This window comes from Streptomyces sp. NPDC028907 (assembly GCF_055564995.1).
The window spans coordinates 55281-170623 of sequence record NZ_JBVHVE010000004.1; the positions used below are offsets into that span (position 1 = coordinate 55281).

The 115343-nt window shown below is 70.5% G+C and carries 89 protein-coding genes and 2 tRNA genes (1 of these 91 only partly in view); 31 read left to right on the forward strand and 60 right to left on the reverse strand.

The window, feature by feature from the left end:
* Together ACZ4UU_RS12980 and ACZ4UU_RS12985 are read left to right on the forward strand one after the other, a co-directional pair.
* Positions 1-602, forward strand: partial view of an oligopeptide/dipeptide ABC transporter ATP-binding protein gene (locus tag ACZ4UU_RS12980; protein ID WP_468039321.1) — the 3' portion only. It extends 418 nt beyond the left edge of the window; the window shows 602 of its 1020 coding nt (coding positions 419-1020); its start codon lies beyond the left edge, outside the window; its stop codon occupies positions 600-602.
* Entirely contained in the window at positions 602-1537 is a 936-nt protein-coding gene (locus ACZ4UU_RS12985) for a dihydrodipicolinate synthase family protein (protein WP_468039323.1), read from the forward strand. Before ACZ4UU_RS12980 ends, ACZ4UU_RS12985 begins: the two co-directional genes overlap by 1 nt.
* 40 nt (positions 1538-1577) lie before the next feature.
* Here ACZ4UU_RS12985 and ACZ4UU_RS12990 read toward each other — a convergent pair whose 3' ends face one another.
* Positions 1578-1973, reverse strand: coding sequence for a hypothetical protein (locus ACZ4UU_RS12990; protein ID WP_468039325.1), 396 nt, complete (start codon positions 1971-1973; stop codon positions 1578-1580).
* A gap of 225 nt (positions 1974-2198) precedes the next feature.
* Here ACZ4UU_RS12990 and ACZ4UU_RS12995 point away from each other — a divergent pair, with 225 nt between their 5' ends.
* Complete coding sequence (locus ACZ4UU_RS12995; protein WP_468039327.1) at positions 2199-3125, forward strand: helix-turn-helix domain-containing protein; 927 nt, start codon at positions 2199-2201, stop codon at positions 3123-3125.
* Here ACZ4UU_RS12995 and ACZ4UU_RS13000 read toward each other — a convergent pair.
* The 6 genes from ACZ4UU_RS13000 to leuA all read right to left on the reverse strand — a co-directional run bounded on the left by ACZ4UU_RS13000 (position 3106) and on the right by leuA (position 11376).
* Positions 3106-4332 carry a sialidase family protein gene (locus ACZ4UU_RS13000; protein WP_468039329.1) on the reverse strand — a complete coding sequence of 409 codons (1227 nt, stop codon included), beginning with the start codon at positions 4330-4332 and terminating at the stop codon, positions 3106-3108. The two genes, ACZ4UU_RS12995 and ACZ4UU_RS13000, sit on opposite strands and share 20 nt — an antisense overlap.
* Before the next feature lie 48 nt (positions 4333-4380).
* Positions 4381-5040, reverse strand: coding sequence for a response regulator (locus ACZ4UU_RS13005; protein ID WP_468039331.1), 660 nt, complete (start codon positions 5038-5040; stop codon positions 4381-4383).
* Positions 5037-6290 (reverse strand): sensor histidine kinase, encoded by a 1254-nt coding sequence (locus ACZ4UU_RS13010; protein WP_468039333.1) that lies wholly within the window; start codon positions 6288-6290, stop codon positions 5037-5039. Before ACZ4UU_RS13010 ends, ACZ4UU_RS13005 begins: the two co-directional genes overlap by 4 nt.
* 47 nt (positions 6291-6337) lie before the next feature.
* Positions 6338-8434: an MMPL family transporter gene (locus ACZ4UU_RS13015; RefSeq protein ID WP_468039335.1), complete on the reverse strand. Its 2097-nt coding sequence runs from the start codon at positions 8432-8434 to the stop codon at positions 6338-6340.
* A 248-nt stretch (positions 8435-8682) separates the two neighbouring features.
* Entirely contained in the window at positions 8683-9381 is a 699-nt protein-coding gene (locus ACZ4UU_RS13020) for a TerB family tellurite resistance protein (RefSeq protein WP_468039337.1), read from the reverse strand.
* 273 nt (positions 9382-9654) lie between these two features.
* Positions 9655-11376: a 2-isopropylmalate synthase gene (gene leuA, locus ACZ4UU_RS13025; RefSeq protein WP_468039339.1), complete on the reverse strand. Its 1722-nt coding sequence runs from the start codon at positions 11374-11376 to the stop codon at positions 9655-9657.
* Positions 11377-11696: 320 nt separating this feature from the next.
* Between leuA and ACZ4UU_RS13030 the strand changes: the two genes are divergently transcribed.
* Genes ACZ4UU_RS13030 through ACZ4UU_RS13045 form a run of 4 tightly spaced genes read left to right on the forward strand, consistent with a single transcriptional unit; the run spans position 11697 to position 15693 of the window.
* Positions 11697-12767: a M4 family metallopeptidase gene (locus tag ACZ4UU_RS13030; protein WP_468039341.1), complete on the forward strand. Its 1071-nt coding sequence runs from the start codon at positions 11697-11699 to the stop codon at positions 12765-12767.
* Between the two features lie 21 nt (positions 12768-12788).
* Positions 12789-13055 (forward strand): protealysin inhibitor emfourin, encoded by a 267-nt coding sequence (locus ACZ4UU_RS13035; RefSeq protein ID WP_468039343.1) that lies wholly within the window; start codon positions 12789-12791, stop codon positions 13053-13055.
* Positions 13056-13111: 56 nt separating this feature from the next.
* Positions 13112-14455 (forward strand): GH1 family beta-glucosidase, encoded by a 1344-nt coding sequence (locus ACZ4UU_RS13040; protein ID WP_468039345.1) that lies wholly within the window; start codon positions 13112-13114, stop codon positions 14453-14455.
* Positions 14452-15693 carry an MFS transporter gene (locus ACZ4UU_RS13045; protein WP_468039346.1) on the forward strand — a complete coding sequence of 414 codons (1242 nt, stop codon included), beginning with the start codon at positions 14452-14454 and terminating at the stop codon, positions 15691-15693. Before ACZ4UU_RS13040 ends, ACZ4UU_RS13045 begins: the two co-directional genes overlap by 4 nt.
* 14 nt (positions 15694-15707) lie before the next feature.
* Here the strand turns inward: ACZ4UU_RS13045 and ACZ4UU_RS13050 are convergent, their stop codons facing one another.
* A complete protein-coding gene (locus ACZ4UU_RS13050) occupies positions 15708-16103 on the reverse strand; it encodes a peptidase inhibitor family I36 protein (RefSeq protein WP_468039348.1) in 396 nt (131 codons plus the stop codon).
* Positions 16104-16226: 123 nt separating this feature from the next.
* Positions 16227-17081, reverse strand: a complete 855-nt coding sequence (locus ACZ4UU_RS13055; protein WP_468039350.1) for an NAD-dependent epimerase/dehydratase family protein — start codon at positions 17079-17081, stop codon at positions 16227-16229.
* Between the two features lie 119 nt (positions 17082-17200).
* Here ACZ4UU_RS13055 and ACZ4UU_RS13060 point away from each other — a divergent pair, with 119 nt between their 5' ends.
* Positions 17201-18049, forward strand: a complete 849-nt coding sequence (locus ACZ4UU_RS13060; RefSeq protein WP_468039352.1) for a helix-turn-helix transcriptional regulator — start codon at positions 17201-17203, stop codon at positions 18047-18049.
* A 199-nt stretch (positions 18050-18248) separates the two neighbouring features.
* Positions 18249-18725 (forward strand): hypothetical protein, encoded by a 477-nt coding sequence (locus ACZ4UU_RS13065; protein ID WP_468039354.1) that lies wholly within the window; start codon positions 18249-18251, stop codon positions 18723-18725.
* A gap of 54 nt (positions 18726-18779) precedes the next feature.
* Here the strand turns inward: ACZ4UU_RS13065 and ACZ4UU_RS13070 are convergent, their stop codons facing one another.
* Both ACZ4UU_RS13070 and ACZ4UU_RS13075 read right to left on the reverse strand, forming a co-directional pair.
* Positions 18780-19118, reverse strand: coding sequence for a P-II family nitrogen regulator (locus ACZ4UU_RS13070; protein WP_062724541.1), 339 nt, complete (start codon positions 19116-19118; stop codon positions 18780-18782).
* The gene (locus ACZ4UU_RS13075) at positions 19115-20434 is read right to left on the reverse strand and encodes an ammonium transporter (protein WP_468039356.1); all 1320 of its coding nucleotides are present in this window, start codon (positions 20432-20434) and stop codon (positions 19115-19117) included. Before ACZ4UU_RS13075 ends, ACZ4UU_RS13070 begins: the two co-directional genes overlap by 4 nt.
* A 165-nt stretch (positions 20435-20599) precedes the next feature.
* On the opposite strand from ACZ4UU_RS13075, the gene era reads away from it, so the two are divergent.
* From era to ACZ4UU_RS13100, 5 genes are all read left to right on the forward strand, one after another.
* Complete coding sequence (gene era, locus ACZ4UU_RS13080) at positions 20600-21559, forward strand: GTPase Era (protein WP_468039358.1); 960 nt, start codon at positions 20600-20602, stop codon at positions 21557-21559.
* Positions 21560-21742: 183 nt separating this feature from the next.
* The gene (locus ACZ4UU_RS13085; RefSeq protein WP_468039360.1) at positions 21743-22813 is read left to right on the forward strand and encodes a PhoH family protein; all 1071 of its coding nucleotides are present in this window, start codon (positions 21743-21745) and stop codon (positions 22811-22813) included.
* A gap of 15 nt (positions 22814-22828) precedes the next feature.
* The gene (gene ybeY / locus ACZ4UU_RS13090; protein ID WP_031476933.1) at positions 22829-23326 is read left to right on the forward strand and encodes an rRNA maturation RNase YbeY; all 498 of its coding nucleotides are present in this window, start codon (positions 22829-22831) and stop codon (positions 23324-23326) included.
* On the forward strand, positions 23323-24636 hold the full coding sequence (locus ACZ4UU_RS13095) for a hemolysin family protein (RefSeq protein ID WP_468039362.1): 1314 nt from the start codon (positions 23323-23325) through the stop codon (positions 24634-24636). Before ybeY ends, ACZ4UU_RS13095 begins: the two co-directional genes overlap by 4 nt.
* Positions 24633-24992, forward strand: coding sequence for an MmcQ/YjbR family DNA-binding protein (locus ACZ4UU_RS13100; protein ID WP_468039364.1), 360 nt, complete (start codon positions 24633-24635; stop codon positions 24990-24992). Before ACZ4UU_RS13095 ends, ACZ4UU_RS13100 begins: the two co-directional genes overlap by 4 nt.
* Positions 24993-25002: 10 nt before the next feature.
* Here the strand turns inward: ACZ4UU_RS13100 and ACZ4UU_RS13105 are convergent, their stop codons facing one another.
* Complete coding sequence (locus ACZ4UU_RS13105; RefSeq protein ID WP_468039366.1) at positions 25003-26484, reverse strand: MFS transporter; 1482 nt, start codon at positions 26482-26484, stop codon at positions 25003-25005.
* A 148-nt stretch (positions 26485-26632) separates the two neighbouring features.
* Here ACZ4UU_RS13105 and ACZ4UU_RS13110 point away from each other — a divergent pair, with 148 nt between their 5' ends.
* Complete coding sequence (locus ACZ4UU_RS13110; protein WP_468040179.1) at positions 26633-27454, forward strand: helix-turn-helix transcriptional regulator; 822 nt, start codon at positions 26633-26635, stop codon at positions 27452-27454.
* Positions 27455-27482: 28 nt separating this feature from the next.
* A complete protein-coding gene (locus ACZ4UU_RS13115; RefSeq protein WP_468039368.1) occupies positions 27483-27836 on the forward strand; it encodes a cytidine deaminase in 354 nt (117 codons plus the stop codon).
* 66 nt (positions 27837-27902) lie between these two features.
* Here ACZ4UU_RS13115 and ACZ4UU_RS13120 read toward each other — a convergent pair whose 3' ends face one another.
* Entirely contained in the window at positions 27903-28781 is an 879-nt protein-coding gene (locus ACZ4UU_RS13120) for an MOSC domain-containing protein (RefSeq protein ID WP_468039370.1), read from the reverse strand.
* 160 nt (positions 28782-28941) lie between these two features.
* Here ACZ4UU_RS13120 and ACZ4UU_RS13125 point away from each other — a divergent pair, with 160 nt between their 5' ends.
* The gene (locus tag ACZ4UU_RS13125; protein ID WP_468039372.1) at positions 28942-29742 is read left to right on the forward strand and encodes a VOC family protein; all 801 of its coding nucleotides are present in this window, start codon (positions 28942-28944) and stop codon (positions 29740-29742) included.
* Positions 29743-29803: 61 nt separating this feature from the next.
* On the opposite strand, the gene ACZ4UU_RS13130 is transcribed toward ACZ4UU_RS13125, so the two are convergent.
* The 3 genes from ACZ4UU_RS13130 to ACZ4UU_RS13140 all read right to left on the reverse strand — a co-directional run bounded on the left by ACZ4UU_RS13130 (position 29804) and on the right by ACZ4UU_RS13140 (position 33359).
* Complete coding sequence (locus tag ACZ4UU_RS13130; RefSeq protein WP_468039374.1) at positions 29804-30991, reverse strand: carbohydrate kinase family protein; 1188 nt, start codon at positions 30989-30991, stop codon at positions 29804-29806.
* A gap of 116 nt (positions 30992-31107) precedes the next feature.
* Positions 31108-32397 (reverse strand): glucarate dehydratase family protein, encoded by a 1290-nt coding sequence (locus ACZ4UU_RS13135; protein ID WP_468039376.1) that lies wholly within the window; start codon positions 32395-32397, stop codon positions 31108-31110.
* Positions 32394-33359: a 5-dehydro-4-deoxyglucarate dehydratase gene (locus tag ACZ4UU_RS13140; RefSeq protein WP_468039378.1), complete on the reverse strand. Its 966-nt coding sequence runs from the start codon at positions 33357-33359 to the stop codon at positions 32394-32396. Before ACZ4UU_RS13140 ends, ACZ4UU_RS13135 begins: the two co-directional genes overlap by 4 nt.
* 112 nt (positions 33360-33471) lie before the next feature.
* On the opposite strand from ACZ4UU_RS13140, the gene ACZ4UU_RS13145 reads away from it, so the two are divergent.
* Entirely contained in the window at positions 33472-34266 is a 795-nt protein-coding gene (locus tag ACZ4UU_RS13145) for an IclR family transcriptional regulator (RefSeq protein WP_468039379.1), read from the forward strand.
* A 198-nt stretch (positions 34267-34464) separates the two neighbouring features.
* Positions 34465-35700, forward strand: coding sequence for an MFS transporter (locus ACZ4UU_RS13150; protein WP_468039381.1), 1236 nt, complete (start codon positions 34465-34467; stop codon positions 35698-35700).
* 16 nt (positions 35701-35716) lie between these two features.
* Here ACZ4UU_RS13150 and ACZ4UU_RS13155 read toward each other — a convergent pair whose 3' ends face one another.
* The 9 genes from ACZ4UU_RS13155 to hrcA form a co-directional block, all read right to left on the reverse strand.
* Complete coding sequence (locus ACZ4UU_RS13155; RefSeq protein WP_468039383.1) at positions 35717-36709, reverse strand: adenosine deaminase; 993 nt, start codon at positions 36707-36709, stop codon at positions 35717-35719.
* A 20-nt stretch (positions 36710-36729) separates the two neighbouring features.
* A complete protein-coding gene (locus ACZ4UU_RS13160; RefSeq protein WP_468039385.1) occupies positions 36730-37635 on the reverse strand; it encodes a ribonuclease Z in 906 nt (301 codons plus the stop codon).
* 6 nt (positions 37636-37641) lie between these two features.
* Entirely contained in the window at positions 37642-37995 is a 354-nt protein-coding gene (locus ACZ4UU_RS13165; RefSeq protein WP_468039387.1) for a histidine triad nucleotide-binding protein, read from the reverse strand.
* A 356-nt stretch (positions 37996-38351) separates the two neighbouring features.
* Positions 38352-41567, reverse strand: a complete 3216-nt coding sequence (locus tag ACZ4UU_RS13170; protein ID WP_468039389.1) for a S41 family peptidase — start codon at positions 41565-41567, stop codon at positions 38352-38354.
* A 74-nt stretch (positions 41568-41641) separates the two neighbouring features.
* Positions 41642-42190 carry a hypothetical protein gene (locus tag ACZ4UU_RS13175; RefSeq protein ID WP_468039391.1) on the reverse strand — a complete coding sequence of 183 codons (549 nt, stop codon included), beginning with the start codon at positions 42188-42190 and terminating at the stop codon, positions 41642-41644.
* Between the two features lie 410 nt (positions 42191-42600).
* Positions 42601-43356, reverse strand: coding sequence for a 16S rRNA (uracil(1498)-N(3))-methyltransferase (locus ACZ4UU_RS13180; protein WP_468039393.1), 756 nt, complete (start codon positions 43354-43356; stop codon positions 42601-42603).
* Entirely contained in the window at positions 43353-44438 is a 1086-nt protein-coding gene (locus tag ACZ4UU_RS13185; protein WP_468039395.1) for a nitronate monooxygenase, read from the reverse strand. Before ACZ4UU_RS13185 ends, ACZ4UU_RS13180 begins: the two co-directional genes overlap by 4 nt.
* Before the next feature lie 100 nt (positions 44439-44538).
* Entirely contained in the window at positions 44539-45675 is a 1137-nt protein-coding gene (gene dnaJ, locus ACZ4UU_RS13190) for a molecular chaperone DnaJ (RefSeq protein ID WP_468039397.1), read from the reverse strand.
* Positions 45676-46692 (reverse strand): heat-inducible transcriptional repressor HrcA, encoded by a 1017-nt coding sequence (gene hrcA / locus ACZ4UU_RS13195; protein WP_468039399.1) that lies wholly within the window; start codon positions 46690-46692, stop codon positions 45676-45678.
* Positions 46693-46854: 162 nt separating this feature from the next.
* Here hrcA and ACZ4UU_RS13200 point away from each other — a divergent pair, with 162 nt between their 5' ends.
* Together ACZ4UU_RS13200 and ACZ4UU_RS13205 are read left to right on the forward strand one after the other, a co-directional pair.
* Positions 46855-47592 carry an MBL fold metallo-hydrolase gene (locus ACZ4UU_RS13200; RefSeq protein ID WP_468039401.1) on the forward strand — a complete coding sequence of 246 codons (738 nt, stop codon included), beginning with the start codon at positions 46855-46857 and terminating at the stop codon, positions 47590-47592.
* 42 nt (positions 47593-47634) lie between these two features.
* Complete coding sequence (locus ACZ4UU_RS13205; RefSeq protein WP_468039403.1) at positions 47635-48450, forward strand: DUF3097 domain-containing protein; 816 nt, start codon at positions 47635-47637, stop codon at positions 48448-48450.
* Here the strand turns inward: ACZ4UU_RS13205 and ACZ4UU_RS13210 are convergent.
* From ACZ4UU_RS13210 to ACZ4UU_RS13220, 3 genes are all read right to left on the reverse strand, one after another.
* Positions 48428-49006, reverse strand: a complete 579-nt coding sequence (locus ACZ4UU_RS13210) for a Uma2 family endonuclease (RefSeq protein ID WP_468040181.1) — start codon at positions 49004-49006, stop codon at positions 48428-48430. The genes ACZ4UU_RS13205 and ACZ4UU_RS13210 overlap by 23 nt on opposite strands.
* A gap of 99 nt (positions 49007-49105) precedes the next feature.
* Positions 49106-50338, reverse strand: coding sequence for a radical SAM family heme chaperone HemW (gene hemW, locus ACZ4UU_RS13215; protein WP_468039405.1), 1233 nt, complete (start codon positions 50336-50338; stop codon positions 49106-49108).
* 43 nt (positions 50339-50381) lie between these two features.
* Complete coding sequence (locus ACZ4UU_RS13220; protein WP_468039406.1) at positions 50382-52316, reverse strand: SpoIIE family protein phosphatase; 1935 nt, start codon at positions 52314-52316, stop codon at positions 50382-50384.
* A 102-nt stretch (positions 52317-52418) separates the two neighbouring features.
* Here ACZ4UU_RS13220 and ACZ4UU_RS13225 point away from each other — a divergent pair, with 102 nt between their 5' ends.
* Positions 52419-56564 (forward strand): HAMP domain-containing protein, encoded by a 4146-nt coding sequence (locus tag ACZ4UU_RS13225; RefSeq protein ID WP_468039408.1) that lies wholly within the window; start codon positions 52419-52421, stop codon positions 56562-56564.
* Positions 56565-56576: 12 nt separating this feature from the next.
* Positions 56577-57143 (forward strand): response regulator, encoded by a 567-nt coding sequence (locus ACZ4UU_RS13230; protein WP_468039409.1) that lies wholly within the window; start codon positions 56577-56579, stop codon positions 57141-57143.
* Positions 57144-57260: 117 nt separating this feature from the next.
* Here the strand turns inward: ACZ4UU_RS13230 and ACZ4UU_RS13235 are convergent, their stop codons facing one another.
* Both ACZ4UU_RS13235 and lepA read right to left on the reverse strand, forming a co-directional pair.
* Positions 57261-59135 carry an AMP-dependent synthetase/ligase gene (locus ACZ4UU_RS13235; protein WP_468039410.1) on the reverse strand — a complete coding sequence of 625 codons (1875 nt, stop codon included), beginning with the start codon at positions 59133-59135 and terminating at the stop codon, positions 57261-57263.
* A 284-nt stretch (positions 59136-59419) separates the two neighbouring features.
* Positions 59420-61288 (reverse strand): translation elongation factor 4, encoded by a 1869-nt coding sequence (gene lepA, locus ACZ4UU_RS13240; RefSeq protein ID WP_468039412.1) that lies wholly within the window; start codon positions 61286-61288, stop codon positions 59420-59422.
* A gap of 238 nt (positions 61289-61526) precedes the next feature.
* Between lepA and rpsT the strand changes: the two genes are divergently transcribed.
* On the forward strand, positions 61527-61793 hold the full coding sequence (gene rpsT / locus ACZ4UU_RS13245) for a 30S ribosomal protein S20 (protein WP_053750780.1): 267 nt from the start codon (positions 61527-61529) through the stop codon (positions 61791-61793).
* A gap of 227 nt (positions 61794-62020) precedes the next feature.
* On the opposite strand, the gene ACZ4UU_RS13250 is transcribed toward rpsT, so the two are convergent.
* The 9 genes from ACZ4UU_RS13250 to leuS all read right to left on the reverse strand — a co-directional run bounded on the left by ACZ4UU_RS13250 (position 62021) and on the right by leuS (position 73851).
* A complete protein-coding gene (locus ACZ4UU_RS13250) occupies positions 62021-62419 on the reverse strand; it encodes a nuclear transport factor 2 family protein (RefSeq protein WP_468039414.1) in 399 nt (132 codons plus the stop codon).
* 202 nt (positions 62420-62621) lie between these two features.
* The gene (gene holA / locus ACZ4UU_RS13255; protein ID WP_468039415.1) at positions 62622-63611 is read right to left on the reverse strand and encodes a DNA polymerase III subunit delta; all 990 of its coding nucleotides are present in this window, start codon (positions 63609-63611) and stop codon (positions 62622-62624) included.
* A gap of 190 nt (positions 63612-63801) precedes the next feature.
* On the reverse strand, positions 63802-64047 hold the full coding sequence (locus tag ACZ4UU_RS13260) for a hypothetical protein (RefSeq protein WP_468039417.1): 246 nt from the start codon (positions 64045-64047) through the stop codon (positions 63802-63804).
* 82 nt (positions 64048-64129) lie between these two features.
* The gene (locus ACZ4UU_RS13265) at positions 64130-64969 is read right to left on the reverse strand and encodes an arylamine N-acetyltransferase family protein (protein WP_468039418.1); all 840 of its coding nucleotides are present in this window, start codon (positions 64967-64969) and stop codon (positions 64130-64132) included.
* A gap of 4 nt (positions 64970-64973) precedes the next feature.
* The gene (locus ACZ4UU_RS13270; protein WP_468039420.1) at positions 64974-67601 is read right to left on the reverse strand and encodes a ComEC/Rec2 family competence protein; all 2628 of its coding nucleotides are present in this window, start codon (positions 67599-67601) and stop codon (positions 64974-64976) included.
* 158 nt (positions 67602-67759) lie between these two features.
* On the reverse strand, positions 67760-68830 hold the full coding sequence (locus ACZ4UU_RS13275; protein WP_468039422.1) for a ComEA family DNA-binding protein: 1071 nt from the start codon (positions 68828-68830) through the stop codon (positions 67760-67762).
* Between the two features lie 164 nt (positions 68831-68994).
* Positions 68995-69840: a DegV family protein gene (locus tag ACZ4UU_RS13280; protein ID WP_468039424.1), complete on the reverse strand. Its 846-nt coding sequence runs from the start codon at positions 69838-69840 to the stop codon at positions 68995-68997.
* A gap of 93 nt (positions 69841-69933) precedes the next feature.
* Positions 69934-70719, reverse strand: coding sequence for a hypothetical protein (locus ACZ4UU_RS13285; RefSeq protein ID WP_468039425.1), 786 nt, complete (start codon positions 70717-70719; stop codon positions 69934-69936).
* Positions 70720-70968: 249 nt separating this feature from the next.
* The gene (gene leuS / locus ACZ4UU_RS13290) at positions 70969-73851 is read right to left on the reverse strand and encodes a leucine--tRNA ligase (RefSeq protein ID WP_468039427.1); all 2883 of its coding nucleotides are present in this window, start codon (positions 73849-73851) and stop codon (positions 70969-70971) included.
* Between the two features lie 614 nt (positions 73852-74465).
* On the opposite strand from leuS, the gene ACZ4UU_RS13295 reads away from it, so the two are divergent.
* Complete coding sequence (locus tag ACZ4UU_RS13295; RefSeq protein WP_468040183.1) at positions 74466-75719, forward strand: ferric reductase-like transmembrane domain-containing protein; 1254 nt, start codon at positions 74466-74468, stop codon at positions 75717-75719.
* Positions 75716-77329 carry an NADH-ubiquinone oxidoreductase-F iron-sulfur binding region domain-containing protein gene (locus tag ACZ4UU_RS13300; RefSeq protein WP_468039429.1) on the forward strand — a complete coding sequence of 538 codons (1614 nt, stop codon included), beginning with the start codon at positions 75716-75718 and terminating at the stop codon, positions 77327-77329. Before ACZ4UU_RS13295 ends, ACZ4UU_RS13300 begins: the two co-directional genes overlap by 4 nt.
* Positions 77330-77465: 136 nt before the next feature.
* Here ACZ4UU_RS13300 and ACZ4UU_RS13305 read toward each other — a convergent pair.
* The 9 genes from ACZ4UU_RS13305 to ACZ4UU_RS13345 all read right to left on the reverse strand — a co-directional run bounded on the left by ACZ4UU_RS13305 (position 77466) and on the right by ACZ4UU_RS13345 (position 82852).
* A tRNA-Ala gene (locus ACZ4UU_RS13305) sits at positions 77466-77538 on the reverse strand.
* Between the two features lie 274 nt (positions 77539-77812).
* Positions 77813-78046: a hypothetical protein gene (locus ACZ4UU_RS13310; protein ID WP_003976229.1), complete on the reverse strand. Its 234-nt coding sequence runs from the start codon at positions 78044-78046 to the stop codon at positions 77813-77815.
* Between the two features lie 506 nt (positions 78047-78552).
* Positions 78553-78625: transfer RNA gene (locus tag ACZ4UU_RS13315), tRNA-Ala, on the reverse strand.
* Positions 78626-78729: 104 nt separating this feature from the next.
* Positions 78730-79395 carry a histidine phosphatase family protein gene (locus tag ACZ4UU_RS13320; RefSeq protein ID WP_468039431.1) on the reverse strand — a complete coding sequence of 222 codons (666 nt, stop codon included), beginning with the start codon at positions 79393-79395 and terminating at the stop codon, positions 78730-78732.
* The gene (gene rsfS / locus ACZ4UU_RS13325; RefSeq protein WP_468039433.1) at positions 79392-79838 is read right to left on the reverse strand and encodes a ribosome silencing factor; all 447 of its coding nucleotides are present in this window, start codon (positions 79836-79838) and stop codon (positions 79392-79394) included. Before rsfS ends, ACZ4UU_RS13320 begins: the two co-directional genes overlap by 4 nt.
* Positions 79839-79961: 123 nt before the next feature.
* Positions 79962-81680, reverse strand: a complete 1719-nt coding sequence (locus ACZ4UU_RS13330; protein WP_468039434.1) for a LytR C-terminal domain-containing protein — start codon at positions 81678-81680, stop codon at positions 79962-79964.
* Between the two features lie 26 nt (positions 81681-81706).
* Positions 81707-82345, reverse strand: a complete 639-nt coding sequence (gene nadD / locus ACZ4UU_RS13335; protein WP_217206366.1) for a nicotinate-nucleotide adenylyltransferase — start codon at positions 82343-82345, stop codon at positions 81707-81709.
* 49 nt (positions 82346-82394) lie between these two features.
* Complete coding sequence (locus ACZ4UU_RS13340) at positions 82395-82559, reverse strand: hypothetical protein (RefSeq protein ID WP_107119861.1); 165 nt, start codon at positions 82557-82559, stop codon at positions 82395-82397.
* A gap of 131 nt (positions 82560-82690) precedes the next feature.
* The gene (locus tag ACZ4UU_RS13345; RefSeq protein WP_217206364.1) at positions 82691-82852 is read right to left on the reverse strand and encodes a hypothetical protein; all 162 of its coding nucleotides are present in this window, start codon (positions 82850-82852) and stop codon (positions 82691-82693) included.
* Between the two features lie 146 nt (positions 82853-82998).
* Here ACZ4UU_RS13345 and ACZ4UU_RS13350 point away from each other — a divergent pair, with 146 nt between their 5' ends.
* On the forward strand, positions 82999-84102 hold the full coding sequence (locus ACZ4UU_RS13350; protein WP_468039437.1) for a M48 family metallopeptidase: 1104 nt from the start codon (positions 82999-83001) through the stop codon (positions 84100-84102).
* A gap of 228 nt (positions 84103-84330) precedes the next feature.
* Here ACZ4UU_RS13350 and ACZ4UU_RS13355 read toward each other — a convergent pair whose 3' ends face one another.
* The 5 genes from ACZ4UU_RS13355 to proB form a co-directional block, all read right to left on the reverse strand.
* The gene (locus ACZ4UU_RS13355; protein ID WP_468039439.1) at positions 84331-85407 is read right to left on the reverse strand and encodes an SCO2583 family membrane protein; all 1077 of its coding nucleotides are present in this window, start codon (positions 85405-85407) and stop codon (positions 84331-84333) included.
* A 122-nt stretch (positions 85408-85529) separates the two neighbouring features.
* Entirely contained in the window at positions 85530-86105 is a 576-nt protein-coding gene (locus ACZ4UU_RS13360) for an SCO2584 family spore wall biosynthesis protein (RefSeq protein WP_468039440.1), read from the reverse strand.
* Between the two features lie 148 nt (positions 86106-86253).
* Positions 86254-87540 carry a glutamate-5-semialdehyde dehydrogenase gene (locus tag ACZ4UU_RS13365; protein WP_468039442.1) on the reverse strand — a complete coding sequence of 429 codons (1287 nt, stop codon included), beginning with the start codon at positions 87538-87540 and terminating at the stop codon, positions 86254-86256.
* Positions 87541-87622: 82 nt separating this feature from the next.
* Positions 87623-88078 (reverse strand): hypothetical protein, encoded by a 456-nt coding sequence (locus tag ACZ4UU_RS13370; protein ID WP_468040185.1) that lies wholly within the window; start codon positions 88076-88078, stop codon positions 87623-87625.
* 287 nt (positions 88079-88365) lie between these two features.
* A complete protein-coding gene (gene proB, locus ACZ4UU_RS13375; protein WP_468039444.1) occupies positions 88366-89493 on the reverse strand; it encodes a glutamate 5-kinase in 1128 nt (375 codons plus the stop codon).
* A gap of 212 nt (positions 89494-89705) precedes the next feature.
* On the opposite strand from proB, the gene ACZ4UU_RS13380 reads away from it, so the two are divergent.
* Positions 89706-91754: a hypothetical protein gene (locus ACZ4UU_RS13380; RefSeq protein ID WP_468039446.1), complete on the forward strand. Its 2049-nt coding sequence runs from the start codon at positions 89706-89708 to the stop codon at positions 91752-91754.
* A 289-nt stretch (positions 91755-92043) separates the two neighbouring features.
* On the opposite strand, the gene ACZ4UU_RS13385 is transcribed toward ACZ4UU_RS13380, so the two are convergent.
* Positions 92044-92418, reverse strand: coding sequence for a hypothetical protein (locus ACZ4UU_RS13385; protein WP_468039448.1), 375 nt, complete (start codon positions 92416-92418; stop codon positions 92044-92046).
* Positions 92405-99259, reverse strand: a complete 6855-nt coding sequence (locus ACZ4UU_RS13390; protein ID WP_468039450.1) for a polymorphic toxin-type HINT domain-containing protein — start codon at positions 99257-99259, stop codon at positions 92405-92407. The genes ACZ4UU_RS13385 and ACZ4UU_RS13390 overlap by 14 nt, the downstream gene beginning before the upstream one ends.
* Before the next feature lie 386 nt (positions 99260-99645).
* Between ACZ4UU_RS13390 and ACZ4UU_RS13395 the strand changes: the two genes are divergently transcribed.
* Positions 99646-100710: a phage baseplate protein gene (locus tag ACZ4UU_RS13395; protein ID WP_468039452.1), complete on the forward strand. Its 1065-nt coding sequence runs from the start codon at positions 99646-99648 to the stop codon at positions 100708-100710.
* 79 nt (positions 100711-100789) lie between these two features.
* On the opposite strand, the gene galE is transcribed toward ACZ4UU_RS13395, so the two are convergent.
* Complete coding sequence (galE, locus tag ACZ4UU_RS13400) at positions 100790-101761, reverse strand: UDP-glucose 4-epimerase GalE (RefSeq protein WP_468040187.1); 972 nt, start codon at positions 101759-101761, stop codon at positions 100790-100792.
* Between the two features lie 326 nt (positions 101762-102087).
* Between galE and ACZ4UU_RS13405 the strand changes: the two genes are divergently transcribed.
* Entirely contained in the window at positions 102088-104319 is a 2232-nt protein-coding gene (locus ACZ4UU_RS13405) for a bifunctional glycosyltransferase/CDP-glycerol:glycerophosphate glycerophosphotransferase (RefSeq protein ID WP_468039454.1), read from the forward strand.
* Between the two features lie 23 nt (positions 104320-104342).
* On the forward strand, positions 104343-107942 hold the full coding sequence (locus tag ACZ4UU_RS13410) for a bifunctional glycosyltransferase/CDP-glycerol:glycerophosphate glycerophosphotransferase (RefSeq protein ID WP_468039456.1): 3600 nt from the start codon (positions 104343-104345) through the stop codon (positions 107940-107942).
* A gap of 97 nt (positions 107943-108039) precedes the next feature.
* Here the strand turns inward: ACZ4UU_RS13410 and ACZ4UU_RS13415 are convergent, their stop codons facing one another.
* The 4 genes from ACZ4UU_RS13415 to ACZ4UU_RS13430 form a co-directional block, all read right to left on the reverse strand.
* The gene (locus ACZ4UU_RS13415; RefSeq protein WP_468039458.1) at positions 108040-110067 is read right to left on the reverse strand and encodes a glycosyltransferase family 4 protein; all 2028 of its coding nucleotides are present in this window, start codon (positions 110065-110067) and stop codon (positions 108040-108042) included.
* 501 nt (positions 110068-110568) lie between these two features.
* Complete coding sequence (locus tag ACZ4UU_RS13420; RefSeq protein ID WP_468039460.1) at positions 110569-111060, reverse strand: hypothetical protein; 492 nt, start codon at positions 111058-111060, stop codon at positions 110569-110571.
* A gap of 40 nt (positions 111061-111100) precedes the next feature.
* Complete coding sequence (locus ACZ4UU_RS13425) at positions 111101-111478, reverse strand: hypothetical protein (protein ID WP_468039462.1); 378 nt, start codon at positions 111476-111478, stop codon at positions 111101-111103.
* Between the two features lie 105 nt (positions 111479-111583).
* Entirely contained in the window at positions 111584-114940 is a 3357-nt protein-coding gene (locus ACZ4UU_RS13430; RefSeq protein ID WP_468039464.1) for an ALF repeat-containing protein, read from the reverse strand.
* Positions 114941-115343: the final 403 nt, after the last annotated feature.

Sequence of the window (115343 nt, forward strand, 5' to 3'; positions counted from 1 at the left end):
TGGTCGGCCTGCCCCGCGCCCTCACCGACGCGTTGCCCGGTCAGCTGTCGGGCGGTCAGCGCCAGCGCGTCGCCATCGCCCGGGCGCTGGCCCTGGACCCCGATCTGGTGGTGGCGGACGAGCCGACGAGCGCGCTGGACGTGTCGGTGCGCGCCCAGATCCTGAACCTCCTCCTCGACCTGAAGGAACGGCTGGGCCTGGCCCTGGTGTTCGTCTCGCACGACATCCAGACGGTACGCCGGATGAGTGACCGGGTGATCACGATGTACCTGGGCCGGATCGTCGAGGAGGCCCCGGCGGACGGTGTCACCGACGGCTCCCGGCACCCGTACACCCGTGCCCTGTTCTCCGCGACCCCCGGCCTGCTGGACCCGATCGACCCGATCCCGCTGGTCGGCCCGGTCCCGTCGGCGACCCGGCCGCCGAGCGGGTGCCCCTTCCGGACGCGCTGCTGGAAGGCGGACGAGGTGTGTGCGCGGGAGATGCCGGACTTCACGGCCGCGTCGAGCCCGGAGCACCGTTTCAGGTGCCACCATCCGGTGGAGGAGGACGAGGCCACCCGCGACCTCGTACGACAGAGCAACCTTGCCAAGGAGCCCTGATGACGTTCCCCACCCCGCTCACCGGTGTCGTCCCGCCCGTCTGCACTCCCCTGACACCGGACCGCGAGGTGGACGTCCCGTCCCTGCTCAGGCTGGTCGACCACCTGGTGCAGGGCGGGGTGCAGGGCCTGTTCGTGCTGGGCTCGACGTCGGAGGTGGCGTATCTGACGGACCGCCAGCGCAAGTTGGTGGTGGAGTCGGTGACCGGGCATGTGGCCGGTCGGCTGCCCGTCCTGGCCGGTGTGATCGACATGACGACCCCGAGGGTCCTGGACCGTGTACGGGACGTCACGGACGCGGGTGCCGACGCCGTGGTCGCGACAGCCCCCTTCTACGCCCGCACCCACCCCGCCGAGATCGCCCGCCACTACCGCCTGATCGCGGCCGCCTCCCCGGTGCCGGTGGTCGCGTACGACATCCCGTCCGCCGTCCACACCAAGCTCCCCGCCGAAGTCGTCCTCGACCTGGCAGCCGAGGGCGCCCTGGCGGGCCTGAAGGACTCCAGCGGCGACCTCGCCGGCTTCCGTGAGGTCGTCGTCGGCGCCCGCGGCCGTCCCGACATCAAGGACTTCAGCGTGCTGACCGGCTCCGAGCTCATCGTCGACGCGGCACTGGAGGTGGGCGCGGACGGGGCGGTGCCGGGGCTGGCCAACGTCGACCCGCACGGATACGTCCGCCTCGACCGCCTGTGCCGGTCCGGCGACCTGGAGTCGGCCCGGGCCGAACAGGAGCGGCTGTGCGGGCTGTTCGGCATGGTGAGGGTCGGGGATCCCGGCCGGATGGGCGGCAGTTCGGCGGCGCTGGGCGCGTTCAAGGCGGCGCTGCACCTGCGGGGCGTCATCGACTGCCCGGCGACGGCGGAGCCCCAGGTGCCGCTGTCGGCGGCGGAGGTGGAGCGCGTGGGGAAGTACCTCGCGGGGGCCGGGCTGCTGTAGCCGGCCCGGCCCCCGCGTCCCCCGTTCCCCCGTTCCCCCGTCAGGCGGCCCAGCTGCCGGTGGACTTCGCGTCCGAGCGGAACTCGAAGGCGAACAGGGCGCCGTCCCGCACGTTCGTCGCGATCACGTTCCACTGGCCGGCGCGGGCGAGCTTGTAGTTCGCCTGGCACTCCAGGCGGCCGTTGGTCTCGAAGCAGACCTTCACGTACCGGTTGGTGTTGGGCTTGATGTTGATGTCGGCGCAGGCGCTGGAGGTGCTGAACACATCGCCCGCCGGGAGCCAGTACGTGCCGGCCGGCTTGAGGTAGCCGTTCGCGCTGCCGTAGCAGGAAGCCGGCGCGATGTCGCGTGCCTGGGCCGCCGGGGCGAGGCCGATGGCGCCGCCCGCGAGCAGGGCCGAGACGGCGGTCGCGGCGATGCGCTGACGCATGGGCATGACGTATCCCCCTGGGATCGAGAAGTCGGTGGACGGATGCTCCGGCCGGGGCAGCACCGAGCCTGCCGGGGCGGGCCGGACCGGAACAAGGGGCATCGCTGTCCCGGACAGCCCGCTCGCTGTCCGGCCTGGTCAGCGCCTTGTCCGGGTCTCTGTCCGGAGCCGGGTGACGCTGGCGGGAAACGGGATTGTGCGACCGTTCGGGCAGGGCCGACCATGTGCGTCATGGAGACCAGGGGGGACACGGATCCGCAACAGGCGCGTGACACCGCCGAGTTCGTCGCAGCCCTGCGGGAGCTCAAGGACCGGTCGGGGCTGACGTACCGCCAGTTGGAGGAGCGTGCCGCCGAGCAGGGCGAGGTGTTGCCGCGCAGCACCCTGGCCGACGTGCTGCGCGGCCGGACCCTGCCGCGGCCGGAACTGCTGGCCGCCTTCGTGCGGGCCTGCGGGGACGGTGAGCGGTCCGCGCAGTGGCTGACGGCCCGGGACGAGCTGGCCCGGGGCAAGGGCGCCGAGGAGGGCAGCGTGCCTCCCGTGCGGGGCGGACGCCTCGGTGCGCGGGTGTTCGGGGTTCCCGTGCTGCCGGCGTCGGTGGTCCTCGTGGCGCTGCTGGGCGCCGCCGCCTGGGTCCTGGTCCCCTCCGGGGGCGCCGGCGGCACGAAGGGTTCCGGGGACGGGAGCCCCGCCGCGACGGACACGCGGTCCGAGCTGCCCCGGGGCCGTGCGCAGATCCGTCCGGCCCTGGCGGACGGCCTGTGTCTGACGGACGGTTTCGGCAGCCGGTACGAGTCGCTGGTCGCCGTGCAGCGGCCGTGCGACGAGGTAGCGCCCCAGGAGACGACGCTGGTGCCGCTCGGCAGGAACACCTTCCGGATCCGCTGGTACCACCCCGACCACGGCCCCGGCTGCCTGACCGCCCTGGCCGAGGGGCCGGGCGCCGGGCTGCTGGAGCCGTGGGACGACTGCGGGCGGACCACCCCGTTCCGTATCGAGCCGGCCGGGCCCGACGGCAGCCGGCGGTACTCGCTGCGCGTCGACGGCCGGGGCTGCGTGGCCATCAGGGACGCGGACACCGCCGAGGGAGCCGAGGCCGTGGTGGAACCGTGCCGTCCGAAGGACAGTCAGGTCTTCGTCATCCGGTCGGCCCCGTGACGGCCCCCTGAAGCCCGTCGACCGGCAGCCGCCGGAACTCGATCGACTCGTAGGGCCCCGCCACCCCGGTCTCGTACAGGATCCCGACCGTCCGCCGGCCGAGCGGCACCAGGTCCGAGTACGCCGCCCGCTGCCCGGACAGCGTCAGCGCCTTCGTGAAGCTCGCTCCGCCGTCCGTGCTGCGCCACACGGCCATCGACTGACGGGCGGTGGGCACGGACGGACCCGAGAACAGCAACGGGCCGCCGGGGCCGGGGAGTTGGAGGACGCTTCCCTCCACCACGGGCACGTCGTTCAGCGAGGACTGGACGGTGTACGGGCGGTCCAGGGTCTGTCCGCCGTCGCCGGAGAGGCTGTCGAGACGGTTCCCGGTGCTGGTGCCGTGCTGGTCGCGGGAGTTGAAGTACAGCCTGCCGTCGGGGAGTTCGGCGGCGGTGGATTCGTTGGCGTTGGTGTAGCCGTCGTAGGTGTCGTCCACGAAGCCGGTCCGCCAGGTGCGTCCGCCGTCGTCGCTGTAGATCGCGTGTGCGCCGTAGTACTTGGCCTCCTGTCCCGTGTCGGGGGACCCGTTCGCCGGGGCCACCGAGTGGTTCGACGGGACGACCAGCCGTCCCGCGTGCCTGCCGCGGGTGAGCGCGACCGCGTGGCCGGGGCCGGTCGCGTACCAGCGCCAGTTCGCCGGCTTCACCTGCCGCGTGATGTCGCGCGGCGGCGTGAAGTGCCGCCCGTCGTCCGCGCTCCGCTGCACGAACACCCGACGGCTCTGCTCCGCCGTCACCTCGCCCCGCATTATCTGCGCCTCCGTCACGTCCCCGCTGTTGTAGGACGTGACCAGCACGACCGCGCCGGTGGCCGGATCGACGACCGGCGCCGGGTTGCCCCGCGTGTCCCCCTCTCCGGCGGCGACCACCGTCACCGGGCCCCAGGTGCAGCCGCCGTCGAGGGAGCGTCTGAGGACGACATCGATGTCACCGGTGTCGCCCGCGCCGTCGTGCCGGCCCTCGGCGAAGGCCAGGACCGTGCCGCGCGGGGTCGTGAGGATCGCCGGGATGCGGTACGTGTCGTGGTCGCCCTCGCCCGAGACGTACGGGACGGAGGACGTGCAGCCGGTGTCCGCCGAGGCGGTGCCGGTCGTGGTGAGCGGGGTGGTCAGGAGGACCGCGGTGACTAGGTATGTACGACCGAGTGTGCGGCTCAGGATGGTCATCGAGTTCCCTCGAGTTCCCTTGACGGGGTGTCAGCATCGACCTGTCCGTCACAGGCTTCCCGGTGTCACCATCCCCGACTCGTACGCCACGATGACCAGCTGTGCCCGGTCCCGTGCCCCGAGCTTGCCCATGATGCGGCTGACGTGTGTCTTCGCCGTGAGCGGGCTGAGCCCCAACGCCTCGGCGACCTCGGTGTTGTTGAGGCCGCGCGCGACCAGGGTCAGCACCTCGCGCTCGCGTTCGGAGAGGCATTCGGGTCCGGCCGCCGTGGGGGCGGAGGGGCTGCGCAGGAACCGCTCGATCAGCCGTGCGGTCGGGCCGGGCGACAGCAGCGCATCCCCCGCGGCCACCGTGCGGATGGCGTCGAGGAGTTCGGCCGGGCGGGTGTCCTTGACGAGGAACCCGGAGGCGCCGGCGCGCAGCGCGTCCACGATGTTCTCGTCGGTGTCGTAGGTGGTGAGGACCAGGACCCGCACCCCGGCCAGGTCCTCGTCCGCCGCGATCAGCCGGGTCGCCTCGATGCCGTCGAGGTCGGGCATGCGGATGTCCATGACGACGAGGTCGGCGCGGACGCTGCGGGCCAGGGCCGCGGCCTGACGGCCGGTGGCCGCCTGGCCGACGACCGCCATGTCCGGGGCCGACTCGACCAGCATGGCGAACGCCTCCCGTACGAGCGTCTGGTCGTCCGCGAGCAGGACGCGGATCATCGGTCTCCTCCCCCGTCGGCGACCAGGTCGGCTGCGACCGGCAGCACGGCGTTCACCTCGAAACCCCCCTTGTCACGCGGTCCGGCGTCGAGTGTGCCACCGACGCTGCGCGCCCGCTCGCGCATACCGACGAGACCGTAGCCGGTGCCCTGTGCGCCGGGGACGGGGCAGGGGCCGTCGTCGGTGACGGACAGATGCAGGGCACCGCGCTCCTCGTACAGCTCGACCCGTACGGCCGGTTCGGGTCCCCCGTGCCGGACGACGTTCGTCAGCGCCTCCTGCACGATCCGGTACGCGGCCGCTCCCACGGCGGGCGGCGCCTGACGCACCCGTACCGTCGACTCGACCCGCGCCCCCGCCAGCCGTGCCGCCGCCACCAGGTCCGGCACCCCGTCGAGGCCGGGCAGGGGACCGCGTGTCTCGCCCGCGGCGCCCTGTTCGCGCAGCACCTCCAGCGTCGTACGGAGTTCACCGCGGGCCGTGCGGCAGGTCTCGGCGATGTCGTCGAGGGACTTGGCGATCGACCGGCGGTCCAGCCGCTCCGGGTCCGCCGCGAGGACGTGTGCGGCCACCGACGTCTGCACACCGATGAGGGTGATGCTGTGGGCCAGCAGGTCGTGCAGGTCGCGGGCGATGCGCAGGCGCTCCTCGGCGACACGGCGGCGGGCCTCCTCCTCGCGGGTGCGTTCGGCGCGTTCGGCGCGTTCGACGATGGAGGCCACGTACTGGCGGTAGTAGCGGACGTCGATGCCGCAGAAGAGGAACGCGAAGACCCAGCCGGAGATCCGCAGGAGCTCCATCGTCCCGTCGGGATTGGTGAGGGCGTTGAGGAGCAGTGTCACGCCGAGGACGGCGGCGCCGGTGAGCAGCGTGCGGCGCACCGTGCCGGTCGCCGCGACCGTGTACAGCACCACCATGGTCGCGAAGATCGGCGCGGCGTGGTTGTTCTCCAGGGCGTGGTACGGGGCGATGCAGAGCATCACGGCGAACAGCACCGGCAGCGGACGGCTGCGCCGCCACACGAGCGGCACATGGGCGGCGAGCAGCAGGGTCCAGCCGAGCGCGTCGGGCCGCATCCCCTTGTCGCCGAGCAGGGCGAGGACCGTGGCGAGGACGGCCCACGCGACGGCCAGCAGCGCGTCGTTGCGGGTGCGGTGCGGGGCGGTCAGGGGGTCGCGGTTGATGGCGGCCATGACCCGCTCGCCGACGCGGGGCCGCTGGGCTGTCGTGGTTGCCTGCACGGGGTTCATCTTCCGGGACGGCGGCGCCCCTCCGTCAGGGGAGGGGCGCCGTTCGGTCAAGGCACGGGTACGGCCATGGGCTCCGGTTCCTTCGGCGGGACCGGCGGCCGGGGCCCGTCGGGTTCGCGGGAGAGCCGTCCCGGCCACCACACCTTGCGGCCCAGGGCGACGCTCGCGCTGGTCACCAGGTAGGTGCGCACCAGGAACGTGTCGAGCAGCACGCCCACCGCGATGACGAGGCCCAGCTCGACGAGGGCCACCAGCGGCATGCTGGTGAGCACGGCGAAGGTGGCGGCGAGGACCAGCCCGGCGGAGGCGATGACGCCGCCCGTCGTGCGCAGCGCGGTGAGCGCGGCCGACGCCGGTTCGGCGCCGTGCAGGCACTCCTCGCGCATCCGGTGCATCAGGAAGATGCCGTAGTCGACGCCGAGCGCCACCAGGAACACGAAGGACAGCAGGCCCAGTCCCGGATCGGTGCCCTCGAAGCCGAAGAGCGGCTCGAAGAGAAGCCCGCCGATGCCGAGCGCCGCGCCCCACACCGCGACCACGGCCGCCACCAGGATCAGCGGCGCGACGACCGAACGCAGCAGGGCGACGAGGATCAGCAGCACGGACAGCAGCACGATCGGCACGACGACCAGCCGGTCCCGGGCGTTGGTGTCCTTCAGATCGATCTGCTCGGCGCTCGCCCCGCCGACGTAGGAGCCGTCGAGCTTGTCGCGCAGGGCCTCGATGGTGGCGGTCTCCGCGGCGGACTGGGGCGGCGCGGCGGCGAGGACGGAGATCTCGGTCCAGCCGTCTCCGGTACGGCCTTCCCGAGCGCTTTCGACACCGCGGGTGCCGCGGATCGAGGCGAGGGTCTCGTCGGCCCGCTCCCGCGGCGTGATGACGCTGATGGGCTGGGTGCCGCGTTCGGGGTAGGCGGCGGTGAGGGTCTCCATGGCGGCGACGGCGTCGGGCTTGCTGGTGAAGGAGTCCTCCTGCTTGAGGCTGCCGGGCAGGTTGAGGGCGCCGAGCGCGAGCGCGCCGAGCAGCACGGCGCCGGCCGCGAGGACGGTCAGCGGGCGGCGTCCGGCGGAGCTGCCCATCGCCGTGAACAGGGACCGGCGGGCCTTGGGTGTGCTGCCGTAGCGCGGCACGAGCGGCCAGAACACGCGCCGGCCCAGCAGCACCAGGATGGCGGGCAGCAGCGTCAGCATCGCGGCGAGCGCGCACAGCACACCGACGGTGCCGAGCGGGCCCATGCCCCGGCTGGAGTTGAGGTCGGCGGCGAGCAGGCACAGCAGTCCGGCGGCGACGGTGCCGGAGGAGGCGAGCACGGCGGGCCCGCAGCCCTTGAGCGCGGCGGCCATGGCGTCGTACGGCCGCTCGATCCGCCGTAGCTCCTCCCGGTACCGCGAGACGAGCAGCAGGGCGTAGTCGGTGCCCGCGCCGAACACGAGGATCGTCATGATGCCGGAGCTCTGGCCGGACACGGACGTCCCGAACCCCTGGTTGAGGCCGTAGGCGACGCCCATCGACAGATAGTCGGCCATGCCGGCCACGGCGAGCGGGACCAGCCACAGGAACGGGCTGCGGTAGATGAGGATCAGCAGCAGCGCGACCACGGCGGCGGTGGTGTAGAGCAGCGGTCCGTCGAGCGAGTTGTAGACCTCGCTCGCGTCGGTGGCGAGCGCGCCCGGCCCGCCGACGTCGACGCTCAGCCCGTCGCCGCCCCGCGCGATGTCCCGTACCTCGCCCACGAGCGCGTCCCGGGCCTTCTCGTCCTGCCCCGGCTCGGTGCTGGCGACCGGGTACATGAGGGTGGTCCCGTCCCGGGACGGGATGCCCTGCGGCTCACCGGTGAGCCGATGAGCGCCGGCGATCCGCTCGATCTGCCCGGCGGCGGTCGCCCGGTCCTGCGCGGTCAGCCCACCGTCCCGGTGATAGACGACGACCATCTCGGTCGCCTCACCACCCGGCAGCCGGTCCTCGATCCTGGCCACCTGCGTCGAGTCGGCGCTCGCCGGCAGATAGTCGACGGCCCGGTCCCGCTGTACGTCCGCGAGCTTCGAGGCGAACGGCGACGCGAGTGCGAGCACGGCGATCCAGAGCCCCAGCACGAGCCAGGGCACGGCCCGCCTCCGCCGTGTGCTTGTCCTTGCGGCCCCCATGCGACGGGCCTCCCTCCGGGTCGGATGTCTGGGTCGGTTTCCAGACTTCCGGCGCCGAGGTGCGGATTCGTCGGACGGGAGGGCGAGTTGGGGCCTACTGCCGGGGGCGGCACGACGGCGCGATTACTCCCTGGGGAGTACGGCGGGACGCGGCGCCTGAGTATCCGTACTCGTCGCGGCCGCGTCCGCGGCGTACCGCTGCTGTCCGGGGCTACGGCCGCCAGGGCCCGATGGTCCGCCGGACAGGCCTAGGACGGCGTCCGGGCCGCCGCTGCCAGCAGGCGGGGCACGTCCTCCGCGCCGATGGTGAGGGCGGCGCCGACCGTCGCCAGGACGTCGCGCTCGGCGGGGGTGTAGGGGCCGTCGGCCAGGGCGATACGTGCCCCCTGGAGCAGGATCGACTCCCGGCCGGGCGGTGCGAGGTGCGGGGCCAGCGGGTCCAGCGCTTCGTGGAGCTCTATGGCCAGCCCGGCACCGCAGGGCTCGGAGAAGACGCGTCCGGTGTCCGCCGCGAGGGCCTCCACCAGGGCGTTGAGCTGTTCCTCCGTGCAGTCGTCGAAGCCGGCCGCGCGCACGGTGACCGCCGCCGTCTCCAGGGCCGGCCGGGCACAGGTGCCGCCCGCCGCCAGCACCGCGAGGGCGACGGTGTGGACGGCGTCGCGGAGCATCGCGGAGAAGCGGGTGGTGGTCGGATGGTCGAGCGCGTCGGTGCCGAAGTGCCGGCGACAGGCCGCGCACTCCACGACGGGCCCGGTCTCGCCGCGCGGCAGCACCGGCACGCCGAGGAAGGTGAAGCGGCGATGCCCGCTCAGCCGCTGGTAGTTGCGGTCGCCTCCGCAGCCGGGGCAGAAGAACTCCCCGTCCCCGACGGCCGACCATGCGGTGCGGGTGCCCAGGATGCGCGCAGCCCTGGCAGCACGGCCGTCTCGTCCCCGTCCTGGCAGCACGTCGCACCTCCGTAAGCCCACGGCAACGTCGCCGCGCTTGCGTGATGTTAGCCACATCAGGGACGCGCAGTCAGTACCCCGAACGAGACCTTTCCGTGACCTGCACAGGTCAATGGCCGGAAAACGACGGGCCCCGCCCGCCAGGAAACGGCGGACGGGGCGTCTGAATCCGGGGCACGACAACGCCCTAAAGGGGCGCCGGGAGCTGCGCGACAAGCCACGACGAGCCCGCACGCACCCACTCTCCAGTGGACCTACGGCGAGAACGAACCGTCAACGAGCAGCCCGGTTGACGGCGGAGACGACCGCCTTCAGCGACGCCCGAGTCGTGTTGGCGTCAATCCCGATCCCCCACAGCACCTTGCCGTCGATCGCACACTCGATGTACGAAGCGGCCTGCGCGGACGCGCCCTCGCTCATCGTGTGCTCCTGGTAGTCCAGCAGCCGCACGTCGATCCCGATCGACTGCAGCGCGTCGAAGAAGGCCGAGATCGGACCGTTCCCGGACCCGGTCAGGACCGTGTCCTGACCATCCACCGTGGCCTCCACCTTCAGCGTGTCCACACCGTCGGTGTCGGTCGTCGACTGGTTGTTCTTGACCTGCACGCGGCCCCAGGGGTTCTCCGGGTTCGGCAGGTACTCGTCCTGGAAGACCGCCCAGATGTCGCCGCCGGTGACCTCGCCGCCCTCGGCATCCGTCTTGGCCTGGATCAGCTTGGAGAACTCGATCTGCATCCGGCGCGGCAGGTCCAGCTTGTGGTCGTTCTTCAGGACGTAGGCGATACCGCCCTTCCCGGACTGCGAGTTGACGCGGATGACCGCCTCGTAGGAGCGGCCGACGTCCTTGGGGTCGATCGGCAGGTACGGCACCGCCCACTCGATGTCGTCCACCGTGACACCCCTGGCCGCCGCGTCGGCCTCCATCGCGTCGAAGCCCTTCTTGATGGCGTCCTGGTGGGAGCCGGAGAACGACGTGTAGACCAGGTCGCCCACGTACGGATGGCGCGGGTGGACCTCCATCTGGTTGCAGTACTCCCACACCCGGCGGATCTCGTCGATGTCGGAGAAGTCGATCTGCGGGTCGACGCCCTGCGAGAACAGGTTCATCCCCAGCGTGACCAGGTCGACGTTGCCGGTGCGCTCACCCTGCCCGAACAGACAGCCCTCGATACGGTCGGCACCCGCCATCAGCGCCAGCTCCGCCGCCGCCACCGCCGTACCGCGGTCGTTGTGCGGATGGACCGACAGACAGACGTGCTCACGGCGGGACAGGTTACGGCCCATCCACTCGAAGCGGTCCGCGTGCGTGGACGGCGTCGAACGCTCCACCGTGGCGGGCAGGTTGAGGATGATCTCGCGGCCCGGACCGGGCTGATAGACGTCCATCACCGCCTCGCAGACCTCCAGGGCGAAGTCCAGCTCGGTGTCCGTGAAGATCTCCGGCGAGTACTGGTAGCCGAACTCCGTCTCCGGGCCCAGCAGCTTCTCGGCGTACTCCATCACCAGGCGGGTGCCGTCGACGGCGATCTGCTTGATGTCGTCCCTGGAGCCGCGGAAGACGACCCGGCGGAAGACGGGGGCGGTGGCGTTGTACAGGTGGACCGTGGCGCGCTTGGCGCCCTTCAGGGACTCCACCGTGCGCTCGATCAGGTCCTCGCGGGCCTGGGTCAGTACGGAGATGGTGACGTCGTCGGGGATCGCGCCGGGCTCCTCGATGATGGAGCGTACGAAGTCGAAGTCCGTCTGCCCCGACGCGGGGAAGCCGACCTCGATCTCCTTGTAGCCCATCTTGACCAGCTGGTCGAACATCCGGCGCTTGCGCTCGGGCGACATCGGGTCGATCAGCGCCTGGTTGCCGTCACGCAGGTCGGTGGAGAGCCAGCGGGGGGCGGTGGTGACGCGGTTCTGGGGCCAGGTGCGGTCCGGGATGTCGACCTGCTCGTAGCGGCCGTACTTGTGGATCGGCATGGAACTGGGCTGCTGGCGGTTCGCCATGATGCTTCGGGCTCCTCAGGGTGTCCGGAAGGACGGCCGACGACGCAACGCGAAGCTCCGCGGGGAGGGAGTCGACCTGGACTACAGGCCCTCGCCGCGGCAGCTAAGAAGAAGCAGCCCGAAACGCATGATGCGCAGCATGCTAGCCGAGCCGCTCCCCGTGCGGGGCGTCGTATCAGTATGCGGGACCCGGGGGACGAATAGGACAAAACGTGTTCCATACCACTTCGTCACAGAGCGTGCGGCTTCCTGTCCGCATATTTCACCAATCATGGTGGCGGGTAGTGACAGCACGGTGACCCAGTGCAAGGGTGCCGGGCATGACGACCAACGGGGGCTTCGAGCCCGTCTTCTGCACCGTCGTACCGCCGCACGTCCTCGACAAACTGGCCCGCAACGACGACCCCGCACTCTCCGGTCCGGCTCGCCGGACCCTGATGCGCGACAGCGAGCTGCGCGGCAGGCGCCGCGTGACGACCGAGTTCGCCCTCGCGGCCGCGCCGACGGCGAAGGCACCGTCGGACCAGCCGCTGCGCACCATCTTCGACGCCGAGCACCGCACCGCCCTGCCCGGCACCAAGGTCCGCGGCGAGGGCGAGGACCCGGGCCAGGACGCCACGGTCAACCGCGCCTACGCCGGTCTCGGCGCCACGTTCGACCTGTTCCTCAAGGCCTACGCCCGCCACTCCATCGACGGCGACGGCCTGCCGCTGGACGCCACCGTCCACTACGACGAGAACTACAACAACGCCTTCTGGAACGGCGAGCAGATGGTGTTCGGCGACGGGGACGGCGAGATCTTCCTCGACTTCACCATCCCGATCGACGTCATCGGCCACGAGCTCAGCCACGGCGTCACCCAGTACACGGCGAACCTCACCTACTACGGCCAGCCCGGCGCCCTGAACGAGTCCATGTCGGACGTGTTCGGCGCCCTCATCAAGCAGTACACGCTCGGCCAGACCGCCGCCGAGGCCGACTGGCTGATCGGCGCCGGACTCCTCGCCCCGGGCGTCACCGGCAAGGCCCTGCGCTCCATGAAGGAGCCGGGCAGCGCGTACGACGACGACGTCCTCGGCAAGGACCCGCAGCCCGCGACGATGGACGACTACGTCCGCACCGGCCGCGACAACGGCGGCGTCCACATCAACTCGGGCATCCCCAACCACGCCTTCTACCTGGCCGCCACCGCGCTCGGCGGCCACGCCTGGGAGAAGGCGGGACAGGTCTGGTACGACGTCCTGACCGGCGGCGAGCTGTCGGACCGAGCCCTGTTCACCGACTTCGCGAAGCTCACCGTGAAGGCCGCGCGCGAGCGCTTCGGCGACGGCGGCGAGGAGCTCCAGGCGGTGGAGAAGGCGTGGGAACAGGTCGGGGTGCGGATCCTGTGAGCCCGTACTAGACATTGACCTATGCGTATTCAGGTACAGCGCACGGGTGGGTTCGCGGGCATCGAGCGGCACGCCGAGGTGGACACCTCGGGGCGTCCCGACGCCCAGGAGTGGCATGCCCTGGCCGAGAGCGCGCTCGCGTCCGGCCGGGGCACGTCCCCCGTCGGGGTCCCGGACGGCTTCAGCTACCGGATCACCGTGGACGGCCGGACGGTGTACTGCGCGGATCCACGGCTCACCGACGAACAGCGGAAGCTGATCTCGCGGGTACTGAAAGAGGGCGCGTAAAGGCGCGTAACGGGCAGTTCACGCCGGGGCGTTGACTTCCGTTACCGCCGGTACGGATGATCCGGCGCATGGCGATCGATGAGCGCGGTACGCAGAGTCCGATACCCCGGTTCCCGGCCGGCTTCCTGTGGGGCGTATCGACGTCCGCCCACCAGATCGAGGGCGCCGCGAACGAGCGCGAGCGGTCCGTGTGGGACGCCTTCACGGCCGAGCCGGGACGGGTGAAGGACGGCTCCACGGCCGAGGTGGCCTGCGACCACTACCACCGCTACCCCGAGGACGTGGCGCTCCTCGCCGACCTGGGCGTGGACGCGTACCGCTTCTCGGTCTCGTGGCCCCGCGTGAACACCCCGAACGGCCTCGACTTCTACGACCGGCTGGTCGACGAGCTGTGCTCGGCGGGCGTACGACCGGTGCCGACGCTCTTCCACTGGGATCTGCCGGCCGGGCTGGACTGGCTCGACCGGGACACGGCCGACCGTTTCGCCGCGTACGTGTCCGTGGTCGCCGAGCGGCTGGGCGACCGTGTCGGCAAGTGGATCACGATCAACGAACCCGCCGAACACACCCTCCTGGGCCACGCCCTCGGCACCCACGCCCCGGGCCGCAAGCTCCTCTTCGACGCCCTCCCCGTCGCCCACCACCAGCTGCTGGCCCACGGCCAGGCCGTACGGGCGCTGCGCGCGGCCGGCGCGAGGGACGTCGGCATCGCCAACTCGCACGGCCCGACCTGGCCGGCCTCCCAGAAGCAGGCGGACCTGGAGGCGGCGGACTTCTACGACGTACTCCTCAACCGGCTCTTCGCCGACCCCTTGCTGCTCGGCGAGTACCCGGACGGCATCGGCGAGTTGCTGCCCGGGGACGTCGAAGCGGACCTGAAGGTGATCTCCGAACCTCTCGACTTCTACGGCGTCAACTACTACGCGCCGACCAGCGTGGGCGCCCCGCAGGGCACCGAGATCGAGTTCGGCGGGGTGCGGATGCCGGCCGAACTGCCCTTCTCGGTCCGGGAGATCGAGGGCGTGCCGACGACGGACTTCGGCTGGCCCGTGGTCCCCGAAGCCCTGACGGAACTGCTCACCGGCTTCCACGACCGCTACGGCGACCGGCTGCCGCCGATCGTCATCACCGAGAACGGCTGCTCGTACGAGGGCGTCGACGACCAGGAGCGGATCGCCTACCTGGACGGCCACATCCGCGCACTGCACCGGGCGGTCGAGGCCGGCGTGGACGTACGCGGCTACTTCGTCTGGTCGCTGCTCGACAACTTCGAGTGGGCCGAGGGGTACGCCCGGCGGTTCGGGCTCGTGCACGTGGACTTCGAGGACGCGGCGACGCTGAAGCGGACGCCCAAGGCGTCGTACGGCTGGCTGCGGGACGTGCTCCGGACGCAAGGATGACACTCGACGCCCTCGCCGAACCCGCGGACCGGGTCGGCAGGGGCTGGACCGCCGCGCTGTCGCTGGCCAACGTGGCGATCTGGGTGGGCTGGTACGGCCCGCTGCAGATCCTGCTGGCCCGGCAGGCGGAGGACTTCGCGCCCGGCACCGGGATGTCGAAGGAGACGCTGCTGGCGTGGGTGACCGGCGTCGGCGCGGCGGTGTCGCTGGCGGCCAACCCGTTCTTCGGCGCGCTGTCGGACCGCACCGCCGCCCGCTGGGGCCGCCGTACGCCGTGGATCGTGGCCGGCACGGCGGGCGGTGCGCTGTCGTTGCTGCTGCTCGCCGGGGCGAGCGGGCTGTGGGTGATGGCGGTGGGCTGGTGCCTGGTGCAGCTGACCCTGAACGCGGCCTTCGCGGCGGTGACGGCGGCGGTGCCGGACCGGGTGCCGCGGCTCCAACGAGGCTCGGTGGGCGGCTGGTTGGGGGCGGCGCAGATCCTGGGGGCGGTCGTCGGCACGGGCCTGGCGACGGCCGCGGGCGGGATCGCGGCGGGGTACGTGGCGTGCGCGGTGTTCACGGCGGCGGGGGTGCTGCCGTACGTGCTGCGGTACCGCGACCTGCGGCTCGGGGCCGCGGACCGTCCGGCGTGGTCCTGGGGTGCCTTCGCGCGCGGCCTCTGGCTGAGCCCGCGCCGCTATCCGGACTTCGGCTGGGCCTGGCTGACCCGCTTCCTGATCAACCTCAGCAACGCGCTGGTGCTTCTCTATCTGCTGTATTACCTGCGGGACCGCCTCCACCACGAGGACCCCGAGCAGGGCGTGCTGATCCTCACCGCCGTGGACACCGTGGCGCTGCTGGCCACGGTCGTGGTGGGCGGGGTCTGGTCGGACCGCGTGGGCCGCCGCAAGCCCTTCGTGAGGTGGTCCGGGGTGCTGATGGCGGCGGCCACGGCCCTGCTGGCCGGCTGGCAGACCTGGGTGGGCGCGATCGTCGTGGCGGCGTTGCTGGGCGTGGCCCTGGGGGTGTTCATGTCGGTCGACTTCGCGCTGATGACGGACGTCCTGCCCACGGCGCGGGACCGGGGCAAGGACCTGGGCGTCATCAACGTCGCCAACGCCCTGCCCCAGGTCGCGGCGCCCGCCCTCGCCGCGCCGATCGTCACCCACCTCGGCGGATATCGCGTGCTGTACGCGGTGGCGGCGGCGATCGGGTTGGCGGGGGCGGTGCTGGTGGGACGGATCAGGGGTGTGGACTAGAGCCTGCGATCAGCTCAGCATTCGCGGCCCCACCGTGCGCTGTGCAGGGTGACGGGGCCCTCGAAGGTCACCATGTTGGTGTCGTTCGGGTAGTGCAGGCACCCCTTGAAGTTGCCACCATTCTCCGGCGTGGTGGTGAGGTTGTACCAGATGTGGTCGGCACCCGGCTGGCGCACACCGTTGTTGACGATGGTCACCCCGTTTTCCGAGCGCAGGTCGTACAGATTCCCCTTCGACTTCCACGTCGGCTTGCCCGACGCCGTGTCGTTGTTCCACACGCAGACGTATTCCCTGGGGCAGTCCGCCGGGGCGGCCGTCGCCGACGGCGCCGCGGCCACACCCATGGCGCCCATCATCAGCACTGCCGCCACACCCATGCCGGCCTTCTCGCGCAACCGTGCCTTCACCATGTCGCCCCTCCGTTTTCGGTCACTCGGGGCAGCCGTGGTCGGTTGGGCCGCCCCCGAGTGACCCAGCATCGCGCGTGGTTCAGGGCGTCGGTCCCTGACATCTGTCAGGCAACCGGAGGCCGGTCACAGCGCTCCGGCCTCCCGGGCCGCGTAGACCGACGGGTACAGCGGGCGGTAGCCCAGCTCCCGGCGGATACGGACGGTGGAGGTGATCACGTGCCACGGGTCGGGGTCCGTGCGCTCGTACAGTTCGGCCGGGACGTCGACGCCGCCCAGCTGGTGCAACTCGACCGCCGTGACGGGGGCGTCGTCGGCGATGTTGTAGACGCGGCCCGCGATGCCCGGCGCGTGCAGGATGCGCAGCAGCGCCTGGGCGACGTCCGCGTGATGGCCCATCTGGAGCCGTTGGGTGGCTGCCCAGTGCCGGGCCCACATCAGCGACTGGGAGAGATGCGGATCGCCCTCGCCGTAGACGAAGGGGAGCCGGCCCACGCGCACGTCCAGGCCCTCCAGCGCGAGCAGCTCCCGCTCGGCCGCCGCCTTGGACTCCGGGTAGGCGCCCCACATCGGCCCGCCGGGCCGGATCTCGTCGTCCTCGGTCAGCGGGCGGCCCCGTCCGGTGCCGTACACCAGACCCGTGCTGACCTGCACGAAGCGCCGTACGCCGGAGGCCTGCGCGGCCCGGCCCAGCTCGACGGCCGCGTCCCGGTTGACCGCCCACGCCTCCTCGTCCGGCACCCCGCGGAAGGCCGCCGCGACATTCACGACCGCGTCGACCCCGGCGACCGCCTTGCCGAGCGCCTCCGCGTCCCGCAGGTCGCCGACGACGACCTCGGCGCCCAGTTCCGCGTACGGCTCACCCCGCGCCGCGTCCCGGACCAGCACCCTGACCTTCTCCCCCGCCCTGGCCTGTGCCAGCAGCCTCGGCACGAAGCGGCGGCCGACCTGCCCTGTCGTACCCGTCACCAACGTCAGCATGTCCTGTTCCTCTCGTCACCGACCACCCTCGGACGGGGCCGGGCAGAGCGGGAGAGACCCGTTGATCAGGGGATCGGCAGTCCCTGGATAAGCGGGGCGCGCTGTCGCAGGCTGGAGAGGTGAACCGAGCCGAACTCGCCGACTTCCTGCGCCGTGGCCGCGCCCGGCTGACCCCGTCGGACGTGGGCCTGACACCGGGTACCCGGCGTCGCACGCCCGGTCTGCGCCGCGAGGAGGTGGCGCAGCTGGCGGGTATGTCGGTGGACTACTACACCCGCCTCGAACAGTCCCGGGGCCCGCGCCCGTCCCGCCAGATGCTGACGGCGCTGGCCCGCGCGCTGCGCCTGGCCGACGTCGAGCAGGACCACCTCTTCCATCTGGCCGGCGAGGAGCCCCCGCGGCGCGAGACGGCGTCGGCGCATGTCCGCCCGGGGCTGCTGCTGATCCTGGACCGGCTGCACGACACCCCGGCGCAGGTGGTGAACGACTGCGGCGAGGTGCTGGCGCAGAACGCGATGGCGAAGGCCCTGGTCGGTGACGTGATGTCCCGCCCGCGCCGGGAGCGCAACCTGACCCGTCTCTTCTTCCTGGACCCGGCCGCGCGCACCCTCTTCCCGCAGGAGGACCTCGCGGGCCACGCGCGCTCCCACGTCGCCACCCTGCGCGCGGTGGCCGCGGCCCGCCCCGACGACCCGGAACCGGCCGCGCTGGTGGCCGAACTACGGGCGTCCAGCGAGGAGTTCGCCCGCCTCTGGGACGAACACGAGGTGTCCCAGCGCAACAGGGCGACGAAACGCTTCGTCCACCCCCTGGTCGGCATCCTGGAACTGGACTGCGAGGTCATGGTCAGCCACGAACACCACCACCTCCTGGTCGTCCACACCGCCCGCCCGGGCACGGAGGCCTACGAGCGCCTGCAACTGCTGCGCGTGGTGGGCTTTCAGGACATGTCGCCCAGCGTTCCGTAGTTGACCCATGGGTAGTTGAGGCCGGAAATCACCCTTGCCGACCCCCGCCCCACGCGCATCAATGGAAACGGCGGTTCCGACGGACCGTCAGATTCGGCTCTCCACGCAGTGTGTCCGTACCCACCCTGCCGAGCGCTCCACCACCCCCCACAGGCAAGGCAGACGGAATTCCCCCACCCCCGAAAGGGAGCGAATCCCCATGAGACGTATGCGCATCGGAGCTGGCGCGACGCTGGTCGCCGGAGCCCTCGCGGTCACCGGACTGGCCTTCGCGCCCGCCGCCCTCGCCGTGGCCCCCGGCACGGCCACGATCACCGCCGACTGCGGCAGCTTCGGCGGTGGCGAGGCCACCCTCACGGCGACGCAGGACGGCACCGCCGCCACCATCACCGTCAACTCCTCCGCGATCACCGCGCCGATCGCACTCGGGGAGGACTCGATCTCCTCGACGCTCACCCTCGTGAAGGCGAGCGGCGGAACCGTCGCCTTCAGCGGCACGGAGAACCCGGCGATGGCCGCCGGTGACCCCGTCCAGGTCGGCCCGCTCAGCGGCACCGTCGCCTCCGGGGACAGCCTGGAGGCCTTCGGCGGCTCGCTGCAGATGACCGTCTTCGGCATCACCATCACGTGCACGGCGACCGGGCCGCAGTCGCCGGGCCCGTTCGTGTTCGACTGACGATCAGCTTCGACTGACGATCAGCAGAGGGCGCGGTCCCCGGCGCCCGGCGCTCTACAGCGCGTCGGGGCCGCGCTCGCCCGTCCGGACCCGTACGACCGTGTCGACCGGCAGCGCCCAGACCTTGCCGTCACCGATCTTGCCGGTCTGGGCGGCCTTCACGATGGCGTCGATGACGTCGTCGGCCGCCGCGTCGTCGACGACGACCTCGATCCGGACCTTCGGCACCAGGTCGACCTGGTACTCCGCGCCCCGGTACACCTCGGTGTGGCCGCGCTGACGGCCGTAGCCGCTCGCCTCGGTCACGGTCAGACCGTGCACGCCGATTTCCTGGAGGGCGGTCTTGACCTCGTCGAGCCGGTAGGGCTTGACGATCGCGGTGATCAGCTTCATGCCTGCTTCTTGACCTTCTGCGCGGCGGGGACGGAGGTGGAGAGGGACGAGGTGACCGGGGCGCCGTGCGCCAGGACCCCGTGATCGTAGGCGCTCTCGGCGTGCACCGTAAGGTCCAGGCCCTTGTGCTCCTGCTCCTCGCTCGCCCGGAAGCCCATCACCTTGTCGATGACCTTGCCGATGCCGTAGGTGACGAGGAAGGCGTACGCCGCCACGACCACGATCGCCACCGCCTGCTTGCCGAGCTGCGCGAGTCCGCCGCCGTGCAGCAGGCCCTCGGCGCCGCCCGTCATGGTGGCGGTCGCGAAGACGCCGATCAGCAGGGTGCCGATGACGCCGCCGACCAGGTGGACGCCGACGACGTCCAGCGAGTCGTCGTAGTTGAACCGGAACTTCCAGGCCACGGCGTACGAGCAGACGACACCGGCGGCGAGGCCGATGACGAGCGCGCCCAGCAGCGACACCGAGCCGCAGGACGGCGTGATGGCGACGAGACCGGCGACCGCGCCGGAGGCGGCGCCCAGCGTCGTCGGGTGGCCGTCGCGCTTGTGCTCGACCAAGAGCCAGCCGAGCAGACCGGTGCAGCCGGCGGCGAGGGTGTTGAGGAAGACGGCGGCCGCGAGCCCGTTGGCGCCGAGGGCGGAACCGGCGTTGAACCCGAACCAGCCGAACCACAGCAGGCCCGCGCCGAGCACGACCATCGGCAGGTTGTGCGGCCGCATCGCGTCCTTCTTGAACCCGAGCCGCGGCCCGAGGACCAGGCAGAGCGCCAGTCCGGAGGCGCCGGAGGTGATCTCGACGGGCAGACCGCCGGCGAAGTCGAGGGCGCCGAGGTGTTCGAGGATCCAGCCGCCGGGGCCCCAGGTCCAGTGGGCGACCGGAACGTATACGAGCAGCGCCCACACCGGCACGAACACCACCCACGCCCCGAACTTCGCCCGGTCCGCGACCGCGCCGCTGACCAGCGCGGCGGTAATGATCGCGAAGGTCAGCTGGAAGGTGGCGAACAGGAGGGTCGGGACGGTGCCCTGGACGCTGTCCGGCCCGAGACCGGCCATCCCGGCGTGCTCCAGCCCGCCGATCAGCCCGCCGGCCGCGTCGGCCCCGAAGGCGAGCGAGTACCCGCAGGCCAGCCACACGACGGTGACGAGCGCGATGGACACGAAGCTCATCAACAGCATGTTGAGGACGCTCTTCGTGCGGACCATGCCGCCGTAGAACAGGGCCAGGCCCGGTGTCATCAGCAGGACGAGGGCGGTGGCGGCGAGCAGCCAGGCGGTGTCGCCGGTGTCGACGCTTGCGGCGGCGAGGGTCACGGTTGTCTCCAACGGTGCGAGGGCTCGTCAGAGATTCACCGGTTCGCGTTTCCGGCCGCGTACGGGTGTGTTTCGGTGACGTTTCGTTGCGCGGGGGTTTCCGGAAGCTCACCGGGCGGGCCGGGGTCGGGCGCATGTGCGGCAGGGCTCTGTGGATCAGGGAGAATGGGCGCCATGAGCGTTCGCAGTAAGTCATCCGAGCCGTCCGAGGCGCCCCATCGCGCCGGCTTCGCCTGCTTCGTGGGCCGCCCCAACGCGGGCAAGTCCACGCTGACGAATGCTCTGGTCGGCCAGAAGGTGGCGATCACCGCGAACCAGCCGCAGACGACGCGGCACACCGTGCGCGGGATCGTGCACCGGGACGACGCCCAGCTGATCCTGGTCGACACCCCCGGACTGCACAAGCCGCGCACCCTGCTCGGCGAGCGCCTCAACGACGTCGTGCGCACCACCTGGGCGGAGGTCGACGTGATCGGCTTCTGCCTGCCCGCGAACGAGAAGCTCGGCCCCGGTGACCGCTTCATCGCCAAGGAACTCGCGTCGATCAAGAAGACGCCGAAGATCGCGATCGTCACCAAGACCGACCTCGTGGACGGCAAGACGCTCGCCGAACAGCTCATCGCGATCGACCAGCTCGGCAGGGAACTCGGCTTCGAGTGGGCCGAGATCGTCCCCGTCTCGGCCGTCGGCGACAAGCAGGTGGGCCTGCTGGCCGACCTGATCGTCCCGCTCCTCCCGGAGGGCCCGGCGCTCTACCCCGAGGGCGATCTCACGGACGAGCCCGAGCAGGTCATGATCGCCGAGCTGATCCGCGAGGCGGCCCTGGAGGGCGTCCGCGACGAGCTCCCGCACTCCATCGCCGTCGTCGTCGAGGAGATGCTCCCCCGCGAGGACCGCCCCGCCGACAAGCCCCTCCTCGACATCCACGCCTTCGTCTACATCGAGCGCCCCAGCCAGAAGGGCATCATCATCGGCCCCAAGGGCAAGCGCCTGAAGGACGTCGGCATCAAGTCGCGGAAGCAGATCGAGGCGCTGCTGGGGACGCCGGTCTTCCTGGACCTCCACGTCAAGGTGGCCAAGGACTGGCAGCGGGATCCTCGGCAGCTGCGGAAGCTTGGGTTCTGAGGGCTCCGAGCGCTGGATCGGCCTGACCGCCGGCCATGAACATCCTCCACATCGTCGTGAAACCTCGCTGCTGAAAAGCCCTACGGCGTTGTCAGTCCCCCGGCGTACCCTGGAAATCGCCAGGCCGCCCATGTGGCGGGCGAGTCGTATCGAGGAGGACGAGCAAGGCCTACGAGCCGGCCCATGACTCAGACACCCACAGCTCACACACCCGCGCAGGGGCAGGCGAGAGCACAGTTCACCGTCCCCGCCCAGCACCCCATGGTGACCGTGCTGGGGTCCGGCGACTCCCTGCTGCGTGTGATCGAGAAGGCCTTCCCGGCGGCCGACATCCATGTCCGGGGAAACGAGATCAGCGCGGTCGGCGACGCCGCTGAAGTCGCCCTCATCCAGCGCCTGTTCGACGAGATGATGCTGGTGCTCCGCACCGGACAGCCGATGACGGAGGACGCAGTGGAACGCTCGATCGCCATGCTCAGAGCGAGTGAGAACGGAGAGGGGCCGGAGGAGACCCCGGCCGAGGTCCTCACCCAGAACATCCTCTCCTCGCGCGGCCGCACGATCCGCCCCAAGACCCTCAACCAGAAGCGGTACGTCGACGCGATCGACAAGCACACGATCGTATTCGGCATCGGTCCCGCCGGTACGGGCAAGACCTACCTCGCCATGGCCAAGGCGGTGCAGGCCCTGCAGTCCAAGCAGGTCAACCGCATCATCCTGACCCGGCCCGCGGTCGAGGCCGGTGAGCGGCTCGGCTTCCTGCCGGGCACGCTCTACGAGAAGATCGACCCCTACCTGCGCCCGCTGTACGACGCGCTGCACGACATGCTGGACCCCGACTCGATCCCGCGGCTGATGGCCGCCGGGACCATCGAGGTGGCGCCGCTCGCGTACATGCGTGGCCGGACCCTGAACGACGCCTTCATCATCCTGGACGAGGCCCAGAACACCAGCCCCGAGCAGATGAAGATGTTCCTCACCCGCCTCGGCTTCGACTCGAAGATAGTCATCACCGGTGACGTCACCCAGGTCGACCTCCCGGACGGCACCAAGTCCGGTCTGCGGCAGGTGCAGGACATCCTGGACGGCGTCGAGGACGTCCACTTCTCGCGGCTGTCGTCCCACGATGTCGTCCGGCACAAGCTGGTCGGCCGTATCGTCGACGCGTACGAGAAGTTCGACAACAAGCACGGCACCCAGAACGGCACGCACAAGGGGCAGAGCCGGGGCAAGTCCGGGCACAAAGGGAAGTAGAGACCGAGCAGCACCATGTCGATCGACGTCAACAACGAGTCCGGAACCGAGGTCGACGAGCAGGCGATCCTCGACATCGCCCGCTACGCGCTCGCGCGGATGCGCATCCACCCGCTCTCCGAGCTCTCGGTGATCGTCGTGGACGCCGACGCCATGGAGCAGCTCCACATCCAGTGGATGGACCTGCCCGGTCCGACGGATGTCATGTCCTTCCCCATGGACGAGCTGCGGCCCCCGTCGAAGGACGACGACGAGCCGCCCCAGGGGCTCCTCGGTGACATCGTGCTGTGCCCCGAGGTCGCCGCCAAGCAGGGGGCCGAGGCGCCCACGCAGCACTCCATGGACGAGGAGCTCCAGCTGCTCACCGTCCATGGCGTGCTGCATCTGCTCGGGTACGACCACGAGGAGCCGGACGAGAAGGCCGAGATGTTCGGTCTCCAGGCCGCCATCGTGGACGGCTGGCGTTCAGAGAAGGGCCTGACGGGTCCGTCGCCGGCCCCGACCGTGTCATGAGCCTTCCCCTCGTCTCCGGTGCCATCGCCCTGGTGATCGTGGCCTGGCTCGCCGCCTGCGCTGAGGCCGGCCTGGCGCGCGTCTCCAGCTTCCGCGCCGAGGAGGCCGTACGCAGCGGGCGGCGCGGCAGCGAGAAGCTCGCGCTGGTCGCCGCCGACCCGACGCGCTATCTGAACGTGGCGCTGCTGGTGCGCGTGGCCTGCGAGATGGCCGCCGCCGCGCTGGTCACGTACGCCTGCCTGAAGGAGTTCGACAGCACCACCGAGGCGCTGCTGGTCGCGATAGCGGTCATGGTGCTGGTGTCGTACGTCGCCGTCGGGGTCTCCCCGCGCACCATCGGCCGCCAGCACCCGCTGAACACGGCGACGGCGGCGGCGTACGTCCTGCTGCCGCTCGCCCGGATCATGGGCCCGATCCCGTATCTGCTGATTCTCATCGGCAACGCGCTCACCCCCGGCAAGGGCTTCCGCCGGGGCCCGTTCGCCTCCGAGGCGGAGCTGCGGGCGCTGGTCGACCTCGCCGAGAAGGAGTCGCTGATCGAGGACGAGGAGCGCCGCATGGTGCACTCGGTCTTCGAGCTCGGCGACACCCTCGTACGGGAGGTCATGGTCCCGCGCACCGACCTCGTCGTCATCGAGCGCTACAAGACCATCCGCCAGGCCCTCACCCTCGCCCTGCGCTCCGGTTTCTCGCGGATCCCGGTCGTCGGGGAGAGCGAGGACGACGTGGTCGGGATGGTGTATCTGAAGGACCTGACCCGAAAGACGCACATCTCGCGGGAGGCGGAGAGCGAGCTGGTGTCGACGGCGATGCGGCCCGCGTTCTTCGTGCCCGACACCAAGAACGCCGGTGACCTGCTGCGTGAGATGCAGAAGGAGCGCAACCACGTCGCCGTCGTCATCGACGAGTACGGCGGCACCGCCGGCATCGTCACCATCGAGGACATCCTCGAGGAGATCGTCGGCGAGATCACCGACGAGTACGACCGTGAGCTGCCGCCGGTGGAGGAGCTGGGCGAGGGCCGCTACCGGGTCACCGCCCGCCTGGACATCACCGACCTGGGTGAGCTGTACGGCCTCGACGAGTACGACGACGAGGACGTGGAGACGGTCGGCGGGCTGCTGGCGAAGGCCCTCGGCCGGGTCCCGATCGCCGGGGCGTCGTCGGTGGTGGAGCTGCCCGACGCCCGTGAACTGCGGCTGACCGCGGAGGCGGCGGCCGGCCGGCGGAACAAGATCGTGACGGTGCTGGTGGAGCCGGTGGCCCCGGTGCCGGCGGCGGAGGAGGAGCGGGAGGCGAAGGCGGAGTGAGCCCCGAGGAGCTGCGCGGCTTCTGTCTGTCGTTCAACGCCGCCGTGGAGGACTTCCCCTTCAACCCGGACATCTCCGTCTTCAAGGTCCTGGGCAAGATGTTCGCCCTGAGCTGGATGGACGCCCGCCCGCTCACCGTCAACCTCAAGTGCGACCCGGAGGACGCGGTCCGGCTGCGCGGCGAGCACCCCGGCCTGATCATCCCCGGCTACCACATGAACAAGCGGCACTGGAACACGGTGACGGTCGACGGCGAGCTCCCGGACCGGCTTGTCCGGGAGCTCGTCGAGGACTCGTACGACCTGGTCGTGGCGGGTCTGCCAAGGGCCGACCGGCTCCGTCTCGACCGCCCCTGAGCCGCACCCGTCACACCGAGCGGGCCGTCCGCCGGGTCCGCAGTCCGATCGCGACCAGCACCGCCGCGGCGAGCACGATCCCCGCGTTGAGCGCCAGCACCGTGCGGGTGCCGGACAGCAGGTCGTCGGAGGTCGTCGCGAGGACGCCCAGCAGCGGGATGCCGACGGTGAGTCCGACCTGCTGGGTCGAGGTGACCAGGCCGGTGGCCAGGCCCTGCTCCTCGTCGGGGACGCCTGAGGTGACCGTCAGGCCGTAGGAGATGATCGCGCCCAGGTGGAACATGCTCGCCAGCGAGACGGCGGCCGTGGCGAGCCAGACGGACCAGGTGTGGGCGTCCAGGAACACGAGGCCGGCGATGAAGGCGCCCTGCCCGGCGAGCGAGACGACCAGTGTGCGGCGGGCGCCGAGACGGCTGACGAATTTCGGGGTGAGCGTGCCCGCGAGCACCGACATGACGCCCTGGACCCCGAAGACCAGGCCGGTCTGCCAGGCCGAGAGGTGCAGGATCTCCTGGAGGTAGAGGGTGAGGACGAAGATCACCGTCGACATCATCGAGAAGGTGACCAGGCCGCCCAGGTTGCCCCAGGCCACCGTGCGGCGGCGCAGCATGGGCAGGGAGACCAGGGGTGCCGCGGTGCGGGACTCGACGACCGCGAAGGCCGCGAGGAGCGCGAGGCCGGCGATCAGTGTCGCGACGACGTCGACGCGGGCGAAGCCGTGGTCGGCGGCCGTAGTCAGGGCGTAGATCAGGGACAGCAGACCGCCGGTGACGGTGACCGCGCCCGGCACGTCGAGTTGCGGGCGGTCCGGAGTGCGGGACTCGGGCAGCAGGCCGGGCGCGAGCGGCAGCACGATCAGGGCGAAGACCGCGAGCAGACCCATGGTGGAGCGCCAGCCGAACGCGTCGGTCAGGACGCCGCCCGCGACCATGCCGATGGTGAAGCCGAGCGACATCAGCGTGCCGGAGATGCCGAGGGCGCGGTCCCGGGCGGGGCCCTCGGCGAAGGTGGTGGTCAGCAGGGACATGCCGGTCGGGACGATGACCGCGGCGCCGAGACCTTGCAGGGCGCGACCCGCGAGGAACGACGCGGGGTCCCAGGCGAACGTCGCGAGGACCGAGGCGGCGGCGAACAGGGCGAGGCCGGTGAGGAACAGCTTGCGGCGGCCGTAGAGGTCGCCGATGCGGCCGAAGAGCAGCAGGAACCCGCCGGACGGCAGCGCGAACGCCGTGACCGCCCACTGGAGTGCGGACTGGCTCATGCCGAGGTCGGCGCCGAGGACGGGCAGGGCGACGTTCAGGACGGAGAAGTCCAGCGCGACCATGAACTGGGCGGCGCACAGGACGAACAGGACGAGTTTGTCGCGCGTCGACATCCGGGGTTTGTCGGGCGGTGGGGTGGAACGGGTGGCCGGGTCGGAACCGGTGGTCGGGAGGGAGCCGGAGGGCGGGAGAGAGCCGGGGGTGTCGGGGGTCGTGGTGTCGATCGCCATGGGTAAGAGCCTGCTGGCGTCGGAATAGCCGTGGGGAGCGGCAAGTTGTGCTGGTGGTGGCACCACCAGCCAACAGAACGAGGGGGATCGGTACGTGTCCGTGGACACGCTGAAGAGTCATCGGCGGCGCGAGCTGCGCGAGTTCCTGATGAGCAGGCGGGCCCGGGTGACCCCGGCCGACGCGGGTCTGCCGGACGGTGGCGCGCGGCGCCGTACGCCGGGGTTGCGGCGCGAGGAGGTCGCCGTGCTCGCCGGGGTGGGTGCCTCCTGGTACCAGTGGCTGGAGCAGGGGCGGGACATCTCCGTGTCGCCGCAGGTGCTGGACTCGGTGGGCCGGGTGCTGCGGCTGAGCAACGCCGAGCGCCGGCATCTGTATCTGCTGGCCGGGCTGAATCCGCCGGAGCGCGAGGTGGAACCCGAGAAGCGGGACATGTGCGCCGGGTTGCAGCGGCTCATCGACACCTGGATGCCGTATCCGGCGCACATCATGGACCGGTACTACAACGGCGTGCTGTACAACGACGCGGCGATGACGGTGCTCGGTATGCGGCCCGGCAAGCGGTGGAACTGCCTGATCGACTTCTTCACGGATCCGATGTACCGGTCGCGGGCGAGGAACTGGGAGCACAACGCCCGTACGGTCGTGGCGCAGTTCCGCGCGCTCTGCTCGGCGTCGCCCGACGACGAGGGGTTCCAGGCGGTGCTGGCCGAGGCGCGGGCGTCCAGTGCGGAGTTCACCGAGTTGTGGGAGCGGCGGGACATCGAGGACGCCGGGCAGATCCGCAAGGAGCTGGACCATCCGTTGGTGGGGCTGCTGTGTCTTGAGTCGAGCGTGATGCAGATGCCGGCGCGGCCCGATCTGTCGATCGTGCTGCACACGCCGCTGGACGAGGCGAACACGGCGGCGAAGCTTCAGTGGCTGGCGTCGCCCGAGGGGCGGCGCGGGGCGATGTACCCCGTGGCCGGATAGGGCCGGTGGCGCTACGTATGCTCAGCTCATGACCGACAACAGCGCGCTCGACCCCGAGGACCGCAAGATCGTCACCCTGGCCCGTTCCGCGCGGGCCCGTAACGGCGTGGCCGAGGGGGCGGCCGTACGGGACGACACCGGCCGTACCTATGTCGCCGGGACCGTCGAACTGGACTCCCTGAAGCTGAGCGCGCTGCGGACCGCTGTGGCGATGGCGGTGGCTTCCGGGGCCTCGTCGTTGGAGGCGGCGGCGGTGGTGACGGAGGCGGAGGCCGTTCCGGCGGAGGATCGGGCGGCTGTGCGGGATCTTGGTGGGCCGGGGACGCCGGTGTTGGTGGCCGGGGTGGACGGGGCGGTGCGGTCCACGACCCCGGCAGGCTGAGGTCGGGCCCTTCCTCGCTCCCGCGCTGGTCGCGCCCACGCGGCGGAGCCGTAACCGGAGGGCTTCCTACAGTTCGGCCTCGCCCCACTTCTGGACGACCACCTCGTCGCCGACCGACAGCTTGCCCGGTCGCACCACGGAGAACTTCGCGCCGAACACCACGCCTCCGCTCGCCGCGCGCCGGTAGCCCGCGAGCGTACGCAGCGGCTCCGGCCCCTGCCGCGCCCCGGCCTCCTGGTCGACCAGAGTGACCGCGCAGCGCACCGCGAGCTTGGCGTAAGCCAGTTCGGCCCCGCCGATACCGATGCCGCGTGCGCGGTCCTCGGCGTGCGGTGCGGCCGCCCAGTCGCCACCGTCACTGCCATGACCTTGGCCGGGGCCGCTGTCCACGACGATGTTCGGGCGGAAACGGTTCATCGGCAGGGGCGGGGAGCCGCGCTCGGCCATCCGCCGGTTGAGGTGGGTGAGGGAGGCCCTGGACAGCAGGTGTACGGCACTGCTGTCGGCGTAGCCGGAGGGGCCGGGGGTCAGGCCGTCTGCGACACGGTCGTGCTCCGGGGGCACGCGGACCAGGCGGCTGGGGGTGCTGAGAACCTCCGAGAGCCAGGCAGCGGCTTCGTCGCCCTGGTCGATCCCCTGGAAGGTGGCGCCGAACAGGTCGACATCGCGTCGCGGCGCGGACAAGGCGACGTGGAGGCGCACTGTGCCGTAACGGCCCGTTGTGTCGGTCGAGTCGAGTGTGAGCCGGCTGCCGTCGGCGCTGACCGCGGGTCGGATCAGGGCGAGGCGGGGATGACGGCGCTGGGTGCGATAGACGCCCTCTTCGCTGATCACCATGAAACTGCGGTCGTGCGCGAGTCCCGCCGGGGTGAGGAGCGCATCGCTCATCGACGTGCCCGCACATCCCTTGACGGGATAGCAGATGAGATCTACGACGCCGGCCATGTGCTGCCTCCTTCGATCGACGGCCGGACCGGAACACCGGTCCTGACGGAGTGATGTCCTCAGTCTCGGAGTGATCCAACCGCGGCGGGGTGAGTTTCGGGGGGCGGGGGCCCGTGCGGGGTGTCAGGCTGAGGGCAGAGGATCTGTGAAGGGAATCGCCATGATCACCACCGATCTCACCCCCGGCTCCCCCTGCTGGCTGGACCTCGGCGCCCCCGACGTCACGACCGCCGCGTCCTTCTACGGCACGGTGCTCGGCTGGGAGTACGAGTCCATGGGCGGTTCGGAGGACTTCGAAGGCGGGATGTTCAAGAAGGACGGCAAGACCGTCGCAGGCCTGGGCAAGCTCACCGAGGAGGGGGCCCGCTCGGCCTGGATGATCTACTACACGGTCGACGACGCGGACGCGACGGCACAGGCCGTGGAGCGAGCGGGCGGCACCGTACGGGTGGCGCCGATGGATCTCGATGACTGGGGCCGGATGGCGCAGTTCAGCGATCCGCTGGGCGGCCAGTTCGCCGTCTGGCAGCCGGGCAAGAACTCGGGCTTCGAGCTGGCGGACGAGACGGGTTCTCTGTCGTGGACCGAGCTGTACACGAGCGACGCCGCGGCCGCGAAGGAGTTCTACGGCGGGATCTTCGGCTGGCAGTACAACGAGATGGAACTGCCGGGCGGCGGAGGCGCGTACACCCTCATCACCCCGGCCGGACGGCCCGAGGACCGGATGCAGGGCGGCCTGATGGAACTGCCCGCGGAGAACCTCGCGCTGGCGAACGGGAAGCCCTACTGGCACCCGGTGTTCAACGTCGACGACTGCGACGCGGCGGTGGCCAGGGTCACCGAGAACGGCGGCAGCGTGCAGATGGGACCGGAGGACGCGGAGGGCGTCGGCAGGCTGGCGGTCTGCCTGGACCCGGCCGGCGCGGACTTCGTGGTGCTGAAGCCGGCCCCACCGAGCTGACCGGCCGGGCCGACCGACCGAGCCGCACTCCGAGGGCGGGCCCTACCCCCTGGCCCCGTCCTCACGCCGACCGGCGGAACCCGATCGTCGGCACCGCCCGCCGCAGCGGCCAGGGTCTCCCCTGCTCTTCCGGCACCAGGTCCGCCAGGAACGCGTACCGGCGCAGCGCCTCGGGGTCCTGCCGGTCGAGGGACCGGACCTTGCGCCACCAGGCGCCGATCTCGGCCCAGCCGGGGGCGGACAGGGAGCCACCGAACTCCTGGACCGAGAGAGCGGCCGTGAGCCCGGCGAAGGCGAGGCGGTCGGCGAGCGGCCAGTCGGCCAGGGTGCCGGTGACGAAGCCGGCCACGAAGACGTCCCCGGCGCCCGTCGGGTCCAGGGCCTCCACGGCGATGGCGGGCACCACGGCCGTCTCCCCGGTCCGCCCGTCGACCGCGTACGCGCCCTCCGCGCCTAGGGTGACCACCGCGACCGGGACGTACGCGGTGAGGGCGCGGGCCGCCTCGCGCGGGCAGTCGGCGCCGGTGTACCGCATGGCCTCCTCGGCGTTCGGCAGGAAGGCCTCGCAGTGCTCCAGGTCTGCCAGTCCGGCCAGGTCCCACGCCCCCGTGTCGTCCCAGCCGACGTCGGCGAAGATGCGGGCGCCCTTGCTCGCGGCCTGCGCGATCCAGGGGGCCCGCCGGCCTGGCACGAGGGAGGCCACGGCGGCACGCGCGCGTGGCGGGCAGTCCGGGGCGGGCTCCTCCGGGGGCGGCTCGTGGCCGTGGGAGACCATCGTGCGCTCCCCCTCGTACGCCATCGACACCGTCACCGGTGAGTGCCAGCCGGGTACCGTGCGCGAGGGCGAGAGGTCGATGCCCTCGCCGTGCTCCAGCGCGTCCCAGCAGTACTCGCCGTAGTGGTCGTCGCCGAAGGCCGCCGCGAGGGACGTCTTCAGGCCGAGGCGGGCCAGGGCCGTCGCCATGTTCGCCACCCCGCCGGGACTCGACCCCATCCCGCGCGCCCAGGACTCGGTGCCGCGCACCGGGGCGGAGTCGAGGCCGGTGAAGATGATGTCGAGGAAGACCGTGCCGGTGAGGTACACGTCCCAGGGCGGGTCGGCGGGTGTGCGCAGACCGGCGAGGGGGTCGACCTGGCTCCGGCGGTACGGCTTGCCCGCCCTGGTCGACGGGCCGTGGGCCGGGGATCCCTGCGGCGAGGATCCCCTTCCGTTTCCGGTCTGCGCGGTGGACGCGGTGGGCGTGGTCACGGTGCGCTCCCTGACGTGGTGCTGATCTGGCCAGTGTGCACCACGTCACCGACAACGCCACGGTGATCCCGCCCGCGCCCCGCGTGGACGGCCGCGCCCGCCCGGTCGGTGGAGCCCTACCAGCGCGGCACCGAAGGCGTCACCCATCCGGGTTCCGCGACCCGCATCGCGGCGGCGTCGTCGCGGTCCCGCAGCGAGCCGTCGTCTTCCAGCCACCGCCGGTGCAGCTCCGCCAGCCGCTCGCGGTCCAGTTCGACGCCGAGGCCGGGCGCGTCCGAGACGGTGACCTTGCCGCCCTCGAGGGTGAGGCGCTCGGTGAGGACGTCCTCGGACTGCCAGGGGTAGTGGGAGTCGCAGGCGTGGTGGAGGTTCGGGACGGTGGACGCCACGTGGGTCATCGCGGCCAGGGAGATGCCCAGGTGCGTGTTGGAGTGCATGGACACGCCGACGCCGAAGGTGCGGCAGATCGCCGCCAGCTGCTGGGTGTTGCGCAGCCCGCCCCAGTAGTGGTGGTCGGAGAGGACGACCTGTACGGCCTCCTTGGTGAACGCCTCCTTGATCTCCGTGAACGTCGTCACGCACATGTTGGTCGCCAGCGGCACCCCGGCCCGCGCGGCGACCTCGGCCATGGCCGCCGTTCCGAGGGCCGGGTCCTCCAGGTACTCAAGGACGTCCCCGAGTTCCCGCGCCACCTTCAGCGAGGTCTCCACGGACCAGGCCCCGTTGGGGTCGAGCCGCAGGGGATGCCCGGGAAAGGCGTCCGCGAGTGCCCGTACGGCCGCGATCTCCTCGTGGGGCGGGAAGACCCCGCCCTTGAGCTTGAAGGAGGTGAAGCCGTACCGCTCGGTGAACTTGCGGGCCTGCTCGACGACCCCGGCCGGGTCGACGGCGGCACCCCAGTCGTCCTTCTCGGCCGCGACGCCCGCCGGGTGCTCGGCCCACTTGTAGAAGAGGTACGCGCTGTACTCGACCGCGTCGCGCACCTTGCCGCCGAGCAGCGCGTGCACGGGCAGTCCGAGCGCCTTGCCGAGGGCGTCCAGGCAGGCGACCTCGAATCCGGAGACGACGGACAGCCGCAGCTTGTCGGCGGTCTGGACGCCGCGCAGCCCGCCGACGTCGACCTGGCCCTGGACCCGGGACTGATCGACGGCAACCTCGTCCGCGACGGCGAACAGAGCGTTCAGGTCGCTGACTTGACGGCCGATCAGCTTCTCCGCGAACGGCCTGGCGAGCTCCAGGTACTTGGTGTCGCCGTACGTCTCACCGACCCCGGTGATCCCTCCCGCCGTCTCGACCTCCACGATCAGCCGGGGCGTGTAGGGCTGGTGGACGCCCTGGGTGTTCAGCAGGGGCGGGTCGGCGACCAGGATGGGCGTGAGGCGGACCTCGGTGATCGTGAGGTTCACAAGGCGGCTCCTACGAGGTCGAGGCCGGTGGCGAGGAGGGTGCGCAGGTCGGCGAGGTCGGCGGCCGAGGGGTCGGTGAGCGGGGCGCGTACGGGGCCGACGGGGCGGCCGCGCAGCCGGGCGGCGGCCTTGACCAGGGACACCGCGTATCCGGGCACCCGGTCGCGGATCTCGACGAGCGGGACGTAGAAGTCGCGCAGCAGCTTGTCGGCCGTGCCCTGGTCGCCGCCGTGGAGGGCGGCGAAGAAGGCGTTCGCGATCTCGGGGGCGAAGGCGTGGACGGCGGACGAGTAGGCGGGGACGCCGACGGTGGCATAGGCGCGGGCCTGGATCTCGGCGGTGGAGGCGCCGTTGAAGAAGAGGAAGCCTTCGGGGGCGGCGAGGGTGAGGCGCTGGAGGCGGTCGAGGTCGCTGTGGCCGTCCTTGAGCCCGATGACGTTCGGGATGCGGGCGATGCGCTTCAACGACTCGGCGGTGTAGGCGACTTGGCCTCGCTGGTAGGCGATGAGGGGCAGCCGGGTCCGGGCGGCGAGCTGCTCCAGCTGGGCGACCAGGCCGTCCTGCGGGGCGGCGACGAGGTAGTGGGGCAGGACGAGGAGGGCGTCGGCGCCGGCCTCCTCGGCGATCCGGGCGAACCGCGCTGCCTGCGCCCAGCCGTACCCGGCCCCGGCGACGACGGGTACCCGCCCGCCCGACTCCTCGACGGCGATGGAGACGACCTGCCGGTACTCGCCCTCGTCCAGCGAGAAGAACTCGCCGGTGCCGCAGGCCGGGAAGACCGCGCCGGGGGCGGTGGCGAGCTGGGCGGCGACATGGGTGCGGAAGCCGTCCGGGTCCAGCGTGCCGTCGTCGTGGAAGCTCGTGAGCGGGAACGACAGCACGCCCTGTGCCATGCCGTCCCGCAAGCGCCGGACCGTGACCGTATGCGCGCCGGTATCCGTATCGAGGCTCACCCTCGCCATCTCCCCATCTCCAGATGTAGATGTCATCCATGTATGAGAATCGAGATTAGGTAGGCGAACCACGACCGTCAATGGCACGGTCCGCCCGAGCGGCGACGATTACCATCGCCCCATGTCAGAGACAGGCGGCGTCCGCGAAGTGAAGTCGGCGGCGCGCACCGTGGAGTTGCTGGAGCTGCTCGCCGCGCGCGGCGACCGCCCCGCCCGCCTTCAGGAGCTGGCCGAGGCGCTGGACGTGCCGCGCAGCTCCATGTACGCCCTGCTCCAGACCCTGATCTCGCGCGGCTGGGTCCGTACGGACGTCACCGGCTCCCTCTACGGCATCGGCATCCACGCCCTGCTCACCGGCACCAGCTACCTCGACTCCGACCCGCGCGTCCGGGTAGTGCGCCCGTATCTCGACGAGGCGTCGCAGGCGCTGGGCGAGACGATCCACATGGCTCGGCTGGACGGCCGGGACGTGGCGTATCTGGCGACGCGCGAGTCACACGAATACCTGCGCACGATCAGCCGGGTGGGCCGGCGCCTGCCCGCACACGCGGGAGCCCTGGGCAAGGCCCTGCTCGCCGAACGCCCCGACGCCGACCTCCCCGACGGCCCGTACGAGCCCCTCACCCCGCGCACCCGCACCACCCGTGACGCCCTCGCCGCCGACCTCGCCGAAGTACGGGCGCGCGGCTACTCGATCGACCGCGAGGAGGGCGTCCCCGGCATCGTCGGCTTCGGTTTCGCGCTGCGCTACGAGGTCCCGGCCCAGGACGCGATCAGCTGCTCGGTGCCGGTGGCACGGCTGTCGGCGGGCCACGAGGAGCGGATCGTAGCGGTGATGCGGGAGATCAGGGCGAAGATCGAGGCGACGGCTCCCGGCGGGAGCGGCGGGGGCGGGGCTGTGCACTGGCGCAGGTGAGGGCATCTCTCCGGCGCAGGCGAGGGCACCTTCTACCCGTGATCCCCCACCCCAAACAGAACGTGCCTCAGATCACACCCCCCGCGCTTCTTCACGCCTCCCCCCGCTTGATACAAATTGCCCGCGCGTTCCTGTCCGTCGACGGCCTGCGCCCCTCCCCCTCTTGAGCCGCTCCTTTCGCATGCCCTGGGAACGCCCGTGTTCGCCCCTCGCACCACCCCCTGGCCCCTCGTCGCCCTTTTCACGGCCGGGTACCTCGCTCCGTATCTGCTGCCGACGGTCGTCGGCAGACTCGACTCCGGACTTCCGCTCACCCCCACCCAGGCGGGTGCCGTCGGCAGTGCGCTGCTGCTGAGTTCGGCGTCGGCGGGCTTCCTGCTGGCCTCACGGGTGGAGCGGGTCGGCGCCCGCAGGCTGGCCCGGACCGGGCTCGCGCTGGCGGTCGTCGGCTACGGCGCCGCGGCGCTCGCCCACGCCCTGCCGGCCGTGGTGCTGGGCGTCCTGGTCGGCGGCTTCGGCTCGGGTACGGCGACGGCGGTGGCCGCCACCGGGATAGCCGCCCTGCGGGAACCTCACCGGGCCACCACGCTCGGCCTCCTGGGCGTCTCCGCCCTCGCCGGCGCCGTCTATCTGACGGTGCCGCACCTCGGGGCGGGCCACGGCCAGCCGCTGGCCGCCATCGCCCTCATGGCGCTCGCCGTATGGCCACTGACGACCCGTCTGACGTCGAGCGGTGCCCCGCAACCCCGGACGCGGGCAGCCACCACCCGCCTCCCCCACCTCCGCCACGGCCTGGCCCTCGCCGCCTGCATGCTCTGCTGGTCCCTCGCCCAGAACTCCCTGTGGGGCGTCAGCGGCCGGATCGGCCTGACCCAGGCAGAGCTGACCGAGGCGACGGTCGGCGCGGTGTTCGCCGTGGGCCTCGGCGCCGGGCTGCTGGGCGTGACCGGGGCGGGAGCGCTCGGCCCGCGCCTCGGCCGCGCGCTCCCCATCGGTGCCGGTACGGCCCTGATCGCGGTGTGCATCGCGCTCAGCGCGTCCGCGACCGACCTGACGACCTTCGCGGCCGGCGAGATCGCCTGGAACACGCTCTACCCGATCGTCCTGTCGTACGTCATCGGCCTCGCCGCCTCCCTCGACCCGCGCGGCCGCTGGGCGGTCCTCGTCGGCTCGGCGTCCTCCCTGGGCACCGCGGCGGGCCCCCTGACCGGCAGCGTCCTGTCCGCCCAGGCCGGCTTCCCCGCCATGGGCACGGTCCTCGCCACCGGGCTGCTGATCGTCGCCGTACCGATGACGGTCGTGGCACTGGCCCGACGCCCGCAGGAGACGGTCGAGGTGGCCGAAGGCGTGGAGATCATGGAGGTCGTCGAGATCCCTCTGGACACCACCGAAGCCACCCCGACGGCCCCGGACCGCCTGACCGCGGCGACCTGAACCGTCTCCGGCCCGGCTACCCGAACTCGTACGCCTCCACCTCGGCCAGATACCGCCCCCGCAGTTCCTCGTCGTCCTCCAGGAAGGAGGCGAGGAACGAGTTGCGGGCGAGTTCGCGCAGCCGCTCATCGGACAGGTCCAGGCTCTGGTGGACCGCGTCGAAGTTGTCTCCCGCGTAGCCGCCGAAGTAGGCCGGGTCGTCGGAGTTGACCGTGCACATCAGGCCGGCGTCGAGCATGCCGGGCAGCGGGTGGTCGGCGAGGACGTCGACGGTCCGCAGCCGTACGTTCGACAGCGGGCAGAGGGTCAGCGGCACCCGGTCCCGGACCAGCCGCTCGACCAGCGCCGGGTCCTCCATGCACCGCAGCCCGTGGTCGACGCGCTCGACGCCGAGGATGTCGAGGGCCTCGGCGATGTAGGCGGGCGGCCCCTCCTCACCCGCGTGCGCGACGCGCCGCAGTCCGAGGGCGGCGGCGGCCTCGTACACCTCGCGGAACTTCACCGGCGGATGGCCGACCTCGGCCGAGTCGAGGCCGACGCCGGTGATCCGGTCGAGATACGGCTCCGCGGCCCGCAGCGTCTCCATGGCCGACTCGGCGGAGTCGTCGCGCAGGAAGCACATGATGAGCCGGGTCGAGATCCCGTGGTTCGCCTCGCTGTTCCCCAGCGCCCGCCACAGCCCCTCGACCACCGTGCCCAGCTCCAGGCCCCGCTTGGTGTGCGCCTGCGGGTCGAAGAAGATCTCCGCGTGCCGTACGCCCTGCGCGGCGGCCCGGGCGAGGTAGGCGTTCGCGAGGTCCTCGAAGTCCCGCTCGGTGCGCAGGACGGCCATGAGCTCGTAGTACAGGTTCAGAAAGGACTGGAGGTCCTCGAACTGGTACGCCTTGCGGAGCTCGCCGGTGTCGGCGTACGGCAGCTCGACGCCGTTGCGCGCGGCCAGTTCGAAGGCGAGCTCGGGTTCAAGGGTGCCTTCGATATGGAGGTGCAGTTCTGCTTTCGGGAGGGGCATCAAAGCATCGTACGGCGGTATTACCGACGTTTCGGCAGCGGCACCCGCAGGAGGTCGTACGCCACCGTCAGCTCCCCGTCGAAACCGGCGTCCCGCGCCTGCCGCTCGAACTCGTCCGGCTCGCTGTAGCGCTGACTGAAGTGCGTGAGCACGAGATGCCGTACGCCGCACTCCAGCGCGACGCGGGCGGCCTGACCGGCGGTCAGATGGCCGTGCTCGACGGCGAGTTCGACGTCGTCGTCCAGGAAGGTGGACTCGATGACGAGCATGTCGCAGCCGTCGGCCAGGGCGTACACCCCGTCGCACAGGCGGGTGTCCATGACGAACGCGAAACGCTGCCCGCGGCGCACTTCGCTCACCTCCGCGAGCGAGACCCCGCCGAGCACGCCGTCCCGCTGGAGCCGCCCCACGTCCGGCCCCTTGATGCCGTGCGCGGCGAGGCGTTCGGGCAGCATGCGGCGGCCGTCGGGCTCGACGAGGCGGTAGCCGTACGACTCGACGGGGTGCGACAGCCGGGCGGTGTGCAGTGTGTAGCCACCGGTGTCGGCGATGACCCCGTCCTCGCTGACCGGCGCCTGAGCGAGGTCGACGGTCTCCCGGTAGGCGGTGGCGTACCGCAGCCGGTCGAAGAAGCGCTGTCCGGAGAGCGGGTAGTGGGCGGTGACGGGGTGCGGGACCTTGTCGAGGTTGATCCGCTGGATGACGCCGGCGAGGCCGAGCGAGTGGTCCCCGTGGAAGTGGGTGACGCAGATCCGGTTCAGGTCGTGCGCCGCGACGCCGGCCCGCAGCATCTGCCGCTGCGTGCCCTCGCCGGGGTCGAAGAGGATCCCTTCGCCGTCCCATCGCAGCAGGTAGCCGTTGTGGTTGCGGTGCCGGGTCGGGACCTGGCTGGCCGTGCCGAGGACGACCAGTTCGCGTACGGACATGGTGAGTTACCCGGGGGGCCACTGCATGCCGCGGCCGCCGAGGACGTGGGCGTGCGTGTGGAAGACGGTCTGGCCCGCGCCGGCGCCGGTGTTGAAGACGATGCGGTAGCTCTCCAGCTTGTCCTCGTCGGCCACGGCCTGGGCCTCGCGCAGGACGTCAGCGGCGAGGGCCGGGTCGGCGGCGGCGAGGGCGGCGGCGTCCTTGTAGTGCGCCTTGGGGATGACCAGGACGTGGGTGGGTGCCTGGGGGTTGATGTCCCGGAAGGCGACGGTCGTGTCCGTCTCCCGGACGATCGTCGCCGGGACGTGCCCTTCGGCGATCTTGCAGAACAAGCAGTCGTCCCTCGGTTCCCCTGCCATGCGTGTGCCTCCTCACGCCGGGTGATCTCTTACGGGGCATGCTATCGCCGGGAACACAGGGTTCCTCGCCCCCGCCGCCCCTACCCGTCCCATCCCTGGGGGCTGCGCCCCCAGACCCCCGCCATCGGCCCTCCGGGCCTCGTCCTCAAACGCCGGACGGGCTGAAAAGATCCGGCCCGGCCCGGCAAATCCAGCCCCTCCGGCGTTTGAGGAGCGGGGTCTGGGGCGGAGACCCAGAAGGGGCGCGGGGAACTGCGCGACCAGCCCCCACTCGCCCGCACCCGAAGAAACGACCCGGGGTCGAAGGGGCGAAGCCCCTGGAGACGGGACGGGTAGGGGCGGCGGGGGCGAGGGGCTCACCGGTCCGGCAGTGGCGGTGCCGACTTGGCCGGCCGTTCCTCCAGCCCCGCCAACGCGAGCCGCACCGCCTCGTCCAGCTGTGTGTCCCGCCCGGCCACCCAGTCCTGCGGACGTTGCACCACCTCCACGTCCGGGTCCACCCCGTGGTTCTCCACGTCCCAGCCGTGACCCTCCAGCCAGATGGCGTACTTCGGCTGTGTGATCAACGTGCCGTCGACCAGGCGATAGCGGCTGTCGATGCCGATGACGCCGCCCCACGTCCGCGTCCCCACCACCGGCCCGAGCCCCAGCGCCTTGATCGCCGCGTTGACGATGTCGCCGTCGGACCCGGAGAACTCGTTCGCCACCGCCACCACGGGCCCGCGCGGAGCATCCGCCGGATAGCTGTACGGCCGCATCCCGCGCGGCAGTTCCCAGCCGACGATACGCCGGGCCAGTTTCTCGACGACCAGTTGCGAGGTGTGGCCGCCGCCGTTCTCCCGGACGTCCACGACGAGGCCCTCACGGGCCACCTCGACCCGCAGGTCACGGTGGATCTGGGCCCAGCCGGGCGCCTGCATGTCGGGGACGTGGAGGTAGCCGAGCCGGCCGCCGGACTTCTCGTGGACGTACGCGCGCCGGTCGGCCACCCAGGCGTGGTAGCGGAGCGGCTGTTCGTCGGCGATCGGTACGACGACCGCGTGCCGTACCTCCCCGCCCCCGGCCGGCGAGACCGTCAGCTCCACCGCCTTGCCCGCCGTGCCGACGAGCAACGGTCCGGGTCCGGTCACCGGATCCACCGGCACCCCGGCCACGGCCACGATCGCGTCCCCGGCCCGCACCGCGACCCCGGGTGCGGCCAGCGGTGCCCGGGCGTCGGGGTCGGAGGTCTCCGACGGCAGGATGCGGTCGATGCGCCAACTGCCGTCCTTGTGACGGGAGATGTCGGCGCCGAGCAGGCCCTGGCGGGCGCCGCCGCCGTAGCCGCCGCGCCCCGCGACGTACGCGTGCGAGGTGCCCAGCTCGCCCTGCACTTCCCAGAGCAGGTCGATCAGGTCGTCGTGGGTGGCGACCCGGTCGAGCAGGGGGCGGTAGCGGTCCAGTACGCCCGCCCAGTCGACGCCGCTCATGTCCGGCCGCCAGAAGTGGTCGCGCATGATGCGACCGGTCTCGTCGAACATCTGCCGCCACTCCGCCGACGGGTCGACCGTCTGCCGTACCCGCGTCAGGTCCACGGTGATGTTCGAGTCGCTCTCGTCGTCGCCGGAGGCACGCCGGTCGCTGGGGACGACCTTGAGCCGGCTGTCGGTCCACAGCAGCACACGCTTGCCGTCGCCGCTGACCTCGAAGTGGTCGGCGTCGTCGGCGAGATGCTCGATCCGCCGCTGGACTAGGTCGTAGCGCTCCATCTCGCTCTTGGGCTCGGGGTCGTCGGGCGTGGCCCGGGTGGCGCCGAGCGCGCCGCGCACGGGATGCCGCAGCCACAGCACGCCGTCCTTGGCGGCCCGCAGGTTGGTGTAGCGGGCGGCCTCGACGGGGAACGGCACGATCCGGTCGGCGAGACCTTCGAGGTCGATGCGGGTGGTCGGGGTGCCCTCGCTGTCGGGGGTCTCCTCCTTGTCCGGCGCGTCGAAGGGGCGGCCGTGCCGCTGCGGGCCGAAGGGGGACGGGGTGGTCGCGGCGAGGGTGATCAGGTGGGGGCGGGAGCCGACCACGAAGGCGAGGTCGAAGACGTGCTCGTCGTAGACGGGGTCGAAGGCCCGGGTGGACAGGAAGACCAGGTGCTTGCCGTCCTGGGTGAAGGCGGGCGCGTAGTCCTGGAAGCGCAGGGGGGTCGCCTCGGAGACGGACAGGTCGGTGGTGTTGGCGAGCTTCAGCTGGGACAGCGGGCGCGGGCCGGGGTGCGACCAGGCGAGCCAGGCCGAGTCGGGCGAGAAGACAAGACCGGACACGTCGCCGTCGGCGCTGCGGTCGACCTCGCGCACCTCGCCGGACTCCCGTTCGACGAGCAGCAGCCGCCCGTCGTGCCCGGCGACCGCCGCCCGGCTTCCGTCGGGTGCCATGGCGAGCTCCAGGACCCGGCCCAGCTGTCCGGCGCCGAGCCTGCGCGGCGTGGCACCCGGTGCGAGGCCGGTCGCCGGGGCGAACTCCAGGGCGTCGTCGCCCTCCGCGTCCGTCACCCACACCACCCACTCCTCGCCCTCCGCCCGGAAGGTGCGCGGCAGCCGGGCCCGTACGCCGGGCTCGGCGGCGAGGGCGCGGGCGGGTCCGGAGCGGTGGGTGACCCAGTGCACGGCGCCCCGGACGCAGACGGCGCTGCCGCGTGCGGTGTGGTCGGGCGCGGCCTCCCCGAAGGCGCGGGCGGCGTTCAGCGTGTACGTCTGCCGGTCGGTGCGCTGTCCGCCGAGCCGGATGTCGAGCCGGCGCGGCTCGGACCCGTCGAGGTCGTCCAGGAGCCACAGCTCCCCGGCGCGGGCGTACACGACGCGGGTGCCGTCGCTCGCGGCGTGCCGGGCGTAGAACCCTCCCCCATCCGGGGTGTGGCGTCGTAGGTCCGACCCGTCGGCGAGGGACGAGTACAGCGCGCCCACCCCCTCGTGGTCGGAGAGGAAGGCGATCCGGTCACCGGCCCACACGGGGTACTCGATGTTCCCGTCCAGGTCCGCGTGCAGCCGTACGAAGTCGCCGTCGCCCGCGAGGTCGATCCACAGCTTCCCCGCCGTACCGCCCCGGTAGCGCTTCCACCGGGCGGCCTCCAGCCCCATCGGCGCGGACGCGAGGACGAGCTGCGGCCCGTGCACGACGTCGGCGACGGGGCCGTACGGCAGGGTGGTGGCCGGGCCGCCGTCGAGCGGGACCGTGTGCGCCCAGGTGCGGCGGCTGCCCGCTTGGCCCCGGGTGCTGATGGCGAGGATCCGGCCGTCCGGGGTCCAGCCGCGTACCCGGGTCTGCCAGCTGCCCCAGTGGGTGAGGCGCTTGGCGGGGCCGCCGTCGACCGGCGCGATGTGCACCTCGGGGGCGCCGTCGCGGCTGGAGGTCCAGGCGACGGTCGTGCCGTCGGGGGAGATGCGCGGCAGGGTGACCGGCACGTTGTCGGCACTGACCCGCCAGGCCCGGCCGCCGTCGAGCGGGGCGAGCCACACGTCGTCCTCGGCGGTGAAGGCGACCAGGTCACCGTGGAGATGTGGATACCGGAGATAGGAAGACGATCCGGGCGTCGCGGGCTGAGTCACCCGCTCACCATAAGCAGGGGCGGCGTCCGGGGACAGACCTTTGGATCACTTGCCCAACTCCCGGCCGAAAGCGCTCACTTGCCCTCCGGCCAGCAGTTCGGGTGCTGCTTGCAGTAGACGGTCTTGGTGACGGTCACGGTGACGGTGGGCCCGGGCTGCTGTCCGCCGCCGGACGGGCTGACCGGCGAGGGCGTGGCGTCGCAGTCGCCCAGCCCGTTGACGTGGAACCACTCCTTGCCGCCGATCTCGGCGACGAGGTCCCCGCGCACACAGGAACCGCTGACCGCCCGGGTGATCCGGCCGGTGACGACGATGTCCTTGCCGTCGGAGGTCTCGCCCTCGCAGTCGACCTTGACGACGGTGTTCGCACTGGCCGTCGCCCCGCCGGACTTGCCGTCGCCGTTGTCGTACGAGCCGGTGCAGTTGAGCCACCGCACGTCGGCCTTCTGCCGCTCCAGCTCCGCCGTCACGGTCTGGTCGGTGGTGAACGCCACGGTCGCGCTGCTGAGCCCACCGGGATCACAGGCCGTCATCCCTCCGACGGCGAGCACGGCGACTCCCACCGCACCCGCCACTCGCGGGCGCCTGCCAACACGACCCCAAACCCTGCTGAAAGCCCCCATGAGAGGGCAGCCTGCCACTGTCCCGGCCGCCGCGGTAGAGCGCATACGGCCACTCGCGGGGCCTCCGGCAGGCGGCCCCTGTCCCAGGCTGTCGCCAGCTGCGTCAAGGGCCGCACCGAAGCTCCACGCACGTCGGCGTAGCAGCGTTGGCGCACTCGTCCGCGCGAAGGCAGACGATTCCGGTCCGTACCGTGCGCGGTACCACCTCGGGTTCCTGCTTCACAGGCCCTCGCCGTCGTCCCCGTAGGGCGACGGTCTTACGTGGGCCTCCACAAGCGTCACTTCCCGCCCGCCCGGCGGTAGGTCCTGCCGGACGCCATGACCGTGACAACACCGCACCGCACCGCCAATCGCGTGCGATCGGCCGAGCGCCACACCTCAAGGTGACAATATCGAACAAGCTACCGACGTCAGGACCAGCGGCCGGTGCGGCCGAGGAGCAGTGCCGTCGCCGCGGTTCCGGCCGTGGAGGTCCGCAGGACGGTACGGCCCAGACGGTACGCCTTCGCTCCCGCCTCCTCGAAGAGGGCCAACTCCTCGGGGCTCACGCCGCCCTCGGGTCCGACGACGAGGACGATGTCGCCCTCGGCGGGCAGCGACGCCGTGGCCAACGGCTCGCTGCCGTAGGCGCGGTCCTCGTGCAGTACGGCGGCGAAGTCGGCCCCCGCGAGCAGCGCCGCGACCTGCTTGCTCGTGGCCGGCTCGGCGACCTCGGGGAAACGCACCCGGCGGGACTGCTTGCCGGCCTCACGCGCGGTGGCCCGCCACTTGCCGAGGGCTTTCGCGCCCCGCTCGCCCTTCCACTGCGTGATGCACCGGGCGGCCGCCCACGGCACGATCGCGTCGACGCCGGTCTCGGTCATGGTCTCGACGGCCAGCTCACCGCGGTCACCCTTGGGCAGGGCCTGGACGACGGTGATACGGGGCTGCGCGGACGGCTCCTGCGCGACCGCCCCCAGCTCCACCACCAGCCGGTCCTTGCCCTCGGCCGCCTTGACGACGCCCTCGGCCCAGCGCCCGAGCCCGTCGGTGAGGACGACGTCCTCGCCGGCCCGCAGCCGCTTCACCGAGACGGCGTGCCGCCCCTCCGGCCCGTCGAGGACGTACTCCCCACCGGGGGCGACGCCTCGCTCCAGCGACTCGACGACGAACACCGGTGCCGTCATCGGCCGGCACCGCCCCGCGGGAAGGCCGACAACGCTGTCGACGCCGCGGCCAGTTCGGCGATCAGGACGTCGACCAGCTGTCCGGCGGGCAGGTCACGGGCCATGCGGTGCCCCTGCCCCGCCCACAGGGCCATGCCCTGCGGGTCGCCGGAGGAGGCGGCCTTCTTGCGCAGGGGTGAGGTGAGGTGGTGGATCTCGGGAAAGGCGGCGGGGGCGTACGGGCCGTGCTCGCGCATGAACCGGTTGACCAGGCCACGGGCCGGGCGGCCGGAGAACGCGCGCGTCAACTCGGTCCGGACGAACAGCGGGTTGGTCAGCGCCTGCTTGTGCAGGGCGTTCGCGCCGGACTCCTGGGTGGCGAGGAAGGCGGTGCCGAGCTGGGCGGCGCTCGCCCCGGCCGCGAGGGCGGCGGCGATCTGGCTGCCCCGCATGATGCCGCCGGCGGCGACGAGAGGCAGGCTCACGGTCTCCCGGACCTGTGCGACGAGGGAGAGCAGCCCGATGCCGGAACCGTCGGTCTCCGGGTTGTCGCGGTGCGTCCCCTGATGCCCGCCGGCCTCGACGCCCTGCACGATCACGGCGTCCGCACCGGCCCGCTGCACGGCGACGGCCTCGTCCGGGGTGGTGGCGGTGACGAGCGTGAAGGTCCCGGCGCGCCGCAGGGACTCCAGCACCTCGCCGCTGGGCACGCCGAAGTGGAAGGAGACGACCGGCACCGGGTTGTCGAGCAGCACCGCGAGCTTGGCGTCGTACCCGTCGTCCCGCCCGCTGTCCGGGTCCCCCAGCTCGGTCTCGTACCAGGCGGCCTCACCGGCGAGCTGATGGGCGTAGACATCCACGGCGGCGGCATCGGCGTACTCGGGCTGCGGCATGAACAGATTGACCCCGAAAGGCCTGCCGGTCAGCCCCCTGAGCTGCTTGATCTCCTGGTACATCCCGTCGGCCGTCTTGTACCCGGCGGCGAGGAAGCCCAGCCCACCGGCCTCGGCCACGGCAGCGGCGAGCTGCGGCACGGAGACGCCGCCCGCCATGGGGGCCTGCACGATCGGATGGGGGAAGAGATCGGTCAGCGCGGAGGACATGACGGCATGTTGTCACGTCCTCCGAACAAGTCCGAATCGGCCCTTCCCCTTGGCATAGGCCAGCAATTTCCCAAGGGGATCAGCACCCGTCGCCCACGGCTCAGCGCCCGTTGAACGCATCCTTCAGCCTGGAGAACAGCCCCTGCTGCCCCGGCTGGAACTGCCCCTGCGGACGCTCCTCGCCACGCAGCTTGGCCAGCTCGCGCAGCAACCGCTCCTGCTCGGGATCCAGCTTGGTCGGCGTCTGCACCTCGACGTGCACGATGAGATCGCCGCGCCCGCCGCCCCGCAGATGCGTCACGCCCCGCCCGTGCAGCGGGATCGACTGGCCGGACTGCGTGCCCGGCCGGATGTCGACCTCCTCCATGCCGTCCAGCGTCTCCAGCGGCACCTTCGTGCCGAGGGCCGCCGCCGTCATCGGGATCGTCACCGTGCAGTGCAGGTCGTCGCCGCGCCGCTGGAACATCGCGTGCGGCAGCTCGTGGATCTCGACGTACAGGTCACCGGCGGGACCGCCGCCCGGCCCGACCTCGCCCTCACCGGCGAGCTGGATCCGCGTGCCGTTGTCGACACCGGCCGGGATCTTGACGGTCAGGGTCCGACGGGACCGTACCCGCCCGTCGCCCGCGCACTCGGGGCACGGTGTCGGCACGACGGTGCCGAAGCCCTGGCACTGCGGGCAGGGCCGGGACGTCATGACCTGGCCGAGGAAGGACCGCGTCACCTGCGACACCTCACCGCGACCGCGGCACATGTCACACGTCTGGGCGGAGGTGCCGGGGGCGGCCCCCTCACCGTTACAGGTGTTGCAGACGACGGCCGTGTCGACCTGGATGTCCTTCGTCGTACCGAAGGCCGCCTCGTCGAGCTCGATCTCCAGGCGGATCATGGCGTCCTGGCCCCGGCGGGTACGCGAGCGCGGACCGCGCTGCGACGCCGTACCGAAGAACGCGTCCATGATGTCCGAGAAGTTCCCGAAGCCGCCCGCGCCGAAGCCGCCGGCTCCCGCGCCGCCCGCCTGGGACAGCGGGTCGCCGCCGAGGTCGTAGACCTGCTTCTTCTGCGGGTCCGACAGCACCTCGTAAGCGGCGTTGATCTCCTTGAACCGCTCCTGGGTCTTCGGATCCGGATTGACGTCCGGGTGCAGCTCGCGCGCGAGCCGCCGGAAGGCCTTCTTGATCTCTTCCTGCGACGCGTCGCGACGCACGCCGAGAACGGCGTAGTAGTCCGTGGCCACTTACGACTCCGCCAGGATCTGTCCGACGTACCGTGCCACTGCGCGTACCGCTCCCATCGTTCCCGGGTAATCCATGCGGGTCGGTCCGACCACGCCGAGCTTGGCGACTGCCTCGCCGCCCGAACCGTAGCCCACCGACACGACGGACGTGGAGTTGAGTCCCTCGTAGGCGTTCTCGTGCCCGATGCGCACGGTCATGCCCGAATCCCCGGCCTCGCCAAGGAGTTTGAGGAGCACGACCTGCTCCTCCAAGGCTTCCAGAACGGGCCGGATGGTGAGGGGGAAGTCATGTCCGAAGCGGGTGAGATTGGCGGTTCCGCCGATCATCAGCCGCTCCTCGTTCTCCTCGACCAGCGTCTCCAGGAGGGTGGAGAGCACGGCCGAGACGGTGCCGCGGTCCTCCAGGTCGAAGGCCTCGGGGAGGTCCTCGACGAGGGTCGGCACATCGGTGAAGCGCCGCCCGGCGACCCGGCTGTTCAGCCGCGCGCGTAGATCCGCGAGCGACCCTTCGCCGAAGGGGACCGGACAGTCGACCATTCGCTGCTCGACCCGTCCGGTGTCCGTGATCAGTACGAGCATCACGCGCGCGGGCGCGAGGGACAGCAGCTCGACATGGCGGACGGTGGACCGGGTCAGCGACGGGTACTGCACGACGGCGACCTGCCGGGTGAGCTGCGCGAGCAGCCGCACGGTGCGGGCCACGACGTCGTCGAGGTCCACGGCGCCGTCGAGGAAGTTCTGGATGGCGCGCCGCTCCGGCGGGGTCATCGGTTTGACGCCGGCGAGCTTGTCGACGAACAGCCGGTAGCCCTTGTCGGTCGGGATGCGGCCGGCACTGGTGTGCGGCTGGGCGATGAAACCCTCGTCCTCCAGGGCCGCCATGTCGTTACGGACGGTCGCCGGGGAGACACCGAGGTTGTGCCGCTCGGTCAGGGCCTTCGAGCCGACCGGCTCCTCGGTCCCGACGTAGTCCTGGACGATGGCACGCAACACCTGAAGCCTGCGTTCACTCAGCAATCGCGCACACCTCCAGAAGTCGTCCCCTTGGCGCCTCGCCTGGCACTCTGCTCAGGTGAGTGCCAACCGTCCCCGGCCAGTGTACGGCGGTGGGGTACGCCCCGGGCAAGGCCGGTCACGGACCACAGTGCCCGACGCTGTCGTCTTGGCTAGCGTCGCCGTATGACGGTGACTTGGGAAGAGCTGGGGTGGGAACGGCTGGCGGCGGGGGTCGGGCGGTGCCGGCTGCCGGGCTGGGACTGCACGGCGGGGCTGGTCGTCGGGGACGGTGGCGCACTGCTCGTGGACGCCGGGTCGAGCCTCGGGGAGGGCGTGCGGTTGCGTACGCAGGCGCAGTGGCTCGCCGGTCACCGTGTGACTCATCTCGCGCTGACCCATCCGCACTTCGATCATGTCTTCGGGGCGGCGGCGTTCGCGGGGGCCGAGGTGTACGGGGCGGTGGGCGTGGACACGGTGTTCGCGCACGAGCGGGCGGAACTGCGCGCGGACGCCGTACGCCACGGCCTGGACCAGGACGCGGCGGACGAGGCGATCGACGCCCTGGTCCACCCTCACCACCAGGTGAGCGGCGAGTGGACCCTCGACCTGGACGGCGGCCGTCAGGTCCTCCTGGCGAACGTCGGCCCGGCCCACACGGCCCACGATCTGGTCGTGCTCGTACCGGGCGGGACCGTCGGCGACCGGGAGGTGGTCTTCTGCGGCGACCTGGTGGAGGAGTCCGGCGACCCGCAGGCCGGCCCGGACGCCGTACCGTCGCACTGGCCGGCGGCCCTGGACCGCCTCCTCGACCTGGGCGGCGAGGACGCGCTGTACGTGCCCGGTCACGGAGCGGTGGTGGACGCGGAGTTCGTACGACGCCAGCGCGACGCCTTGGCCGCCCGCTTCGGCGTGTCGGGCTGAACGGCGGGACGCGCGGGCCGGGCTTCTCCTATCGTCATCCGAATGCGCCAGTACTCCCCCGACCTGACCCCGCCCTGGAAGAAGCCCAAGCCGGCCCCTGAGGTCCCGGCGGACCCGGGTCTGGTGGTGGAGGAGCCGGGCACGGGCTTCTGCGGCGCGGTGATCCGCTGCGAGGCGGGCACGGTGACCCTGGAGGACCGCTTCGGCAAGCACCGGGTGTTCCCGCTGGAGCCGCGCGGGTTCCTGCTGGAGGGCAAGGTGGTGACGCTCGTACGCCCGTCGAGCGCGGCTCCGGTACGGCCCACCCGCACGGCCTCCGGTTCGGTCGCCGTCCCCGGCGCACGCGCACGCGTGGCCCGCGCCGGCCGTATCTACGTCGAGGGCCGGCACGACGCCGAGCTGGTCGAGAAGGTCTGGGGCGACGACCTGCGCATCGAGGGCGTGGTCGTGGAGTACCTGGAGGGCGTCGACGACCTGCCGTCGATCGTGGCCGAATTCGCACCGGGGCCGGATGCCCGGCTGGGAGTCCTGGTGGACCACTTGGTGCCGGGCTCTAAGGAGTGGCGGATCGCCGAGTCGGTGACCAGCGAGCACGCCCTGGTCGTGGGCCACCCGTACATCGACATCTGGGAGGCGGTGAAGCCGTCGTCGCTGGGGATCGCCGGGTGGCCGAAGGTGCCGCGCGGGCAGGACTGGAAGACGGGGGTGTGCCGGGCGCTGGGGTGGCCGTCGGAGAACACCGGGGCGGTGTGGCAGGCGATTCTGAAGCGGGTGGGGTCTTACAAGGACCTGGAGCCGGAGTTGTTGGGGCGAGTGGAGGAGTTGATCGACTTCGTCACGGGTAGCGGTGGGGCCTGACGTCGGGGAACGTTCCGAACTCGGTGGTGTCCAGTTCTAGCCCCAGAGCCTCCACCGGCAGCGGCTCGCCGAACTTTACGATGTGCTGCTTTCGATAGTCGGCTTCCTCGCCCTTACCAACCGGATTCGTCAGCAGGACGCAGTGCGCCATGATCGGGTCGATGACAAGGTAGGCAGGGATTTGGCCCGCTGCGTAGATAGAGCGCTTGACGCAGTAATCCCGTTCGACGCTGGTCTTGGAGACGACCTCGACAACCATGGTGATCACCGTGGACGGCAGTAGGCGCCCCGAGGCGGGCAGGACCTCGGGCGCCACGACCACCAGGTCGGGGACAGGCTCGCTGGCCTCGTCGACAATGTCGATGTCCTGGGTCTGGAGGGGGTACCAGTGCTCGACGGGAATCTGCCTGCTGATCTGCAGCACGTTGATGTTGTGCACCAGATCAGGGCTCGCCATCATCACGATTACCCCCCGGAGTAGCTCGACCTTGACGCCCTCAGGGGCCTCAAGCTCCTCGAAGACCTTCGTCATCGCACGCTCGTCCACAGCGGTCATCTCCATGGCCTCCACATCCGCCGCGTCCTTTTAGCGGCAGCCTACGAACCAGGTTAGGGACCGAACCGACGTTCCGCACCGATTCACACGTCCGAGTGATCAGTCCACCAAATCCCTGACCACCGCATCCGCCAACAACCGCCCCCGCAGCGTCAGCACCGCACGCCCCTCCGCATACGGCCCCTCCTGCAGCAGCCCCTCCCCCAGAGCCCGCCGCGAGGCCGCGAGCCCCTCCTCCCGCAGCAGCTCCAGCGGCACCCCCTCCCGCAGCCGCAGCTCCAGCAGGATCCGCTCGACCCGCCGGTCCTCGTCCGACAGCAGCTCACGCCCCGCCCCCGGCGACCGCCCCGCCGCCAGCGCCCCCGCATACGCGCCCGGATGCTTCACGTTCCACCAACGCACCCCGCCCACGTGCGAGTGGGCCCCGGGCCCCGCGCCCCACCAGTCCGCGCCTCGCCAGTACAGCTCGTTGTGCAGGCAGCGGCCCGCTTCCGAGGTGGCCCAGTTGGAGACCTCGTACCAGTCGAAACCGGCCGCCGTGAACGTCTCCTCGGCGATCAGGTACCGGTCCGCGTGGACGTCGTCGTCCGTCATCGGGACCTCGCCGCGGCGGATCCGGCGGGCCAGCTGGGTGCCCTCCTCGACGATCAGGGCGTACGCCGACACGTGGTCCGGCCCGGCGCCGATCGCCGCCTCCAGGGAGGCCCGCCAGTCGTCGTCGGTCTCCCCCGGTGTGCCGTAGATCAGGTCGAGGTTGACGTGCTCGAAGCCCGCCGCGCGGGCCTCCGCGACGCAGGCCTCGGGGCGGCCGGGGGTGTGGGTGCGGTCCAGGATCTTCAGTACGTGCTGCTTGGCGCTCTGCATGCCGAAGGAGATCCGGTTGAAGCCGCCTTGCCGGAGCGTGGCCAGATACGCCGGGTCGACCGACTCCGGGTTCGCCTCCGTGGTGATCTCCGCGTCCGGCGCCAGTCCGAACTCGTCGCGGATCGCCGCCAGCATCCGTACGAGATCGTCGGCGGCCAGCAGGGTGGGCGTACCGCCGCCGACGAAGACCGTGCGGACCTCGCGCGGGTCGTCGCCGAGGACCTTGCGGGCGAGGCGGATCTCGTCGACGAGGGTCTCGGCGTAGTTGTCGCGGGAGGCCAGCACTCCGCCCGTGCCGCGCAGCTCGGTCGCGGTGTAGGTGTTGAAGTCGCAGTAGCCGCAGCGGGTCGCGCAGTACGGGACGTGCAGGTAGAAGCCGAGGGGGCGGTCGGCGGACCCGGCGAGCGCGGACGCGGGGAGCGCGCCGTCGGCGGGGACGGGTTCGCCGTCGGGGAGTGCGGAGGGCATGTCCTCCATTGTCCAGCACCCCGGAGGGTCCCGGTCCGGCCGGTCATTCGGCCTGCAGCACCAGCAGCGCCAGGTCGTCCTCCGGCGGGCGGCCGCTGAACTCGTGCACCAGCCTGCGGATCCGTTCCGCGATCAGCTGGGCGTTCAGCCCCGCGCACCCGGCGAGGGCGGTCGCGAGGCCGTCACCGTCGTCGAACTGGCGGGAGCCGCTGCGCCGCTCCGTCACCCCGTCGGTCACGCACAGCAGGGTGTCGCCGGAGCGCAGCTCGAAGGTCTCGGAGGTGTACGTGGCGTCCTCGACGACCCCGAGGAGGGTCTGCGGGTGCGCGGCGGTGTGGACCTCGCCGCCCGCGCCCAGCAGCAGGGGCAGCGGGTGTCCGGCGGAGGCGAGGGTGCAGCGGACGCCGCCGTCGAAGGGGGTGAGTTCGCCGTAGAGGAGGGACAGGAAGCGGGTCTGAGGGCCGTCGCCGGGGGCGACCGGGCCGACCAGGGCACGGGCCGCGGCGTCGGCGGCCTCCGTGGCGTCGTCGAGGAGGAGCTGGTTGAGACGGTCGAGGACGTCGGCGACGCGGTAGCCCTCGCGGGCGAGGAGGCGCAGCCAGGGGCGGGCGATGCCGATCACCACGGCCGCCTCGGGGCCCTTGCCCTGGACGTCACCGATGGCGAAGCACCAGCGGCCGTCACCGGCCGGGAAGAGGTCGTAGAAGTCGCCGCTCGGGCCGCCCTTGTCGCACGGCTCGTACACCAGGGCGCTGACCACCCCGGGGATCTCCGCGACCGCGCCGGGCAGCAGTCCGCGTTGCAGGACCCGGCTGATGGTGGCCTGCCGGGCGTACTGGCGGGCGGCGCCGATGGCGAGGGCCACCCGGCGGCTGAGGTCCTCGACGAGTCCGGTGACCTCGTCGGGGAAGCGCATGAGGTCGGCCCGTCCGATGACCAGCGTGCCCAGGGGGCGGCCTCCGGCGATCAGGCGGTACGCGAGCGCCGTGCCGTGCGCCCCGCGCGCCCCGAGCGCCTCACCCGGCCAGGGGTAGGGGACGGGGCCGGTGCCGTGGGTCTCGGGCGGAAGCGGCGGCTCCTTCTCCAGGGCGCGGCGCAGCTCCTCGATGAGGTTCTCCGAGCCGTGCCAGACGCGGGCCAGCCGGGGCCCGGTACCGGCTGTGCCGTCGATCGCCCAGCCGCCCTCGGCCTCGCCCGATCGGGGGTATCCCCAGCGCCCGGCGACCTCGTCCTCCAGCCACACCGCGCACCAGTCGGCCAGCCGCGGCACGATCAGCTGGCCGGCGAGCGCGGCGACCAGGTTCTCGTCGAGCTGTCCGGCGAGCAGGTCGGATGCCTCGGCGAGGAAGGACAGGGCGCCCCGGTTGAGCCAGTCCCGGTCTCGTTCGGCGCGCTGGGGCTCGGGCGCGAGGATCTCGGCGACGCGCAGCCCGCGCTCCAGCGCGCGCTCCTCCGTGTACGCCTCGATGTCGTCCCTGGCCGCCATGGGGTCTTCCGCGGGCAGCCGCGCCCACACGGTCTTGGAGCCGGTGCGATAGGTGACGCCCCAGGACTCGGCGAGCCGGGAGACAAGGCGCAGGCCGCGGCCGTACTCCGGTGTCTCGTACGGCGCCTCGACCTCGCCGTCGCGCGGGGCGCGCGAGGGGTGGTGGTCCAGGACCTCGACGAGCAGGTCGCCGGTCTCGTCCTCCAGGCGGCAGGCGAGCTCGACATCGGTACCGGCGTGCACGACGGCGTTGGTGACGAGTTCGCTGACGACCACGACGGCGTCGTCGACGAGCCGGTCGGTGAGGTGCTCGGTGCCGGGGAGACCGGAGGCGGCCCATTCGGTGAGGGCGCCCCGCACGAGGGTGCGCGCGGAGCCCGGGGAGAGCGCGCTGCCGGGGAGGGTGGTGCGGGTTTCCGCGCCCGCGCCCCCGTGCACAGGCACACCAGAGGCACGGGTAACGGTCTCCCGTTGCGCCGGAATGGCCCCCATGGACAGCTCCCCGAACGGTTCGGACGAATACGCCTCAGTCGACGCCGACAGAGTGACAGACTGGCCACGCCCATAAGCACCGAGTTACCGAAGTGGGCCGCCATGAGTGAGAACCGTGCTACGCGTGTGCTCGAAGACGGTCAGAAAGACGGTCAAATTCGAGCATCGGAGCTGCGCCCGCTGCTCGCCGCGATGACCGCGGCCCGGGACGGCGACTTCCGCAGGCTCCCGGAGGCCGGTGAAGGGGTGGTGGCCGAGCTGACGGCCGTCTTCAACCAGATCATGGACCGCAGCACCCACTTCAACGGTGAAGTGCAGCGGGTCAAAAGGGAGTTGGTGCGGCACGGCAGGCTCGACGAGCGGCTCTCGGCGAGCCCGGGTCAGGGCGACTGGACCACGCGCGTCAACGACGTCAATCATGTGCTCGACGCCCTGGTGGCCCCGGCGGCCAACGCGACGCGCGTGCTGGACGCGGTGGCCGGCGGTGATCTCACGCAGCGCGTCGACCTGCACGACGGCAGCCGCCAGTTACGCGGTGACCTGCGCAGACTCGGCCGGGCCGTGAACAAGATGGTCGACCAGCTCTCCCTGTTCACCGGCGAGGTCACCCGAGTGGCCCGCGAGGTCGGCACCGAGGGCCGGCTCGGCGGCCGGGCCAAGGTGCAGGGTCTGTCCGGAAGTTGGCGGGACGTGACCGAGGCCGTCAACACGATGGCGTCCCGGTTGACCGCGCAGGTCCGTGACATCGCCCTGGTGACCACGGCGGTGGCCCGCGGCGACCTGACCCGCACGGTCACCGTCGAGGCGACCGGCGAGCTGCTCGAACTCAAGCTGACCGTCAACACGATGGTCGACCAGCTCTCCGCGTTCGCCGACGAGGTGACAAGGGTCGCCCGCGAGGTCGGGACGGAAGGCCAGCTGGGCGGCCGGGCCCAGGTCCGGGGCGTGTCCGGCGTCTGGAAGGACCTCACCGACAACGTCAACTTCATGGCGTCGAACCTGACGTCCCAGGTCCGCAACATCGCCCAGGTGACGACCGCCGTCGCCAACGGCGACCTGAGCCAGAAGATCACCGTCGACGCCAAGGGCGAGATCCTGGAACTGAAGTCGACCATCAACACGATGGTCGACCAGCTCTCCGCCTTCGCCGACGAGGTCACCCGCGTCGCCCGCGAGGTCGGCACCGAAGGAAACCTCGGCGGACGGGCCCAGGTGCGCGGCGTCAGCGGGGTATGGAAGGACCTCACCGACAACGTCAACTTCATGGCGGACAACCTGACCTCCCAGGTCCGCAACATCGCCCTCGTCTCCACCGCCGTGGCCCAGGGCGACCTCGGCAAGAAGATCACGGTCGAGGCGAAGGGCGAGATCCTGGAACTGAAGTCGACCATCAACACGATGGTGGACCAGCTCTCCGCGTTCGCCGACGAGGTGACGAGGGTCGCCCGCGAGGTCGGCACCGAAGGAAACCTCGGCGGTCAGGCCCAGGTGCGCGGCGTCAGCGGGGTATGGAAAGACCTCACCGACAACGTCAACTTCATGGCGCTGAACCTGACCTCGCAGGTCCGCAACATCGCCCAGGTCACCACCGCCGTCGCCAACGGCAACCTGTCGAAGAAGATCACCGTGGACGCGCGCGGCGAGATCCTCGAACTCAAGGACACCGTCAACACGATGGTGGAACAGCTGCGTGCCTTCGCCGACGAGGTGACCCGCGTGGCCCGCGAGGTCGGCACCGACGGCCGGCTCGGCGGTCGCGCGCAGGTGCTCGGCGTCTCCGGGGTGTGGCGGGACCTGACCGACAACGTCAACTACATGGCGGACAACCTGACCTCGCAGGTCCGCAACATCGCCCAGGTCACCACCGCCGTCGCCAACGGGGACCTGTCCAAGAAGATCGACGTGGACGCGCGCGGCGAGATCCTGGAGCTGAAGACCGCCATCAACACGATGGTCGACACCCTGTCCTCCTTCTCCTCCGAGGTCACCCGCGTGGCCCGCGAGGTCGGCTCCGAGGGCCAACTCGGCGGTCAGGCACGGGTCGAGGGCGTCTACGGCACCTGGAAGCGCCTGACGACCAACGTCAACGAACTCGCGCTGAACCTCACCACCCAGGTCCGCGCCATCGCCGAGGTGGCCTCCGCGGTGGCCCAGGGCGACATGTCCCGCTCGATCACGGTCGAGGCGCGCGGCGAGGTCGCCGAGCTGAAGGACAACATCAACCTGATGGTGGCCAACCTGCGCGAGACGACCCGCGCCAAGGACTGGCTGGAGTCCAACCTGGCCCGCCTCGCCGCCCTGATGCAGGGCCACCGCGACCTGATGGAGGTCGCCGACCTGCTGCTGCGCGAGCTGACGCCGCTGGTCAACGCCCAGTACGGCGCGTTCTTCCTGGCCGACCCGGACGAGGAGAGCGCCTCGCTCCGTACGACCGTGCCCGCGAAGGGACTCGCGTTCATAGCCGGATACGGCTCGGCACAGGGCGCGACAGTGGAGACCGGCGGCCTCCCCGTGCACGGCCTGGTCCGGCAGGCGGCCCGGGAGAAGAAGCGGATCCTGGTCGAGGAGGCCCCGCCGGACTACATCAAGATCAACAGCGGGCTCGGCGAAGCGGCGCCCACCAGCGTCGTCATCATCCCGATCCTCTTCGAGGACAAGCTCCTCGGCGTGATCGAACTGGCCTCGTTCTCCCGCTTCTCCGACGTACACCTCGCCTTCTTCGACCAGTTCGTGAACACCATCGCGGTCGCCATCAACACGATCATCGCCAACTCCCGTACGGAGTCCCTGCTCGGCGAGTCCCAGCGCCTCGCCATGCAGCTCCAGGAGCGCTCCGACGAACTCCAGATGCAGCAGGCGGAGTTGCAGCGCTCGAACGCGGAACTGGAGGAGAAGGCGGCCCTGCTCGCGACCTCCTCCCAGTACAAGTCGGAGTTCCTGGCGAACATGTCGCACGAGCTGCGCACCCCGCTGAACTCCCTGCTGATCCTGGCGAGGCTGCTGTCGGACAACCCGGACGGGCACCTCACCGACCAGGAGGTCCAGTTCGCGACGACGATCCACCGGTCGGGCTCGGACCTGCTCCAGCTGATCAACGACATCCTGGACCTGTCGAAGATCGAGGCCGGCCGGATGGACGTACGCCCGAAGAAGCTGCCGCTCATCAAGCTGCTGGACTACGTCCACGCCACGTTCCGCCCGCTCACCCTGGACCGGGGGCTCGCCTTCGAGGTGGCGGTCGGCGAGGACGTGCCGCGCGAGATGTACTCGGACGAACAGCGCCTGCAGCAGATCCTGCGCAACCTCCTGTCCAACGCGATCAAGTTCACCGCGACGGGCCGGGTCGAGCTGCGGGTGACCCGGGCGAAGGACCCCGAGCACCACTACGTCCGCGAGGGCGACGAGGTGATCGCGTTCGCGGTGTCCGACACCGGCATCGGCATCGCGGCGGAGAAACTCCCGGTGATCTTCGAGGCGTTCCAGCAGGCCGACGGCACGACCAACCGCAAGTACGGCGGCACCGGCCTCGGTCTGTCCATCAGCCGCGAGATCGCGGGCCTGCTGGGTGGCCGTATCGTCGCCGAGAGCGAGCCCGGCAAGGGCTCCACCTTCACGCTGTACGTCCCGGTCGTCAGCCCCGGCCACGCGGCCACGGGCCCGGCACCGGCGGGCCGTCCGCTGCCGCTGCCGGAGCAGTTGTCGGCCGATCCGTACCCGGCCGCGCACGACGCCGAGGAGTCATGGCCGACGCCGGCCAAGCTGGAGGCGTGGCAGACGGGCCGGGCGGGCCAGGTCCTCCCCGGCCGACGCGTACTGATAGTGGACGACGACATCCGCAACGTCTTCGCGCTCACCCATGTCCTCGGCCGGGTCGGCATGCCGGTCCTCTACGCGGAGAACGGCCGCGAGGGCATCGAGACACTGGAGCGCAACCCGGACGTCGAACTCGTCCTGATGGACATCATGATGCCGGAGATGGACGGCTACGAGACGATCTCCGCCATCCGCCGCACCCCGCGCTGGACGGACCTCCCCATCGTCGCGCTGACCGCGAAGGCCATGCCCGGAGACCGGGAGAAGTCCATCGCGCGGGGCGCCAACGACTACGTACCGAAACCGGTGGACGTGGATCAGCTGCTGACCGTCGTCTGCGACCTCCTGGACCCCGAGGTCGCGGACCCGAGCACCGTAGGACCGGGACCGGACGCTTCCGAGGAGGAAGAGGTCCCGCCGACCATCACCGAATGAGGCCACTTCATCATGAGCGCTGAGGCAACGACCGACGAGCGTGCAGGCATCCTCCTGGTCGACGACATGGAGGACAACCTGATCGCGCTGGAGGCCGTCCTGGGGTCCCTCAACGAACCGCTCGTCCGCGCGCGTTCCGGCGAGGAGGCGATGAAGGCGCTGCTGCGGCAACGCTTCGCCCTGGTCCTGCTCGACGTCCGGATGCCGGGCATGGACGGCTTCGAGACCGCCACCAACATCAAACGGCTCGACCAGACCAAGGACGTCCCGATCATCTTCCTGACCGGCGCGGAGGACGATCCGGCCTACGCCTTCCGCGGCTACGCGACCGGCGCCGCGGACTACTTGACCAAGCCGTTCGATCCCTGGGTGTTACGCGCGAAGGTGACAGTCTTCCTGGATCTGTACCGCAAGAACAGGCAGTTGGAGCGCCTGCTGAGCCGAGAGCACGTCCACAGCAAGGAACTGAGCGCGCGGATGACATCCCTTGAGGAGCGACTCTCCGACGACGCACCCCCGGACATGACGGACCTCCGCGCAAGGGTCCACGAGATACGTCGACTTATCGAGAAAGGGTGAGCTGCCCAACCTCAAGGGGCGCGGGGCTGTATCGATGTGCGGCTCCGCCGCGTGGGCGCGAGCAACCACGTACCACCCGCGGCCGCCCGCAGTCCCCGCCACCCCTCCCCTACGGCGCTACGCCTCCCGCGTACCCGCGTACATCTCCTCGATCAGCCCCTTGTACTCCCGCTCCACAACCGGCCGCTTCAACTTCAGACTCGGCGTGATCTCCCCGTGCTCCACATCGAGATCCCGCGGCAGCAACCGGAACTTCTTGATGGTCTGCCACTTCTGAAGCCCCTCATTGAGCTTCTTCACGTACCCGTCGACCATCTCGACCGTCTGCGGCGCCGCCACGATCTCCGCGTACGACTTCCCGGAGAGCCCGTTCTCCTCGGCCCAGGCGACAATCGCGACCTCGTCCAGCGCGATGAGCGCCGTGCAGAAGTTCCGGTCGGCGCCGTGCACCAGGATGTTGGAGACGTACGGGCACACCGCCTTGAACTGCCCCTCGACCTCGGCCGGCGCGATGTACTTGCCGCCCGACGTCTTGATCAGGTCCTTCTTGCGGTCGGTGATGCGCAGGTACCCGTCAGGCGAGAGCTCCCCGATGTCACCGGTGTGGAACCAGCCGTCCGACTCCAGCACCTCGGCGGTCTTGTCGGGCAGCCCGTGGTAGCCCTCCATGATGCCGGGGCCGCGCAGCAGGATCTCCCCGTCGTCCGCGATGCGCACCTCCGTGCCGGGCAGCGGCTTGCCGACCGTGCCGGTGCGGTAGGCCTCGCCCGGGTTCACGAACGAGGCGGCGGAGGACTCCGTGAGCCCGTAGCCCTCCAGGATGTGGATGCCGGCGCCCGCGAAGAAGTAGCCGATCTCCGGGGCGAGCGCGGCGCTGCCGGACACACACGCGCGCAGGTTGCCGCCGAAGGCCTCGCGGATCTTGGCGTAGACGAGCGTGTCGGCGACCTTGTGCTTGGCGGCGAGCCCGAAGGGCGCGGAGTGGGTGCCGGTGCGCCGGAAGTTGTCCTGGGTGACCTTGGCGTACTCGCGGGAGACCTCGGCGGCCCACTGGAAGATCTTGTACTTGGCGCCACCGGCCGCGCGGGCCTTGGCGGCGACCCCGTTGTAGACCTTCTCGAAGATGCGCGGGACGGCGGCCATGTACGTCGGCTGCACGACCGGAAGGTTCTCGATGATCTTGTCGACGCGGCCGTCGACGGCGGTGACGTGGCCGACCTCGATCTGGCCGGAGGTGAGCACCTTGCCGAAGACGTGGGCGAGCGGCAGCCACAGGTACTGCACGTCCTCCGGGCCGACCAGGCCGGTCGCGGCGATGGCCTTCGCCATGTACGCCCAGTTGTCGTGCGGCAGCCGTACGCCCTTGGGGCGGCCGGTGGTGCCGGAGGTGTAGATCAGGGTGGCCAGCTGGTCCCTGGTGATCGCGCCGACCCGCTGCTTGATCAGCTCCGGGTCCTTCTCCAGCCGGGCCGCGCCGCGCTTCTCCAGCTCGTCGAGGGTGAGGATCCAATCGGCGGTCTCGACGCCGGCCGGGTCGATGACGACGACATGCGTGAGGTGCGGCAGCTCGCCGCGCTTCTCGACCGCCTTGGCCAGCTGCGCCGCGTCCTCGGCGATCAGCACCCGGCTCTCGGAGTCGGAGAGGATGAACGCCGACTCGTCGGCGTTGGTCTGCGGATAGACGGTGGTGGTGGCAGCGCCGGCGCACATGATGCCCAGGTCGGCCAGTATCCACTCGATCCGGGTCGAGGAGGCGAGGGCTACGCGCTGCTCGGGCTGGACCCCCAGCTCGATGAGCCCGGCCGCGATGGCGTAGACCCGCTCGGCGGCCTGCGCCCAGCTCAGCGACTTCCAGTCGTCCGGGCCCTCGCCCGAGGCCGGGGCCACGGGATGGCGATATGCCTCGGCGTCCGGTGTGGCCGCCACACGCTCCAGGAAGAGGGCCGCCACGCTCGGCGGACGGTTCTCGATCAGTGTCTGTGTGTCGCTCACGACATCCTCCGGGGGCCCGCGACTGTGCGGCTGGCTCAACAGCCGGCTGGAACGGCCGGCTCATTACGGCGGTCTTCACTCGCGTGCCGTTGTTTAACTCGCGAGTAACTATCGAGCAGGGATCAGAGTAAAGGTCGACCGGCCGACGCGTAAGGGTCCGCGGCTTGTCACTTCCACCAGAGAGTCACACCCTGTACCAGCCGGTACGCGCAGAGGCCCGCCGCACTTGCGTACGACGAGCCCCTGTTGCACCGGTTTGCCGGGCCACCGCCTGTTACCAGCGGTTACTTCTTGCCCTTGCCCGACCCCGCGCTGTCATCGCTGGAGAGCACCGCGATGAAGGCCTCCTGCGGAACCTCCACGGAACCCACCATCTTCATCCGCTTCTTGCCTTCCTTCTGCTTCTCCAGCAGCTTGCGCTTACGGGAGATGTCGCCGCCGTAGCACTTGGCGAGGACGTCCTTGCGGATGGCGCGGATGGTCTCGCGGGCGATCACCCGGGAGCCGATGGCGGCCTGGATCGGCACCTCGAAGGCCTGCCGCGGGATGAGCTCGCGCAGCTTGGCGACGAGCCGCACGCCGTAGGCGTAGGCCGCGTCCTTGTGGGTGATCGCGGAGAACGCGTCCACCTTGTCGCCGTGCAGCAGGATGTCGACCTTGACCAGGCTGGAGGTCTGCTCGCCGGTGGGCTCGTAGTCCAGCGAGGCGTAACCGCGTGTCTTGGACTTCAGCTGGTCGAAGAAGTCGAAGACGATCTCCGCGAGCGGCAGGGTGTAGCGGATCTCGACCCGGTCCTCGGACAGGTAGTCCATGCCGAGGAGGGTGCCGCGCCGGGTCTGGCACAGCTCCATGATCGAGCCGATGAACTCGGTCGGGGCGAGGATCGTGGCGCGTACGACGGGCTCGTACACCTCGTTGATCTTGCCCTCGGGGAACTCGCTCGGGTTGGTGACGGTGTGCTCGGTGCCGTCCTCCATCACCACCCGGTAGACCACGTTGGGCGCGGTCGCGATCAGGTCGAGGCCGAACTCGCGCTCCAGCCGCTCGCGGATCACGTCGAGGTGCAGGAGCCCCAGGAAGCCGACGCGGAAGCCGAAGCCGAGCGCGGCGGAGGTCTCCGGCTCGTAGACCAGCGCGGCGTCGTTGAGCTGGAGCTTGTCGAGGGCCTCGCGCAGCTCGGGGTAGTCGGAACCGTCCAGCGGATAGAGCCCGGAGAAGACCATCGGCTTGGGGTCCTTGTACCCGCCGAGGGCCTCCGTCGCCCCCTTCTGCTGGCTGGTGACGGTGTCACCGACCTTGGACTGGCGGACGTCCTTCACGCCGGTGATGAGGTAGCCCACCTCACCGACGCCGAGGCCGTCGGCGCTCAGCATCTCGGGCGAGTTCGTCCCGATCTCCAGCAGCTCGTGGGTGGCGCCCGTCGACATCATCCTGATGCGCTCGCGCTTGTTGAGCTGGCCGTCGATGACCCGGACGTAGGTGACCACGCCCCGGTAGGAGTCGTAGACGGAGTCGAAGATCATCGCGCGGGCCGGGGCGTCCTTGACGCCGACCGGCGCGGGGACCTCCTTGACCACCCGGTCGAGCAGGGCGTCGACACCGACACCCGTCTTGGCGGAGACCCGCAGCACGTCGCTCGGGTCGCAGCCGACCAGGTTGGCGAGCTCCTCGGCGAACTTCTCGGGCTGCGCGGCCGGCAGGTCGATCTTGTTCAGCACGGGGATGATCGTGAGGTCGTTCTCCATCGCCAGGTAGAGGTTGGCGAGGGTCTGGGCCTCGATGCCCTGGGCGGCGTCGACGAGGAGGATGGTCCCCTCGCAGGCGGCGAGCGACCGCGAGACCTCGTAGGTGAAGTCGACGTGCCCCGGGGTGTCGATCATGTTGAGGATGTGCGTGTTGCCGGGTTCGTGGGTGGGAGCCCACGGCAGCCGCACCGCCTGGGACTTGATCGTGATGCCGCGCTCGCGCTCGATGTCCATCCGGTCGAGGTACTGAGCACGCATCTGCCGCTGCTCGACCACACCGGTCAGCTGGAGCATCCGGTCGGCGAGCGTGGACTTGCCGTGGTCGATGTGCGCGATGATGCAGAAATTGCGGATCAGAGCCGGGTCGGTACGGCTCGGCTCGGGCACATTGTTAGGGGTCGCGGGCACGCAGGGTCCTGTCTCTTGAGGCGCCTTATGCCTCGGGTCGGATCGATACGTAGGTTCCATGGTCCCACGGGCGGCGACCGGGGACCGTTTTGGGCCGTCCGCCGGCCCACTGGTAGTCTGGGTGGCTGTGTCTCATGCCCTCTCAGCACGAGGCACATCCTCAAGAAATCACCTGGTACGGGACCCGGTCTCCTCGTGAGGCTCCTGTCCCCGTGCCTGAACCTGAAAAGGCTCATTCGTGGCGAACATCAAGTCCCAGATCAAGCGGATCAAGACCAACGAGAAGGCTCGGCTGCGCAACAAGGCCGTCAAGTCCTCCCTGAAGACCGCGATCCGCAAGGCCCGCGAGGCCGCTGCCGCGGGTGACGTCGAGAAGGCCACCGAGTACCAGCGCGCTGCCGCGCGTCAGCTCGACAAGGCCGTCTCCAAGGGCGTCATCCACAAGAACCAGGCCGCCAACAAGAAGTCGGCGCTTGCTTCGAAGGTCGCGACCCTCAAGGGCTGACACCTTTCTGATCTGACCGCCGGAGGGAATCGAGCGGGCCCTCTCTCATCCGCTCCCGTCCGGCACCCCGGATCCGCACGCGGCCTGCGTTCGCCACGCGGGTGCGGATCCAGCATCTTGATCCGAAGGCCCCGGCGCCCCACCCTTCCCCAGGGCGGGCCCCGGGGCCTTCGGCATGCCCACGTCCCTGTCCGAGTCACGACCAGACCGCGTCGGCCCTGTCCGTGTCACGACCAGAACTCGTTGGCCATGTCGATGTCCGCGACGCACTCGTCGAGATCGGTGATCTTGTCGCCGACGATCCGGAAGACGATCCCGCCGTTCTCGTCGATGTGCTTGGCGCCCCGGTCAGCGGTGAAACGGTGCACGGAGACGGCGTGCCCACGGCCGTCGACGAAGATGTCACGCAGCTCGACCCGGAACGACCCGCCCGTCTCCGAGTAGAGCCGCCCGTAGTACCCGTCGAGGATCGAGTCGATCCCCTTGAAGTCCCCCGACAGCGGGTGCGAGCCGGGCACATGGTGCTTGCAGTCCCCGGTCATCATCCCGCGCAGGGTGTCCATGTCCCCGCGCTGAAAGGCTTCATAGCCCTTGCGGACGAGAGCAGCGTGCGGGTGTTCAGCCATGACGGTCGCCACCTTTCCCAATCCGACGCTGTACGGCTGATACGCCTGATTGTCCCCTCTTGTCCTGGTGGGTGTCTTCTGGATCAGGGTGCTACGAGGAGCGGGATGAGGTCGTGGTGAAGCGGGAGCGAGGGGGTGGCGAGGCGGTGGCGGTGGTGCGGGCCCGGTCCTCGCGACGCCCGCTTGGTCCGAACGACAGGCCCTAGCCCCGCCCCCTGGAGCGAGCCGCGCGCGCGATGGTCACGACCGCCTTCTCCAACGCGTACTCGGGGTCGTCCCCGCCGCCCTTCACCCCGGCGTCCGCCTCGGCGACCGCCCGCAACGCCGCCGCCACCCCGTCGGGCGTCCACCCGCGCATCTGCTGCCGCACGCGGTCGATCTTCCAGGGCGGCATGCCGAGCTCACGCGCCAGGTCGGCGGGGCGGCCGCCGCGCGCGGAGGAGAGCTTCCCGATGGCCCGGACGCCCTGGGCGAGCGCACTGGTGATCAGGACGGGCGCCACGCCTGTCGCCAACGACCACCGCAGCGCCTCCAGCGCCTCCGCTGCCCGCCCCTCCACCGCCCGGTCGGCCACGGTGAAGCTCGACGCCTCGGCACGGCCCGTGTAGTACCGCCCGACCACGGCCTCGTCGACGGTCCCCTCGACATCCGCGACCAGCTGACTCACCGCGGACGCCAGCTCCCGCAGATCGCTCCCGATGGCGTCGACCAACGCCTGACAGGCCTCCGGCGTCGCGGACCGCCCGGTCGCCCGGAACTCGCTCCGCACGAACGCCAACCGGTCCGCCGGCTTGGTCATCTTCGGGCAGGCCACCTCCCGCGCCCCCGCCTTGCGGGCGGCGTCGAGCAGCTTCTTGCCCTTGACCCCACCGGCATGCACCAGCACAAGGGTGATCTCCTCGGCCGGCGCGCCCAGATACGCCGTCACGTCCTTGATCGTGTCGGCCGACAGATCCTGCGCACCCCGAACGACCACGACCTTGCGCTCCGCGAACAGTGAGGGACTGGTCAACTCCGCCAGTGTCCCCGGCTGCAACTGGTCCGAGGTCAGCTCCCGCACATCCGTGTCCGCGTCGGCAGCCCGTGCGGCAACCACCACCTCCCGCACGGCACGGTCGAGCAGCAGCTCCTCCTGACCCACGGCGAGGGTCACGGGGGCGAGGGGATCGTCGTTCGCACTCTTCCTGGCCATCGCGACAAGCATGGCACGGGCCACTGACAGCCGATGCCTGTGGAAGGGTGGGGGGTGGAGTGCTGACTCGTGCCGGGCGCGGGTGCGGGTGCTGGTGCGGGTGCGGGTGCTGACTGGCGCCGGGGCGCGAGTCCCAGGCGTCCAGTGCCTCGCGGGATGCCCCCGCGCCGGTCGCCGGTCTCCGGTCGGGCTACGGCTCCTCCCGCCAGCCGTCCCAGCCCCCTACGAACTCGTTCAGCTCCCCGGGTTCGAGCCGCTCGGCCTCGTCCCGCAGCAGCACCAGCCACTGCGCGTCCTCGGCGTCGTCCTCCCCCGCCAACGCGTCCCGCACCAGCCGCGGCTCCTCGTCGATCCCGAACCGCTCCCCGAGCGCCTCCGCGACCTCCTCCGCCGCGTCACGATCGGGCAGCACCAGCACATGTCTCACATCGCTCACGGGACAATTCTCGGGCACCGAGGAGCGCCGAACGCGTACCGGGGTCGCGCACTCCGCACCGTCGCGGGCGCCCCCTGCCTGATCAGCCCTCCCGGCCGGACTCCCGCACCGTCGGCACCCGGTCCAGCTCGATTCCGAACCGTTCCCGGTACACCCCCAGCACCTCCTCGTCCGTGTCCAGCTCCCGCTCCTCCCGTGTCCCGTCGGCCGCCGTCGCCTTGAACGTGCGGCCGCTGAGCGTGATCCGCCCTCCTTCCTCCGTCACCCGCGAACACACCAGCGACTGAGTGAAGTGCGAGGCCGGTGAGGTGCTGTGCCACCACGCCCCGGTCACGAAGTCGCCGAGCACCCGCGGCCGCCGTTCCAGCCGGTACTCCGGTCTGCCGTCCATGACGACATCCAGGTCCGCCACGCCCACCGCGTCGTGCCCGCCGCGCACCCCGGCCGCGTCCGGCCCGGCCTCGACGATCCGGAACACACCCGCCGGGTCCTTCTGCTCGCCCCGCGCCTCGAACGCCAGCGGATGGTGGCTGTGCGCCCCGAAGCCGACGTCCGCCAGCCAGGTGCCGCCATCCACCGTCCGCACCTTCAGCGCCATGTGGTCGTAGGGAATCCCGAGCTTCCCCTCCGGCCCGTGGACCCGAGCCGCCAGCAGCGTCACATCGAAGCCGAGCGCGCCGAGCAACGCCCCGAACGCGCCGTTCAGTTCGTAGCAGAACCCGCCCCGCCCCGCCCCCACCACCTTGTCCAGCAGCCGCTTCTCCTCCAGGACGATCTCCTCGCCCCGGTGGACCGACAGGTTCTCGAACGGCACGGTCTGCAGATGGCGCAGATGCAGCTCACGCAGCACATCCACGGTGGGCCACGCCGGGTGCTCGACCCCCAGGCGCCGGAGATAGGCATCAACCTCAACGGAATCCATGCCCTCAGTCTCCCGCCACCCGCAGCCGCGCGCCCGTACCCGCGACCGCCAGCGCCCCGTCCTCGTCCGTCCGCAACACCACCGCGCCCTGCGCCCGCAGCGCGGCGACGGTGCTGGGAGCCGGGTGCCCATACGGGTTGTCCGCACCGCAACTGATCAACGCCAGCCGCGGCGCCGCCCTGCGTATCAGCTCCGGATCCTGGTACGCCGAGCCATGATGGGCGACCTTGAGCACATCCACGCCGCCCAGCAGCGCCCCGGCCGGTGATCTCAACAACGCCCGTTGGGCCGGGGGTTCGAGATCCCCGAGCAGCAGGAGCCGCAGCCCCGCCGACCGCACGAGCAGGGTGACACTGGCGTCGTTCGGGCCGTCCGGGGTCATAGCCACGGGTGACGAGTGTGCCGGCGGCCAGACGACCCGCCAGCTCAGCGCCCCGGTGCGCCGCTCTTCCCCGGCGACGGCCCGCGTCACGGGGATGCGCCGAGCGGCCGCCTCCCTGCGCACGAACTCCACCTGGTCCACCGGCTCGTGGTGCCCGGTCGTCTCGATCGCGCCCACCGCACGCCCACGCAGGACACCGGGCAGCCCCGCCACGTGGTCGGCGTGGAAGTGGGTCAGGACGACGAGCGGGATCCTGGTGATGCCGAGTGCGCGCAGACAGCGGTCGACCGACGCCGGATCGGGGCCGGCGTCCACGACCACGCCGGTGCCCTCGCCCGCCGCGAGAACCGTCGCATCGCCCTGCCCCACATCGCACATGGCGAACCGCCACCCCGGTGGCGGCCAACCCGTGACCACCCTGGTCAACGGTGCCGGCTGCACCACCACGAGCAGGAGCAGCACCCCGCAGACACCGCACCACCAGGGGTGCCGCAGCAGCCGTCTTCCGACGAGCAGGGCGATCACCGTGGCGAGGGCGAGCAACGCCGCCCCGCCCCAGCTGCCGGGCCAGTCCACACCCGCCCCGGGCAGTGCGGCACCCGTCCGCGCGACGTCCGCGATCCACCCGGCCGGCCAACCCGCGCACCAGGCCAGCATCTTGGCCAACGGCATCGCGAGCGGTGCCGTCGCCAGCGCCGCGAAGCCCAGCACCGTGGCCGGTGCGATCGCGAACTCCGCGAGCAGATTGCACGGCACCGCGACCAGGCTCACCCGCGCCGACAGCACCGCCACGACCGGCGCGCACAGGGCCTGCGCGGCAGCCGCGGCCGCCAGCGCCTCGGCCAACCGTGGCGGCACCCTGCGCCGCCGCAACGCCGCGCTCCACCGGGGCGCGAGGGTGAGCAGGGCGCCTGTGGCCAGGACGGAGAGCAGAAAGCCGTAACTTCGGGCCAGCCACGGGTCGTACAGCACCAGCAGCAGTACGGCCGTCGCCAGCGCCGGGATCAGCGATCTGCGGCGTCCCGTCGCCAGGGCGAGCAGCACGACGGCCCCGCAGGCAGCGGCCCGCAGCACGCTCGGGTCGGGCCGGCACACGATCACGAAGGCGAGGGTGAGCGCGCCGCCGAGCAGCGCGGTCGTCCGCAGGGAGAAGCCGAGGCGGGGCGCGAGTCCACGGCGCTCGGCCAACTGCGCCCTCCCGGGCGGTCCGATGAGCAGCGCGAGGATGATCGTGAGGTTGCTGCCGGAGACGGCGAGCGTGTGCGCGAGGTCGGTCTCCTTGAACGCCTCGTCCAACTCCGGGGTGATCCGCGAGGTGTCGCCCACCACCAGCCCCGGCAGCAGCGCCCGCGCATCCGCCGACAACCCGTCGGTCGCCTCCCGCAGCCCGGCCCGCAGCCGCCCTGCCAGCCGCTGCGCCGCCGACGGCTCCCCCACCACCTCCGGAACCTCCGGGTCCCGCACCCGCAGCACCGCCGCGACCCGGTCGCCGTCCATCAGCGATGGCGCGAGCGTCGCGGTCACCCGCAAACGCGTGGAGGGCAGAAGCCCCAGCCAGGGCGAAGGCCGGCCGTCGGCGGACCTCGGCGGGGCGTTGGCTTTCCCGGGCGCGCCCGGCCTCTCGCCGACGGCCCTGGAGGACCGTGACTCCCACGCCGCGTCGATGATCATGAGCACCGGCGCCCGTGTGACCAGCGCCGTGCCGTCAGCCTCCTCCACCCGTCGTACATCCGCGTTGATCAGCACGGAGGTCGGCGCGATGTGATCGCCCTTGACCCGGGGCCGGGTCAGCCGGGGGTCGGAGGTGAGTTCGACCTCCGCGGTCACGGTGGCGTACTCCCGCGCCAGCCCGGGCACCGGTCCACGCCGCAGATCGGCCCCGTGCAGCCCTGCGGAGACAGCGGCCGCGGCGACGCAGAGCAGCACCGCGGCGAGCGAGCTGCGCGGCCAGGTGGTGCGCAGGGCCGCAGGGCGCTGACCTCGCCGCTGAGTGACGTTGACGTGGGTGAGCCGGGTGGCCTGAGTGGCCGTGGTGACCTTAGCGGCCGTGGTGACCTGTGTGGCCCGGCCCCGGGTGGTCTGAGTGGCCCGGGTGGCCTCACCATCGCTGGTCCCCTCCTCGGCCCCTCGCCGCACCAACAGCAGGACGACTGCCGCGACCACTCCCACCACCGCTGCACCGACCGCCCACTCCGGTGACGCGTCCAGCATCAGTGCCGCCGTCGCCCAGGCCGCCAGCGCCGGAGGCACGAGTCGGAGGTCCGTCGGCCCTTCCTGCCGGGGGTGGGAGGCACCCAGCCGACTCCCGGACGCGACGTGAACCGCGGCGCGGTCGAGTGCGCGAACGTCGCGCCTGATGACCGTCCTAGCCGTCCCGGCCGTCCTGGCCGTCCCGGCCGTCCCGGCCCTCATGGCCGTACGAGATTTCGCAGATCGGCGAACCTGCGGTCGCCGATGCCATTGACCTCGCGCAGCTCGTCCACCGAGCGGAAGCCGCCGTGCTGGGTGCGGTAGTCGAGGATGTGCTGGGCCAGCACCGGGCCGACGCCCGGGAGGGTGTCGAGCTGGTCCACGGTGGCCGTGTTGAGGGAGACCGGTGTGGTGGGTGCCGCCCCGGTGACCGCCGAGGTGCCCGCGCCCGCACCGGCAGTGGTCCCGGGCACGGCGGCCGGGGCGCCGACGATCACCTGCTCGCCGTCCACCAGGAAGCGGGCCCGGTTGAGGCTGTCGGTGTTCGTGCCGGGACGCACCCCGCCGGCCACACGCAGCGCGTCGGCGACCCGCGAGCCGGCGGGCAGACGGTGAATACCGGGTTCGCGCACCTTGCCGCTGACGTCCACGACGATCTCGGGCGTGGACGTGCCCGCCGGCCCCGGAGCACCCGACGCACCCGTCCCGGTCTCCCCTCCCCGCTGTTCTCCGCCGTACGAGGTTGCCGCCCGCACGACCTCGGGCGCCCGTACGGACTGCGCCCGCCCGGCCCAGAAGTGCTGCACCGCGAATCCTGCGGCGAGGACGAGCACCACGGTGAGCGCGACCACGCTCCGCCGCTCCAGCCCACACCTCGCCTGCAACCACACCGGCATCCGCTCCCGCAAAGCCGCCCCGGCCCGCGACCGCCGGGCCGCCGCCCCGCCACCCACATCACCGGCAGAGCCCTCGACTCCGGCCCAGGTCCCGGCCCCGGCACCCGAGTCCGAGTCGGCACCGGCGTCCAACACCTCGGACCTCTCGGACCAGTCGGTGTGCCCACCGCTCCCACCCCCTGGCGGTCCCGCTCCCGACTCCCGCCACTCCTCGGCCCGTTCGGCGAAAATGACCTCCGCCCTGCGCCGCAACTCCGCTGCCGACGCTTGGTGCTGCCGCGCCCGCCCCCGGACTTGCATGCGTCGCCGGTGGCGGGCGCGGCTGTCGGAGTGGGGGCCGCGGCCCGGGCCGCTGGTCACCATCGTGGTACGTGTGCGTGATCGAAGTGCCATGCGACGAGGATCGGGCACCTCGCCCCACCTGCGATGATCTTGCTCAATTCCCGGGGATTACCGGCCAGTTGTGGAAAACCCCGCCACCCACACGAGTGGCTCCCCTCTCAGAGAAACCGTTCCCTGAGCGGCCGTCCCATGAGCAGCCGTCCGCTGAGCCCTCGTCACCGCGGTGAGACCACAACCCCCAACAACCCAGGCCCGGTATGCGCCCCGATCACCGCCCCCACCTCGCTCACATGCAGGTCGGCGAGCCCCGGGACCCGCGCCCGCAGGCGGTCCGCCAGGGCCGACGCCCGGTCGGGAGCGGCGAGATGGTGCACCGCGATGTCGACCTGCGCGCCGCCCGCCCGGTCGGCCGCGATCTCCTCCAGGCGCGCGATGGCCTTGGAAGCCGTGCGCACCTTCTCCAGCGGGCCGATCCGACCGCCCTCCAGCTGCAGCAGCGGCTTCACGGCGAGCGCCGAGCCCAGCAGGGCCTGCGCCGCGCCGATACGGCCGCCGCGGCGCAGATAGTCGAGGGTGTCGACGTAGAAGTAGGCGGCCGTGCTTCCGGCCCGCTTCTCGGCGGCCGTGACGGCCTCGTCCACCGTGCCGCCCGTCTCCGCCGCCTCGGCCGCGGCGAGCGCGCTGAACCCGAGCGCCATCGCGACCATCCCGGTGTCGACCACCCGCACCGGCACCGGCGCCTCGCGCGCCGCGAGGACCGCCGCGTCGTAGGTGCCGGACAACTCGGCGGACAGATGCAGGGAGACGATGCCGGTGGCGCCGGCCTCGGCGACCTTGCGGTAGTGCTCCGCGAAGACCTGCGGACTGGGGCGCGAGGTGGTGACGGGGCGTCGCTTCTGCAACGCCTGGGCGAGGGAACGGGTCGAGATCTCGGTGCCCTCGTCCAGCGCCTGACCGCCGACGACCACGGTCAGGGGTACTGCCGTGATGCCGTGGCGCTCCATCATCCGCGGCGGCAGGTAGGCCGTTGAATCGGTGACGATCGCGACATGGCGGGACATGAGCTGGAGGTTACCTGGCGTAGCGCCCGGGCGGCAGCCCGACCCCGCTCACCTGGAAATGCCTTGACCGGATCAACTCGCGTTCACCCGGGCTCAAGTCGTGCTTTCGGGGCGGGGTTTCTTCTGCCAGGGATAGCTCTGGCGAGGGCCGGGCGGGGTGATCGCGGGCCGCGTGGGCTCCTCGGCCCGCTGCGTCCGGGAGGTGTCCGACCAGGTCTGCTCGGGCGCCGGATCGGCCTGCGCGGCGGGGGCCTCCGGCCACGGGGGCGGGGGCGTCGCGGAAGGGGTCGATGCGGAAGGGGTCGAGGACGACGAGGAAGACGGCGTGGTCTCCTCCGTCTGCCAGTGCCGCAGGGCGCCCGTCTCCACGTCGATCTGGGCGCTGAGGGTGTCCAGGTCGTCCTCGGCGAAGCGGCGGGCCCGGTCGCGGGCGGCCCAGCGCAGCGAGTCGGCGGCATGGACGATGCGCTCGGTGCGTTCGCGCAGGTCGGGCAGCCGCTCGGCGAGCGTGGCGCGGTCCGGCTCGGACTCCAGGCGCCGCAGTTCGGCGTCCAGTTCGTGCCCGTGCGCGCTGAGGCGGTGGAAGAGACCGAGGGACTCCTTGAGGGACTCGTCCTCGGCCACGCCCGCGTGCAGCGCATCCTGGGTGGCCCGCATGGAGGTGCGCAGCTTCAGCCGCAGCTGGGCGAGCTCGCCGGCCGGGCCGGGCTGGGCGAAGGACTTGGCCCGCAGGGTGTGGTCCTCGACCGTGCGCCGGGCGTGGGTGATGGTGTCGTCGACGCGGCGTTTGGCGGCGCCGACCACCTTGACCGTGGCGTAGGCGCCCAGCACGACGAAGAGCACGACCAGCAGGGCCACGACTGCGATCGCTGCTTCCACGAACTCCTCCTCCGGCCGGTCGCGGCACACACCGCGTCGCTCTTCAACGGTAAACGCAGCGGGCAGGCCCGGAGTTCCAGCAGAACCCCGAACCTGCCCGTAGGGGATCACCCCGAGCGAAGATCAGGCCGAGCCGAAGGCCGAGGTCATGACGCCCCCGACCGGCCCACCGCACGCACGGCTGTCCAGCAGGGCCCACCGCAAGCACGGCTGGTCAGCACGGCACGCCGGCCTCCACCTCCCGCAGACCTACGCCGGAACGATGTTCACCAGCTTCGGCGCCCGCACGATCACCTTCCGGATCCCGGCGCCGTCCAGTGCCGCCACGACCTTCTCGTCGGACAGGGCGACCTTCTCCAGGTCCTCCTCCGAGATGGCGGGCGAGACCTCCAGGCGGGCCTTGACCTTGCCCTTGATCTGCACGACGCAGGTCACGGTCTCGTCCACGACGTAGGCCGGGTCGGCGACCGGGAAGTCCTGGTGCACCACCGAGTCCTGGTGGCCCAGCTTGCGCCACAGCTCCTCGGCGACGTGCGGGGCCAGCGGCGCGACCATCAGCACCAGCGCCTCGGCGACGGAGCGCGGCACCGCCCCGCCGGCCTTGGTCAGGTGGTTGTTCAGCTCGGTGACCTTGGCGATGGCGGTGTTGAACCGCATGCCCTCCAGGTCGCCGCGCACCCCGTCGATCGCCTTGTGCAGGGCACGCAGCGTGTCCTCGTCGGGCTCGGCGTCCACCACCGTCACGGCACCGGTCGTCTCGTCGACGACGTTGCGCCACAGCCGCTGCAGCAGCCGGAACTGGCCGACCACCGCGCGCGTGTCCCACGGCCGGGAGACGTCCAGGGGGCCCATCGCCATCTCGTACAGCCGCAGCGTGTCCGCGCCGTACTCGGCGGCGATCTCGTCCGGGGTGACCGCGTTCTTCAGGGACTTGCCCATCTTGCCCAGCAGCCGGGAGACCTTCTCGCCCTGGTAGTAGTACGCGCCGTCGCGCTCCTCCACCTCGGCGGCCGGTACCGCGATGCCACGGCTGTCACGGTAGACGTAGGCCTGGATCATGCCCTGGTTGAACAGCTTGTGGAACGGCTCTGCGGAGGAGACGTGGCCCAGGTCGAACAGGACCTTGGACCAGAAGCGCGCGTACAGCAGGTGCAGCACGGCGTGCTCGGCGCCGCCGACGTACAGGTCGACGCCGCCGTGCGGCTGGCCCTCGCGCGGGCCCATCCAGTACTGCTCGATCTCGGGGTCGACCAACTGCTCGCCGTTGTGCGGGTCCAGGTAGCGCAGCTCGTACCAGCAGGAACCGGCCCAGTTGGGCATGGTGTTGGTCTCACGCCGGTAGCGCTTCGGTCCGTCGCCCAGGTCCAGGGTGACGTTGACCCACTCCTCGTTGCGCGACAGCGGCGTCTCGGGCTCGGTGTCGGCGTCGTCCGGGTCGAAGGTGCGCGGGCTGTAGTCCTCGACCTCGGGCAGCTCCAGCGGCAGCATCGACTCGGGCAGGGCGTGGGCGATGCCGTCCTCGTCGTAGACGATCGGGAAGGGCTCGCCCCAGTAGCGCTGACGGCTGAACAGCCAGTCGCGCAGCCGGAAGTTGACCGTGCCCTCGCCGACGCCGGACCGCTCCAGCCACTCGGTGATGCGCACCTTGGCCTCGGCGACGCCCAGGCCGTCCAGGGTGATGTCGTCGTTGGCGGAGTTGATGATCTTCGCGTCGTACGACGAGAAGGCGTCCTCCCACGTGGAGGTGTCCGTGCCACGGCCGTCGGTCGGCTCGACGATGCAGACGATCGGCAGCTCGAAGGCGCGCGCGAACTCGAAGTCACGCTGGTCGCCGCAGGGTACGGCCATGATCGCGCCGGTGCCGTAGCCCATCAGGACGTAGTCGGCGATGAAGACGGGGACCTTCTCGCCGTTGACCGGGTTGGTCGCGTACGAGCCGATGAAGACGCCGGTCTTGTCCTTGGCCTCGGCCTGGCGCTCGACGTCGGACTTGGAGGCGGCCTGCGCGCGGTAGGCGGCGACGGCCTCGGCCGGGGTCGCGTGGCCGCCGGTCCACACGTCATGCGTGCCCTCGGGCCAGGCGTCCGGGGTGAACTTCTCGACCAGCGGGTGCTCCGGCGCCAGCACCATGTAGCTCGCGCCGAACAGGGTGTCGGGGCGCGTGGTGAAGACGGTGATGCGCTCGCCGTCGATCGGGAAGTCGACGCGGGCGCCCTCGGAGCGGCCGATCCAGTTGCGCTGCTGCAGCTTGATGGCCTCGGGCCAGTCCAGCTCGGCCAGATCGTCCAGCAGCCGGTCGGCGTACGCGGTGATGCGCATGTTCCACTGGCGCAGCTTGGCCTTGAAGACCGGGTAGTTGCCCCGCTCGGAGCGGCCGTCGGCCGTGACCTCCTCGTTGGCCAGGACGGTGCCCAGGCCGGGGCACCAGTTGACCGGCGCGTCCGAGGCGTACGCCAGGCGGTACCCGCCCAGGACGTCGGCGCGCTCGGCGGCGCTCAGCTCGCTCCACGCGCGCGTGCCGCCGTCGGAACCGGGTACGGCGCGCTCACCGGACTCGAACCGAGCGATCAGCTCGGAGATCGGGCGGGCCTTCTTCGCCTCGTCGTCGTACCAGGAGTTGAAGATCTGCAGGAAGATCCACTGGGTCCACTTGTAGTAGTCCGGGTCGATCGTGGCGAACGACCGGCGCTTGTCGTGGCCCAGGCCCAGCCGGCGCAGCTGGACCTTCATGTTCTCGATGTTGGCCTCGGTGGAGACACGCGGGTGCGTGCCGGTCTGCACGGCGTACTGCTCGGCGGGCAGGCCGAAGGCGTCGAAGCCCAGGGTGTGCAGGACGTTGTGGCCGGTCATGCGCTGGAAGCGCGCGAAGACGTCGGTGGCGATGTAGCCCAGGGGATGGCCGACGTGCAGGCCCGCACCGGAGGGGTACGGGAACATGTCCATGATGAACTTCTTGGGCTTGGCGACCAGCTCGGGGTCGCCCGCCAGGTCACCCTTGGGGTTCGGCGCCGCATAGGTGCCCTCGGCGTCCCAGAAATCCTGCCAGCGTGCCTCGATGTCGGCCGCCATGGCGGCCGTGTAGCGGTGCGGCGCTGCCACCTCGGCGGTGGCAGCGGGGTTCGTCTCGCTCATGATCCTCAAAGCTCCATCGATCGTCTCTGCCGGCGGCTGCGGTTCTCTGGAAACGAAAAATCCCCTCGCACAGGAGGGGACGCCGCGCCGATTCCGACCATCCGATTCGCCCGGTGGTCGGGAATGATCAGCGCGGCCCGCTAAGCAGAAGGCGTACGGCACGCATGGCGTCAGGGTACCGCAGCGCCCGAGCGGGTCGCGACGGGCTTCCGGCGGGGCGCGCGACAGGGGTCACGAGAGGGCTCACGCCTGAACAACCGCGCCGCCTGCTGCGTACCTGAGAGTTGTGAAGACCTCGAAAAGCTGAACAACGTTCAATTGTTACCTGGCGTAACAGTCACTAAGGGGCATCATCAGCCCCTCGCCGTCCCTGGACAACAACCCAATAGCTCAAACGCCGTACCCATCGGTATGGAGCCACTTAGAGTGCGGCAGCGGGACCGCCTTCCCGAACCGTTCGGAGTTGCCCCCATGAACCCTCGTCCTCACAGCAGCCCGCCCCCCAGGACGGATCTCCCGACCCGGGGGGCGTCGGTCGCTGACACTCGGTCGCCCATACCCCTCGTCGCGCTTTCGGGAGGTATGCCGTGACGACGGATCCGAACGACAGCACGATGGACGACACGTTCCTGGAGTTCCTCAACTTCGGCGCCGGCGTACTGTCCCTCGTCTGCCTGACCTGCTCGGTGATCTGGGGCCTGATCGCCCAGGACCGTATGATCCTCGACACCCGGCAGCGGATCATCGCCCAGGCCATCCACCGGGTGACCGCGGTGGCCTCGATCGCGTTCCTCGTCGTGCACATCATCACGAAACTGGCACTGGAGCACACCAGCTGGATCGCCGCGGTGATCCCCTTCGGGCTGCTCATCTCGGGCGGGGACGAGGTCACCGGCACGGCATTCCTGATCGGCCTCGGCACCCTGGCCGCCATGCTCATGATCTTCGTCGGCATCACCGGCGTGCTGCGCAATCGCTTCGCCTCCCCGGCGCCGGTCGCCGCCCGCTGGCGCGCGATGCACATGCTGGCCTACCCGGCCTGGTGCGCGGCGCTGGTCCACGGCCTGTTCGCCGGCCGCCCGGCGAAGACGTTCTTCATGGTCTGCTACGAACTCTGCGTGGTCGCCGTCGCCGCGGCCCTCGCACTGCGCGCCGCCCCGCGCCCCGTCAAGCGCAAGTTCGCCGACCGGGTCGCCCAGTTCATCGGCCGCGACGAGTCCGCGGGCCGCGAGGACCTGGAGGAGAGCCGCGCCAGGGCGTCGTCCGGGTCGGCGCTGCCCGGCTACGAGAGCCGGCGCCCGGCGCGGGGCTCGCGCGGTGAGCGGCCCGCACGCGACGAGCGCCCGGGCCCGCTGCCCGGGATGCCCTCCCAGGCGCCCGCGTCGGCGGAGTCCACGGGCGGCTTCGCCGCCGCCTACCGCGCCGTCTCACCCCGCTCCCGCGGGCAGCAGCAGCCCTACGCGGCCGACCAGACCGCCCGTATGGACCTGCCCCTGGACATGCAGCCGACGGAGGCGATCCCCCGCGTCGACGGCGGCGGCAGCACCTCGGGCAGCTGGCCGATCCCGTCCCCGCCGCCCGTGGGCGAGGCGCCTCCGTCGTCCTACGACCCGCTCAACGACACGGGATACAACATCCCCGTCTACGGCAATTCGGGCACCCAGGGCTATGACTCGGGCGCCGCGGGCTACGGGTCGAGTGATGTGTACGACACCGCTGAGACAAACGCCGTCTTCGGTACGTACAACCAGAACGACACGTACAACAACAGCGGTCCCGCCACTGAAACACTGCCCGGTGCGTCCTACGACTTCGATGCACCGGGTTCGGGCGAACCTTGGAACACGCCTTCCGGAGGCTTTAAGTGAACGAGGCCCTGCCCGACGTACCCGAAGTCCGCGTGGTCGGTCTTCCCCAGCTCACGTCGGGCTTCGACCTTGTCGAGAGACTCGATCTGCCCATGCATCTGAAGGTGCACGGGCCGCTCGAACCGATGGGTGGCGAGCAGCTCGCGAAGCTCGCCGAGAACATCAATCTGAAGGGCCGCGGCGGCGCGGGCTTCCCCTTCCACAAGAAGCTGCGCTCGGTCGCGGAGGCCGCGATCAAGCGCGGCGTTCGGCCGGTCGTGGTCGTCAACGGCAGCGAGGACGAACCGGCCTGCCGCAAGGACACGGTGATGATCAACCGTGCCCCGCACCTCATCCTGGACGGCGCGCTGCTGTGTGCCGAAGCCCTGGGTGCCCGCACGCTCGTGGTGGGGGTCACCCGGGAATCGACCCAGCGCTCCATGGAGGCCGCCCTCGCCGAACGCGGCCTCAGCAACAGCCGCCGCTCCGCTCTACGCGCGTGGGTGCAGCGCAACCCGGTCCGCATGGTCACCGGCGCCGCCGCCTCCCTGATCCGCTCGATCGACGGCGGCCCGGCGATCCCGCCCGGCCGCAAGGTCAGCGCCTCGCAGAACGGCGTCGGCGGCGCCCCGACCCTGCTCTCCAACGCCGAGACGTTCGCCCAGCTCGCGATCGCCGCCCGCATCGGCCCGGAGCGCTACGGCAACACCGGCCTGTACGACGAGCCGGGCACCGTCATGCTCACCGTCTCCGGCGCGGTGGCCCGCCCGATGGTGATCGAGGTCCCCACGGGTGTACCGCTGCGTTACGTCCTCCAGCTCGCCGGCGCCCCGCCCGTCCCGCAGGGCGTGCTGACCGGCGGCTACCACGGCAAGTGGATCGACGCGGCGACGGTCAACGAGGCGATCGTCTCCCGCAACTCCCTGGACGCGGTGGGCGGCGCGCTCGGCGCCGGCGCGATCCTGCCGATCACTCAGGAGACGTGCCCGCTGGGCGAGTCGCTGCGCGTCGCGCAGTGGCTGGCGGAGGAGAGCGCGGGTCAGTGCGGCCCCTGCTACCTCGGCCTGCCGGCCGCCGCGCGCGGCATGGAGGACATCCTCAACGGCGGCGGTCCGGCCGCCCTGGAGGCGCTCAAGCAGGTCGCCAAGAACGTGAAACGGCGCGGCGCGTGCTCGCACCCGGACGGCTCCGCCATGTTCCTGGAGTCGACCATCAAGGCGTTCACCGACGACCTGGCGGCCCATGTCCTCGGCAACGGCTGCGGACGGCCCGTGGAGGGCGTTCTGCCGCTCTTCGAGGGCGGCAGGGCCCCGTCGGGCATCCCGGGCGGTGGCGAGTCGGAGGAGAACGGCCCCAGCCGTCAGAAGATCTACGTCGACTGGACGCTGTGCCGCGGCCACGGCCTGTGCGCGGACATCCTCCCGGAGGTCTTCCAACTGGGCGCCGACGGCTTCCCGACCGTCGCCCAGGCGAAGGTCCCGCGTTACGCCGAGGCCAAGGCCCTGCGCGCGGTACGCCGTTGCCCCGCGCTCGCCCTGCGCATCGAGGAGGACACCCGCGCGGGGGACTCCTCCCGCAACAACCTGCCGGTCCTCTCCCAGGGCCGCGGAAGGCGCGCGCTGGGCCGCTGAAGCCCGGCACGCACGCGTAGAGGGGCCGTCCGATCCGGACGGCCCCTCGTTCGTTCCCCAACCGCCCCTGGAGCCAGCGGTGTTCGGGCACGAAAAAGATCCCGCCGGATCGAACTGATCCGGCGGGATCTCACTGTGGAGCTAAGGAGAATTGAACTCCTGACCTCCTGCATGCCATGCAGGCGCTCTACCAACTGAGCTATAGCCCCTTGCTTGGTCCGCCCGGTTTCCCCGGCGGCGACGCCAACATTACCGGGCGATCCGGTGCAGCACCAAATCGTTTCCACCCGGTGTCGATACGCACGCAAATGTCGGATTCCGTGACCGTGATCGCGGCGACCGGAGTCCACCGCCGCGCACCGGCCGCCCTGGGCGCCTGGCACTGGTGGCTCGTCGTATGCACCGTGGATGCCCCCACGACTCTGGACGGCACGAACTGCACCAGAACGGCATCGAGTTGCTTCCGGAACCCCGGCGGGGGGCTCAAGCCGTGACGAAGGAATAGAAACGCTTGAGCGTGCAGTGCTCTTCGAGGAGACGGCCGTAGATCGGTTCGCCCTCGAGTTCACGGTAGGTCTCGATCGGGTCGCCTTTTATGATCAGCGCCCGCGCGCATTCCTCGCACCAGTACTGGTAATCGGGGTTCACCGGTTCCATGTCTCGGACGATCGGCGTTCCGCTGCCGCACCAGTCGCACTTTCGCCTGTGTGCACCCATCGATCAGCTCCAGCTGTGGCCGCAGGCCGTGCACACGTAGGAAATTCCGCCGTTGTCGCCAAGCAGCTGGGCGACATGGACGGAGCCGCAGGAAGGGCAGCTGAGGCGCGTGATCGTATCCCGTGTCAAAGCTGCTTCGAGGAGGCCACCGACCTCCTCGAGGATGCTCGCAGGCATCACTACTCCCTCCCGTCGGGCCGCGCTCCCTTCCGGCCGTTTGATTCTGCCACGGCCGGACCAATACGGTCAGCGACGCCTCAGTACCAGTCCGGACACGGCAGCCTTCGCCGCCGTACGGACCGTGCGGACCCGCACCCCAAAGCGCCTCATGAGAGGTATACGCCTGGCGGGGCCCGAGTGACTCAAGCCGGATCCGAACAGTTCGGCGAAGGCCGGAGCCGTGCGCGAACCGGACACACCGACCCGGCCGTTGATCCGGGCGCCCGCCGTGGATACCAGAAGATCCCGCCGATCGAAGCGATCGGCGGGATCTTGTTGTCTCGCTGTGGAGCTAAGGAGAATTGAACTCCTGACCTCCTGCATGCCATGCAGGCGCTCTACCAACTGAGCTATAGCCCCCTGGTCCCACGCGGCGGAGCCGCATGGTGTTTCGCCCCGCTCGGCGGGGCGAACAAGAAGAACTTTAGCCTGCGACCTGCCAGAAAGTGAAATCCGGGCCGGCGTCAGTCGTCGTCGCCGAGGACCGGCTCCGGCAGGGTGCCGGCATTGTGCTCCAGCAGACGCCAGCCGCGGGCGCCCTCGCCGAGGACGGACCAGCAGCAGTTGGACAGGCCACCGAGACTCTCCCAGGACCGGGGCTCCAGTCCGATGAGGCGGCCGATGGTCGTACGGATCGTGCCGCCGTGGCTGACCACGACGAGCGTGCCGGCGTCGGGGAGCTTCTCGGCATGCCGGAGCACCACGGGGGCGGCGCGGTCGGCGACCTCGGTCTCCAGTTCACCGCCACCGCGGCGCACCGGCTCGCCGCGCTTCCAGGCCGCGTACTCCTCGCCGTACCGCTCGATGATCTCCTCGTGCGTCAGCCCCTGCCAGGCGCCCGCGTAGGTCTCGCGCAGGGCCTCGTCGTACGTCACCTCCAGGGCGGTGAGCGCGGCCAGCTCGGCGGCCGTGCCGGCGGCGCGCTGGAGGTCGGAGGCGATGATCGCGTCCGGCTTGAGGCCGGCGAGGAGGCGGGCGGCGCGGCGGGCCTGGGCGAGGCCGGCCTCGGTGAGCGCGACGTCCGTGGTGCCCTGGAAGCGGCGCTCCACGTTCCACGAGGTCTGGCCGTGCCGCCACAGGATGACGCGGCGGCCGGGCCTGACCGTGGGGACCTCGTCGGTGGTGCTCATCGCCACTCACCGCCCAGCTCGGCCGCCTCCTCGGCTGCCTGGTGCTTGGCGTGCTCCGCGGCCTTGCCGCGGGTGGCCTTGGCGTCCTCGGGCAGGTCGAGCTCGGGGCAGTCCTTCCACAGCCGCTCCAGGGCGTAGAAGACGCGCTCCTCGCTGTGCTGGACGTGGACGACGATGTCGACGTAGTCGAGCAGCACCCAGCGGGCCTCGCGGTCGCCCTCGCGGCGCACCGGCTTGGCGCCGAGCTCCTTCTGGAGCCGCTCCTCGATCTCGTCGACGATCGACTTGACCTGGCGGTCGTTGGGCGCGGAGGCCAGCAGGAAGGCGTCCGTGATCGACAGGACGTCGCTGACGTCGTAGGCGATGATGTCGTGCGCGAGCTTGTCGGCGGCGGCCTGGGCGGCGGTGTTGACGAGCTCGAGGGAACGGTCGGTAGCGGTCACTACAAGGCTTTCGGTCGGCGGACACTTGGCTTTACTCGACCTCAAGGGTCTCACGGACCGGTGACAACACCCCACGTGATTACCGGATCACGTGGGGTGGCCTGCGGTTTTGTGCGGCTTCGGTTACGAGGACGACGGCTTGTAGTCCTGGCCGAGCACCACCGAGACATCCGCGTTCCCGGACACTTCGCCCTTCGTGACCGCGTCGGCGGACAGTCCGAGGGTCTTGGCGACCTCGGTGGCGTCGGCCTTGTCGGCGGCGTCTGCGTAGACGACCTCGGACGTGCCCTCGGCGGACGCGGTGCCGCCCTCCAGGAAGGTGAAGCCGCCGTTCAGCAGCACCACGCGGGCCTTCTCGGTGTTGTCCTTGACGCCGGTGGCATTACGGATGGACACGCGGACCGCGGCGTCCTTGTCGGGGCTCTTGGCGGTGCCGCCGAGGACGTCCTTGACGACGGAGGAGCTGGCCTGGGCGCTCAGTGTGCCGTCGGTCTGGACGGGCAGCATGGCCGTCCTGTAGTCGCCGCCCTTGGCGAGCTCGGCGAGCTTGGCGAGGAAGGCGCCGAGGTCCTTGTCGGTCAAGGGCGGCTCGATGATCATGCCCAGCGTCTGCACGGTGACTGTGGCGCCCTGGGTGTCCGAGGTCAGCTTGCGCAGCGTGGCCTGCATGACCTGCCCGAACCGCTCCAGCTGCGCGTTCTGCGTCTCGCCCGAGCCCTGGTAGGTGGCGTAGGCGACGGCCATCTTGCCGCTGAGGGTCTGGGCCTTGCCCTTGCGCACGAGGGGCGCGCTGCCCTTGGCCTCGGCGTCCGGGTCCGGCACGTCGGCGTTGGTGTCGACCTCGATGTTGCCGACCAGGTCGACGAGGTTCTGCAGATACGGGGTGTCCAGGCGCCAGGTGCCCTGGATCTCGGTGCCGAGGACCGTGTCGATGGCGTCGCGCGTCCCGGAGGACCCGTCGTCGTCGACCGACTTGGCCAGCGTGGTCGTCCCGTCGTCGCCGGTCAGGGCGAGGGAGTTCGGCAGCAGGACGGTGGTGCCCTGGTTGGTGGTGGTGTTGTCGACGAGCAGCGCCGTGGAGGTGCCGCCCTTCTTGGTGTTGTGCAGATGGACGACGATCACGTCACGCTTCTGGGCGCCCACGGCCGTCGCCGTGCCCTCCTTGCTGTCGCTCGACGACAGACCGGGCAGCTTCCCGGCGTACCAGAGGTAGCCGACGCCGCCTGCCGCGGCGACCGCCAGGACGACCACGAGCGCGATCACACGCGCGCGTGCCCGTCGCCGGGCCTCCTCGCGGCGCTCGGTGCGGTTCTCGGTGAACTTCAGCCAGTCGATGACGTCCTCGGAGTCACCGTCGGGTTCCTCGACGAACGCGAACTGCTCGGTGTGGTACTCCCGGTCGTCCCGGTCGCCCCGTTCCTGCGGCTGCGGCTGCGATTCCTCGACCGGGCCGGCCTGCTGCGGGATGTAGGCCGTCTGCTCGGCGACCCGGTGCTGCTGTCCGCTGGTGGCGGTTCGGCCGTACGGGTCGTACGGCGGCGAGTGCGCGCCGGCCTGCTGGGGGTGCGTGCCGGTGCCGTACGGGTCGTAGGACGGCGTGGGCGGCTGACGGCCGGTGTCGCCGGTCCCGTAGGGGTCGTACGGCGGGACCGGCTGCTGCCGGCCGGTCGCGTACGGGTCGTATCCGTAGCCCTGCTGTGCGTACGGGTCGTACTGGTGCTGGGGTGGCTGCTGCTGGGCCGGGATCTGCCGGTAGACCGGCTGCCCGTACTCGTCGTAGCCGACGAGTTCGTACTGGTCGGCCTCGTATCCCGCGGCCCCCGCGTCGTATCGGTCGTTCACCGGTCGCCCCTCTCGGCTCACTCGCCTCACTCGCCGCGGTACAGCTCGCGCTTGTCGATGTAGCGCACGACTCCGTCCGGCACCAGATACCAGATGGGGTCGCCCTTTGCGACTCTCGCGCGGCAATCGGTGGACGAGATGGCCAGAGCGGGAACCTCGACCAACGACACGCCGCCCTCCGGGAGCCCGGCGTCGGTGAGGTCGTGGCCGGGCCGGGTGACCCCGATGAAGTGCGCGAGGGAGAACAGCTCCTCCGAGTCCCGCCAGGTCAGGATCTGGCCCAGGGCGTCGGCGCCGGTGATGAAGAAGAGGTCGGTGTCGGGGTTGAGCGCGCGTAGATCACGCAGGGTGTCGACGGTGTACGTCGGGCCGCCGCGGTCGATGTCGATGCGGCTGACGGAGAACTGCGGGTTCTCGGCCGTGGCGATGACCGTCATCAGATAGCGGTCCTCGGCCGGGGAGACGTGCCGGTGGCTCTTCTGCCACGGCTGGCCGGTGGGCACGAACACGACCTCGTCGAGGTGGAACTGCGCGGCGACCTCGCTGGCCGCGACGAGGTGGCCGTGGTGGATCGGGTCAAACGTTCCGCCCATGACGCCGAGGCGGCGCTTGCCGGGGTTCGACGGGCCGTTTCCGGGGCCGGTAGGCATGTCCTGCTCTCCCATGCGTGCAGACCCTACCGGCCCCGCCTGAGGGCCCAGGCCTGTCCGTGACTCAGCGGTCGCGGTTGAAGCGGGTGGTGATCCACAGCAGGAGCAGCAGGATGACGAAGGCGCCACCCCCGGTGAGCCACGGGCTGATGCTGTTGTGGTTGCCGCCGTGCTCCTCGCCCTCGGCGGCGAGGGTGACCAACTGGGCAGCGGCGCTGTGGAAGCTCATCTTCGGCGTGACCTATCGGGTGTGGGCGGGATAAAGACGTCGGCCCATCGTAAGCGGGCGCCCTGACGGCGATCACGCCGACTCCACCGTTGGAGCGCCTGCGACGGCCCGCGGGGAACCTTCCGGGGGGCTCAGTCGTCCTTCCGCCTGTAGCCCCGCAACAGGAACCACGCGGTCAGCACACAGCCCACGACCATCACGATCAGCACCACCCGGAGCAGATTTCCCGCCCCCTGCTGCTCGGCCGCGCTCGCGGCCTCGGTGAGCCAGGCGGCCGGGGGGTTGTGCTCCATGACGCGGAACTCCTTCGCTGTAGTGCCCGTCCAAGGTAACTCCGCTTAGGCTGGGCTCTGCTTCGGGGGCGCAAAGGGCGGAACAAGGCTCTGCAAAGGGCCGCAGAGAGCCGTAGAGAGCCATCCAGACGCACATGGGGGAAGACATGTCCGACGGCCACGAGCAGCACGGGCACGAGAACGTGCCGAGCAGGCAGCGCAGGCGTTTCCCGGGGATCTCCTCGCGTGCGTACGAACACCCGGCGGACCGCTCGGCGCTGGTGGCCCTGCGCAAGCTCAGCGGCTTCGACACCGTCTTCAAGGCCCTGAGCGGCCTGCTGCCCGAGCGCAGTCTCCGGCTGCTGTTCCTGTCCGACTCGGTCCGGGTCTCGGACCAGCAGTTCGCGCACCTCAACGACATGCTGCGGGACGCCTGTTACATCCTGGACCTGGAGAAGGTCCCGCCGATGTACGTCAACCAGGACCCGGTGCCGAACGCGATGTGCATCGGCCTGGACGAGCCGATCATCGTGGTCACCACGGGGCTGCTGGAGCTGCTCGACGAGGAGGAGATGCGGGCGGTGGTGGGCCACGAGGTGGGCCACGCCCTCTCCGGCCACTCGGTCTACCGCACGATCCTCCTCTTCCTCACCAGCCTCGCCGTCCGGGTCGCCTGGATCCCGCTGGGGAACATCGCGATCATGGCGATCGTGACGGCGCTGCGGGAGTGGTTCCGCAAGTCGGAGCTGTCCGCCGACCGGGCGGGCCTGCTCGTCGGCCAGGACCTCACCGCCTCGATGCGCGGCCTGATGAAGCTCGCCGGCGGCCACCATCTGCACGAGATGAACGTGGACGCGTTCCTGAAGCAGGCCGAGGAGTACGAGGCGGGCGGCGACCTGCGCGACTCCGTCCTGAAGATCCTGAACGTCCTGCCCCGCTCCCACCCCTTCACCACGGTCCGCGCGGCCGAGCTGAAGAAGTGGGCCGAGTCCCGCGACCACCAGCGGATCATGGACGGCCACTACCCGCGCCGCTCGGAGGACAAGGACACCTCGGTCACGGACTCCTTCCGCGAGTCGGCCTCCCACTACGCCACCCATGTGAAGTCCTCCAAGGACCCCCTGATGAAGCTGGTCACGGATATCGCAGGCGGTGCGGGAGACCTGGGCGGCCGGGTACGGCGGGGTTTCGGTGGCTTCACGGGTACGGGCCCCAGGGAGGAGCCGCGCCGGGACGACGGCGAGCGGGACGACACGGGGGACAACGCCTGACGGCCACCTGTGGCTTGCGCGGCGGGTTCCTCGCCCCCGCCGCCCCTACCCGTCCCGTCCCTGGGGGCTGCGCCCCCAGACCCCCGCTTCGGCCCTGAAGGGGCCTCGTCCTCAAACGCCGGACGGGCTGAACAACCCAGCCCCTCCGGCGTTTGAGGAGCGGGGTCTGGGGCGGAGCCCCAGAAGGATGGGACGGGTAGGGGCGGCGGGGGCGAGGAAACCGCCGGCTCACACCTTCGGCTGCGACCCCACCGCCAACGACCCGCACAGCGCCGTCGCCCCACCCGTGGCATACGGATCCGTCCCCGCCGGTCCTCCCTCCTTGGCCGTCTGCCCAGCCAGCAGCGGATGCAGCCGGTTCGTAGAGTCCTCGGCGCAGGACAGCGGTCCCGCCTGGACGTAGGAGACGACCAGCTGGGTCTGGCGCAGCCGCAGGTCCTCACGGTCGAAACGGAAGTGCAGCTCCCGCCGCACGGTGAACAGCGAGGCCTCCGCCGCCTTCTCCCCCGCTTCCGCCGCCCGCAACGCGTACACGAACGTGTGATCTGCGGTGACCTCCAGCGTCGCGGAGTCCGTCTCCGCCGCCTGGAGTGTGCCCTGCACCCGGATCCTGCGGTCGGCCAGCTCGGCCTGGGAGGCGTCGAAGCGAACCAGCCAGCCGGTCGGCGCATGCCGCCCGTCCGCGGCCGGATGCCCGAAGCTCTGGTCGAACTGGTCCAGTTGGTCGGGGTCCAGCAGCACCCGGACCGGGCGGATCTGGTCGCCGGTCAGCACCTCCGGATACAGCGCGGAGCGCACGATGTAGTCCTTCGCGATACTCAGCGCGTTCGTCACCTGACTGTCCGAGAAGTGCGCGGTGCGTCGCGCGGCCGGCAGCGGGATGCCCTCCGCGCCGATGCGGAACTGGGCGGCGGGACTGCGCGCGTACAGGTACTCCGGGTCGGTGGCCCCGGGTACCTTGCCCTGCGGGGCGAGCGGGATGACGGTCATGCGCAGCGGCTCGGCGGGCGGCCCTGAGTTCGCGGGGGTCTGGTAGGGGTGCCGTACACCCATGTAGATCGCCGTACCGAAGGCCACGGCGATCAGCAGGACCAGGACCAGCGCCTGCCGGGACAGGCCCCTGCGCATGGGTGCCCGGCGGCGTACGGCGGGCGCGTGGTCGGCCAGGCGCTCCTGCGCGGAGAACTCCTGGAGGTGGGCAGCACGCACGAACGACTCGTCGAAAACGACGGATCGGTACTCGTCCTCGCCACCTCCGGGGCCGCCCTCGGGTGTCCCCTCAGGTGGGTCTCCTGGCCCTCCCATATCTTCAGGGTAGGTCGCCGGAAGGTCAGGTAAACGCCCTGGTACACGACAAGTTCTGACAGGTTCTCACCAGGACGGGAAGGCTGCCCTCCGTAGTGCTCAGGCCCTAGATCGGGTTCCGGTCAGGGCGTGCGCGGTGTCGCCGAGGCGGCCGGCTGGGAGTAGTCGGCGGACGCCGAGGGCGACGCTTCCCTGCCCTGTTCGAGGCCCGTGGAGGTCGGCGGCGGAACCTGGTCCCGGCTGTTCGAGGAAGCGCCCCGGTAGACCGCCGTGAAGGCCAGCGCGACCATGCCGATGCCCATGACGAGGGCGAGCATCCAGGCGACGGGACGGTGCCAGCGGACCTGTTTGCCGTACGTCCCGGGGGCGCCGTAACGATCTTCGAGGATGTCCGGGTCGTCCAGGTCGTCCAGCTCGGGGTCATGGCCGAAAGCGGTGCGGCCGTCGGGGCCGTACCCCTCGTCGTACCGCTCGCCCCGGCCGTGCGCCCGGCGGGCCTCCGCTTCGGAGGCCTCCGCTCTGGCCTGGGCGGCGGCAAGGAGGCGCTCCACGGCGGTCGGCTCGTGCACCACGGCCGCCTGCACGAAGGCCTCGTCGAAGACCACGGAGGCGAACTCTTCGTCCGACACCCCGCGGTCGTGGTCGTCGTCGGGCTCCCAGCCGTCAGGGAACGGCGTGCCCCCCACGTCCTCCGGCACGGATCCAGAGTAGTCCTGGGGGGTCATTTTGGGCAGACGGTATGGAAATTCGTCCGGCTGGCGAGACGCCTCGCGTGCGTTGCGCGCCGAACGGCGCGCTGACGCGCCCCCTGTCAGCAGGGACGCGCCCCCGGGCGCGGGGGATTGCTCAGCGCCGTACGTGCCCGTCCCCGGTGACGATGTACTTGGTGCTGGTCAGCTCGGGCAGCCCCATCGGCCCTCGGGCGTGCAGCTTCTGCGTGGAGATGCCGATCTCCGCGCCGAAGCCGAACTGGCCGCCGTCGGTGAAACGGGTGGAGGCGTTCACGGCGACCGTCGTGGAGTCGACCAGCTGGGTGAAGCGGCGGGCGGCCTGCTGCGAGGTGGTGACGATGGCCTCGGTGTGACCGGAGGTCCACAGCCGGATGTGCTCGACGGCCTTGTCCAGGGAGTCCACGACCGCGGCGGCGATGTCGTACGACAGGTACTCGGTCTCCCAGTCCTCCGCCGTGGCCTCGACGACGGTCGCCTTGGAGTCCTTGGCGTACGCCAGCACCCTTTCGTCGGCGTGCACGGTCACCCCGGCCTCGGCGAGGGCGTCCAGGGCGCGCGGCAGGAACTCGGGGGCGATGTCCTGGTGGACCAGGAGGGTCTCGGCTGCGTTGCAGACGCTGACGCGCTGGGCCTTGGAGTTGATCAGGATCTCGATCGCCATGTCGAGGTCGGCGTGGGCGTCGACGTAGACATGGCAGTTGCCGGTGCCGGTCTCGATCACCGGGACGATGGACTCGGTGACGACGGTCTGGATGAGCGAGGCGCCGCCGCGCGGGATCAGCACGTCGACCAGGCCACGGGCCCGCATCAGCTCGCGCACGCTCTCCCGGCTCTCCCCCGGCACCAGCTGCACGGCGTCGGCGGGCAGCCCGGCCCCGCCCACGGCGTCGCGGATCACCCGGACGAGTGCCGAGTTCGACTCGTACGCCGAGGCCGAGCCGCGCAGCAGCACGGCGTTGCCGGACTTCAGGCAGAGGGCGGCGGCGTCCACGGTGACGTTCGGGCGGGCCTCGTAGATGATCCCGACGACGCCCAGCGGGACGCGGACCTGGCGCAGGTCGATGCCGTTGGGGAGGGTGGAACCGCGGACGACCTCGCCGACCGGGTCGGGCAGCGCGACGACGTCCCGCACGTCGGAGGCGATGGCCCGCACGCGCTCCGGGGTCAGCGTCAGCCGGTCGATGATCGCCTCGCTGGTGCCGGCCTCCCGGGCCTTGGCGATGTCCCGGGCGTTGGCCTCGACGATTTCGCTCGTACGGACCTCCAGCGCGTCCGCGATGGCGAGCAGCGCGTCGTCCTTCTCGGCCCGCGGCAGCGGGGCGAGGTCGGCGGCGGCGGACTTGGCGCGGTAGGCGGCCCGGTTGACCGGGGACATGGAGTCGTACGGCGAGAGCGTGGTCATGAAAGAAGGGTAGTGCGACTGCGAGGCCGGTTCAGCGCTCGTTCCAAACCCCGAGACAGCACCACAGGTCACCCAAGGCCGGTCAATAGGGATGTACTCCCACCGGGCTCGCCGGTGGTAGCCCGTACCCCTCCGCGATCCGCTGGTGGTAGGTCTCGCGGTCGATGACCTCCAGGCCGACGATCTCCCAGGGCGGCAGCCCCGCGCTCTGCCGGTGCTCGCCCCACAGCCGCAGGGCGACGGCGGCCGCGTCGTGCAGGTCGCGGGCCTCTTCCCAGTAGCGGATCTCGGCGTGGTCGTTCGCGTACCGGCTGGTCAGCAGAAAGGGGTGGTCATGGGCGAGCTGTTCGAGGGCGCGCCGCACCTCCTTCAGCGGGGCCTCCCGGCCGGAGACGCTGAGGGTGACGTGCCACAGGCGGGGCAGGTCCTTGGGCTCCTCGTACCGGTCCCCGGCCGCGACGCTCGTCAAGGCACGCTCCTCACCGGCCGCGCGGGACGAGGCCCCACCGGCACTGCGGGACGCCGTCCCAGGGCGCACTCGTCTCACGACGGCCTCCTTTACGCAGTGACCGACTCGGTGGTCGTGCGGAATGTCCCTGGGACAAAGTTGAGCAGGCCGCACGGGCTCGCGGGGCGGTTTTGCGGAACGTCCACCTCAGGGCGACGTTTGAAGCGGGGCGTTCCCCCCGTTTTCGGCCGGGGGTCCGGGGGTTGGCCCCCGGGGCGATGCAGCGCGGAACGTCCACCTCAGGGCGACGTTTGAAGCGGAGTGTTCCCCCGTTTTCGGCTGAAGGACGTCGGGCGGGTGCCGGCTCACCGAGGTGGCTACGGCTCCAGGATCACCAGGTCGTCCCGGTGTACGACCTCGCGCTCGTACTCCGCGCCCAGCTCCCGCGCCAGCTCCCGCGTCGAACGGCCGAGCAGTTGCGGAATCTCCTTGGCGTCGAAGTTGACGAGCCCGCGTGCGACGGCGCGCCCGGCGGTGTCCCGCAGTTCGACGGGGTCACCCGCGCTGAAGTCGCCCTCGACGGCGGCGATGCCGGCCGGCAGCAGCGACTTGCGGCGTTCGACGACCGCCCGGACCGCGCCGTCGTCCAGCGTCAGCGAGCCCTGCGGGGTCGACGCGTGCTGGAGCCAGAGCAGGCGGTCGGCGGAGCGCTTGCCGGTGGCGTGGAAGTAGGTGCCGGTGTCGCCGCCGTGCAGCGCCTCGGCCGCGTGGATCGCGCTGGTCAGGACCACGGGGATGCCGGCGGCGGCCGCGATCCGGGCCGCCTCGACCTTGGTGACCATGCCGCCGGTGCCGACTCCGGCCTTGCCCGCGCTGCCGATGTCGACGTGGGCGAGGTCCTCCGGGCCGCGCACCTGAGCTATCCGCGAGGTTCCCGGCTTGCTGGGGTCGCCGTCGTACACGCCGTCCACGTCGGACAGCAGGACCAGCAGGTCGGCGCGGACGAGGTGGGCGACGAGGGCGGCGAGGCGGTCGTTGTCGCCGAAGCGGATCTCGTCGGTGGCGACGGTGTCGTTCTCGTTGACGATCGGGAAGGCGCCCATCGCGAGCAGCTTGTCGAGGGTGCGCGAGGCGTTGCGGTGGTGGGCACGGCGGCTCATGTCGTCGCTGGTCAGCAGCACCTGGCCGACGCGGACGCCGTGCCGGGCGAAGGACGCGGTGTAGCGGGCGACGAGCAGGCCCTGGCCGACGCTGGCGGCGGCCTGCTGGCGGGCCAGGTCCTTGGGGCGGCGGCGCAGGCCCAGCGGGGCGAGTCCGGCCGCGATGGCGCCGGAGGAGACGAGGACGACCTCCTTCTCCCCTCCGCTGCGGCTCTTGGCGAGGACGTCGACGAGCGCGTCCACGCGGTCGGCGTCCAGTCCGCCGGACGCGGTGGTCAGCGACGAGGAGCCCACCTTGACGACGATCCTGCGGGCCTCGCGCACACCCTGCCTTGCCCCTGCCACCTGTGCTCTTTCCCCTCGCGTCCATCCGGTTGCCTGCTCGGCAATCTACGCGAAGTGGATCGTTCGGCGCGCGGGGATTCCAGCCCCCGGACAGGCCGGCGGCGACCATCCGCGCTCATCCCTGGACCCCCGGGACACATGCGTGTCGTCTGCATGCCGCCGCGCGTTAACCCGGGCGCACGACGTCCCGCGCCGACCTTGGAGTGACCGCGTTGCCCGTACCCCTGTCCCGCATCCCGGCCAGAGCATTCGTCACGGCTCTCCTGGCCGCCGCCTTCTGCGCCCAGGTCGTGGCGGCGCTGCGCCCGCACGTCCCGCTGCTGCTCGCCTCGACGGTCGTGTCCCTGGCCGTCGAGGGCGTGCTGTACCGCTGGCACCGCGGCGTACTGTCGGTGTTCGCCAAGTCTCACGCGGACATCACCGTGCGGCATGTGCTGCGGGACCTGCTGCTGGTCGTGGCGCTGCTGCGGCTCGGTGAGCAGCAGCGGGAGACGCTGTACACGCCGCTCGTCGCCGGGCTTCTCGCCTTCTACGCCCTGCACTGCGCGATCCAGGCGGTCTCGGTGCTGGTCCGCCGCACCCGCACGCTGCCGGTGGTCACCCGCAACATCGACGCCTCCGCCCTGCGCCTGTCCGCCGCCCCGTCGGTCCTGCTGCGTCGCCCCGCCCACCGGCTGCTGGCCTTCGGCCTGCCGGCCACGGCGGGCCTGCTGGCCACGGCGGCCACTGACGATCCGCGCTGCGGGGCCCTCGGCATCGCGCTGTCCCTGGGGCTCGCCCTCCTCGGCCTGTACGACCTTCTCGTACGGCTGCTGCCGAGCCGTCGCCCGGCGAGCGAGCGGGAGGCGCTGGAGTGGCTGGACGCCTGGCTGGCGGAGTACCGGCCGACGGCCGGGCTGTACTTCTCCGGCGGCGCGTCCTCGGCGTACCAGGCGAACATGTGGCTGGAGCCGCTGGCGAAGCTGGACGGCCGGCCGCTGATCGTGCTGCGCGAACGGTTCATGGTGCAGAGGATCGCGCCGACCGACGTCCCGATCCTCTGCCTGCCGAAGGTCTCCACGCTGATGCGCCTGGAGGAGTCCACCCTCCAGGTCCTCATCCACCCCTCGAACTCCGGCAAGACCTCGCAGGTCCTGCGCATCCCCACGCTCAAGCACACGTTCGTCAACCACGGGGAGAGCGACAAGCTGTCGTCCTGCAACCCGTACGCGAAGGCCTACGACGAGGTGTGGGTGGCCGGTCCGGCGGCGCGCGAGCGGTACGCGCTGGCGGACGTGGGCGTCGAGGACGACGACGTGGTGGAGATCGGCCGACCTCAGCTCGACGAGGTGCGGCCGTACGCCGGGCCGCCCACCGGCGCGTACATCACCGTGCTGTACGCGCCCACCTGGGAGGGCTGGGACGGCAACCCTGGCAATACGTCGGTGATTGCGGCCGGCGAGAACCTGGTGCGGGCCCTGCTCTCCGAGCCGCATGTGCGACTGCTGTACAAGCCGCACCCGCTGACCGGTTCGGTGGATCCCCGGGCGGGCGCGGCCGACTCGCGTATCCGGGAGCTGATCCGGGTGGCGAACCGGGGACGGTGCGGGCCGCGCCCCGCTCCCTCGGCGGAACTCTCCCGTCTCACCGTCGAGTTGGACCGGCTCACCACGTCCACGTTCCGGTCGAGCGCCGACCATGTCGAGCGGATGCTGGCGCAGTCGGCTCCCGAACCCGGCCGCGCTGAGGCGGTGGCGCGGACGACGGCTGCCTGGGAGGAGGCCTACTGGGCGTCGCTCCCGGAGGGGGAGCACCAGATCGTCACGGACGTCCGGCCGGCGCTGTACTCCTGCTTCAACGTCGCCGACCTGCTGATCAGTGACGTGTCAAGCGTGATCAGCGACTTCCTGGCGAGTGGGAAGCCGTATGCCGTGGCGAATACGAGCGGATTGTCCGAGGCGGCGTTCCGCGCGGCGTTCCCCACGGTGGCCGCGGCGACGGTGCTGGCACCGGACGCGGCGGGGGTGCCGGCGCTGCTGGAGTCGGTGCGCGATCCGGAGAAGGACGATCTGGTCGAGGCACGAGCGGAGTTGAAGCTGCGCCTCCTGGGTCCGGCGGAGCCGACGTCACAAGAGCGCTTCGAGGCGGCGGTCGGGGCGTTGTGCTCGGCCGCGAGGGACCACCGGGCACGGATGGCGGGGCACCTTCCGCCGGAGCTTCCTGATCAGCGGCAGGGGGATGTGCCGGACGCCGTGGCTTCGGGGGCGGATGTGCCGCGGTGACGAGGCCGGGGTGAGGCGGAGGCGCAGCCGGACGGCAAGGCCGAGGGAATCCTCTCGCCAAAGCGTCACCACTTGCACCGACCTCGACCGCCTCGACGACTGGCTCGAACGCGTCGACACCGTCGAGCGGGCGGAGGAGTTGTTCGGCGAGGAGTGAGGGGGCAGGCGGGGCCTGCGTCTCTGACTGGAAGATGTCCAGAAGCCCCGCTGAGAGTCGCTCAGCGGGGCTTCTGGAGCAGTGACTCACGGTACTGCCGACTTCCGTATGCCCTGCTTGTCAGGTGACGGGCTACGGGGCTCCTATTCGCAGAAATTCACCATAGATTCGATGCAGTAGAACCGCGTACCGATAATGACTGTCGATGACTTCTCGCTCTTCCGTGGTCGCGCCTTCGCCGAATCGTTCCAGGCGAGAGACGATCCCTTCGAGCAAACCCATGACGTCCCCCCGGGCGGGCTTGAATATCCCCTCGTCGACAAAAAGGATCACCTGGGTCACATGTTCGTCAGCGAGAGCTAGGTCGCCATGAATGAGTGCCAGGTTCTCGCCCGCGCGCAACAGATTCTGGCTGCGGCGTAGATCGGGGAACGGCAAGCGCCGCCAGAGAGCGTAGTCCTCCATGAAATCCGACAACGACTCGTCCCTCTCATCAGTCGGCGCCATACCAGAAGGTCACGGCCTTGCCGTCGGGGCCGACGATCCCGCCCTTACCCGTCTGGGGGTCCACGTATTTTATCCCGCGCGACCCGTCCGCCAGCGTCTCCAAGCTGGCGTTGAGCCCTCTCTTTCCTCCTGGCTGGGCAATGCTCGCCGCCCAGCCCTGCGCATCCTGGAGGTACTGCTCACGCGTGAAACCGCGCGCCTTTGCATGCTTGTCCCAGTGGTATTCGAACTGATCCTGAGAGGATCTGTCGCTGGGGTTGTAGAAGACGCTGTCGATTTTCTCGGTGCACAATCCTGCGTTGTGCACCAGTACGGGCACTGTACCGGCGAGCACATAGTACGTGTGCAGGCTCTCGACCGTGAGGTTGTACGTACGGACGTGGTCGGTGTACGCGCGGTTCGCCGTGACCCTTACCTCTGAGCCGTCGGACGTGCGCAAGGTCATGCCCGGCTTGAGGTTGCCGGCCTGGATCCAGTCGTGTGCGGACGGGGACCAGAAGGGGTGTTCGCGGGTGGCGGTGAGGTGTTCGGTGCCGTCGGGGGTGGCGATGGAGAGCTCGTTGAACTCCTTGTCACTGTCCGTGACGATGAGCTTGGTGACCTTTCGCGCGGACGTTTCGCCCGTGCGCGGGTCGGTGGCCAGGACCTTGTCACCGACCTTGATGTCCTCAATGTCCTTGGTCTTGCCGTCGGCCATGAGGACGTCGGTGCCGGCGAGGAAGCAGTTGCAGCTCTTGCCCAGCTTCTTGAGCCACCCCTTGATGGCCTCCGTGCCCTTCTTGATCACCGAGTCGGGAACAAGCTTCAGGGCCTTGCCGAGGGGGAGGTCCGTCCCCGCCATGACGCAGCTCTCGGCCCCAGAACCGGTAAAGCAGTCCTTCCAGTTCTTCGGGTCGGGCAGGAAGGTCTTGGCCAGGAACTTGAAGACCGTCTCCGCCGACCTGTCGGGAGGCTCGAACCTGGTCACCTTGCCGAGCGGCGGCAGGTCGCTGCCCCACCTGCTGACGTTGTTGAGGGAGCCGTTCGAGTTGTAGAAGTAGTGGGAGTACTCGTAGTGCTGCGACCACGTGCCGTCACCGTTCGGGGTCATCCAGTCCCGATAGGTGTTGCCATTCCCGTCGGAGCAGCCGTACTCGCACAGGGTGATCGGCCTGAGGCCGTCCGGGTCGCCGTAGACGATCGGGTTGTTGACCGAGTACGAGTACGCGTTGAGGTTCTGCGGCGCGTACGGCGTGATCAGCGGGTCCGGGCTGAGGAAGCGGCCGAGGTTCGCGTCGTACATGCGGGCGCCCAGGATGGACAGGCCCGCCGTGTCGTCCTCCGGCTGGCCGAGGAAGCCCCGGTCGGTGCCGGCGGGCAGTGCCGTGCTGCCACGCTGGGCGCCGAAGGGCAGGTAGCGGCGGCGGGACGGGGTGCCCGTGGCGGTGTCGATGGTCAACTGGGTCGACGCCTGGTCGTCGGACGTGACCCAGCTGAGCTTGCTGGTGGTCGCGTCCACCGCCGTGCGCGACGCGACGACCGCGGTGCCGGCGCTGTAGGAGCGGGTCGCCTTCGGAGTGACGCCCGGGGCCTTGTGGATCTCCTGGCCCGGGAGGTACAGCACGTTCTCGTTCGGTGAGCTGCGCAGCAGGACCGTGCCGGCGGCGTCGTAGACATAGCCGGTGGTGGTGGCGCCGTTGGTCGCGGTGACCTGGTGGAGGGGGTTCCAGACCAGGTTGGTGGTCGCCGCGCCGACGGTGCGGGTCCGCAGCTGGCCGGCGTCGTCGTAGGTGTAGCTGTCCGTGCCGGTGGGGGTCTTCACCGAGGAGACGGCGTGCGGGCGGGGGGCGCCTGCGGTGTACGCCGACTGGTCGGCGGAGTAGCCGGGGTAGACGTAGTCGCGGACGCTGCTGCCGGTGGCCGTGGTGCTGGTGACCTTCTGCAGGTTGCCGATGCCGTCGTAGGTGTAGTCGAGCTGGTAGGGGTCCTGGCCGGTGGCCAGGTCGGGGGCGAAGGGGCCGGCGCAGCCGGTCGTCGCCGCCGAGGTCCAGGACCGGGTGAGGCGGTTCAGCTCGTCGTAGGTGTAGCACTGGTGCTGGCCGGTGAGCCGGTCGGTCAGGTCGGTGGTCTGGCCGGCGTTGTCGCGGACGTAGGTGTCGTTCTGGACGGTGCCCTTGGTGCTGGTGGTCGTGGTGATGTTCGACAGCCAGCCGGTGCCGTTGGTGTCGTCGTAGGTGTACGACCGACGGGCGGTGGTGCCGGTCGTGGCCGTGGTGCCGTACGTGCGGTCGGCCAGACGGCCCACTTTGTCGAAGCCGGTGGCGTCGATGTACACCGCGTTGCCGAGGTCGCTGGTGACCCGTTCCAGGTTGCCGAGGGTGTCGTACGTCGTGGTGACGGTCTCCTGCGGCAGGTCGCCGACGGCCGGGTACGTCACGCCGGTCTGCTGGCCGGCGATGTTGTAGGCGTAGGCCGTCGTGTAGGTGCCCTGGAGGCCGCTGCCGTCCGTGGGGATCGTCGCCCGCGTCCCGGTGACGTTGCCGTCGACGTCGTAGGCGGTGACAGCGGTGGTGTACGCGTAGCCGCCGGAGTACGACGTCGAGGTGGCGGGCAGACCGATGCCGCCTGTCGCCGTGTCGTAGCTGTTGCGGGTCAGCACCGTCGACCCGTTCGCCACGGTCAGTGGCCGGTTCAGGGCGTCGTACGTGTACGTCAGGACGGTGCCGTTGCCATCCTTGGACGTCTCGATGTTGCCGTTGGCGTCGTAGGTGGTGAGGCCGACACCGTTCGGGTCGCTGTCGGGGTCCTTGCCGCCGGTGCGCTCACCGAGCCAGTTGTAGGCGTAGGTGCTGACGTTGCCCTTCGCGTCCGTGATCTTCGCGAGCTTGCCGCTGCGGTTGTGCTCGTAGTACGTCGAGTACGTGGACGGGCCGAACTCGACGATCCGGGTGATCTGGCCGAACACGTCGAAGTACGTGTTCGTCCGCTCCCCGACCGCCGGCACCGTGGTCGTGTAGTCGCCGTGGTAGTTGGTGACCGTGCGGCCCTGGCTCTGGGCTGTGCCGTTCACCAGGATGCGGGACTCGGTGGGGCGGCCGGCGAAGTCGATGAGCAGGTCGGTGTAGGAGGGCAGCGCGGCGACGGTCGGCAGGACCATGTCGCCGGTGCCGCCGGCCGTGCCGGAGTTGTAGAACGGGGCGCTGGTGCCGGTGACGTTGCCGGAGGTGTCGTAGCGGGTGGAGACCACGGTGCGGCCGGTGCCGGTCGGTGCCGGGGCCTGGGTCTCACGTGTGCGGCCGAGGCCGTCGAAGTACTCGTAGGTGGAGGTCTTCTTCCCGCTGCCGTCCAGCAGGGTCGTCGTGGTGATCTTCGGTGGCACGGTGGAGACCAGGCTCGGCACGCCCGCGCTGTTGGCCGTGGCGACGATCTCGTAGTCGTACTGGAGGGACGGCAGTCCGTCCGGGTAGGCGGCGATGCGCGACGGCTTGAACACCTTCGAGACGCGGCCGACCGCGTCGTGCACGATGCGGGTGGTCTGGCCGTTGGCGTCCAGGATCCGGTACGGGGTTCCCCACAGGCGGGAGTACCACGTGGTGGAGGACTGCGGTCCGGCCCCGGACGTGGTGCCGTCGGGGTCGGGGGTGGTGACCTTCACGCCGTTGATCGGCCAGGACGTCGCCGGGGAGTACGTGGTCGTGGTGGTCTTCTGCTTGCCGTCGGTGGCACTGGTCTGGCGGCCGGCCTGGTCGTACGCCGCGGTCGCGCTGCGGTAGTGGGTCGCGTCGGTGTACGCGCGCACCTCGGTGGCGTTGCCGTCGGCCGGCTTGTTGGCCGTGACGGAGGTGGCGCCGTCGTACAGAGTGACCGTGTAGGCGTCCTGGTTGGCCGACGAGCGGGCCGCGCAGTCGGCCGCGTAGTGGCGGGTCTCGTCGGGCAGGACCATCCAGCGCTGGACCTGGGAGTCGGGGAAGTAGTCGGTGTTGTAGGCGCGGCCGTAGGTGGTGCAGCGGTTGTCGTCGGTGTCGGACAGGCCCCAGTCGTTGGTGCGCAGGGGCAGGCCGTACTTGGTGCTGGCCGGCTCGGCGGTGTCGTACTCGTCCTTGACGATGTGCTCACGCCAGCCGCTGGAGGTCAGCTCGTGCGTGGTCGTCTTGGACTCGCGGACGAAGCGGGCGTCGGGCAGGCCCTCGTAAGTAGCGGTGGTGTGGACCCAGTACTCGTGCCAGACGCGCTTGTGGGACTGGCCGGAGCCGTCGCGGTTACTGGTCTCCAGCGTCCTGCCCCGCAGCCAGGCGGAGTCGGTGACGGCCGGGTTGCCGCTGTCACCGTCATCGACGGTGACGCTCCGCTTGGCGGTGGGGTCGGTCTTGGAGGTGCGGTCGCCGTCCATGCCGCGGTACAGCCAGTAGTAGGTGGAGGCCGCGTTCGACTTGGTGCCGGTGTGGACCTCGACCTGCTGGTAGCCGCGCCATTCGGTCCAGGACTCGTTCTCGTCCTTGGTCAGCGGGTCGTTGGGGAACGCCCAGGCCGGCTTTCCTACGTAGTCGTACGTCGTGGTCATCACGGGGTCGCCGTCGTTGCCGGAGCCCGCGCCGGGGCCCGGGTCGACGCTGACCTTCGACACGACGTACTTCTTGAACCAGCCCGTCTGCTCCTCGGTGGAGCCCTCCGGCACCCAGCGCTGCTTGAAGCAGGCCTGGGTGTTGTTGGACTCCGTCGGCGGGTTGTTGATGTCGCAGGCGTCCTGGTCGTCGTAGTTGCGGTAGGTGACGTTGACGAACGAGCCGAGGTCGCCGTGGATCTGAGTGACGCGGCGGAAGTTGAGGACGCCGCCGCCGAGCTGGTTGTCCCGCCAGTCACCGTTGATGTTGATGGTGGGCAGGGTGATGTCGTCGCCGTCGCCGTAGCCCCTGCGCTGGACGTAGTCGAGCCAGAGGTTGGCGTCGACCACTCCGTCGGGGTTGGGCAGCCCGTACTTCATCTGGTACTGCATCGCCGGATCCCACGCCGAGCTGTCGTTGTCCCGGACGAAGGTCTTGATGTCCCACAGCATCTGCTTGGCGAAGAAGGTGGGCGAGTAGGTCTCACCGGTGATGGTGCGGCAGCCGTTGTCGGCGTTCGTGCCGTCGCAGATCAGGTCCGTGGGAACGTCCGGGTAGGAGTCCGGGTCGGAGGAGATGGCCGGACAGGCCGCCGGCTCACTGGCCAGCGGATCCGTGTCCGACATGCGCTCCACACAACGGCCCACGTACCGCAGGTCCACCTTCGCCGGCAGCTGAGCGCCGGGGATCTGGGAGGCCCAGCCATACTCGATCTTGACCGGGTAGGCGGCGGCGTCGTAGGGACGGGCCTGGTCGGTCAGCAGCACCGAGCGGTAGTGGTTCTGCTCCTTCTCGTAGAAGTAGGCGCTCTCCACCTCGCGGGGGTCGACGACGCGGTCCAGCTGCCAGCGATAGGCCTGCGTCGTGACGCCGATGCCGCCGTTGTAGCCGGGCTCGCCGGGGTCGTTGCCGAAGACGGGCACCGTCAGCACCGAGTTGGTGGCGCCGCTGGTGCGCTCGGAGCGGCCCCAGCCGAAGTAGTAGCGCATGCCGTCCTGGGCGGAGATCACCCAGTACTCGTCGTCCGAGCCATGACCGCCCGTCAGGTGCTGGACGCGCCAGCCCGGGTCCGCCTGGACGTGGTAGGAGCCGGTGCCGGTGCCGTCCTGGACGAGGGCGGAGGTCATGCCGTTGAAGCTGATGACATACATCGCGCCGTCGGGCTCGGCGGTGGAGTTCGGCGAGTCCCAGCACAGGTCGCCGACCCAGCCGGTGCCTGTGCCGTCGTCCTGACAGCCGCGATAGCGGCGCTCGATGAAGCCGATGCCACCCAGCTCCCAGCCCAGCCCGGCCCAGTTGGCCTGGGTGTTCTGGGACGACGTCATGGCGTCGACGGACTGCGAGTTGTACGACAACGAGAGGGAGGGCGCGTTGCCCGTGGGCGGCTTGGGAGCCTGGATCGGGAGGTCGTAGGTGAAGGCACCCGAGCCGGTGGAGACGTTCCACGAACCGGACGGCTTCAGCGACGAGGCCCGGTAGTCACCCGCGTCCGACGACGAACCCGACGCCACCGCGTACACCGTCCCCGAGTCAGCGGCAGCGGTGCTGAAGGACTGCGTCGACTGGAACTTCGACAGCGCCGAGCTGTTCGACTCGATCAGCGAGACACCGGCGTCCGGGTCACCGTCCGCCTGCACCGTTGCCGTGATCGTGTCACTGTCCGTGTCGTTCGTGATCGGCACGGACTTGGCGTCGTCCGGCGAGCAGCCCTTGGCCTTCGGCGTGGTCAGCGCGCAGGCCGGCAGGGCGACCAGGCGCAGCCGGGAGGCGAAGTTGCCGCCGTAGGCGTACTTGAAGTCGGAGTAGTCGATCGACAGGCGCACCGGGCCTGAGACTCCGGTGCCGTCGCGCCGGGTGACCTGCACACCGACACCGATCCCCGCGGCCTTCGCCAGTTGGGCGTGGTCGAGGACCTTGACATCGACGTCCTGCGGGGCGGGGGTGCGCAGCGCCGACTGGGACCGGGCCATGGCTGACACCGGGGCCGGGCCCACCCGGACGGTGGCCTCACCACCGGCGGACGGCGCCACCGGGGCCGACTTGCCCGCCGCCAGGCCGGACAGAGAGATCCGCGCCTGGGCGGCCTTGGGCCACTTCGGGCGGACGGGCTTGGTCCGCGTCGGCTCTGCCGCCTCGTCCTTCGGTACGGCACCGGCCTCCCCGGCCGGAACGTTCACAGGCGGCTTCGGCTTCGTGCCGGCCGAGGACGCCGCGGCTGTGGCCTCCGGCGTCGGTACGGCGGCCAGAAGTGAGGCCGCCATGGCTATGGCCAACGCCCAAGGCGTCGCTTTCCCCCGTGTGCGCGTGCTTCGCACGGACCATCCCCAACCAGACGAAGCCGGGACCCGGTCCCGGCATGACAGCAGAGCGAACGGGCCGTGACTTCGCGGTGCCGACGAGGAGACGGCTGCTCAGGGGCCAGATCAGATCCGCACGTTAAGCGATCACAACAAGGCGTGACAGTCCCGCAAAACGGAACGATCAACCGCAATCACCCTTCACACCCTCTTTACATATGTGACGTCGACCACAATTAAGCCGGATCGGGAACCGTTCGCCGGTCTGAGCAGATGAAGGCTGGTGCGCGAAGAGGGCAGAGTGATTCAATCCTGCGTCACATCACCGCAGCGGGAGGATCCCGAGTCAGATGAACGGCGAGACGTCCGGCCCCAGCAGACGCCAGATACTCCGACGGACCGGCGGGCTGGCGGTCGCCGCCCTCACCGGGTCCCTGGTCCTCACCCAGGCCGGCACCGCGTCCGCAGCCGTACCCGGCTCCCAGCGGTTCGACCTCACCGACGGCTCGGACAAATGGCTTCGCGAAATTCTGCTGAGCGAGACGCGGATCCTGCAGTCCTTCGCCTTCGACAACACCAACAAGCACCTCTACACGGCACAGTTGGTGCAGGCCGGGCGCATTCTCCCCGGGGAGACCCGGACCTACACCGGCACCGAACGCTCCACCAACGGCGACCTGTGCATCACCCGGCTCGACTGGCAGGGCTACATCATCGGGCGGATGTATCTGAAGGGATTCGGTCACGGCGTCTCCATCGGTGTCGAGCCCTCCGGCAACAGCGCCTATGTGTGGACCGAGACCGACTCCGTGCCCGACAGCCAGAACAACGGCTACGGCACCAAGGTCGCGCGCTTCAAGTTCGCCAACGGGGCCGTGTTGCAGCCCGACTCGTCCCAGGTCACGCGGTTCGATCCGGTGCCGGGCTCGGACCACAACACCGTCGCCATCGACCCGGTCAACAACCGCCTCGTGCACCGGCACCGGATCAACGGCGCCTGGAAGTTCAGCCTTTACGACCTGGCCACCTTCAGGGCCGGCACGTTCACCCCGCTGGCGACCATCGCCCAGCCGGACGTCCTGACCGGCAAGACCTTCCAGGGGTACACCAGCCTGGGGCAGTACCTGTATCTCCTCGACGGCACCGCGTACACCTACGACGCCGGCGGCAACCAGACCAGCGAGAGCAACACCTACCTGACCTCCGTCGACTGGAACACCGGCATCGTCTACGAACGACGCTGGAGCAACGCCGCCAACAGCCTCTTCTACCGGGAGCCGGAAGGCCTGGCCGTCCAGATCCCCGACATGGCCAACACCGCCGCCGCCCGCCTCCACATCGGCTTCGGCTCCGAGGAATCTCTCACCCAGACCGACAAGAAGGCCACCTTCTACTACAAGGACCTTCTCGTCTGAGCCCCGCTATGTCAGAGCCCGCCCGGACGACCGGGCGGGCTCTGACACTCTGCCGGGCGGAACTCCCCGCCGCGTCACGTCACGCGCGGCGGTGCCGCCACCCCTGCCAGGCCGACTCGATCATCTCGTCCACGCCGTGGCGGGCCGACCACCCGAGTTCGTCGTGGATGCGGTCCGCCGAGGCCACGACGCGCGCCGGGTCGCCTGCGCGACGGGCGGTCACGTCGGGGGTCAGGTCCTCCCGGCCGGTGACCTTGAGGATGCGGTCGACCATCTCCCGCACCGAACTGCCCTCACCGCGGCCGATGTTCAGTGTCAGGGCGGTGCCTGCCGCGGCCTCCTCCAGACGCCGTGCCGCCGCGAGGTGGGCGGACGCGATGTCCTGCACATGGATGTAGTCGCGGACACATGTGCCGTCGGACGTCGGGTAGTCGTCGCCGAAGATCCGCGGCGACTCCCCCGCCTCCAGGCGCTCGAACACCATCGGGATGAGGTTGAAGACTCCGGTGTCGGACAGCTCCGGCGAAGCCGCTCCCGCCACATTGAAGTAGCGCAGGGAGGCGCCCCGGATGCCGTACGCGGCGGCCGCCGCCTTGATCAGCCACTCGCCGATGAGCTTCGTCTCCCCGTACGGGCTGAGGGGAACGCACGGAGTCTCCTCCGTGACGAGGTCCACATCGGGCATGCCGTAGACGGCCGCGGAGGAGGAGAACACGATCTTGTCCACGCCGGCCGCGGACATGGCCTCAAGGAGCGTCTGCAGGCCGGTGACGTTTTCCCGGTAGTAGTGAAGCGGCCGTTCGACGGACTCCCCGACCTGCTTCTTCGCTGCGATGTGCACCACACCTGTCACGGCATGGTCACGAATTGCCTGCTCCAGCAGGTCGCGGTCCGCGACGCTGCCGACCACGAGGGGGACCCCCTCCGGAACCCGGTCCGCGCTGCCGGTGGACAGGTCGTCGTACACCACGACGGACTCGCCGCCGTCGCGCATGGCGCGCACCACATGTGCGCCGATGTACCCCGCCCCACCGGTGACCAGCCAGCTCATCCTCATGCCTCCAAGATGTAGTCCGTGCGTGCAGACTCTTCTGTGGAGCCGGGAAAATCGAGTCGGACAGATGAGCCATAAGGGACATAAAGGGGAGATCCACTATGGCCGCGGAGATCCTCCCGCCTTCACCGGGGGAACAAGAACCTTGTGAAATCGGATGATTCCGGCATTGGCCTGGCCTCGGCCGTCCCGCTACCGTGCCCACGGAAACTTCGCGTGAATCCTTTACGCTAATGCGGCCAGACCCTGCGGACCCACCGACGTCCACAGCGGTCCCACTCCAGCCCGTGCGCACGTGGTCAGTTCTCGGAACAGGTTGAAGGATGCCCAAAATCTCGCTCGTCGTCCCTGTGTACAAGGTGCAGGGCTATCTGCCCGAGTGCCTTGACTCCATACTCGGGCAGGACTACACGGACTTCGAGGTCATCGCCGTCGACGACTGCTCGCCGGACGGCTCGGGCGCCATTCTCGACCGATACGCGGAGAGAGACGCGCGCATTCATGTGATTCACCTCACTGAAAACGTCGGTCTGGGGCGGGCGCGCAACGCGGGACTGGAGAAAGCCCAGGGTGATTACGTCCTGTTCCTGGACAGTGACGACACGTTGTCCGACGGAGCGCTGGCGGCGATAGCCGACCGCCTCGCGGCGACCGGGGACCCGGACATACTCATCTACGACTACGTGCGCACCTACTGGGACGGCAAGGTCAACCCCAATCAGCGAGCGGACCTGCTCAGGGACGAGGGTCCGGACGTCTTCCGCCTCGCCGACCGCCCGCAGCTGCTCGACCTGCTCCAGATCGTCTGGAACAAGGCCTACCGGCGCGACTTCATCACCCGCGTCGGCCTCACCTTCCCACCGGGGTACTACGAGGACGCTCCCTGGACGTTCTGCTCGCTGATCAGCGCCGAGCGAATAACCGTCCTGGACCGCGTCTGCGTGCTCTACCGGCAGCGCCGCGAAGGCGGCAACATCCTGAAGACCGTCAGCCGCAAGCATTTCGACGTCTTCGACCAGTACCGCCGCGTGTTCGACTTCATCGCGGCCCACGAGGAACTCGACCAGTGGCGGGCGCCGTTGTTCCGCAAGATGGTCGACCACTATCTGACCGTGCTGGAGCGTCCGGGCCGGCTGCCGCAGAACGCCCGGGCGGAGTTCTTCCACCGCGCGGCCGCCGACTACCGCGCACGCCTGCCCCGGGGATTCCAGCGCCCGGGCGGCGGCCGCGGCCACAAGTACACGATGCTGGAACGCGACGCGTACGCCGCCATGGCGAGCACCACCGCGGCGGTGAAGTTCCGGCACAAGGTGAGGACCCGGACCCGCAAGGCGGTCAACCTGTCCAAGCGCAGCGCCATGGGCGTCTTCTACCAGTCCCAGCTGCGACTGCCTCTCGACGAGAACCTCGCGCTGTTCTCCGCCTACTGGAGCCGCAGCGTCTCGTGCAACCCCGCCGCCATCGACGCCGAACTCGCCCGTCGCGCCCCGCACATCCGCCGGGTGTGGGCCATCCGGCCGGACGCGGTGGACCAGGTGCCCAAGGGCGTCGAGTACGTCCGCGTCGGCTCCCGGGAGTACTGGACGGCCTTGGCACGGGCCAAGTACCTCGTCAACAACGTGAACTTCGCGGACGCCGTGGTCAAGCGGGAGGGGCAGGTCTATCTGCAGACCCACCACGGCACTCCGCTGAAGACGATGGGCCTGGACCAGCAGAAGTACCCGGCGTCCACCGACATGGACTTCAACAAGCTCCTTGAGCGCTCTGACCGCTGGGACTTCAGCCTCAGCTCCAACAGCTTCTCGACGGCCGTGTGGGAGCGGGTGTACCCGTGCTCCTACGTCTCCCTGGAGACCGGCTACCCGCGCAACGACGCGCTGGTGAACTCCACCGCCGCGGACGTCCGGCGGGCACGCACCCAGCTGGGGCTCGCCGACGGCACCAAGGCGTTCCTGTACATGCCCACCCATCGCGAGTACCAGCCGGGCTTCGACCCGGGCCTCGATCTCGCCCGGCTCGCCGACGAACTGGGCCCCGACGTGACGCTGCTGGTGCGGGGCCACTACTTCTACGGCAGCTCCCCGCACGTGGCCGAACTGCGGCGCAGCGGTCGGATCGCCGACGTCTCGGCGCACCCCCGGGTGGAGGAGCTCTACCTGGCCGCGGACGCGCTCATCACGGACTACTCGTCGGCGATGTTCGACTACGCCGTCCTCGACCGGCCGATCATCATCTACGCGCCGGACTGGGACATCTACTCCGCGGTCCGCGGCACCTACTTCAACCTGCTGGAGGAGCCGCCCGGTGTGGTGGCCACCTCGCAGGCCGAGCTGATCCGGCTGCTCGGCTCGGACGAGCACGGCGGGCCCGAGGCGGCGGAGCGACGTGCCGCGTTCCGGCGCCGCTTCTGCGAGTTCGACGACGGGCGTGCAGCCGAAAGGGTGGTGCGGCGCGTCTTCCTCGGTGAGGAGACTCCGCTGCCGTTCGTCCCGTTCCCCGAGCGTTCCCACGCACCGACCCCCGACCAGGCGCTCGAACTGGTCGAGCGGGCCTGACCCGAAAGGAAGAACACCAAGCCATGGCCCCTCGGCTCAGTGTCATCGTCCCCATCTACAACGTGGAGATGTATCTCCCCGCCTGTCTGGACTCGTTGGCCGCGCAGACCTTCCGCGACCTGGAGGTTCTGATGGTGGACGACGGTTCGCCGGACGACTCCGCCGCGATCGCCGCGCGGTACGCGGCCAGCGACCCCCGCTTCAAGCTCATCCGCAAGGAGAACGCCGGCCTCGGCGCGGCGCGCAACACGGGCCTGACGCACCTGGCGCCCGAGGCCGAGTACGTCGCCTTCGTGGACAGCGACGACATGATCCCGCCGGACGCGTACCGGCTCATGGTGGAGAGCCTGGAGGAGAGCGGCTCGGATTTCGTCACGGGCAACGTCCAGCACATCAACAGCACCAAGATCTGGCAGTCCCCGATGCACCGGATCCTCGCGGGCGGCGCGGTCAAGCGCACCCACGTCTCGCGGAACCGGAAGCTGCTGACGGACCGAATAGCCTGCAACAAGGTCTTCCGCCGCTCGTTCTGGGAGAAGCACGAGCTCGCCTTCCCCGAGGGAGTGCTGTACGAGGACGTCCCGGTGATGCTGCCGGCGCAGTTCCTCGCCGAGGCCGTCGACATCATCAGCGAGCCCACGTACTACTGGCGGCTGCGCGAGGGCGAGGCCGCTCCCTCGATCACCCAGCGCCGGACCGAGCCGAAGGCCGTGCGCGACCGCGCGGCGGCCGTGGAGTCCGTCAGCCGGTTCTTCGCCTCCCAGCCCGGAGAGCTGGCCGCCGAACTCAAGCGGGAGTACGACCACTCCGCGCTCACCGGCGACCTGCGGATCTTCATCAACGTCCTGCCCGAGGGCGACGAGGATTTCCGTGCCGAGTTCCTGCGGGTGATCAACAAGTACCTGGACCAGGTCGACCCGCAGATCGTCATGGCGCTTCCCGCCGCCGCCCGCATCAAGTGGCTCCTCGTCCGCAAGCACGCGGTGGACGAGATCGTGGAGATGATCAGGACCGAGCGCCGCGGCGACCGGGTGGAGATCGACGGGCTGATCCGCAAGTACATCCGCTACCCCGGCCTGGAGTCGGCCGTCGCTCAGCTGCCGAAGAAGGCCCGCCGTGTCGATCCCGACCTCAAACTGCACGCCCCGCTGCAGGACATCCGGTGGGACGAAAACGGCAAGCTGCTGCTTTCCGGGCATGCATGGATCAACCAGATCGACGAGTCGACCAAGCGCAGCGCGGTCAAGGTGCTTGTCCTGAAGAAGGACGGTTCGCGCAGGGTCAACGCGCTGCCCCTGCGTAACACCTACGCTCCCGAAGCCACATCCCTGTTCGGGAAGCGGCACACCAACTACGACTGGTCCGGCTGGGAGCTCGCTCTCGATCCCGCGAAGCTGCGCCGGAGGGGCCGCTGGGAGGAGGGCACCTGGCGGGTGGGCATCGGCATCACCACCTCCGGACTGGTACGCAAGCGCGCGGTCCAGGTGAAGGGGCCGACGCGGGCCAACCACCCGCCTTACCGATGGCTGGACGAGGACTTCCGGCTGCTGCCCACCCCGGAGAAGGGCGCGCTGCGGCTCGTCATCGAGCGGGTGCGCGCCCTGGTCACGGACCACCGCGCGGTCGGCACGGACATCGAGATCGACGGTGAGATCCGGGTGCCGCTGGTCGCGGGCGAGACCGTCTCGCTGCGGGTCACCAACCGCAAGAGCGGCGAGCAATTGCACTACCCGGTCAGCCTCGGCAGCGGTTCCGGCACGCACACGGCGTTCACCGTCCGCGTGCCCATGCTGGACATCGCCCTGCTGCGTGAGCACCAGGACGTCGTCAAGGAGGAGAACGCCGCCGGAGGCGCCGACCCCGTGCTGACCTCGCGCCGCAACTGGAGCACGCAGCTCGTCGCGGTGGCCCCGGACGGGACGGAGCGCCGTCTGTCCACCGTGGTGCGCGAGGGGCTCGCCGACCGACAGGTGCGGCTGCCCGCGTCCCTCGCCGAAGGCTCCGATCGCAACGAGATCGCGCTGATCGCGGGAAACAACGGCTATCTGAAGTTCTCCGGCCGGCCGCTGCAGGCCAGGATCACCGAGGTGGTGTGGTCCGGGGACCGCTACGTCGTCCGGGGCAGCACCCCCGCCGACATCGACGACGCGGTCTTCGTGGTCAAGGCCCGTGACCGCTTCGACGAGAAGACGGTGGAGCTGCGCACCTCGCCGGACGGCTCGTTCCAGGCCGAGTTCACCCCCGCGTCCATGTCCGGGCCCGACGGGACGCTGCCGCTGAAGAGCGGACGCTGGAACTTCTTCCTGCGCCCCGCGGACGGCGGCTACGACATCCCGTTCGTCGTCGACCGGCTGGCCGTCGACAGCTTCCCTGTGCTCGGTTCCGCCAAGGACCGGGAGTACGAGTTCGAGGCCCGCTGGCACGACTTCCCGCAGCTGCACTGCCCGTCCGACCTGTCCATCCTGGAGCGGGGCGCCTACCGCCAGGAACGGCTGCGCAAGGACGTCTACGAAGCGGGCAGGCACAAGCCCCTCCGGGACGCCGTCCTTTTCATCAGCTACAACGGCAAGCAGTACTCGGACTCACCGCGCGCCATGCACGAGGAACTGCTGCGCCGGGGAGCCGACCTGGAGTACCTGTGGCTGGTCCGCGACGGCCAGGTCAACCTGCCCGACACAGTGCAGAAGGTGCGGTTCTGGAGCACGGAGTGGTACGAGGCCCTGGCCCGCTGCCGCTACATCGTGACCAATGCCCACCTGCCCCACTGGATGGAGCGGCGCCCCGGCCAGGTGATCGTGCAGAACTGGCACGGCACCATGCTGAAGAAGATCGGCCTGGACATCGAAGCGCCGAAGTTCGACCCGCAGTACCACGAGCGGCTCATCCAGGAAGCCCGCAACTGGACCATGCTGGTCTCCTCCAACCGGTTCAGCACGCCGATCCTGAAGCGTGCCATGGCGTACGACGGGGAGATCGTCGAGACGGGCTACCCGCGCAACGACTACCTCTACTCCCCCGAGCTCGATCAGCGCGCCAAGGAGATCAAGGAGCGCCTCGGCGTGCCCGCCGACAAGCGCGTCGTGCTGTACGCACCGACGTGGCGGGACGACCTGTCGCATCGGCGCGGCCAGTTCAAGTTCGATCTGCGCCTCGACGTCGAGGACGCTCGCGATCGACTCGGTGCCGACCACGTCCTGCTGGTCCGCCGGCATTCCAACGTGGTGGACAGCATCCCCGGCGCGGGCAACGGCTTCGTCTACGACGTGTCGGAGTACCCCGACATCGCGGACCTGTACATCATCGCGGACGTGATGGTCACGGACTACTCCTCGGTGATGTTCGACTACGCGCATCTGAAGCGGCCCATGCTGTTCTTCACGTACGACCTGGAGCACTACCGGGACAAGCTGCGCGGTTTCTACTTCGACTTCGAGAACGACGCGCCGGGCCCGCTGATCCGGACGTCGGAGGAGTTGGTCAGCGCCCTGTGCGACATCGACAAGGTGTCCGCCTCGTACGCGGAGCGCTACCAGCGCTTCCACGAGTTGTTCTGCGACCTCGACGACGGCAACGCCGCGGCCCGGGTCGTGGACCGGATGCTGGAGCAGGCCCGCGAGGTCTGAGCCCGACCGGCGGAGCCGAGAACAGGGGTGGGGCCCCGGAGGACGTTTCCTCCGGGGCCCCACCCCTGTGGTGTCACAGGGGGCCTCCAGGCCGACGTCAGCGGGTGACCGTCTTGAAGGCCAGTTGCGCGGCCGTCGTGTAGTACGGCCGGATCTCCACCTTGGTGGACGCGGCGGGGCTCTGCGCACCACGGTCGGTCCGCAGGAAGCGCCCACCGAGCCGGGGCGCCGGGCTCACCACGGCGGGCCCGCGACGCTCGCGTACGGGACGCGGATAGCGGAACACCTTGTGCGGCTCCAGGACGTCGGTGACGAGCTTGCCGATCCGCGCCTGGCTCCCTCCTGTCGGCCGCACCCAGAGGTCCCAGACCTCCTCCTCGTCATCGTGTTCGGCGACGAGGGCCTCCAGCGGTATCTCGCAGCGGAAGAGTGGCCCTTCCGCCCACACCACGGGGAAGGACAGCACCCGCCCTCCGTCACTGCGGTGAACCGCCGTGACGACGTCGTTCACGGTGACGGCCCCGCCGCCCCAGAACTCGCCCTCCACGAGGACGTCGTGCTCACGTGTCTCCAGCAGACGGACCTCGGCGTGCGCCGCCCGCACCCGGCTGCGCACTCGGAGCCGGCCGTCCCCCTCCGTGTACGGCAGCAGCACTTCCATGGCTCCCGAACCCGCTTCCCAGCCGGGCGCGACGAGGTTCCCCGCGTCGCAGTGCTCGGCCTGCAACTGCCTCTCATGTCCTGCCGCGGAGGCGACGACGAGTTCCCAGGTGCCCTCTGCGAGCGTGCGGCGACGCGGGACGATCGCAGTGCCTCCGTCGAACGGGAGCGTGACGGGCTTCTCCTTGCCGCGCACATCACGGCAGAGCAGGGACAGCTGGTCCGGGACGCCCCCGTCCGCGCCGTCCCGCGGGCGGAGGCTCACCTGCATGTCGCCGGAGGTGAGGACGGTGCAGTCGGCCGTGCCGGGCAGCTCCCGCACGGCGGCGGCCTCGGCCAGGATCGCCTCGAACCGATCGGCGCTCGGGCCCGGACCGAACCTCTCCGAGGTCAGCCTCGCCTGCCGGCCCATCCGCACACGCCGGTCGTCGTCCTCGATCAGCTCGATGATCGAAGCCGCCATGGCCTCGGTGTCTCCGAAAGGCACGAGGAGACCGTCCGTCCCATGGGTGAGGATGTTGCGCGGCCCGTGGTCGCAGTCCATGCTGACCACCGGCAGACCCCGGGTCATCGCCTCCACCGTCACGTTTCCGAACGGCTCGCGCAGCGACGGCAGGACGAAGATCGACCCCTTGGCGAACTCGGCGGTCACCGGAAACGCCGGGCCCATCAGGTGGACGTGGTTGTAGAGATCCTTCTCCTGTATCCCGCGCCGCATGGCCGCCTCCTCGGGGCCGCTGCCGTAGATCCGCAACTGCCAGTCGGGGTGGCGTGCCACGACGGTCGCGAAGGCGTCGATCAGACCGTGGAAGTTCTTGTGCGGCTTGAAGACACCCGCGGTCACGACCACCTTGTTCCTGCCGTCGGACCGCCGGCCGCCGGGGTCCGGGATGCAGTTCGGCATGACGTGGATCCGGTCGCGGACGTCCGGGACCAGGCCGCCGAGCCTGTCCCGCTCCTCGGGCGAGAGCACGGTGATCGCGTCGAGCCTCCGGTAGGACTCCTTGAACAGCGCCTGCCGCAGCGGAGCCTCGTAGATACCGGGCATCGAGTGCTCCTGGGCGACCTTCAGATATCCGCCTGTCGCCATGGCCAGCAGCGTGGTGATGCGCGGATTGGAACTGACCACCACGTCGGCGTCCGTATCGGCGAGATAGGCGAAGAGCCTCTTCTCGGCGAGCCGGCTGACCACAGGCTTCTTCTCGCCCTCCGGGTACGGGTAACGCACCGGGAACTCATGCGCCAGCGGATCGTCGCCGTCGTACACCGGCGAGTGCGCCCGCAGGTCGGTGAGCGCCCGGAGGCTCACCCTGCTGTCGAGCGCGAAGTGCGACCTGTCGCGGACCTTGCGCAGGGCCACGATCTCCACATCATGCCTGTCGGCGAGCGCACCCGCGAGATTCTGAGTGGCACTCACAACTCCCCCCATGTGGCACAGATCACGGACCAGGAATGCGATTCTCATGTGTGGAGCTCCCCCGGGCGGCGCGTTCCCGCGGCCGCCCCGTCGATGGCATTGCATGTTTTTTGATCTGCATCGACAAAGAAAGGTTGCCCGAAGCCCGCGTATCGTTCGGGCAACGTTCATGAGGCGTCCGGGAACGCGCAATACCCGGCGTGTGCCCGATGGTTTTCTGCTGGGACCCGCACCGACGACACGGGCGCCAACCACGGCGCGAGAAGGGCGGCCGGGTGCCGCAGGGCCTGACGGCCAGTCACCGCACCTGTGGAATGGCCGTTGCACCACATCGTGGCACCACCCGAGACGACGGCCGCAGGTACCCGTCGAGGCGAGCGGCGATCGCGCGTCAGGCGAGGGCGCATCCGACCTGGTAGCGGCCGCCGGCCAAGCGGACGAAGGACGATCCCGTCGCGCGCGACTCGGTGACGACCACGTCCTGCTGGCCCGCCCGCACTCCACCATGGTGGGCGGCGTCCCCGTACAGACATCCTGTGTCGCGTTGCCTCACAGGCTCAGCACGTCAGCGCCCCACCCCGCCGCCATCGCGCACGTCACCGGAGCCACCAGCAGCGCCACGCCCAGCATCAGCGGGAACCTACCCCGCCCCCGCACCACCTGACGCGCCGCGAACGCCTTCTCCACCGCCGCCGATGTCCCCTTCGTCGACAGCGGCGTAACCACAGCCGGTACCACCAACGCCACTTCACGCCACCGCAGTCGTGCCTCGCCCTGCGCGGGAAGCGTCCATGACGACACCCACCCACGGAAGGGCACGAGCGCCACTGCAACACCCCACAGGAAACCGGTGCTTGCGGCGAAGGTGACCGACCACGGCACCTGTGCGACGTATCGCAGACTCAACGCCAGCAAGACGATCGCCGGAAGGGGCGTCGCCGCCATCCACCGCTCGTGCGTCACCGGAAGCCACCGCAGCAGCATGCAGGTGACCACCAGTTCGGTGAGCAGCACCGTGAAGACCCACAGGGGGAGAACCACCGCCAACTCCTTGTCAGACAGTGCGGTGAGCGTCAGTCCCTCACAGGATGAACGCCACCAGGACCAAGGTGGCCAGAAAGGTGAGGAGGAAGATCGTGTTCTGCTTGCGGGTGACCTCCTCCGTGGGCTTGCCCGCCCGCTGCAGTGCGAGCTGACGGCTGATGTACCCGGCGAAGACCAGCCGCAGGATCAGCATGATGATCATGGCTGCCGTGTACAGCACCAGCGGGGTCCGTCCCTCGTACCCACGCGCCGCCGATCCCAGGGCGATGGAGACGGCGACGGCGAGCGGAACCGACAGCGCGATCAGCTTGTCCCTCTTCTTGATGGCCATGGACTGCGCCGCGGCTCCCAGGGCGAGGCCCGACACGAGGGCGGGTATCCACCACTGGTCGGCGGACAGCGTCGATGTCAGCATGCACATTCCTCCCCTTGGATCCCCGCCGAAGGCGCGGCCCAGGCCGCCGTGCCTGGTGGGCCGGGACGGGGGCGAAACCGTCACGGCCCACCGGCATGGGATTCCTTACCAGTCCAGCCAGCCGATCACTGTGGTCGTGACGTTACCGGCGATCTCGGACACCTTGGCCCCGACGTACTTGGTCACACCGGTCTTCTCGAACAGCTTGCCCTTGCCGAAGAAGATACCGCCGATCAGAGTGATGCCGAGCGCCTCCTGGAATTCGGCGCTGCCCCAGCCGTAGCCGAACCCCTTGAAAACGGTACTCACACCCTGCAGGCCCAGGGACACGAGACCGACTACTCCCGCGGCAGCCCAAGCCGGCGGGAAGAAGATGCCGACGACACCGAGGCCCACCGAGATGCCGCCGGCAACGGTGCTCCAGTGCCCGGTGGCGTCCGCCCAGTCCTTGGGGTCGGACATGTCCTCCGGCCACATACCGAACCACTTGGTGTCGCCGTCCGTGTCCTCGTTCTGCTTGACGGGGGTCGTTCCGGAGTCCTGGTGCTTTCTCGCCGCTTCAGCTGCGGCCTTCGCGGCGGCTGCGGCCTCGGCCCGACGTTTCGCAGCCTCGATACTGCGAGCCTGGCTGGCGGCGGTGGCGGCTGCCGCCGCGTCCTTGCCGGCCTGGATCTCCGCGGCACGCGCCCGGGAGGCGGATGCCTGGGCACTCGACGCTGACGCCACCGCCTGCCTCGCGGACGCCACCGCCTGCTTCATCGCGTAGGTGGCACCAGCGGCGGCGCCGCGTGCGACGGTCGCCGCGCTCTTCGCGTCCTTCGCCGACTGGGCCGCGGACGCCGCCGACTTGTCCGCGGCGTCCGCGTTGACCTTGGCCTCGGCTGCCGCGTCGGAGGCGTCCTTGGCGTAGCCGTTCGCCTTCGTCGCCCAATCGGCCGCCTCAGCCGCTGCCTGGCGTGCCTCGGCCGCCGCCTTGGACGCCAACGCGGCGTCGTACAGCGCCTTCGCCGCGATCTTCGAGGCATGGGCGATGGAGGCGCGGATGGCGGCGATGTGGGTGACGTGGTCGTGGTCCAGACGGGCGATGTTGTACTTGCCGTGGCTGACGAAACTCCGCCGCATGCGGGCGGAGCCTTCCAGGACGATCTGCGCCGCTGACCGCATGTAGGGGCCGCCGGAGTCGAGGAGGCGGAAGATCTCGACCTGGTCGTCCTCCTTGACGGCGTCGATGAGTTCGACCGTGAGGAAGCGGTGCAGGGCCTGGGCGGTTCCAGCACTGAGGGCGGCCTGGGCCTTCTCCTTGACCGCGCTGCCCGGGTTCTCGCCCAGCATCCGGAAGATGATGACGCGGTTCTCGGTGGCAGCCGCCTCGATGACACCGTGGTCGAGGAAGTTGCGCGCGGCGTCGGGGTCCTCGCTGGCCAGTGCCTGGTGGGCGGCCTCGGCGACATCAGCCTTGGCGGTCTTGGCGATGGTCAGGACGCTTTCGCGGTCGTCCTGCCGCTGCGCGAGCAGTCGGTCGGTGTCGATCCAGTTGACCATGTCGTCGTCGGCGCCGGAGAGGGCGTACTCAGCGGCTTCGCGGGTCCACGAGCCGGTCGAGGCGAGGAGCTTGACGGCGGCCTTCCGGCCGGTCGCGACCGCCGTGGCGGTGTCTCCGGCCTGAAGCGCCGTCTGGGCGGCGGCGAGGAGGTCCTTGATCTCGGTGGAGGTCCTGTCCGCCTCCGTGCGCTCCCTGTTGGCCCGGTTGACGTCGTCGAGCTCCGCCTGCGCCCTGAGGCGAGCCTCCTCGACCCCGATCTCCGTGTCCTCGGCGATGCGTGCGGTCTCCGCGTCGCGGGCCGCCTGGTCCACCTCCTGGGCCTCCTTGACCGCGTTGGCCGCCGTGGTGGCGGCCTGCACGGCCGCCTCGGCGTAGGCGGTCGACCGCTTCGCGTACTCGATCGCCTTGCCCGCGTTGTCCGCTGCCTCGTCCGCCGCGTCCGCGGCCTTCCGCGCGTGAGCCGCGGCGCTCCGTGCGGCGTCGCGTGCCACGCGCGCCGCCGCAGCGGCCCGGGTGGCCAGGCTCTGAGCGGTGTTCGCGGCCCGAGTGGCCTGCGCGGCCGCGGCGTTGGCCTCGGCTGCCGCCTGCCGTGCCTTGGCCGCCTGGGACTGGGCGGCGCCTGCGGACGCGGCGGCGTCGGCGGCGGCGTTGGCGGCCGCGGCGGCGTTCTGGGCCGCGTTCTTGGCGGCCGATCCGGCGGCTGCGGCCTGGCTGGTCGCGATGGCCGCCTGGTCGGCCGCGGCCGCCGCGGTCTCAGCCCGTGCGGCGGCGTCCCGGGCGCCCTGGGCGGCCGCGCGGGCGGCAGATGCCTTGGAGGCGTCCTTGGAGGCGGCGATGGCGGCGTTGTAGGCGCGGGAGGCGGCGTTCCCGGCCGACGCGGCGGCGGCAGCGGCAGCCTGCGCGGCGCGTGTGGCGCGGCTGGACGCCTCCTGAGCAGTGCGGGAGGCGGCAATCGCGGTGGTGGCGGCTCTGGCGGCTCCGCGCGCGGCACTCGCCGCGTTGTTCGCCGCCCTGGCCGATTTACGCACGTCCTCCTGGGCCGCCCTGGCCTCCTCGGCAGCCTTCAAAGCGGCGGCCTTGGCCCGCTCGGCGGCCTCCTTCGCGCGGTCGGAGGCGGCGACGGCCTGCTCCGTCTTCAGCTGCGCCCGCTTGCCTTCCCGCTCCACGATCTCGACCAACTGCTCGACCGTCGCGGACTCTTCGTCGCGGGCGCGGGCGATGTACTGACCGGAGACGAGGAACTGGTGGATCGCCTCGGGGGAGCCGTCGCTCAGGGCACGTTCCGCGTACAGCTTCACCTGCGGGGACCCAGTGTTGAGGATGCTGAAGACCTCGACCTGCTCGTCCTCTTGCTGAGCTGTGTACTGGGTCGTCTCCAGGAACGTCCGCAGAGCGGCCTCGGTCCCTGCCTCGAGCGCCTTGGTCGCCTCGCGCTCGACCGCGACGCCGCCGTTGTTCAGGACGGTGAATACGGCCGCCCGCAGATCTGTCTCGACGGGTTGCAGGTAGCCGTCCTTCAGGAAGGCGGCGATTGCGTCATCCCCCGCGGACAACGCCGTTTCGGCCGCTTCGCGGGCGGACGAGCCCGCGTAGGTGAGGGTGCTGATGACAGCGAAGCGGTTGTCCTCCGCCGACGCGGCCGGCAATTCCTCGGACAGAAAGGCGGATACCGCGGCCGACGAGCCGGCGAGAGCGATGGCGGCGGCCTCGCGGACCGCCTCACCGCCCGTCTTGAACGCCCATACGGCCCTTCCTCTGTCGGTTTCCGGAAGGCCGGTGTCCGTAGTGTCCGTATCAGCGGCATGAGCGGGTGTGGCGGTCAGGGTGAGTATCGAGGGCAGGGCGGGCACGGCGGCCGCTCCGGCGACGGTCGTGAGAATCCGGCGTCTGCTCCACAGTGACGCTGACAAGGTAAGCATCCTTCCCGTAGCGGGATATGACGATGCGGACATGGACGCGACGCCCCAACTCCACCCGGTTGCATAAGGGTTGGGGCATCGCATCGATCCAGCGATACAGGCGGGAACATTACCCGGTCAACGCTGAATCGCCGCCTGCTTTCGCAAAGGTCAATTCCCGAAGCGGGTTGGGGCGTGCGCCTCAAATACCGAACCAAAAACGGAATGTTACCTACCGTATATTCACCCTCCACAGAACATCCACAATCTCCCGCACAACTTTCCCAATAGGTGACGCAGGTCACGTGTCGCCTTCGACATGTGACCCGTTTGTCGTGCTTTTTCTCTGTGGACAAGCTTGGCAGTTGCGGTTTTATATGCCTGAGGCTGCGGGAATAAGCATTGCGTTACGGCCCTCGAATCC

Excerpts from the sequence above, each read along its gene's own strand:
- ACZ4UU_RS12985 (WP_468039323.1), top strand. The coding sequence starts at position 602 with ATGACGTTCCCCACCCCGCTCACCGGTGTCGTCCCGCCCGTCTGCACT.
- ACZ4UU_RS12990 (WP_468039325.1), bottom strand. The coding sequence starts at position 1,973 with ATGCCCATGCGTCAGCGCATCGCCGCGACCGCCGTCTCGGCCCTGCTC.
- ACZ4UU_RS12995 (WP_468039327.1), top strand. The coding sequence starts at position 2,199 with ATGGAGACCAGGGGGGACACGGATCCGCAACAGGCGCGTGACACCGCC.
- ACZ4UU_RS13000 (WP_468039329.1), bottom strand. The coding sequence starts at position 4,332 with ATGACCATCCTGAGCCGCACACTCGGTCGTACATACCTAGTCACCGCG.
- ACZ4UU_RS13005 (WP_468039331.1), bottom strand. The coding sequence starts at position 5,040 with ATGATCCGCGTCCTGCTCGCGGACGACCAGACGCTCGTACGGGAGGCG.
- ACZ4UU_RS13010 (WP_468039333.1), bottom strand. The coding sequence starts at position 6,290 with ATGAACCCCGTGCAGGCAACCACGACAGCCCAGCGGCCCCGCGTCGGC.
- ACZ4UU_RS13015 (WP_468039335.1), bottom strand. The coding sequence starts at position 8,434 with ATGGGGGCCGCAAGGACAAGCACACGGCGGAGGCGGGCCGTGCCCTGG.
- leuA (WP_468039339.1), bottom strand. The coding sequence starts at position 11,376 with ATGGCGAACCGCCAGCAGCCCAGTTCCATGCCGATCCACAAGTACGGC.
- ACZ4UU_RS13030 (WP_468039341.1), top strand. The coding sequence starts at position 11,697 with ATGACGACCAACGGGGGCTTCGAGCCCGTCTTCTGCACCGTCGTACCG.
- ACZ4UU_RS13035 (WP_468039343.1), top strand. The coding sequence starts at position 12,789 with ATGCGTATTCAGGTACAGCGCACGGGTGGGTTCGCGGGCATCGAGCGG.
- ACZ4UU_RS13040 (WP_468039345.1), top strand. The coding sequence starts at position 13,112 with ATGATCCGGCGCATGGCGATCGATGAGCGCGGTACGCAGAGTCCGATA.
- ACZ4UU_RS13045 (WP_468039346.1), top strand. The coding sequence starts at position 14,452 with ATGACACTCGACGCCCTCGCCGAACCCGCGGACCGGGTCGGCAGGGGC.
- ACZ4UU_RS13050 (WP_468039348.1), bottom strand. The coding sequence starts at position 16,103 with ATGGTGAAGGCACGGTTGCGCGAGAAGGCCGGCATGGGTGTGGCGGCA.
- ACZ4UU_RS13055 (WP_468039350.1), bottom strand. The coding sequence starts at position 17,081 with ATGCTGACGTTGGTGACGGGTACGACAGGGCAGGTCGGCCGCCGCTTC.
- ACZ4UU_RS13065 (WP_468039354.1), top strand. The coding sequence starts at position 18,249 with ATGAGACGTATGCGCATCGGAGCTGGCGCGACGCTGGTCGCCGGAGCC.
- ACZ4UU_RS13070 (WP_062724541.1), bottom strand. The coding sequence starts at position 19,118 with ATGAAGCTGATCACCGCGATCGTCAAGCCCTACCGGCTCGACGAGGTC.
- era (WP_468039358.1), top strand. The coding sequence starts at position 20,600 with ATGGGCGCCATGAGCGTTCGCAGTAAGTCATCCGAGCCGTCCGAGGCG.
- ACZ4UU_RS13085 (WP_468039360.1), top strand. The coding sequence starts at position 21,743 with ATGACTCAGACACCCACAGCTCACACACCCGCGCAGGGGCAGGCGAGA.
- ybeY (WP_031476933.1), top strand. The coding sequence starts at position 22,829 with ATGTCGATCGACGTCAACAACGAGTCCGGAACCGAGGTCGACGAGCAG.
- ACZ4UU_RS13095 (WP_468039362.1), top strand. The coding sequence starts at position 23,323 with ATGAGCCTTCCCCTCGTCTCCGGTGCCATCGCCCTGGTGATCGTGGCC.
- ACZ4UU_RS13105 (WP_468039366.1), bottom strand. The coding sequence starts at position 26,484 with ATGGCGATCGACACCACGACCCCCGACACCCCCGGCTCTCTCCCGCCC.
- ACZ4UU_RS13110 (WP_468040179.1), top strand. The coding sequence starts at position 26,633 with ATGAGCAGGCGGGCCCGGGTGACCCCGGCCGACGCGGGTCTGCCGGAC.
- ACZ4UU_RS13115 (WP_468039368.1), top strand. The coding sequence starts at position 27,483 with ATGACCGACAACAGCGCGCTCGACCCCGAGGACCGCAAGATCGTCACC.
- ACZ4UU_RS13120 (WP_468039370.1), bottom strand. The coding sequence starts at position 28,781 with ATGGCCGGCGTCGTAGATCTCATCTGCTATCCCGTCAAGGGATGTGCG.
- ACZ4UU_RS13125 (WP_468039372.1), top strand. The coding sequence starts at position 28,942 with ATGATCACCACCGATCTCACCCCCGGCTCCCCCTGCTGGCTGGACCTC.
- ACZ4UU_RS13140 (WP_468039378.1), bottom strand. The coding sequence starts at position 33,359 with ATGGCGAGGGTGAGCCTCGATACGGATACCGGCGCGCATACGGTCACG.
- ACZ4UU_RS13145 (WP_468039379.1), top strand. The coding sequence starts at position 33,472 with ATGTCAGAGACAGGCGGCGTCCGCGAAGTGAAGTCGGCGGCGCGCACC.
- ACZ4UU_RS13155 (WP_468039383.1), bottom strand. The coding sequence starts at position 36,709 with ATGCCCCTCCCGAAAGCAGAACTGCACCTCCATATCGAAGGCACCCTT.
- ACZ4UU_RS13160 (WP_468039385.1), bottom strand. The coding sequence starts at position 37,635 with ATGTCCGTACGCGAACTGGTCGTCCTCGGCACGGCCAGCCAGGTCCCG.
- ACZ4UU_RS13165 (WP_468039387.1), bottom strand. The coding sequence starts at position 37,995 with ATGGCAGGGGAACCGAGGGACGACTGCTTGTTCTGCAAGATCGCCGAA.
- ACZ4UU_RS13175 (WP_468039391.1), bottom strand. The coding sequence starts at position 42,190 with ATGGGGGCTTTCAGCAGGGTTTGGGGTCGTGTTGGCAGGCGCCCGCGA.
- ACZ4UU_RS13180 (WP_468039393.1), bottom strand. The coding sequence starts at position 43,356 with ATGACGGCACCGGTGTTCGTCGTCGAGTCGCTGGAGCGAGGCGTCGCC.
- ACZ4UU_RS13185 (WP_468039395.1), bottom strand. The coding sequence starts at position 44,438 with ATGTCCTCCGCGCTGACCGATCTCTTCCCCCATCCGATCGTGCAGGCC.
- ACZ4UU_RS13200 (WP_468039401.1), top strand. The coding sequence starts at position 46,855 with ATGACGGTGACTTGGGAAGAGCTGGGGTGGGAACGGCTGGCGGCGGGG.
- ACZ4UU_RS13205 (WP_468039403.1), top strand. The coding sequence starts at position 47,635 with ATGCGCCAGTACTCCCCCGACCTGACCCCGCCCTGGAAGAAGCCCAAG.
- ACZ4UU_RS13210 (WP_468040181.1), bottom strand. The coding sequence starts at position 49,006 with ATGACCGCTGTGGACGAGCGTGCGATGACGAAGGTCTTCGAGGAGCTT.
- hemW (WP_468039405.1), bottom strand. The coding sequence starts at position 50,338 with ATGCCCTCCGCACTCCCCGACGGCGAACCCGTCCCCGCCGACGGCGCG.
- ACZ4UU_RS13220 (WP_468039406.1), bottom strand. The coding sequence starts at position 52,316 with ATGGGGGCCATTCCGGCGCAACGGGAGACCGTTACCCGTGCCTCTGGT.
- ACZ4UU_RS13225 (WP_468039408.1), top strand. The coding sequence starts at position 52,419 with ATGAGTGAGAACCGTGCTACGCGTGTGCTCGAAGACGGTCAGAAAGAC.
- ACZ4UU_RS13230 (WP_468039409.1), top strand. The coding sequence starts at position 56,577 with ATGAGCGCTGAGGCAACGACCGACGAGCGTGCAGGCATCCTCCTGGTC.
- ACZ4UU_RS13250 (WP_468039414.1), bottom strand. The coding sequence starts at position 62,419 with ATGGCTGAACACCCGCACGCTGCTCTCGTCCGCAAGGGCTATGAAGCC.
- holA (WP_468039415.1), bottom strand. The coding sequence starts at position 63,611 with ATGGCCAGGAAGAGTGCGAACGACGATCCCCTCGCCCCCGTGACCCTC.
- ACZ4UU_RS13265 (WP_468039418.1), bottom strand. The coding sequence starts at position 64,969 with ATGGATTCCGTTGAGGTTGATGCCTATCTCCGGCGCCTGGGGGTCGAG.
- ACZ4UU_RS13275 (WP_468039422.1), bottom strand. The coding sequence starts at position 68,830 with ATGGCACTTCGATCACGCACACGTACCACGATGGTGACCAGCGGCCCG.
- ACZ4UU_RS13280 (WP_468039424.1), bottom strand. The coding sequence starts at position 69,840 with ATGTCCCGCCATGTCGCGATCGTCACCGATTCAACGGCCTACCTGCCG.
- leuS (WP_468039427.1), bottom strand. The coding sequence starts at position 73,851 with ATGAGCGAGACGAACCCCGCTGCCACCGCCGAGGTGGCAGCGCCGCAC.
- ACZ4UU_RS13295 (WP_468040183.1), top strand. The coding sequence starts at position 74,466 with ATGGACGACACGTTCCTGGAGTTCCTCAACTTCGGCGCCGGCGTACTG.
- ACZ4UU_RS13310 (WP_003976229.1), bottom strand. The coding sequence starts at position 78,046 with ATGGGTGCACACAGGCGAAAGTGCGACTGGTGCGGCAGCGGAACGCCG.
- ACZ4UU_RS13320 (WP_468039431.1), bottom strand. The coding sequence starts at position 79,395 with ATGAGCACCACCGACGAGGTCCCCACGGTCAGGCCCGGCCGCCGCGTC.
- nadD (WP_217206366.1), bottom strand. The coding sequence starts at position 82,345 with ATGGGAGAGCAGGACATGCCTACCGGCCCCGGAAACGGCCCGTCGAAC.
- ACZ4UU_RS13340 (WP_107119861.1), bottom strand. The coding sequence starts at position 82,559 with ATGAGCTTCCACAGCGCCGCTGCCCAGTTGGTCACCCTCGCCGCCGAG.
- ACZ4UU_RS13345 (WP_217206364.1), bottom strand. The coding sequence starts at position 82,852 with ATGGAGCACAACCCCCCGGCCGCCTGGCTCACCGAGGCCGCGAGCGCG.
- ACZ4UU_RS13350 (WP_468039437.1), top strand. The coding sequence starts at position 82,999 with ATGTCCGACGGCCACGAGCAGCACGGGCACGAGAACGTGCCGAGCAGG.
- ACZ4UU_RS13355 (WP_468039439.1), bottom strand. The coding sequence starts at position 85,407 with ATGGGAGGGCCAGGAGACCCACCTGAGGGGACACCCGAGGGCGGCCCC.
- ACZ4UU_RS13365 (WP_468039442.1), bottom strand. The coding sequence starts at position 87,540 with ATGACCACGCTCTCGCCGTACGACTCCATGTCCCCGGTCAACCGGGCC.
- ACZ4UU_RS13385 (WP_468039448.1), bottom strand. The coding sequence starts at position 92,418 with ATGGCGCCGACTGATGAGAGGGACGAGTCGTTGTCGGATTTCATGGAG.
- ACZ4UU_RS13390 (WP_468039450.1), bottom strand. The coding sequence starts at position 99,259 with ATGGCGGCCTCACTTCTGGCCGCCGTACCGACGCCGGAGGCCACAGCC.
- ACZ4UU_RS13395 (WP_468039452.1), top strand. The coding sequence starts at position 99,646 with ATGAACGGCGAGACGTCCGGCCCCAGCAGACGCCAGATACTCCGACGG.
- galE (WP_468040187.1), bottom strand. The coding sequence starts at position 101,761 with ATGAGCTGGCTGGTCACCGGTGGGGCGGGGTACATCGGCGCACATGTG.
- ACZ4UU_RS13405 (WP_468039454.1), top strand. The coding sequence starts at position 102,088 with ATGCCCAAAATCTCGCTCGTCGTCCCTGTGTACAAGGTGCAGGGCTAT.
- ACZ4UU_RS13410 (WP_468039456.1), top strand. The coding sequence starts at position 104,343 with ATGGCCCCTCGGCTCAGTGTCATCGTCCCCATCTACAACGTGGAGATG.
- ACZ4UU_RS13415 (WP_468039458.1), bottom strand. The coding sequence starts at position 110,067 with ATGAGAATCGCATTCCTGGTCCGTGATCTGTGCCACATGGGGGGAGTT.
- ACZ4UU_RS13425 (WP_468039462.1), bottom strand. The coding sequence starts at position 111,478 with ATGCTGACATCGACGCTGTCCGCCGACCAGTGGTGGATACCCGCCCTC.
- ACZ4UU_RS13430 (WP_468039464.1), bottom strand. The coding sequence starts at position 114,940 with ATGCTTACCTTGTCAGCGTCACTGTGGAGCAGACGCCGGATTCTCACG.